This window comes from Erwinia sp. GW821-FHT03D09, assembly GCF_059420805.1.
In genome coordinates, this window is record NZ_JBWKUK010000002.1 from 158,954 (window position 1) to 273,330 (window position 114,377).

General features: G+C 55.1%; 106 protein-coding genes and 1 pseudogene (1 of these 107 cut by a window edge). 70 read left to right on the forward strand and 37 right to left on the reverse strand.

Translation table 11 applies throughout. From position 1 onward, the window contains the following. Positions 1–180: 180 nt before the first annotated feature. A complete protein-coding gene (locus AC07U6_RS02460; protein WP_494761228.1) occupies positions 181–2,103 on the reverse strand; it encodes a bifunctional 5-dehydro-2-deoxygluconokinase/5-dehydro-2-deoxyphosphogluconate aldolase in 1,923 nt (640 codons plus the stop codon). Between the two features lie 604 nt (positions 2,104–2,707). On the opposite strand from AC07U6_RS02460, the gene iolD reads away from it, so the two are divergent. The 4 genes from iolD (at position 2,708) to iolE (ending at position 7,660) form a co-directional block, all read left to right on the forward strand. Then, on the forward strand, positions 2,708–4,642 hold the full coding sequence (gene iolD, locus AC07U6_RS02465) for a 3D-(3,5/4)-trihydroxycyclohexane-1,2-dione acylhydrolase (decyclizing) (RefSeq protein ID WP_494761229.1): 1,935 nt from the start codon (positions 2,708–2,710) through the stop codon (positions 4,640–4,642). Positions 4,643–4,739: 97 nt separating this feature from the next. Beyond that, positions 4,740–5,750: a bifunctional inositol 2-dehydrogenase/D-chiro-inositol 1-dehydrogenase gene (gene iolG / locus AC07U6_RS02470; RefSeq protein WP_105594097.1), complete on the forward strand. Its 1,011-nt coding sequence runs from the start codon at positions 4,740–4,742 to the stop codon at positions 5,748–5,750. 84 nt (positions 5,751–5,834) lie between these two features. Then, positions 5,835–6,719, forward strand: coding sequence for a sugar phosphate isomerase/epimerase family protein (locus AC07U6_RS02475; RefSeq protein ID WP_494761230.1), 885 nt, complete (start codon positions 5,835–5,837; stop codon positions 6,717–6,719). Positions 6,720–6,763: 44 nt separating this feature from the next. Continuing rightward, entirely contained in the window at positions 6,764–7,660 is an 897-nt protein-coding gene (gene iolE, locus AC07U6_RS02480) for a myo-inosose-2 dehydratase (protein ID WP_337894985.1), read from the forward strand. Between the two features lie 89 nt (positions 7,661–7,749). Here the strand turns inward: iolE and AC07U6_RS02485 are convergent, their stop codons facing one another. Together AC07U6_RS02485 and AC07U6_RS02490 are read right to left on the reverse strand one after the other, a co-directional pair. After that, positions 7,750–8,310 carry a DcrB family lipoprotein gene (locus AC07U6_RS02485; protein WP_494761231.1) on the reverse strand — a complete coding sequence of 187 codons (561 nt, stop codon included), beginning with the start codon at positions 8,308–8,310 and terminating at the stop codon, positions 7,750–7,752. A gap of 102 nt (positions 8,311–8,412) precedes the next feature. Beyond that, positions 8,413–9,078: a 7-cyano-7-deazaguanine/7-aminomethyl-7-deazaguanine transporter gene (locus AC07U6_RS02490; protein WP_494761232.1), complete on the reverse strand. Its 666-nt coding sequence runs from the start codon at positions 9,076–9,078 to the stop codon at positions 8,413–8,415. A 234-nt stretch (positions 9,079–9,312) separates the two neighbouring features. On the opposite strand from AC07U6_RS02490, the gene tusA reads away from it, so the two are divergent. Then, positions 9,313–9,558 (forward strand): sulfurtransferase TusA, encoded by a 246-nt coding sequence (gene tusA / locus AC07U6_RS02495; RefSeq protein ID WP_494761233.1) that lies wholly within the window; start codon positions 9,313–9,315, stop codon positions 9,556–9,558. Positions 9,559–9,659: 101 nt separating this feature from the next. Here tusA and AC07U6_RS02500 read toward each other — a convergent pair whose 3' ends face one another. Then, entirely contained in the window at positions 9,660–11,942 is a 2,283-nt protein-coding gene (locus tag AC07U6_RS02500) for a zinc/cadmium/mercury/lead-transporting ATPase (RefSeq protein WP_494761234.1), read from the reverse strand. Positions 11,943–12,025: 83 nt separating this feature from the next. Next, positions 12,026–12,652 (reverse strand): lysoplasmalogenase, encoded by a 627-nt coding sequence (locus AC07U6_RS02505; protein ID WP_494761235.1) that lies wholly within the window; start codon positions 12,650–12,652, stop codon positions 12,026–12,028. Between the two features lie 137 nt (positions 12,653–12,789). Between AC07U6_RS02505 and AC07U6_RS02510 the strand changes: the two genes are divergently transcribed. After that, positions 12,790–13,155 (forward strand): DUF2500 domain-containing protein, encoded by a 366-nt coding sequence (locus tag AC07U6_RS02510; protein ID WP_494761236.1) that lies wholly within the window; start codon positions 12,790–12,792, stop codon positions 13,153–13,155. Between the two features lie 51 nt (positions 13,156–13,206). Here the strand turns inward: AC07U6_RS02510 and AC07U6_RS02515 are convergent, their stop codons facing one another. Both AC07U6_RS02515 and rsmD read right to left on the reverse strand, forming a co-directional pair. Further along, positions 13,207–13,476 (reverse strand): DUF1145 family protein, encoded by a 270-nt coding sequence (locus tag AC07U6_RS02515; RefSeq protein WP_494761237.1) that lies wholly within the window; start codon positions 13,474–13,476, stop codon positions 13,207–13,209. Positions 13,477–13,516: 40 nt separating this feature from the next. Beyond that, on the reverse strand, positions 13,517–14,122 hold the full coding sequence (gene rsmD / locus AC07U6_RS02520) for a 16S rRNA (guanine(966)-N(2))-methyltransferase (RefSeq protein WP_494761238.1): 606 nt from the start codon (positions 14,120–14,122) through the stop codon (positions 13,517–13,519). A 222-nt stretch (positions 14,123–14,344) separates the two neighbouring features. Between rsmD and ftsY the strand changes: the two genes are divergently transcribed. The 9 genes from ftsY (at position 14,345) to AC07U6_RS02565 (ending at position 22,130) form a co-directional block, all read left to right on the forward strand. Further along, positions 14,345–15,832: a signal recognition particle-docking protein FtsY gene (gene ftsY / locus AC07U6_RS02525; protein ID WP_494761239.1), complete on the forward strand. Its 1,488-nt coding sequence runs from the start codon at positions 14,345–14,347 to the stop codon at positions 15,830–15,832. 6 nt (positions 15,833–15,838) lie between these two features. After that, the gene (gene ftsE, locus AC07U6_RS02530; protein WP_105594085.1) at positions 15,839–16,507 is read left to right on the forward strand and encodes a cell division ATP-binding protein FtsE; all 669 of its coding nucleotides are present in this window, start codon (positions 15,839–15,841) and stop codon (positions 16,505–16,507) included. Next, positions 16,497–17,489 (forward strand): permease-like cell division protein FtsX, encoded by a 993-nt coding sequence (ftsX, locus tag AC07U6_RS02535; protein ID WP_494761240.1) that lies wholly within the window; start codon positions 16,497–16,499, stop codon positions 17,487–17,489. Before ftsE ends, ftsX begins: the two co-directional genes overlap by 11 nt. A 290-nt stretch (positions 17,490–17,779) precedes the next feature. Continuing rightward, the gene (gene rpoH, locus AC07U6_RS02540; RefSeq protein WP_494761241.1) at positions 17,780–18,634 is read left to right on the forward strand and encodes an RNA polymerase sigma factor RpoH; all 855 of its coding nucleotides are present in this window, start codon (positions 17,780–17,782) and stop codon (positions 18,632–18,634) included. A gap of 193 nt (positions 18,635–18,827) precedes the next feature. Then, a complete protein-coding gene (locus AC07U6_RS02545; protein ID WP_494761242.1) occupies positions 18,828–19,676 on the forward strand; it encodes an AraC family transcriptional regulator in 849 nt (282 codons plus the stop codon). A gap of 90 nt (positions 19,677–19,766) precedes the next feature. Beyond that, positions 19,767–20,492, forward strand: a complete 726-nt coding sequence (locus AC07U6_RS02550) for an AzlC family ABC transporter permease (protein ID WP_494761243.1) — start codon at positions 19,767–19,769, stop codon at positions 20,490–20,492. After that, on the forward strand, positions 20,492–20,803 hold the full coding sequence (locus AC07U6_RS02555) for an AzlD domain-containing protein (RefSeq protein WP_494761244.1): 312 nt from the start codon (positions 20,492–20,494) through the stop codon (positions 20,801–20,803). The genes AC07U6_RS02550 and AC07U6_RS02555 overlap by 1 nt, the downstream gene beginning before the upstream one ends. After that, positions 20,803–21,969 carry a fatty acid desaturase gene (locus tag AC07U6_RS02560; protein WP_494761245.1) on the forward strand — a complete coding sequence of 389 codons (1,167 nt, stop codon included), beginning with the start codon at positions 20,803–20,805 and terminating at the stop codon, positions 21,967–21,969. The genes AC07U6_RS02555 and AC07U6_RS02560 overlap by 1 nt, the downstream gene beginning before the upstream one ends. Further along, the gene (locus tag AC07U6_RS02565; RefSeq protein ID WP_494761246.1) at positions 21,969–22,130 is read left to right on the forward strand and encodes a hypothetical protein; all 162 of its coding nucleotides are present in this window, start codon (positions 21,969–21,971) and stop codon (positions 22,128–22,130) included. Before AC07U6_RS02560 ends, AC07U6_RS02565 begins: the two co-directional genes overlap by 1 nt. Before the next feature lie 56 nt (positions 22,131–22,186). Here the strand turns inward: AC07U6_RS02565 and panM are convergent, their stop codons facing one another. Then, positions 22,187–22,573: an aspartate 1-decarboxylase autocleavage activator PanM gene (panM, locus tag AC07U6_RS02570; RefSeq protein WP_494761247.1), complete on the reverse strand. Its 387-nt coding sequence runs from the start codon at positions 22,571–22,573 to the stop codon at positions 22,187–22,189. 386 nt (positions 22,574–22,959) lie between these two features. Here panM and AC07U6_RS02575 point away from each other — a divergent pair, with 386 nt between their 5' ends. The 10 genes from AC07U6_RS02575 to ugpQ all read left to right on the forward strand — a co-directional run bounded on the left by AC07U6_RS02575 (position 22,960) and on the right by ugpQ (position 33,156). Next, a complete protein-coding gene (locus AC07U6_RS02575; RefSeq protein ID WP_494761248.1) occupies positions 22,960–24,075 on the forward strand; it encodes a branched-chain amino acid ABC transporter substrate-binding protein in 1,116 nt (371 codons plus the stop codon). A 135-nt stretch (positions 24,076–24,210) separates the two neighbouring features. Next, positions 24,211–25,137 (forward strand): high-affinity branched-chain amino acid ABC transporter permease LivH, encoded by a 927-nt coding sequence (gene livH, locus AC07U6_RS02580; protein WP_123334125.1) that lies wholly within the window; start codon positions 24,211–24,213, stop codon positions 25,135–25,137. Next, positions 25,134–26,408 carry a high-affinity branched-chain amino acid ABC transporter permease LivM gene (locus AC07U6_RS02585; protein ID WP_494761249.1) on the forward strand — a complete coding sequence of 425 codons (1,275 nt, stop codon included), beginning with the start codon at positions 25,134–25,136 and terminating at the stop codon, positions 26,406–26,408. The genes livH and AC07U6_RS02585 overlap by 4 nt, the downstream gene beginning before the upstream one ends. Then, entirely contained in the window at positions 26,405–27,172 is a 768-nt protein-coding gene (livG, locus tag AC07U6_RS02590) for a high-affinity branched-chain amino acid ABC transporter ATP-binding protein LivG (protein WP_494761250.1), read from the forward strand. The genes AC07U6_RS02585 and livG overlap by 4 nt, the downstream gene beginning before the upstream one ends. A gap of 1 nt (position 27,173) precedes the next feature. Next, positions 27,174–27,887 carry a high-affinity branched-chain amino acid ABC transporter ATP-binding protein LivF gene (gene livF, locus AC07U6_RS02595; RefSeq protein WP_494761251.1) on the forward strand — a complete coding sequence of 238 codons (714 nt, stop codon included), beginning with the start codon at positions 27,174–27,176 and terminating at the stop codon, positions 27,885–27,887. 269 nt (positions 27,888–28,156) lie between these two features. Beyond that, a complete protein-coding gene (ugpB, locus tag AC07U6_RS02600; protein ID WP_494761252.1) occupies positions 28,157–29,473 on the forward strand; it encodes a sn-glycerol-3-phosphate ABC transporter substrate-binding protein UgpB in 1,317 nt (438 codons plus the stop codon). Positions 29,474–29,612: 139 nt separating this feature from the next. Continuing rightward, entirely contained in the window at positions 29,613–30,500 is an 888-nt protein-coding gene (gene ugpA / locus AC07U6_RS02605) for a sn-glycerol-3-phosphate ABC transporter permease UgpA (protein ID WP_105594073.1), read from the forward strand. Next, positions 30,497–31,342 carry a sn-glycerol-3-phosphate ABC transporter permease UgpE gene (ugpE, locus tag AC07U6_RS02610; protein ID WP_205067682.1) on the forward strand — a complete coding sequence of 282 codons (846 nt, stop codon included), beginning with the start codon at positions 30,497–30,499 and terminating at the stop codon, positions 31,340–31,342. The genes ugpA and ugpE overlap by 4 nt, the downstream gene beginning before the upstream one ends. 3 nt (positions 31,343–31,345) lie before the next feature. Beyond that, positions 31,346–32,416 carry a sn-glycerol-3-phosphate import ATP-binding protein UgpC gene (locus AC07U6_RS02615; protein WP_494761253.1) on the forward strand — a complete coding sequence of 357 codons (1,071 nt, stop codon included), beginning with the start codon at positions 31,346–31,348 and terminating at the stop codon, positions 32,414–32,416. Next, positions 32,413–33,156 (forward strand): glycerophosphodiester phosphodiesterase, encoded by a 744-nt coding sequence (gene ugpQ, locus AC07U6_RS02620; protein ID WP_494761254.1) that lies wholly within the window; start codon positions 32,413–32,415, stop codon positions 33,154–33,156. Before AC07U6_RS02615 ends, ugpQ begins: the two co-directional genes overlap by 4 nt. Before the next feature lie 198 nt (positions 33,157–33,354). On the opposite strand, the gene AC07U6_RS02625 is transcribed toward ugpQ, so the two are convergent. Then, positions 33,355–33,645, reverse strand: coding sequence for a DUF2756 domain-containing protein (locus AC07U6_RS02625; RefSeq protein ID WP_494761255.1), 291 nt, complete (start codon positions 33,643–33,645; stop codon positions 33,355–33,357). A 155-nt stretch (positions 33,646–33,800) separates the two neighbouring features. Here AC07U6_RS02625 and ggt point away from each other — a divergent pair, with 155 nt between their 5' ends. Beyond that, a complete protein-coding gene (ggt, locus tag AC07U6_RS02630) occupies positions 33,801–35,579 on the forward strand; it encodes a gamma-glutamyltransferase (RefSeq protein ID WP_494761256.1) in 1,779 nt (592 codons plus the stop codon). A 42-nt stretch (positions 35,580–35,621) separates the two neighbouring features. Here ggt and malT read toward each other — a convergent pair whose 3' ends face one another. Next, the gene (gene malT / locus AC07U6_RS02635) at positions 35,622–38,342 is read right to left on the reverse strand and encodes an HTH-type transcriptional regulator MalT (protein ID WP_494761257.1); all 2,721 of its coding nucleotides are present in this window, start codon (positions 38,340–38,342) and stop codon (positions 35,622–35,624) included. A 569-nt stretch (positions 38,343–38,911) separates the two neighbouring features. On the opposite strand from malT, the gene malP reads away from it, so the two are divergent. Together malP and malQ are read left to right on the forward strand one after the other, a co-directional pair. Beyond that, on the forward strand, positions 38,912–41,314 hold the full coding sequence (malP, locus tag AC07U6_RS02640; RefSeq protein ID WP_494761258.1) for a maltodextrin phosphorylase: 2,403 nt from the start codon (positions 38,912–38,914) through the stop codon (positions 41,312–41,314). 9 nt (positions 41,315–41,323) lie between these two features. Further along, positions 41,324–43,405, forward strand: a complete 2,082-nt coding sequence (gene malQ, locus AC07U6_RS02645; RefSeq protein WP_494761259.1) for a 4-alpha-glucanotransferase — start codon at positions 41,324–41,326, stop codon at positions 43,403–43,405. A 44-nt stretch (positions 43,406–43,449) separates the two neighbouring features. Here malQ and fabF read toward each other — a convergent pair whose 3' ends face one another. From fabF to gntX, 3 genes are all read right to left on the reverse strand, one after another. Beyond that, positions 43,450–44,724 (reverse strand): beta-ketoacyl-ACP synthase II, encoded by a 1,275-nt coding sequence (fabF, locus tag AC07U6_RS02650; RefSeq protein ID WP_494761260.1) that lies wholly within the window; start codon positions 44,722–44,724, stop codon positions 43,450–43,452. 195 nt (positions 44,725–44,919) lie between these two features. Beyond that, positions 44,920–45,495 carry a Fe-S biogenesis protein NfuA gene (gene nfuA, locus AC07U6_RS02655; RefSeq protein WP_494761261.1) on the reverse strand — a complete coding sequence of 192 codons (576 nt, stop codon included), beginning with the start codon at positions 45,493–45,495 and terminating at the stop codon, positions 44,920–44,922. Positions 45,496–45,553: 58 nt separating this feature from the next. Continuing rightward, the gene (gntX, locus tag AC07U6_RS02660) at positions 45,554–46,237 is read right to left on the reverse strand and encodes a DNA utilization protein GntX (protein WP_494761262.1); all 684 of its coding nucleotides are present in this window, start codon (positions 46,235–46,237) and stop codon (positions 45,554–45,556) included. Positions 46,238–46,274: 37 nt separating this feature from the next. Here gntX and bioH point away from each other — a divergent pair, with 37 nt between their 5' ends. Then, on the forward strand, positions 46,275–47,039 hold the full coding sequence (gene bioH / locus AC07U6_RS02665; protein ID WP_494761263.1) for a pimeloyl-ACP methyl ester esterase BioH: 765 nt from the start codon (positions 46,275–46,277) through the stop codon (positions 47,037–47,039). Positions 47,040–47,282: 243 nt separating this feature from the next. Then, a complete protein-coding gene (locus AC07U6_RS02670) occupies positions 47,283–47,549 on the forward strand; it encodes a YdgH/BhsA/McbA-like domain containing protein (protein ID WP_494761264.1) in 267 nt (88 codons plus the stop codon). Positions 47,550–47,567: 18 nt separating this feature from the next. On the opposite strand, the pseudogene AC07U6_RS02675 reads toward AC07U6_RS02670, so the two are convergent. The 5 genes and pseudogenes from AC07U6_RS02675 to greB all read right to left on the reverse strand — a co-directional run. Beyond that, a pseudogene (locus AC07U6_RS02675) lies at positions 47,568–48,814 on the reverse strand (alpha-amylase family glycosyl hydrolase); the annotation flags it as partial. Positions 48,815–49,038: 224 nt separating this feature from the next. Then, complete coding sequence (feoB, locus tag AC07U6_RS02680; protein WP_494761265.1) at positions 49,039–51,342, reverse strand: Fe(2+) transporter permease subunit FeoB; 2,304 nt, start codon at positions 51,340–51,342, stop codon at positions 49,039–49,041. Beyond that, positions 51,339–51,581, reverse strand: coding sequence for a ferrous iron transporter A (gene feoA, locus AC07U6_RS02685; RefSeq protein ID WP_205067669.1), 243 nt, complete (start codon positions 51,579–51,581; stop codon positions 51,339–51,341). Before feoA ends, feoB begins: the two co-directional genes overlap by 4 nt. Before the next feature lie 159 nt (positions 51,582–51,740). Continuing rightward, positions 51,741–54,077 (reverse strand): Tex family protein, encoded by a 2,337-nt coding sequence (locus tag AC07U6_RS02690; protein WP_494761266.1) that lies wholly within the window; start codon positions 54,075–54,077, stop codon positions 51,741–51,743. Between the two features lie 109 nt (positions 54,078–54,186). Beyond that, on the reverse strand, positions 54,187–54,666 hold the full coding sequence (gene greB / locus AC07U6_RS02695; RefSeq protein ID WP_494761267.1) for a transcription elongation factor GreB: 480 nt from the start codon (positions 54,664–54,666) through the stop codon (positions 54,187–54,189). A gap of 401 nt (positions 54,667–55,067) precedes the next feature. Between greB and ompR the strand changes: the two genes are divergently transcribed. Together ompR and envZ are read left to right on the forward strand one after the other, a co-directional pair. Further along, positions 55,068–55,787 (forward strand): osmolarity response regulator transcription factor OmpR, encoded by a 720-nt coding sequence (ompR, locus tag AC07U6_RS02700; RefSeq protein ID WP_001157751.1) that lies wholly within the window; start codon positions 55,068–55,070, stop codon positions 55,785–55,787. Further along, positions 55,784–57,148, forward strand: coding sequence for a two-component system sensor histidine kinase EnvZ (gene envZ, locus AC07U6_RS02705; RefSeq protein ID WP_494761268.1), 1,365 nt, complete (start codon positions 55,784–55,786; stop codon positions 57,146–57,148). The genes ompR and envZ overlap by 4 nt, the downstream gene beginning before the upstream one ends. A 42-nt stretch (positions 57,149–57,190) precedes the next feature. Here the strand turns inward: envZ and pckA are convergent, their stop codons facing one another. The 6 genes from pckA to AC07U6_RS02735 form a co-directional block, all read right to left on the reverse strand. Then, entirely contained in the window at positions 57,191–58,810 is a 1,620-nt protein-coding gene (gene pckA / locus AC07U6_RS02710; protein ID WP_494761269.1) for a phosphoenolpyruvate carboxykinase (ATP), read from the reverse strand. 345 nt (positions 58,811–59,155) lie between these two features. Then, a complete protein-coding gene (locus AC07U6_RS02715; RefSeq protein ID WP_494761270.1) occupies positions 59,156–59,914 on the reverse strand; it encodes a hypothetical protein in 759 nt (252 codons plus the stop codon). Between the two features lie 67 nt (positions 59,915–59,981). Then, positions 59,982–60,482 carry a fimbrial protein gene (locus AC07U6_RS02720; RefSeq protein ID WP_494761271.1) on the reverse strand — a complete coding sequence of 167 codons (501 nt, stop codon included), beginning with the start codon at positions 60,480–60,482 and terminating at the stop codon, positions 59,982–59,984. A 392-nt stretch (positions 60,483–60,874) separates the two neighbouring features. Continuing rightward, positions 60,875–61,753 carry an Hsp33 family molecular chaperone HslO gene (gene hslO / locus AC07U6_RS02725; protein WP_494761272.1) on the reverse strand — a complete coding sequence of 293 codons (879 nt, stop codon included), beginning with the start codon at positions 61,751–61,753 and terminating at the stop codon, positions 60,875–60,877. A 23-nt stretch (positions 61,754–61,776) separates the two neighbouring features. After that, entirely contained in the window at positions 61,777–62,178 is a 402-nt protein-coding gene (gene hslR, locus AC07U6_RS02730) for a ribosome-associated heat shock protein Hsp15 (protein WP_494761273.1), read from the reverse strand. Between the two features lie 117 nt (positions 62,179–62,295). Continuing rightward, complete coding sequence (locus AC07U6_RS02735; protein WP_494761274.1) at positions 62,296–64,434, reverse strand: intracellular growth attenuator family protein; 2,139 nt, start codon at positions 64,432–64,434, stop codon at positions 62,296–62,298. Positions 64,435–64,837: 403 nt separating this feature from the next. Here AC07U6_RS02735 and nudE point away from each other — a divergent pair, with 403 nt between their 5' ends. After that, the gene (gene nudE / locus AC07U6_RS02740) at positions 64,838–65,404 is read left to right on the forward strand and encodes an ADP compounds hydrolase NudE (RefSeq protein WP_494761275.1); all 567 of its coding nucleotides are present in this window, start codon (positions 64,838–64,840) and stop codon (positions 65,402–65,404) included. A 94-nt stretch (positions 65,405–65,498) separates the two neighbouring features. Here nudE and mrcA read toward each other — a convergent pair whose 3' ends face one another. Further along, on the reverse strand, positions 65,499–68,054 hold the full coding sequence (mrcA, locus tag AC07U6_RS02745; RefSeq protein WP_494761276.1) for a peptidoglycan glycosyltransferase/peptidoglycan DD-transpeptidase MrcA: 2,556 nt from the start codon (positions 68,052–68,054) through the stop codon (positions 65,499–65,501). Positions 68,055–68,171: 117 nt separating this feature from the next. Here mrcA and pilM point away from each other — a divergent pair, with 117 nt between their 5' ends. The 12 genes from pilM to trpS all read left to right on the forward strand — a co-directional run bounded on the left by pilM (position 68,172) and on the right by trpS (position 78,117). Then, entirely contained in the window at positions 68,172–68,999 is an 828-nt protein-coding gene (gene pilM / locus AC07U6_RS02750; RefSeq protein WP_494761277.1) for a pilus assembly protein PilM, read from the forward strand. Further along, positions 68,999–69,544 (forward strand): PilN domain-containing protein, encoded by a 546-nt coding sequence (locus AC07U6_RS02755; RefSeq protein WP_494761278.1) that lies wholly within the window; start codon positions 68,999–69,001, stop codon positions 69,542–69,544. Before pilM ends, AC07U6_RS02755 begins: the two co-directional genes overlap by 1 nt. Continuing rightward, positions 69,537–70,034, forward strand: coding sequence for a HofO family protein (locus AC07U6_RS02760; protein ID WP_494761279.1), 498 nt, complete (start codon positions 69,537–69,539; stop codon positions 70,032–70,034). The genes AC07U6_RS02755 and AC07U6_RS02760 overlap by 8 nt, the downstream gene beginning before the upstream one ends. Beyond that, on the forward strand, positions 70,024–70,380 hold the full coding sequence (locus AC07U6_RS02765) for a HofP DNA utilization family protein (protein ID WP_494761280.1): 357 nt from the start codon (positions 70,024–70,026) through the stop codon (positions 70,378–70,380). Before AC07U6_RS02760 ends, AC07U6_RS02765 begins: the two co-directional genes overlap by 11 nt. Continuing rightward, positions 70,343–71,587, forward strand: coding sequence for a DNA uptake porin HofQ (gene hofQ / locus AC07U6_RS02770; protein ID WP_494761281.1), 1,245 nt, complete (start codon positions 70,343–70,345; stop codon positions 71,585–71,587). Before AC07U6_RS02765 ends, hofQ begins: the two co-directional genes overlap by 38 nt. Before the next feature lie 390 nt (positions 71,588–71,977). Beyond that, positions 71,978–72,499 carry a shikimate kinase AroK gene (gene aroK / locus AC07U6_RS02775; RefSeq protein ID WP_105594039.1) on the forward strand — a complete coding sequence of 174 codons (522 nt, stop codon included), beginning with the start codon at positions 71,978–71,980 and terminating at the stop codon, positions 72,497–72,499. A gap of 53 nt (positions 72,500–72,552) precedes the next feature. After that, positions 72,553–73,641: a 3-dehydroquinate synthase gene (gene aroB, locus AC07U6_RS02780; protein WP_494761282.1), complete on the forward strand. Its 1,089-nt coding sequence runs from the start codon at positions 72,553–72,555 to the stop codon at positions 73,639–73,641. Between the two features lie 100 nt (positions 73,642–73,741). Next, positions 73,742–74,725, forward strand: coding sequence for an SPOR domain-containing protein (locus AC07U6_RS02785; protein WP_494761283.1), 984 nt, complete (start codon positions 73,742–73,744; stop codon positions 74,723–74,725). A gap of 122 nt (positions 74,726–74,847) precedes the next feature. Continuing rightward, on the forward strand, positions 74,848–75,666 hold the full coding sequence (dam, locus tag AC07U6_RS02790) for an adenine-specific DNA-methyltransferase (protein WP_494761284.1): 819 nt from the start codon (positions 74,848–74,850) through the stop codon (positions 75,664–75,666). An 85-nt stretch (positions 75,667–75,751) separates the two neighbouring features. Continuing rightward, positions 75,752–76,438: a ribulose-phosphate 3-epimerase gene (gene rpe, locus AC07U6_RS02795; RefSeq protein WP_494761285.1), complete on the forward strand. Its 687-nt coding sequence runs from the start codon at positions 75,752–75,754 to the stop codon at positions 76,436–76,438. Continuing rightward, positions 76,422–77,099 (forward strand): phosphoglycolate phosphatase, encoded by a 678-nt coding sequence (locus AC07U6_RS02800; protein WP_494761286.1) that lies wholly within the window; start codon positions 76,422–76,424, stop codon positions 77,097–77,099. The genes rpe and AC07U6_RS02800 overlap by 17 nt, the downstream gene beginning before the upstream one ends. Positions 77,100–77,115: 16 nt before the next feature. Beyond that, a complete protein-coding gene (trpS, locus tag AC07U6_RS02805) occupies positions 77,116–78,117 on the forward strand; it encodes a tryptophan--tRNA ligase (protein ID WP_494761287.1) in 1,002 nt (333 codons plus the stop codon). A gap of 47 nt (positions 78,118–78,164) precedes the next feature. On the opposite strand, the gene cysG is transcribed toward trpS, so the two are convergent. The 4 genes from cysG to tsgA form a co-directional block, all read right to left on the reverse strand. Beyond that, on the reverse strand, positions 78,165–79,526 hold the full coding sequence (gene cysG / locus AC07U6_RS02810; RefSeq protein WP_494761288.1) for a siroheme synthase CysG: 1,362 nt from the start codon (positions 79,524–79,526) through the stop codon (positions 78,165–78,167). 67 nt (positions 79,527–79,593) lie between these two features. Continuing rightward, the gene (gene nirD, locus AC07U6_RS02815) at positions 79,594–79,941 is read right to left on the reverse strand and encodes a nitrite reductase small subunit NirD (RefSeq protein ID WP_494761289.1); all 348 of its coding nucleotides are present in this window, start codon (positions 79,939–79,941) and stop codon (positions 79,594–79,596) included. Continuing rightward, positions 79,938–82,472 (reverse strand): nitrite reductase large subunit NirB, encoded by a 2,535-nt coding sequence (gene nirB / locus AC07U6_RS02820; RefSeq protein ID WP_494761290.1) that lies wholly within the window; start codon positions 82,470–82,472, stop codon positions 79,938–79,940. The genes nirD and nirB overlap by 4 nt, the downstream gene beginning before the upstream one ends. Positions 82,473–82,751: 279 nt before the next feature. Continuing rightward, positions 82,752–83,936: an MFS transporter TsgA gene (tsgA, locus tag AC07U6_RS02825; RefSeq protein WP_494761291.1), complete on the reverse strand. Its 1,185-nt coding sequence runs from the start codon at positions 83,934–83,936 to the stop codon at positions 82,752–82,754. Positions 83,937–84,212: 276 nt separating this feature from the next. On the opposite strand from tsgA, the gene ppiA reads away from it, so the two are divergent. The 3 genes from ppiA (at position 84,213) to argD (ending at position 86,799) form a co-directional block, all read left to right on the forward strand. Next, on the forward strand, positions 84,213–84,785 hold the full coding sequence (gene ppiA / locus AC07U6_RS02830; RefSeq protein WP_105594028.1) for a peptidylprolyl isomerase A: 573 nt from the start codon (positions 84,213–84,215) through the stop codon (positions 84,783–84,785). Positions 84,786–84,918: 133 nt separating this feature from the next. Next, positions 84,919–85,494, forward strand: a complete 576-nt coding sequence (locus tag AC07U6_RS02835; protein WP_494761292.1) for an aminodeoxychorismate synthase component II — start codon at positions 84,919–84,921, stop codon at positions 85,492–85,494. A gap of 87 nt (positions 85,495–85,581) precedes the next feature. Further along, a complete protein-coding gene (argD, locus tag AC07U6_RS02840) occupies positions 85,582–86,799 on the forward strand; it encodes a bifunctional acetylornithine/succinyldiaminopimelate transaminase (RefSeq protein ID WP_494761293.1) in 1,218 nt (405 codons plus the stop codon). Here argD and AC07U6_RS02845 read toward each other — a convergent pair. The 3 genes from AC07U6_RS02845 to AC07U6_RS02855 all read right to left on the reverse strand — a co-directional run bounded on the left by AC07U6_RS02845 (position 86,796) and on the right by AC07U6_RS02855 (position 90,846). Next, complete coding sequence (locus AC07U6_RS02845) at positions 86,796–88,874, reverse strand: YccS/YhfK family putative transporter (protein WP_494761294.1); 2,079 nt, start codon at positions 88,872–88,874, stop codon at positions 86,796–86,798. The two genes, argD and AC07U6_RS02845, sit on opposite strands and share 4 nt — an antisense overlap. A gap of 59 nt (positions 88,875–88,933) precedes the next feature. After that, positions 88,934–89,566, reverse strand: a complete 633-nt coding sequence (crp, locus tag AC07U6_RS02850; RefSeq protein ID WP_048917664.1) for a cAMP-activated global transcriptional regulator CRP — start codon at positions 89,564–89,566, stop codon at positions 88,934–88,936. Between the two features lie 359 nt (positions 89,567–89,925). Further along, positions 89,926–90,846, reverse strand: coding sequence for a LysR substrate-binding domain-containing protein (locus AC07U6_RS02855; RefSeq protein ID WP_494761295.1), 921 nt, complete (start codon positions 90,844–90,846; stop codon positions 89,926–89,928). Between the two features lie 196 nt (positions 90,847–91,042). Between AC07U6_RS02855 and AC07U6_RS02860 the strand changes: the two genes are divergently transcribed. Both AC07U6_RS02860 and AC07U6_RS02865 read left to right on the forward strand, forming a co-directional pair. Next, positions 91,043–92,239 carry an MFS transporter gene (locus tag AC07U6_RS02860; protein ID WP_494761296.1) on the forward strand — a complete coding sequence of 399 codons (1,197 nt, stop codon included), beginning with the start codon at positions 91,043–91,045 and terminating at the stop codon, positions 92,237–92,239. A gap of 2 nt (positions 92,240–92,241) precedes the next feature. After that, the gene (locus AC07U6_RS02865; protein ID WP_494761297.1) at positions 92,242–93,420 is read left to right on the forward strand and encodes an amidohydrolase; all 1,179 of its coding nucleotides are present in this window, start codon (positions 92,242–92,244) and stop codon (positions 93,418–93,420) included. A gap of 17 nt (positions 93,421–93,437) precedes the next feature. Here AC07U6_RS02865 and AC07U6_RS02870 read toward each other — a convergent pair whose 3' ends face one another. The 3 genes from AC07U6_RS02870 to AC07U6_RS02880 form a co-directional block, all read right to left on the reverse strand. Further along, positions 93,438–94,307 carry a phosphoribulokinase gene (locus AC07U6_RS02870; RefSeq protein ID WP_494761298.1) on the reverse strand — a complete coding sequence of 290 codons (870 nt, stop codon included), beginning with the start codon at positions 94,305–94,307 and terminating at the stop codon, positions 93,438–93,440. Between the two features lie 97 nt (positions 94,308–94,404). Then, on the reverse strand, positions 94,405–94,623 hold the full coding sequence (locus AC07U6_RS02875) for a YheU family protein (protein ID WP_494761299.1): 219 nt from the start codon (positions 94,621–94,623) through the stop codon (positions 94,405–94,407). Continuing rightward, a complete protein-coding gene (locus AC07U6_RS02880; RefSeq protein ID WP_494761300.1) occupies positions 94,623–95,639 on the reverse strand; it encodes a hydrolase in 1,017 nt (338 codons plus the stop codon). The genes AC07U6_RS02875 and AC07U6_RS02880 overlap by 1 nt, the downstream gene beginning before the upstream one ends. Before the next feature lie 59 nt (positions 95,640–95,698). Here AC07U6_RS02880 and AC07U6_RS02885 point away from each other — a divergent pair, with 59 nt between their 5' ends. From AC07U6_RS02885 to tauD, 5 genes are all read left to right on the forward strand, one after another. Next, the gene (locus AC07U6_RS02885) at positions 95,699–96,301 is read left to right on the forward strand and encodes a LysE family translocator (protein WP_105594021.1); all 603 of its coding nucleotides are present in this window, start codon (positions 95,699–95,701) and stop codon (positions 96,299–96,301) included. A gap of 246 nt (positions 96,302–96,547) precedes the next feature. Beyond that, positions 96,548–97,525 (forward strand): taurine ABC transporter substrate-binding protein, encoded by a 978-nt coding sequence (tauA, locus tag AC07U6_RS02890; RefSeq protein WP_494761301.1) that lies wholly within the window; start codon positions 96,548–96,550, stop codon positions 97,523–97,525. A 14-nt stretch (positions 97,526–97,539) separates the two neighbouring features. Continuing rightward, positions 97,540–98,307, forward strand: a complete 768-nt coding sequence (tauB, locus tag AC07U6_RS02895) for a taurine ABC transporter ATP-binding subunit (protein WP_494761302.1) — start codon at positions 97,540–97,542, stop codon at positions 98,305–98,307. Beyond that, on the forward strand, positions 98,304–99,131 hold the full coding sequence (tauC, locus tag AC07U6_RS02900) for a taurine ABC transporter permease TauC (protein WP_494761303.1): 828 nt from the start codon (positions 98,304–98,306) through the stop codon (positions 99,129–99,131). The genes tauB and tauC overlap by 4 nt, the downstream gene beginning before the upstream one ends. Next, positions 99,128–99,979, forward strand: coding sequence for a taurine dioxygenase (gene tauD / locus AC07U6_RS02905; protein ID WP_494761304.1), 852 nt, complete (start codon positions 99,128–99,130; stop codon positions 99,977–99,979). The genes tauC and tauD overlap by 4 nt, the downstream gene beginning before the upstream one ends. A gap of 115 nt (positions 99,980–100,094) precedes the next feature. Here tauD and AC07U6_RS02910 read toward each other — a convergent pair whose 3' ends face one another. Next, complete coding sequence (locus AC07U6_RS02910; RefSeq protein WP_494761305.1) at positions 100,095–101,999, reverse strand: ABC transporter ATP-binding protein; 1,905 nt, start codon at positions 101,997–101,999, stop codon at positions 100,095–100,097. Positions 102,000–102,124: 125 nt separating this feature from the next. Between AC07U6_RS02910 and kefG the strand changes: the two genes are divergently transcribed. The 4 genes from kefG to slyD all read left to right on the forward strand — a co-directional run bounded on the left by kefG (position 102,125) and on the right by slyD (position 105,423). Next, positions 102,125–102,676, forward strand: a complete 552-nt coding sequence (gene kefG / locus AC07U6_RS02915) for a glutathione-regulated potassium-efflux system ancillary protein KefG (RefSeq protein ID WP_494764413.1) — start codon at positions 102,125–102,127, stop codon at positions 102,674–102,676. After that, the gene (kefB, locus tag AC07U6_RS02920) at positions 102,676–104,481 is read left to right on the forward strand and encodes a glutathione-regulated potassium-efflux system protein KefB (RefSeq protein ID WP_494761306.1); all 1,806 of its coding nucleotides are present in this window, start codon (positions 102,676–102,678) and stop codon (positions 104,479–104,481) included. Before kefG ends, kefB begins: the two co-directional genes overlap by 1 nt. Before the next feature lie 57 nt (positions 104,482–104,538). Next, positions 104,539–104,739: a YheV family putative zinc ribbon protein gene (locus tag AC07U6_RS02925; RefSeq protein ID WP_123334005.1), complete on the forward strand. Its 201-nt coding sequence runs from the start codon at positions 104,539–104,541 to the stop codon at positions 104,737–104,739. Positions 104,740–104,880: 141 nt separating this feature from the next. Further along, entirely contained in the window at positions 104,881–105,423 is a 543-nt protein-coding gene (gene slyD, locus AC07U6_RS02930; RefSeq protein WP_105594012.1) for a peptidylprolyl isomerase, read from the forward strand. Between the two features lie 107 nt (positions 105,424–105,530). Here slyD and AC07U6_RS02935 read toward each other — a convergent pair whose 3' ends face one another. Then, entirely contained in the window at positions 105,531–105,749 is a 219-nt protein-coding gene (locus tag AC07U6_RS02935; RefSeq protein WP_105594011.1) for a protein SlyX, read from the reverse strand. Positions 105,750–106,039: 290 nt separating this feature from the next. Between AC07U6_RS02935 and fkpA the strand changes: the two genes are divergently transcribed. The 11 genes from fkpA to rplC all read left to right on the forward strand — a co-directional run. Further along, entirely contained in the window at positions 106,040–106,858 is an 819-nt protein-coding gene (gene fkpA / locus AC07U6_RS02940) for an FKBP-type peptidyl-prolyl cis-trans isomerase (protein ID WP_494761307.1), read from the forward strand. Between the two features lie 209 nt (positions 106,859–107,067). Further along, positions 107,068–107,790 (forward strand): helix-turn-helix transcriptional regulator, encoded by a 723-nt coding sequence (locus AC07U6_RS02945; RefSeq protein WP_314425260.1) that lies wholly within the window; start codon positions 107,068–107,070, stop codon positions 107,788–107,790. Beyond that, positions 107,790–108,176 (forward strand): sulfurtransferase complex subunit TusD, encoded by a 387-nt coding sequence (gene tusD / locus AC07U6_RS02950; protein WP_494761308.1) that lies wholly within the window; start codon positions 107,790–107,792, stop codon positions 108,174–108,176. The genes AC07U6_RS02945 and tusD overlap by 1 nt, the downstream gene beginning before the upstream one ends. Further along, positions 108,176–108,535 (forward strand): sulfurtransferase complex subunit TusC, encoded by a 360-nt coding sequence (tusC, locus tag AC07U6_RS02955; RefSeq protein WP_494761309.1) that lies wholly within the window; start codon positions 108,176–108,178, stop codon positions 108,533–108,535. The genes tusD and tusC overlap by 1 nt, the downstream gene beginning before the upstream one ends. Positions 108,536–108,542: 7 nt before the next feature. Next, positions 108,543–108,830, forward strand: coding sequence for a sulfurtransferase complex subunit TusB (tusB, locus tag AC07U6_RS02960; RefSeq protein WP_494761310.1), 288 nt, complete (start codon positions 108,543–108,545; stop codon positions 108,828–108,830). A 126-nt stretch (positions 108,831–108,956) separates the two neighbouring features. Further along, the gene (gene rpsL, locus AC07U6_RS02965) at positions 108,957–109,331 is read left to right on the forward strand and encodes a 30S ribosomal protein S12 (RefSeq protein WP_494761311.1); all 375 of its coding nucleotides are present in this window, start codon (positions 108,957–108,959) and stop codon (positions 109,329–109,331) included. Positions 109,332–109,427: 96 nt separating this feature from the next. Next, on the forward strand, positions 109,428–109,898 hold the full coding sequence (gene rpsG / locus AC07U6_RS02970; RefSeq protein ID WP_105594005.1) for a 30S ribosomal protein S7: 471 nt from the start codon (positions 109,428–109,430) through the stop codon (positions 109,896–109,898). A 90-nt stretch (positions 109,899–109,988) separates the two neighbouring features. Further along, the gene (gene fusA, locus AC07U6_RS02975) at positions 109,989–112,103 is read left to right on the forward strand and encodes an elongation factor G (RefSeq protein WP_494761312.1); all 2,115 of its coding nucleotides are present in this window, start codon (positions 109,989–109,991) and stop codon (positions 112,101–112,103) included. 70 nt (positions 112,104–112,173) lie between these two features. Further along, the gene (gene tuf, locus AC07U6_RS02980; RefSeq protein ID WP_494761313.1) at positions 112,174–113,358 is read left to right on the forward strand and encodes an elongation factor Tu; all 1,185 of its coding nucleotides are present in this window, start codon (positions 112,174–112,176) and stop codon (positions 113,356–113,358) included. A gap of 320 nt (positions 113,359–113,678) precedes the next feature. After that, on the forward strand, positions 113,679–113,990 hold the full coding sequence (rpsJ, locus tag AC07U6_RS02985; protein WP_001181005.1) for a 30S ribosomal protein S10: 312 nt from the start codon (positions 113,679–113,681) through the stop codon (positions 113,988–113,990). A 32-nt stretch (positions 113,991–114,022) separates the two neighbouring features. Further along, positions 114,023–114,377: the 5' portion of a 50S ribosomal protein L3 gene (gene rplC / locus AC07U6_RS02990; RefSeq protein WP_105595772.1), read on the forward strand. It continues 275 nt past the right edge of the window; the window shows 355 of its 630 coding nt (coding positions 1–355); it begins with the start codon at positions 114,023–114,025; the stop codon falls past the right edge of the window.

Genomic DNA, 114,377 nt, shown 5'->3' on the forward strand with positions numbered 1-114,377 from the left:
CGGTGCTGGGTGCTGGGTGCTGGGTGCTGGGTGCTGGGTGCTGGGTGCTGGGTGCTGGGTGCTGGGTGCTGGGTGCTGGGTGCTGATAGCGTGAGGGAGAGCCGTTAAGGTGGGAAGAGAGAAAACTCCCCGACAGAAGCCAGAATAAATTCCAGTATCCGTCAGGGAGTGTGCTATCGATTACTTAGCCGGACGCGCTTCGCGCCAGTAGCCAATCAGCGTCAGGTAATTGCTTTTAACTTTAGCAATCAGCGAGGCATCATCCAGTTCACCCTGCAGCCACTGGCGTGAAGGCTGGCCGAAGATGGTACGACCTACCGCAAAGCCTTTTACCCACGGGCTCTTCGCCGCCGCAGCAAAGCCTGCTTTCAGTTCAGCTTCCGGCGCATCCAGGCCCAGCAGCAGGATACCGCGGCAGTGTGGATCGTTCTTCTCGATCAGCGCGCTGATCGCTTCCCAGGATTCGTGTGACAGCGGCGGCAATTTCCACCAGTCAGGCTGAATGCCCATGCTGTAAAAGTGGGTCAGGATTTCCAGATAGTACTTCTCATCTTTATCCGGATTGCTCTCCGGCAGGATCACTTCCAGCAGCAGCTCGTGGCCCGATTTATTACAGCCTTTCCACACATCGAGAATCAGATCGTCCTGCTCTTTACGCATTTCCGCGCTGTCGTGCGGATGGTAGAAGGTCAGGCATTTGACCACGTGTTCCTGCGGCCAGTCCACCAGCTGAGAACCGATGTTGCCGTGCTCAAGGCGCAGCGGACGGGAGCTTGGCTGCTCGATCGGGCGACCAATCCACCATCCTTTACCGGTGATAGCGTTCAGCGCGGGCTGACCGTAGGTGGTGTCTGCCAGAATACCGCAGCGGCCATCGTCCAGACCGGCTTCGCGAGCCGCTTCCTGTGCACCCTGCAGCAGCAGCGTTTTCAGTTCTGGAATACGTGAATCGTCGAAGCCCGCTTCGGCAGCCATGTCGGCCAGCTGTTTACGGTGGTCGAAGGCGAAGATGTTCAGTTCGGTCCACTCCTGCTTGCGCGTGGTGACGCGGTGCAGGTGGTTCAGACGGGCGTCCAGATCCGGGCGTTTAACGTCTTTATCGCGGCTGAGGAAATCATCCAGCTCTTCTTTGGTTGGCATTGCTGGCGCGCAGCCGTGGCGAGAAACCACCAGTGCACCGCAGGCATTCGCGTAGCGGCAGGCCTGTTCCCAGCTTTCGTCGTTCAGCCAGCCGCGTAGCAGGCCAGACATAAAGGCATCGCCTGCGCCCAGCACGTTCAGTACTTCTACGCGCACGCCGCTTTGCAGCTTCGTTTCTTCCCAGCTGTCCGGAATGTCACCTTCGAATACCACACAGCCCAGCGGGCCACGTTTGCAGACCAGCGTCGCTTTGGTCGCTTTACGTACGTTTTTCAGTGCGGTCAGGCTGTCGGTGCTGCCACCGGCAATGTGGAACTCTTCTTCGGTTCCCACCACCAGATCGAAATAGTGCAGAACTTCCTGCAGCTGCTGGGTAACGCGATCGGACTCAACGAAGCGTGTTTCACCGTCGCCGAGTGAGGTCAGACCCCACAGCACCGGACGGTAGTCGATATCCAGCGCGGTACGCAGACCGTGACGGCGGGCGATTTCCAGCGCTTTCAGCACGGCGGCACGGGTATCAGGGTGAGACAGATGTGTGCCGGTCACGGCTACTGCGCGGGAAGAGGCGATGTAATCTTCCTGAATATCGTCCGGCACCAGGCCCATGTCGGCACAGTTGTCACGGTAGAACACCAGCGGGAAGGTTTCCTGATCTTTAATCCCCAGGATCACCAGACCGGTCAGACGCTTTTTATCGGTGATCAGGCTCTGAGTGTCGCAACCTACGCGCTGAAGTTCTTCCCGCAGGAAGCGGCCCATATGCTCATCGCCAACACGCGCCAGCATGCCTGATTTCAGGCCCTGGATTGCGGTACCGTAAGCTACGTTACCGGAAGATCCACCCAGGTACTTGGCAAAGGTGGTTTCATCTTCAAGACGCGCACCGATCTGCTGGCCATAAAGATCGACGGCGATGCGCCCGATACAAATCACATCAAGCCGCTTCTGTTGTGTACTCATACCTGTTGTTTCCTTCTGTGATGTACCCTGGTCATCGGCGTTTCGCGGTTGATTAGCCGCCGGTGGTTTCGGGTAAAGCCGACACTGTTTGAGCTTCTCCAGCGGATCGGTGGCACACCAGCCCGATCGAATCCGGATCTAACATGCCAACGAGTATGAGGAATAAAAATTCCAATTTCAATATGAAATGAAATTATTGCCCCAAAAGTGTGAGGTGGTTAAAACTCTTGTACAGCGGAATATCTGTGCGGCAGATGTAACGCCGTTTCAGGCTGCTCAGGAGTTGTGAGCGATATCTCAACTTTCTTAGATAACAGAAGGAAACGTATTGAAGTGAAAGGGTTTTTATCATTTTATGTCTGGATGGCGGTAAGCGTTTCATTTTCCCCTCTTCGATACCCCCATTCATCCCCGTTTCACTGCAGAATTTGATCTCACTCGCAAAATGAAATGTTTCTTCTGTAATTCTATTTAGTGAAAAAAATATTTGTTTATAATCGGCTTACGTTTCACTTATAGCTGTCGCCGATTTCTCACCAGGGCGACCAAAAATGCGAATACCGGTGGACCTGAGTTGCGTCCCCGACAAATAAAGGAAGAGCAAATGGGCAAGATCAGATTAACTACAGCACAGGCTCTGGTCAGATTCCTGGACAACCAGTATCTGTCGGTAGATGGCGTTGAGACCAAATTCGTTAAGGGCATTTTCGCCATTTTTGGCCATGGCAACGTGCTGGGTCTGGGCCAGGCTCTGGAACACAATAACGGCGATCTGGTGGTTTATCAGGGCCGTAACGAGCAGGGTATGGCGCACGCCGCAATGGGCTATGCCAAGCAGAAGCTGCGCCGCGAGATTATCGCCTGTACCTCTTCCGTCGGCCCGGGTGCGGCCAACATGATTACCGCAGCGGCCACCGCTACCGCAAACCGTATTCCTTTATTACTGCTGCCGGGCGACGTGTTTGCTACCCGCCAGCCGGACCCGGTTCTGCAGCAGATTGAACAGAGCCACGATCTGAGCATCAGCACCAACGACGCATTCCGCGCCGTCAGCAAATACTGGGACCGCGTTAACCGTCCTGAACAGCTGATGACCGCCTGTATCAATGCCTTCCGCGTGCTGACCGACCCGGCTGAAACCGGTGCGGTAACGATTTCTCTGCCGCAGGATGTGCAGGGTGAAGCCTATGACTTCCCGGAATATTTCTTCCAGAAGCGCGTACATCGCATTGAGCGCCGCCTGCCAACCGAAGGCCAGCTGGCCGATGCGCTGAAGCTGATTGCCGCGAAACACAAGCCGATGATTATCTGCGGCGGCGGGGTGAAATACTCCGGTGCAGGCGCTGCGCTGCTGGCCTTTGCAGAACGCCACGGCATTCCGTTTGCGGAAACCCAGGCGGGTAAAGGCACCATCGTTTCCGACCATCCGCTGAACGTCGGCGGCGTGGGTGAAACCGGTTGTCTGGCTGCGAACCTGCTGGCGAAAGAGGCCGACCTGGTGATCGGTATCGGTACGCGTTACACCGACTTCACCACCGCCTCGAAATGGATCTTCCAAAACCCGGACGTGAACTACATCAACATCAACGTCAGCAACTTTGATGCCTACAAGCTGGATGCGGTGCAGGTTGTGGCCGATGCCCAGGAAGCGCTGAACGCCCTGAACAGCCGCGTGGAAACCATTCGCAACGGCTGGGGTGAGCAGGTGACCCAGGCGCAGAGCAAGCTGCTGAAAGAAACCCAGCGCGTTTACTCTGCGGTCTACAGCGAAGAGAACTTCGTGCCAGAAATCGCTGACCATATCGACCGCGAAGCGCTGTTTGCCGAGTTCAATCGTCTGACCGGTTCCTTCCTGACGCAGAGCAGCGTGCTGGGGACGCTCAATGAGCATCTCCCAAAGGATTCAGTGATTGTCGCCGCCGCGGGCAGCCTGCCGGGCGATCTACAGCGCATGTGGCGCACCAAAGATTACAACAGCTATCACGTCGAGTATGGCTACTCCTGCATGGGCTACGAGGTCAACGCTTCTCTCGGCGTTAAGCTGGCCGAGCCGCACCGTGAGGTTTACACCATGGTGGGCGACGGTTCATTCCAGATGCTGCACTCCGAGCTGGTGACCTCGATTCAGGAAGGCGCGAAGATCAACGTGGTGCTGCTGGATAACATGACCAACGGCTGCATTAACAACCTGCAGATGGAACACGGTATGGACAGCTTCACCACCGAGTTCCGCTTCCGTAATGCGGAAACCGGCAAGCTGAACGGCGGCTTTGTACCGATTGATTTCGCCGCGATTGCCGCAGGTTACGGCTGCAAAACTTACCGTATTACCACGCTGGAAGAGCTGAAGGCCGCGCTGATTGATGCGCAGAAGCAGACTGTTTCCACGCTGTTCGATATCAAAGTTCTGCCGAAAACCATGATCCACAAGTACTTCAGCTGGTGGCGCGTGGGCGGAGCACAGGTTTCCGACTCTGAGCGAGTGGATGCCGTAGCCCGCAAGCTGAATGAGCATATCGATCAGGCGCGTGAATATTAATAACGTATTTCTTTATTGCTGTATTTGCTGTTCTTTTTTGCTTTAAAGCGCGGGCTGCTTAGCCCGCTTTTACCCCCTACTCAAGTAAGGATCGATCATGACGTTAAAGTTAGGTGTTATTGGTGCTGGTGCCATCGGTCAGGAACATATCCGTCGTTGCAGCAAAGTGCTGCAGGGTGCAGAAGTTGTGGCCGTCTCTGATATCAACGTGGAAGGCGCGAAAGCGGCCGTTGCGCGTCTGGGTCTGAATGCTGAAGTGTACGCAGACGGCCACGATGTCGTGAACTCGTCTAACGTGGATGCCGTGCTGGTAACCTCATGGGACCCAACGCACGAAGAGTACACGCTGGCTGCAATCGCTGCCGGTAAGCCTGTGTTCTGTGAAAAACCGCTGGCGATGACCGCTGAAGGCTGCCGCCGCGTGGTGGATGCTGAGATTAAATTCGGCAAGCGTCTGGTGCAGGTTGGCTTTATGCGCCCTTACGATGCCGGCTACCGCGCGCTGAAAAAAGTGATTACCGATGGTGAAATCGGCGAGCCGCTGATGCTGCACTGCGCGCACCGTAACCCGACCGTACCGGAGAACTACACTACCGATATGGCGATTACTAACACGCTGATCCACGAGCTGGATGTGCTGCGCTGGCTGACCGAAGACGACTACAAATCTGTACAGGTTGTCTTCCCACGCGTAACCTCCAAGACCCATGCCAAACTGAAAGATCCTCAGATCGTGCTGTTTGAAACCCGTAAAGGTATCCGCATTGACGTTGAAATCTTCGTTAACTGCGCTTACGGCTACGACATTCAGTGTGAAGTCGTTGGTGAAGAAGGTATTGCTAAGCTGCCAGAGCCTTCTGCCGTGCAGATGCGTAAGAACGCACAGCTTTCTACCGCTATTCTGACCGACTGGAAAGACCGCTTTATCGATGCCTATGACGTTGAGTTGCAGGCGTTTATTAATGATGCCACCGCTGGCAAGCTGACCGGGCCATCCGCCTGGGACGGTTATGCTGCTTCCGTCGCCGCTGATGCCTGCCATAAGGCACAGAACAGCGGTGCGATTGAGCCGGTGGAGCTGCCGGAGCGCCCGGCGTTCTACAACTAATCGCCGCGCTGCTGCCGCACATTCCCCTGCCGCTGTGCAGGGGATACCGTAGAACAGCGTACTGATTTAATCACGGAGAGTCTGATGAAAATTGCCTTTGATGTGGATGTCATCCGAGATTTAGGCATCACAAAAATGGTTCACCAGGTGGCTGACTGGGGCTACAAATATATTGAGCAGTCCCCGCATCCACAGATCAACCCGTTCTATAAGCATCCTAAAGCCAGTCGCGAAATTATCACCGAGTATAAAAACGCGCTGCGTGCAACCGGGTTAGAGATCTCCTCTTACATCGTGGTTTATCGCTGGTCCGGTCCTGACGAAGCACGCCGCCAGGCTGCTGTTCGCAACTGGAAACGTATGATCGAGATCGCTGTAGAAACCGGTGTGCAGGTGATTAATACCGAACTTTCCGGTAACCCGAACGAGCCAGAAATCTGTGAAGAGATGTTCTATCGCTCGATGGAAGAGCTGCTGCCTATCGTTGAGCGCGAGGGCATTCGTATCGAAATCCAGTCCCACCCGTGGGATTTCTGCGAAAACAGCAATGAAACGGCCGATATTGTGAAATCGTTCCGCAGTGAGAACGTGAAGTACCTGTACAGCGCACCGCACACTTTCTTCTACGACAAAGGAAAGGGCGATGTGAAGCCAATGCTGGAGTACGCCGGTGCTGACCTGTCTCACGTGCTGATTGCCGACACCATGAACCACACTAAGCACTGCCGCTATATCGTGAACCCACCGGGTGTGGATGCCACGATTCACCAGCACGTTGCCGTGGGTAAAGGTGAAGTCGATTTCCCAACGCTGTTCCAGACTCTGCGCGACATGAAGTTTGCTGAGCAAACCTTCAAAATCGGTGGCGATCCGATTATCGCTGCGGCGCTGTTCGGCTATCCGGAAGAAATGAATGTTGAAGCGGTTGCTACGCGCGAACTGATCGAGCGTGAACTGCTGCGGAAATAACAGCGTGCGGCCATAGCCGCACGGTGAACATCAGAGGTAGGATCATGAACAAAGATAACGTCAAACTGGCTATTGCCCCGATTGGCTGGACTAACGATGACATGCCGGAGCTGGGAAAAGAGAATACCTTCCAGCAGATCGTCAGTGAAATGGCGCTCGCAGGCTTCGTTGGAAGTGAAGTGGGCAGCAAATACCCGCGCGATCCGGCTGTTCTGAAGCCGATGCTGGATATCCGCGGCATTCAGATCGTTAACGCCTGGTTCAGCACCTTCTTTGCTAACGGTGACAAAGCGAAGACCATTGACGAATTCATCAACCATCGCGATTTCCTGCATGCGATGGGCGCGAAAGTCATTGGCTGCTCCGAGCAGAGCCTGAGCATCCAGGGCACCACCAAAGCGGTGCTGGAAGAGAAGCCGGTATTTACCGACGAGCAGTGGCGTCTGACCACCGAAGGCTACAACGAGCTGGCGAAACTGGCCGCTGAGAAGGGCATGACCGTCGGCCTGCATCACCATATGGGTACCGGCATCCAGACCACGGAAGAAGTGGATCGCTTTATGGCGGAAACCAACGACGACGTTTATCTGCTATTTGATACCGGCCATGCTTACTACTCAGAAGGCAGCCAGGAGAAGATGCTGGCGATTCTGACCAGGTATCTGCCGCGCATTAACCACGTGCACCTGAAAGACGTGCGTGATGAGATCGTCGATCAGGTCAGAAGCCAGAAGCTGTCATTTCTGGACGGCGTGAAGAAAGGCACCTTTACTGTTCCGGGCGACGGCGTGATTGATTTCAAACCGGTGTTCAAAATTCTCGACGATTTCGGCTACAAAGGCTGGATGGTAGTGGAAGCCGAGCAGGACCCTGCGCTGGCTAACCCGTTTGAATACGCGGTAAAAGCACGTAAATACATTCGCGAAACGGCCGGTCTGTAAGCACCTGACGTAAAAAACCTCCCACTTCTGAAACGGGCTGTTGTTAAAGCCCGATGACGAAGATGGGAGGTTTTTTTGTGGGCGCAGTGTTACTTCAGCTGAAGCGTTTTGAGGATATTTCCCGCTTCGGTCTGCGCAGACTGCTGATCGCCGCCCGGCAGGGAGATCTGCATAGTCAGCAGTTTGCCATCCACTTTGCCCATCACCAGTGAAGACCAGACGGTCTGATTGTTGGCGGAGATCACCGTATCCAGCTGCTGAAGCTGCTGGTCGTTAACGGTAATTTCTTTATTGGTCACCACCTGTAGCTGAGGCGCGCGGCTACGCTGCTGCTCGATCATGCGTTTTGACAGGCCTTCCAGCGTATCGTTGCTGCTGTCGCCCTCAATGACAATGATCGCTTTCTGGCCTGATTCATCGGCGTAAACGTGCATATTATTGGCCTGTGTACCCAATTTGCCGCTTTTGTCGCTCATGCCGGCAGGCAGGGCGAAGCTCAGTTTGCCGCCCATCAGTGAAATAGTCTGGCTGCTCTGACTCGCCTGGCTGCTGGCATTTTTGTCCGCAGCGGCGGTGTCACCCTTGCCATCGCAGGCGGCCAGGCCAACAACCAGTAAACTTACTCCGGCATATTTCAGTAGGTTACGCATCAGGGTCCCTTTGTTAGTCATCGCTCAACATATCAGGCACTTATACAATAGCATTCAGAACGTAAAAGCAACTTATCTTGCGTGACATTGTGTGTAACCAGCTTACCCAAAATTAACCTGCGGGCCATTGGACTTTCCTGCTAATCGTTTCAGCGTGGCGTTCAGCAGCAGGCCATAGGCCGGCAGGAAGAAAATCATGCAGATCATCACTTTAAAGCAGTAATCCACCATGGCGATTTCCACCCAGTGGGTAGCCATAAACGGATCGGTGCTCTGGTAGAAAGCAATAAAGAAGAAGGCTGCCGTATCGCTGATATTGCCAAGGAACATTGCCGCAGCCGGTGCCATCCACCAGGCCGCTTTCTGCCGCAGGCGGTTGAAGACATAAATATCGAGGATTTGCCCCAGGGCGTAGGCCATAAAGCTGGCGCAGGCGATACGGGCCACAAAGATATTCATCTCTTGCAGCGAGGCAACACCCTGCCATTCACCCTGATAATAGAGCGCTGAAATCAGGTAGGAGATAAACAGTGCCGGGATCATCACCGCCAGGATAATACGACGTGCCAGCGGGGCGCCGAAAATCCGCACCGTCAGATCGGTAGCCAGGAAGATAAACGGGAAGCTGAACGCACCCCAGGTGGTGTGCAGACCAAAAATGGAAACCGGCAGCTGGACCAGATAGTTGCTGGAGGTGATCACCAGCAGATGAAACAGGCAGAGCCAGATCAGCGCGTGGGTACGCTGACGCGAAGTAAATGCGATCATATTGAGCCTTTTTAAGATCAATGGGGTGAGGGAACCCAGTTTAATTTAAGACGCACCGACCGTTTTGACGGCAGCACATCGGTCGCTTGCGCGATTTTGCGGCATATTACCCGGTTGTGCTGCTAATGCAATGGTTAATTTTAGCGCAAACGTTATCGTCAGATAGGGCTGTTGCACTCCGGTCGTCCGGCGGTAGAATAGCGGCCGTTTGTTATCATCATTGTTGAGAATCCCATGAGCGATCTTTTCGCTAACCCCGATAAAACCCTTGATGCGCTGGGCCTGCGCTGCCCGGAGCCAGTCATGATGGTGCGCAAAACCGTGCGTCATATGCAGGAGGGTGAAACGCTGCTGATTATTGCTGACGATCCGGCGACTACGCGGGATATTCCCGGTTTCTGCCGATTTATGGAGCACACGCTGCTGGCGCAGAATACTGATGAACTGCCGTATCGCTATCTGCTGAAGAAAGGCGTTTAAGGGAGCCTTTGCGGCTCCCCCTGCTTTAACTGCTCGGGGCGAATAGTTTGCGCCCTGAATTCTGCGACAATATTTGGCTACGGCTACGGCTACGGCTACGGCTACGATCTGCGCTGCAGCAGCCGCAGGGCGTTAGCGGTTACTAATGCCGTCGCACCCGAATCCGCCAGCACCGCCAGCCACAGCCCGGTGATCCCCAGCAGCGTAGTCAGCAGGAATACGGCTTTCAGGCCCAGCGCAATGGTGATGTTCTGGCGAATATTGGCGTGAGTGGCACGCGACAGGCCAATCATCGCCGCCAGCCCGGCGAGTCGGTTATGCGTCAGCGCGGCGTCTGCCGCTTCAAGCGCCACATCGCTACCGCTGCCCATCGCGATACCAATCGTTGCTGCTTTCATCGCCGGTGCATCGTTGATGCCATCGCCAACCATCGCCACCGGCTGCTGCTGATTAAGCGCGCTGACCGCTGCAACCTTATCTTCCGGCAGCAGGCTGGCGCGATAGTCTATGCCCAGTTCACCGGCGATTGCCGCTGCCGCCCGGGGGTTATCGCCGGTCAGCATCACGCCCTGAATACCCATTGCCTTCAGTTCTGCCAACGTGCTTTTGGCGTCTTCGCGCAGGGTGTCGCGCAGGGCGATCAGACCCAAAAGCTGCTGCGCATCGTGCAGGATCACCACCGTATTGCCCGCGCTTTCCAGCGCTTCAACGGCGGAACGATGTGGCGCCAGCCGTTCTGCATCGACTTTTGACGGCGCGCTGATAGACAGTAAGCGATCGCTCACTACCGCTTCCACACCGCTACCGACAAGCGCCCGCTGTTCCGTGACGGCAGGTAAAGTTAGCTTGCGCTCTAAGGCGGCAGCGACAATGGCCTGCGCCAGCGGATGCGAGGAACCCTGTTCTATCGCCGCTGCCGTTGCCAGCAGCCACGCTTCATCCTGCTGTGCAAACGGCTTGATGGCGGTAACCCGGGGTTTACCCTCGGTCAGCGTACCGGTTTTATCAAAGGCGATAGTGCGAACGCTGCCCAGGCTTTCCAGCGCTGCGCCGCCCTTAATTAACGCACCGCGGCGGGTTGCCGCCGCCAGCCCGGAGGTAATCGCGGCAGGGGTGGAGATCACCAGCGCGCACGGGCAGCCGATCAGCAACAGGGTTAGCCCTTTATAAATCCACGGCTGCCATTCAGCGCCCATCAGCAGCGGCGGTATAACGGCAACCGCGAGGGCCAGAGCCATAATCGCCGGAGTATAAATACGGCTGAATCGATCGAGGAAGCGTTCAATCGGTGCCCGGCGCTCTTCCGCTTCTTCAATCAGGTGCAGAATGCGGTCAATGGCGCTTTCGCCCGGTTTCGAAACCACTTCCAGCTGCACCAGGCGATCCACGCTCAGGCAACCTGCTGCGATCGACTCGCCCTGCTGGCGTTCCACCGGGATCGATTCGCCGGTGAGTGCGCTCTCGTCAAAGCTGGCAAACGGGCTGATCAATCGGGCATCGGCGGGCAGACGCGCTCCGGCTGCAACCTCGATACAATCACCGGGACGCAGGTCGCTAACCTGCACGTTCTCACGGCTCGAGCCATTAATGCGCACCGCCTGGTCTGGTTTGAGCGCCATCAGCGCCGTTACGCCTTTTCGTGCCCGGCTGGCGGCAAATGACTCCAGCCGCTCGCCCAGCATAAACAGCAGCAGCACCATCGCCGCCTCGGCCGTTGCGCCAATAAACAGCGCGCCAACGGCGGCCACGGTCATTAACGTTTCAATACTGAAGGGGGAACCGCTGCGTATCAGGCGCAGCGCGCTGAGCGCAATCGGGCAGACGCCGATCAATGTGGTAGCAATAAAAGCAAACTGCCCGATAGCAGGATTGACGGTATCCAGCAGCCAGCTGACGGCCATCAGTATACTCAGCAGGATCAGGCTACGGTTCTCCTGCCAGAATCCGGGAGTGGACTGGGCTGATTTCGCGGCATCAGGCGCATCGCTGCGCTGAAGCTGAAAACCTGCACGGGCCACGGCTTTCTCTACGTTATTTCGCACATCGCCGCTGGCATCCACCACCAGCTTCTCACTGGAAAAGACCACGCGGGCCGTATCAATATTTCCGAGCTGACGTACGGCGGTTTCGACTTTTCGCGCGCAGCTTGGGCAGTCCATACCTTTAATCAGCCAGCTGTAGCGGTTGAGTCCCGCTCGCCTGTCGCCCTCGTCGTCGGCGGTATCTCCCGAGCTGCAGGAGGCATCGCCGCAGCACGGTGTTTCTACGCTGGCTGCGCTGATTGCGGTGATTTTGCGGATAACGGGACGTTTGGCTGAACTGCTGCAGCCGTGCTGATGGGGGGCGTGGTCGTGACCACAGCTGCAAGTAGAATGCGAGTGCATAGCGCCTCCTGGAAGATAGCGGCGGGCGTGAGTGCCCGCCATAAAGCCATCTTACACTTTGGAGTCCACTCCAGAGTCAAGCCCTACAGCCACAGCGATCGCACAATCATAAAGTGACCGGCAAAATAGCAGGCGGCAATAATCGCCCGATCGGCGTTAAAGCGATGGCGATAGTGGCTGACCAGCCAGACGATATTGGCCAGCAACAGCAGGGAGGCCCCGACCATCAGCGTAAAGCTGTAGTCGGTCGGACGGAATACATACAGCTCGGCGCTTAGCCAGACCATCAGCAGAGTGATGCCAATAAAAGTACACACCGGCCAGCGTAGCTCTTCCAGACGGCTCCAGACTGTAGCAATCAGTAACCCGCCAATAATCAGTAGCGCCAGCGGCAACGGCCAGAAAAAGCTCAGCGTCATCTGGCTGGCGAAGAACAGGGTATACAGCAGATGTGAAAGGAAAAACGCGCCGATGGCATACAGCATGCGGCGTTCAGGCAGCAGGCTCAGGGCATCACCAAGCAGCGTTGCCAGCAGACCAAGCAGGATCAGATAGTCGGTGGTTTTCAGTACGGGTGCCTGCCAGGCCCAGGCCAACAACAGCAATAATGTGACGGGCTTAAATACCCAGCGCTGCCACTGCGGACCGCGATAAGAGGCATCAACATACAACCAGCCGGAAAAAAGCACAGCGAGAAAAGACCAGATCATAAATTTTTCCCTGTATTGACGAAAAACTCCACAACTTTGCCCAGTTTAGGTCATCCGACAGCGATGTGACAATCGTCCTGGTCCGGTTGTATGCTTATCGTGTGCTGTTCCCTCGTATCTCTGGAGAAACCTGTTCTATGAAGCCGCCGTTAATATTTCTTGTCGTGGTTGCGCTGATCGCCGTGCTGGCTACACGCCAGTTCATCAAGCAGCGGAGGGAAAACGCCGTCAACGATGCCTCGCCCATGCGCAGTTTGATGGTGGAAGTGAAAACTAAACGGGAATTTCTGGCACCGGATCGGCGATCCCGCCAGCGTGACCAAATCCCGGTGGAGGACATGCGTTATGAGGCGTGGTTTCATCCGTTGAACGGCTCAGAGGACATCAAGCTGGCGCTGAGCGCCAGTGATTATCATCAGATCGATAAAGGCAGCCGTGGTGAGCTACAGGTACAGGGGACGCGTTTTATCCGCTTTACTCCCTGTACGGCTTCCGACTGTTAACAGAAGGCGGAACGCCACCTGAAACCTGCGGCTGATATTCCGGCCAGGATGCTACTGTTTCGGGAAGTTTTTCTTCTGCCAGGCCAGCAGCTCAAACACGCCGAAGAAGAAAATCTTCAGCTGCATAAAACCGCTCAGCTTCGGCGACTCTTTTGGCTGGGTAGAGCGCATCAGCACCAGTTGTAAACCGTGCATGATGACCATAAAAAATAGCGCAACGTTAACGAAGTGCGTTAGCGGTTTTGGGAACGGGTGCACCACATTCAGCAGCAAAAATACCCAGACAAAGACCATCAGCAGGCGGCCTGCGTTAATTAACATGTTGATTCTCCATGCCTGACGGCGCAGGCAATATGATTTATTACGCTTCTGCGGATGTTTGCTCAACGATGGCATGTCGGATATAAAGACGGTACGCCACCTGGCCGGCAACTTTTTCCCGATGCAGCTGCCAGTTTACCGGCACCGGCGGCAGGCCATGTTCAACTTCACTTTCAACGTAGATCAGTGCTTCATCACTCAGCCAGCCGTTGTTTTCCAGCAGAGTGACGGTTTCTTCCAATAGTCCCTTGCGGAAAGGCGGATCGATAAACACCACATGATGCGCATCGCCTTTCTGGGCAAGAAACTGCAGCGTATTGGTGTTAACGACTTTTCCGTTTTTAGCCCCCAGCGTGGCCAGGTTCTTTTCCAGCTGCTGTGCGACCGGACGCTCCAGCTCCAGCAGCGTGGTGCTTGCCGCATGTCGCGAGAGCGCTTCCAGCCCCAGCGCTCCGCTTCCGGCATAGCAGTCCAGGCATCGAGCTTCCTGAATGTCAGACGCCAGCCAGTTAAACAGCGTTTCGCGGACGCGATCCGTGGTGGGGCGCAGCCCTGCGCTGTCCGGAACCGGCAGCTTACGGCCTCGCCACAGGCCCCCAATAATGCGTATTTGCCCGGCTGCGCCGCTGCGGGTTTTCTTGATCATCGTACTGAACTCTTAATAATTTGTTGCACAGTTTAACGGGCTAACCGGGCTGAGGAAACGTAAAAAGGGAACTGTAATGCACTCAGCAGAAAGTGTTAGACTAAGGGATTGATTAGGCTGTCTCCCGCAACCGCACTGTGGCGCCCGCGTGCGGTTGCGGGAGACAGTTTTCGCTTATTTTCGGACCGGTACGGTTTTTCCCGCGAGGAGTGTGGTTGCACCATGGCAAAGAATAAAAAACGTGGCTTTTTTTCCTGGCTTGGTCTGGGGCGTGAAGAAAAGGCACAGCAGGAAGACGTAAAAGAAACGTTAGACCCGCAACCTGCTGCTGATTCTGCGGCGGAAGCCGACGCTGCCGCCCGCGCCGAAGCCGACGCTGCCGCCCGTGCCGAAGCAGAAGCTGCCGCCCGCGCTGAAGCGGAAGCTGCTGCCCGTGCCGAAGCAGAAGCTGCTGCCCGTGCCGAAGCAGAAGCTGCCGCCCGCGCTGAAGCGGAAGCTGCTGCCCGTGCCGAAGCAGAAGCTGCCGCCCGCGCTGAAGCGGAAGCTGCCGCCCGTGCCGAAGCGGAAGCTGCTGCCCGTGCCGAAGCCGAGGCTGCTGCCCGCGCCGAAGCCGAAGCTGCCGCCCGCGCTGAAGCCGAAGCTGCCGCCCGCGCTGAAGCCGAGGCCGCCGCCCGTGCTGAAGCAGAAGCTGCCGCCCGCGCTGAAGCCGAGGCCGCCGCCCGCGCCGAAGCGGAAGCCGCTGCCCGCGCAGAAGCGGAAGCTGCAACCGTTGAGCAGACTCGTCCGACAAAAGAAGGTTTCTTCGCCCGCCTGAAGCGCAGCCTGGTGAAAACCCGCCAGAACCTCGGCTCCGGCTTTATCGGCCTGTTCCGCGGCAAAAAAATTGATGACGATCTGTTTGAAGAGCTCGAAGAACAGCTGCTGATCGCCGACGTGGGGGTTGAAACCACCCGCCGTATTATCGCTAACCTGACCGCTCAGGCCAGCCGTAAGGATCTGCGTGACGCTGAAGCGCTGTACGGTCTGTTGAAAACCGAGATGGCTGGCATTCTTTCCACCGTAGAGTCGCCGCTGGACGTCAGCGGTAAAACGCCGTTTGTGATCCTAATGGTGGGCGTTAACGGCGTGGGTAAAACCACGACGATTGGTAAACTGGCGCGCCAGTTCCAGGCCGAAGGTAAGTCGGTGATGCTTGCGGCGGGTGACACCTTCCGTGCAGCGGCGGTGGAGCAGCTGCAGGTGTGGGGCCAGCGTAATAATATTCCGGTCGTGGCGCAACATACCGGTGCGGATTCCGCGTCGGTGATCTTTGACGCCATTCAGGCAGCGAAGGCGCGCGGTGTGGACGTGCTGATTGCCGATACCGCCGGTCGCTTGCAGAATAAATCGCACCTGATGGAAGAGCTGAAGAAAATCACCCGCGTGATGAAGAAGCTGGATGAAGATGCTCCGCATGAGGTTATGCTGACAATTGATGCCAGCACCGGACAGAATGCTATCAGCCAGACTAAACTGTTCCATGAAGCCGTTGGGCTGACAGGCATTACGCTGACCAAGCTGGACGGCACGGCGAAGGGGGGAGTGATCTTCTCGGTGGCCGACCAGTTTAACATTCCTATCCGCTATATTGGCGTAGGTGAAAGTATTGAAGACTTGCGATCGTTTAAAGCTGACGATTTTATAGAGGCACTATTTGCCCGAGAGGATTAATTTAGGATGATTCGCTTTGAAGAAGTCAGTAAGGCTTATCTCGGCGGTCGGCAAGCGCTGCAGGGGGTCGATTTTCATCTGCGCCCCGGCGAAATGGCGTTTCTGACCGGACATTCCGGGGCAGGGAAAAGCACCTTGCTGAAGCTGATTTGTGGCATTGAGCGCCCGAGTGCCGGGCATATCTGGTTCAGCGGCCATGATATCAGCCGTCTGAAAAGCCGTGAAGTGCCGTTTCTGCGCCGCCAGATCGGCATGATATTCCAGGATCACCATCTGCTGATGGATCGTTCGGTCTATGACAACGTGGCGATCCCGCTGATTATCGCCGGTGCCAGCGGGGAGGATATTCGCCGCCGCGTGTCGGCCGCGCTGGATAAAGTCGGCCTGCTCGACAAAGCGAAGAGTTTCCCCATTCAGCTGTCCGGCGGTGAACAGCAGCGCGTGGGTATTGCCCGTGCGGTGGTGAATAAGCCGGCGGTGCTGCTGGCGGATGAGCCGACCGGTAACCTTGATGAAGCGCTGTCGGAAGACATCCTGCGACTGTTTGAAGAGTTCAACCGTGTGGGCGTCACCGTGTTAATGGCCACCCATGATATGGGGCTGATTGCCCGCCGCAACTACCGCCTGATGACGCTGAACCAGGGCCGTCTGCACGGAGGTTATCGTGGTGAATAAACGTAATGCCCGCCCGGCATCGGCGAAAGCCGCAAAGCCTAAAATGCCGTCTAAAAGCAAAGCGCTGAAGGGCGGCTGGCAGGAGCAGTGGCGCTATGCGATGCGCGGATCGCTGTCTGAAATGTGGCGTCAGCCGCTGGCCACGCTGCTGACAGTGATGGTGATCGCGATTTCGCTCACCCTGCCGAGCGTGTGCTATATGGTGTGGAAAAACGTCAGTACCGCAGCAGATCAGTGGTATCCGGCCCCGCAGCTCACCGTGTATTTCAGCAAAACGCTGGATGATGACGCGGCCGAAGGGGTGGTGGCGAAGCTCAAAGCCGAAGACGGCGTGGATAAAGTGAATTATCTGTCGCGCGAAGAAGCGCTGGGCGAGTTCCGCAACTGGTCCGGGTTCGGCGGCGCAATGGATATGCTGGAGCAGAATCCGCTGCCGGCGGTGGCAATTATCACCCCGAAGCTGAACTTCCAAAACTCCAACACGATGGACAGCCTGCGCGAGCGGGTGTCGAAAGTGGAAGGTGTGGACGAAGTTAAGATGGATGACAGCTGGTTTGCGCGGCTGGCTGCGCTGACCGGACTGGTCGGGCAGGTAGCGGCGATGATCGGCATCCTGATGATTGTGGCGGTGTTCCTGGTGATCGGCAACAGCGTGCGCCTCAGCATCTTTGCCCGCCGCGATACCATTAACGTGCAGAAACTGATCGGCGCGACCGATGGCTTTGTGCTGCGCCCGTTCCTTTACGGCGGAGCGCTGCTGGGCTTCAGCGGAGCGCTGCTGTCGCTGGTGCTGTCCGGCGTGCTGGTTATGCGGCTGGAGTCCGTTGTGGCTCAGGTCGCGACGGTGTTCGGCACCACCTTTGTACTGCACGGCATGACCTGGGATGAAAGCCTGCTACTGCTGCTAATTGCGGCGATGATCGGCTGGATTGCCGCCTGGCTGGCGACCGTGCAACATTTACGCCGATTTACGCCGCAGTAACCCCTCTACACGTTTTTTTGATATAATCTTCCTCTGTTGCATCAGCGTTTGCCGCAGAGGAAGGTAAAATGTATCACTTTCCACTTTTCATCCGGCACTCGCCAACGGCATTAAGAACGTGTATAAATTATCCCTGATTAAAATTGAACTTGTGGATAACTTCGGCGTCTTATACCTGTGGAGATTGATGTTCGCACGGATTGCTTTCGATTTATCGTTGCACTTCGCGTAGGGTATCAGTCGCGTCAGGATCTGACGTAGTCACGATGCTAAACACTGAGAGGGTTTGAATGACCAAAGAAATGCAAACTTTAGCTATTGCTCCTTTAGGCAACCTGGATTCCTATATCCGGGCGGCTAATGCCTGGCCTATGCTGACGGCAGAAGAGGAAAAAGCGCTGGCTGAACGGCTGCATTACCAGGGCGATCTGGAAGCAGCTAAGACGCTGATCCTGTCACACCTGCGCTTTGTTGTTCATGTTGCTCGTAACTATTCCGGTTACGGCCTGCCTCAGGCAGACCTGATTCAGGAAGGTAATATCGGCCTGATGAAAGCCGTGCGCCGTTTTAACCCGGAAGTGGGTGTGCGCCTGGTTTCCTTCGCCGTGCACTGGATTAAAGCCGAGATTCATGAATACGTGCTGCGTAACTGGCGTATTGTCAAAGTCGCTACCACTAAAGCCCAGCGTAAGCTGTTCTTTAATCTGCGTAAAACCAAGCAGCGTCTGGGCTGGTTTAACCAGGACGAAGTGGAAATGGTGGCACGTGAGCTGGGTGTAAGCAGCAAAGACGTTCGCGAAATGGAATCGCGTATGGCCGCGCAGGACATGACCTTTGACCCAACGCCGGAAGATGAAGGTGAAGGGCGTTCAATGGCACCGATGCTCTATCTGCAGGATAAATCTTCTGACTTTGCTAACGGCATTGAGGAAGATAACTGGGAAGATCACGCGGCCGATAAGCTGTCTGACGCGATGCAGGGGCTGGATGAACGCAGCCAGCACATTATTCGCGCGCGCTGGCTGGATGACGACAACAAAACCACCCTGCAGGAACTGGCCGATCGTTACGGCGTTTCCGCAGAGCGCGTTCGTCAGCTGGAAAAGAACGCCATGAAGAAACTGCGTATGGCGATTGAAGCGTAACCGCTGCTTCCGTTCTCTCATTACCCCAACAAAAAAGCACCGCCCTTAAAGGCGGTGCTTTTTTGTTGGGGTTATTTCCTGGCTGTCGGTTCCATGCTGGTTTTCTGAGCCTGTGGTCCGTAAAATAAAAGGTAAATTATTTTTTATTCACAGCAATTTTGTTCCAGGGTCTGACAGGATGAAGGAGCGGCAAATGAGGGATATCATCACGCCGAAAGAGCAGGCAACAATGCATCACTTGGATGAGTTTGATGGGCTGGAAATGCTGGAGGCAAGATACTATCGCCAGCGTTTTCCCCGGCACGTGCACGAAACATTTTGTATTGGCGTCATTGAAGAAGGTGCTCAACGATTCTGGCGCAGTGGCGGAGATCATGTTGCGCCAGCGGGTGACATTATCCTGGTCAATGCGGATGAAGTGCATACCGGCTGTGCCGAAGTGGATAACGGCTGGGCCTACCGTGCTATCTATCCCGCCCCTGAGCTGCTGCGCGAACTGACTCGCGATCTAAAGCATGAACAGGGTACCGTTCCCTGGTTTCCTGATGCCGTGGTGCACGATCCCGCTTTGTCTGCTCAGCTGCGTCTGGTATTCAGCATGCTGCCTGTAGAAGGTAACAGCCTGCTTAAAGAATCCTTACTGCTGACGGCGATTTCATGGCTGATCATGCGTTACAGTCGCATACCAAGTGCGCCGGGTCAGTTGCCCTGTTCCAGAGCGGTAATTCTCGACATCCGGGATTTGATCGTGGCCTGTCCGGAGCAGGATTGGTCATTGAAACAGCTTGCCGATATCGCACAGCTGAGTTCATGGCATTTTCTCCGGCAGTTTAAAAAAGCAGTTGGAATGCCGCCCCATGCCTGGCTGATCCAATCCAGGCTGAGAAAGGCCCGAGAGCTGTTAGTCAGCGGAGAAACAATCCTGACTGTTGCGGCACACTGTGGTTTCTCTGACCAGAGCCACTTTACCCGCCATTTCAAAAATTCACTGGGCGTAACGCCCGGTGAGTTCATCCGTTCATTACGGTATACCTCGTTCTGAGCGGTATTTTTCTCAGCAATTTTGTTCAATATTTTCAGTATCTGAACTCCTAACCTGACAGAAATTGTTTGTGAAATCTGGCAGGAAAGTATGGAGAAGTCACTAAACGAGCAGGTTACGGGTTCCGGTATACGAAACCACAGCGGGTTTCTTACCGGTGCTATCAACATGCTGCCGCTTTGCCTTTCAGTGATCCCCTGGGGAATCCTTGCGGGTTCGATGGCTGTGCAGGCGGGACTGACCCTGCCACAAAGCATTGGTATGTCGGCAATTATCTTTGCCGGTGCGGCACAGCTGGTGACGCTGGGGTTACTAATATCAGGCGCCAGTATCCCGACCCTGATCGTTTCAGTGTTTTTTATCACTTCTCAGCATCTTCTCTACGGTCTGACGTTTCGTGAAACGGTATCGCTACTGCAGGCCCGATATCGCCTGCCGATCGGCTTTTTATTAACCGATGAACTGTTTGCTCTGGGTTGTGCACAACAGCACCGTACGGCTTTAACGCCGGGTTACTTAATTGGTGCCGGCCTGACCTTCTATATCAGCTGGAACATTTTCAGCCTGCTTGGCATTGCTATGGCTTCTGCTATCCCTGATTTAGACCAATATCATCTTGATTTTTCGATTGTTGCAACCTTTATCACTATCGTCGTACCCATGATTAAAAATTTGAGCGTGCTGTGTGGCGTGATGTCGTCGCTGGTAATGTCAATGGTACTGAGCCTGTTTCATATCGAAGGCGCCATTGTGATCGCCGGTCTTAGCGGCATGTTTATTTCGGTCACGGCCGCGCGTCTGGCTGGAGACTCCTGATGAACTGGATATTGCTATTTACTTTGGCCGCGGTGGTGTTTTTCAACCGCTACATATTCCTTGAACCGGCAGTGCCCGTTCGCCTGCCGAGGATTATCCGCGAAGCACTGAAATACTCAGCGCCCTGTTTGCTAACGGCAATATGCGGGCCGATTATTTTGCTTAACAACGGTGAGTTACGCGAGCTGGCGACAAACCCTTATCTGTATGGCTCCTTGGCTGGTGTGGTAATTGCGCTTTATGTTCGTAATATGGTTTTGTCGGTTTTGCTCTGTCTTTCAATATTTTATCTTATTTTCTGGGCTATATAATGAAGCAAAAACAACGGACGTTTATTCATGCGGCTCACTCTGCTGCCATTCGGAATTCCTACAACATTTTACCCTTTGCAGGCGTATGGAGCTGGCTGACGGGGAAAGAGGTGGCAGAACGCCAGCAAATGTGGCAATCCAGCTCTGTTGAGTCTATCGCCTGGGCGCTGGCGTGGTCGGTTATGGGAAGTGCAATGACCACGCTGGCATGGTTTAGCAGCCTGGGATTCCCTCTCAGGTGCGTTTTGTATCTGGCCGGTGTGCTGTTTGCAGCTTCCGGTTCCCGGTATGTGGTCGCAACAATTATTCATCATGGTGTTCACGGACACCTGTTTAAAAGCCAGCGGGCCAATCAGGTGCTGTGCGAAGTTTTGTCCACGCTATTTGTGGTTCAGCCTTATGATTCTTACCGGCAATTTCATGTTTATGAACACCACGGTTCTGCCTTTTCAACGTTTGAGGATCGCGATCTGGCGGCAATCTATCATCTGGGATTTCAGCCGGGAAAGACGGTTGGGCAGCTCTATTTTAATCTGTTTCTGACATTGTTTAGCCCGCGGTTTCACCTGACATTTCTCTATGGTCGCCTGAAGTCAAACGTCGTGGGGGTGCCAGCCTGGCGCCGGGCGATGGCGCTCTGCTGGTGGTGTGTGTTGCTCTGGCTTGCGCTGACTTTTGGCGGAGTCTTCTTCCTGCTGAATGTGATCGTTCCCTACGTGGTGGTGTATCAGATAGCTTCATTGCTGCATTTGTTAACTGAACACACGTGGTGCTTACGCCAGGAGGGAGAGAGCGTGCGCGACAGCCATATCAAAAATAGCCTGGGACGGTTTTGCGGCAGCGCTTGCCCGCCGGCGTTGTCATTACGCTACAGCGCACAGTGGGCAAACTGGGCTGTTGCCCATCTTTTCTTTCACCTGCCGTGCCGGATGCTGATTGTGCAGGGCTCACTGGTATGCCATGACTGGCACCACCGGTTTGGCAGTGTGCGTCAGTGGTATGACTATGCGCGGCTTCGTGAACAGCAGGTCGTGAAACTTTCAGCGGAAGATCGTAATGACTATAACGATATTTGGGGCATCCATCGCGCGCTGCATTATGTGTTTACCTGCCTCAGCGTTATGGAAAGAGTGGAAACTGACAATCTGACCTACCGGCTTAACTAATGAAACTTGAACAGCTCCATAATCCGCTCTGGCAGGAGATGGCCCCGGAAGATATCCGGCGATTTGCCGGTTTGCTGCCACAAATTGCACAAGAAGAAAATCAGTCTGGATCGAATAATCCCGTATCTGAGAACCAGACGGATGCCCCTGAGAAAAAATAACGCCCTTTTTTATCTGGTGTTGAAGTACTTCTGGCCCTCTGAGAGGGCCATTTTTATCACTTCACCCACTCGCCTGCCCGTAGCGTAAATCCGCCCGCCAGCATAAATGCGCTCACGACAGTCGAATCAGCTGTACCGTCACTGGCGATAAACCAGCGGTGAACGGCAGGATTCTGCGCCCGCACTTCCTCGAGCAGATAGAGCCCCACTCCGCGGCGACGCGTCACTTCCCGCACCATCAGCTGCGACAAACCGCCTTCATTGCCGGTAATAACCAGCTTTACGGCTGCCAGCAGCCGGTCGTTAAACCGTGCGGCATACAGCCGATGTTGCTCATCCAGCTGCTGTTCTAATTTGTAGGAATCTTCCTGCGGCCAGATTTTTTGCAGATCGCTGTGGTCCTGCAGTGAGAATTGTTGCAGGCGAATGATGGTTAGTTTCATTGTAAAAACTCGTCTGTCAGAAAGGCATATTGTAGCGAAGTTGACCATACTAAAGCGTGGAAGTTTTCTGTACAAAAACAAGCTGTTCTGTTTCTCATTTGAACAATTTACCGAGTAAATCATTATTCTGTTAGCAATTGTCCAGCATAAACAGCTGGATAGTTGCCTGAAATGTAATCGTTAATGCCAGCTTATTATGCTGTTGTATCCGCGATTTAGTGAATGTGTCAGTTGATTTACAGCAGAATATTCCTGTTTAATAACCTGAAATTTAACGCCTTTATACCAAAAAAAACGCCGCATGAATCCCTAACCCTTTCTTTGTAAAGCGATTAGGAAAAATGACGGTAGAAAATAGCCAAATCACAACAGATGGGGAAGTTCGGATGAAAATCAGTAAAGGTAGTGCATTCCTGGCGGGCTGCGTAGCCCTGGCAATGAGCCACGCTGCGTTAGCAAAAGATATCAAAGTGGCGATCGTGGGTGCGATGTCCGGTCCGGTGGCGCAGTATGGCGACATGGAGTTCACCGGTGCCAGGCAGGCGATTGCTGACATCAACGCCAAAGGCGGTGTGAACGGCAACAAGCTGGTCGGCGTGGAATACGACGATGCCTGCGACCCAAAACAGGCCGTTGCGGTCGCTAACAAAGTGATTAACGACGGTATCCGCTACGTTATCGGTCACCTGTGCTCTTCCTCTACTCAGCCAGCATCTGATATTTATGAAGATGAAGGCGTACTGATGATCACTCCGGCGGCTACCGCACCGGATCTGACCAGCCGCGGTTACAAGCTGGTGATGCGTACTACCGGTCTGGACTCCGATCAGGGTCCAACCGCCGCTAAATACATCCTGAACGACATCAAGCCGCAGCGTATCGCCGTGGTTCACGACAAACAGCAGTACGGCGAAGGCCTGGCGCGTTCCGTTCAGGACAGCCTGAAAAAATCCGGCGGTAACGTGGTGATGTTTGAAGGTATCACAGCCGGTGATAAAGACTTCTCTACGCTGGTTGCCCGCCTGAAGAAAGAAAACATCGACTTCGTTTACTTCGGCGGCTACTACCCGGAAATGGGCCAGATCCTGCGTCAGGCGCGTGCAGCCGGTCTGAAAACTCAGTTTATGGGCCCGGAAGGCGTGGGTAACTCTTCGCTGTCTAACATTGCCGGTGCGGCATCGGAAGGCATGCTGGTAACGCTGCCTAAGCGCTACGACCAGGTTGCGGCTAACCAGCCAATCGTTGATGCGCTGAAAGCGAAAAAACTGGACCCAACCGGTCCGTTCGTCTGGACAACCTATGCCGCGCTGCAGTCCCTGACTGCCGGTATGGAGCGCAGCAAGAGCGAAGAGCCAGCTGACATTGCTAATAACCTGAAAACCGGTGCTGCAGTACCTACCGTAATGGGCGATCTCAACTGGGATGAGAAAGGCGATTTGAAAGGCTTCGAGTTCGGCGTTTTCAAATGGCATGCTGATGGTTCTTCCACGGCGGTGAAATAAACCCGTCTGCGGGCCAGGTGAGCCTGGCCCCTGCGGCGAGATGACCATCCCCCGTTGGGGTCGGGCCTGCCCGGCCCTTTGTTGTATCCATCCTTCTGCCCTGCCTGCGCAGGAGGAATCGTAAGGTATTCAGGTATGTCCGAGCAGTTTCTCTATTTCCTGCAACAAATGTTCAACGGCGTGACGTTGGGCAGCACCTATGCGTTGATCGCCATCGGTTACACCATGGTGTACGGCATCATCGGCATGATTAACTTCGCCCATGGCGAAGTCTATATGATCGGCAGCTACGTCTCGTTTATCGTCATCGCCGCATTAATGATGATGGGAATTGATGCCAGCTGGCTGCTGATCGGCTGCGGCTTTGTAGTGGCGGTGGTGATCGCCAGCTGCTACGGCTGGAGCATCGAGCGCGTGGCCTACAAGCCGGTACGATCCTCTAAGCGTCTGATCGCACTAATCTCCGCTATCGGGATGTCGATCTTCCTGCAAAACTACGTCAGCCTGACTCAGGGCTCGCGCGACCTCGCGCTGCCAAGCCTGGTCACCGGGCAGTGGACGCTGGGAGAAAGCAATGGCTTTGCCGCCACCATCTCTACCATGCAGATGGTGATCTGGGCGGTCACGTTCCTCGCCATGCTGGCGCTGACGCTGTTTATTCGCTACTCCCGCATGGGCCGCGCCTGCCGCGCCTGTGCTGAAGACCTGAAAATGGCCAGTCTGCTGGGTATTAACACTGACCGCGTGATCTCGCTGACCTTTGTGATCGGCGCGGCGATGGCGGCGGTGGCTGGCGTACTGCTGGGCCAGTTCTACGGCGTGATCAACCCGTACATCGGCTTTATGGCCGGGATGAAGGCCTTCACTGCTGCGGTACTGGGCGGCATTGGCAGTATCCCTGGCGCGATGCTGGGTGGGCTGATCCTCGGTATTGCCGAGGCGCTGACTTCCGCTTATCTGAGCACCGAGTACAAAGATGTGGTGTCGTTTGCGCTGCTGATCGTGGTGCTGCTGGTGATGCCAACCGGTATTCTGGGCCGTCCGGAGGTTGAGAAAGTATGAAAAAGCTCAACCTGCTGAATGCGCTCCTCTCCTCACTGATGCTGCTGGTGCTGGCCGCGTTCTTTATGGGCCTGCGGCTGAACCTCGACGGCACGCACCTGGTGGTTAACAACGCCGGAGACGTGCGCTGGAACTGGATCGCCGTCGGCTGCGGCGTGGTGTTTATCTTCCAGATGCTGCGCCCGCTGGTGCAGAGCAGCCTGAAAAAAGTCTCCGGCCCGTCGCTGGTGCTGCCGGGAATTGATGGCTCAACGCCGAAGCAGAAGCTGTTCCTGCTGGCGCTGGTCGTTGCGGCAGCGGTCTGGCCGTTTATCGTTTCGCGTGGTACGGTGGATATCGCCACGCTGACGCTGATCTACGTGATGCTCGGCCTGGGGCTGAACGTGGTGGTCGGGCTTTCCGGCCTGTTGGTGCTGGGCTATGGCGGCTTCTACGCCATCGGCGCTTACACCTTTGCACTGCTGAACCACTACTACGGGCTGGGCTTCTGGCAGTCGCTGCCGCTGGCAGGTATCGTCGCCGCCGGATTTGGCCTGCTGCTGGGCTTCCCGGTACTGCGCCTGCGGGGTGACTATCTGGCGATTGTGACGCTTGGCTTCGGCGAAATCGTGCGTATTCTGCTGCTGAACAACACCGAAATCACCGGTGGCCCGAACGGCATCAGTCAGATCCCGAAACCGTCGTTCTTCGGTCTGGAGTTCAACCGCAGCGTACGCGACGGCGGCTGGGACACCTTCCATAATTTCTTCGGCCTGAAGTACGACCCGAGCGATCGTATTATCTTCCTGTACATGGTCGCGCTGCTACTGGTGGTGATCACCCTGTTCGTGATCAACCGGCTGCTGCGCATGCCGCTGGGCCGCGCGTGGGAAGCGCTGCGTGAAGACGAAATCGCCTGCCGCTCGCTGGGCCTCAGCCCGACGCGCATCAAGCTGACCGCGTTTACCATCAGCGCCGCGTTTGCCGGTTTCGCCGGCTGCCTGTTCGCCGCCCGTCAGGGCTTTGTCAGTCCGGAATCCTTCACCTTTGCGGAATCCGCCTTCGTGCTGGCGATCGTGGTGCTGGGTGGGATGGGATCGCAGTTTGCGGTAATCCTTGCGGCAATACTGCTGGTGGTATCGCGTGAGCTGATGCGTGACCTCAACGAGTACAGCATGCTGGTGCTCGGTGGATTGATGGTACTGATGATGATCTGGCGTCCGCAGGGGCTGTTGCCGATGAAGCGTCCGCACCTGAAGTTGAAAAATGCGGAAAAAGGAGAGCAGGCATGAGTCAGCCTTTGTTAGCAGTCAATGGCCTGATGATGCGCTTTGGCGGTCTGCTGGCGGTCAACAACGTTCAGCTTGAACTCCGTTCGCAGGAAATCGTCTCGCTTATCGGCCCGAACGGGGCGGGTAAAACCACGGTCTTTAACTGCCTGACCGGCTTCTATAGGCCAACCGGCGGTTCAATCATGCTGGGCGATAAACAGCTGGCCGGTTTGCCGGGGCAGCAGATCGCCCGCATGGGCGTGGTGCGTACCTTCCAGCACGTGCGCCTGTTTCGTGAAATGACGGTGATTGAAAACCTGCTGGTGGCACAGCATCAGCATTTGAAAAGCGGTGTCTTTTCTGGCCTGCTGAAAACCCCGGCCTTCCGTCGTGCGGAAAGCGATGCGCTGGACCGCGCTGCCGCCTGGCTGAAGCGCGTCGGCCTGCTGGATCTGGCCAACCGCCAGGCGGGTAACCTCGCCTACGGCCAGCAGCGCCGTCTGGAAATCGCCCGCTGCATGGTGGCGCGCCCGGAAATCCTGATGCTGGACGAACCGGCAGCCGGGCTTAACCCGAAAGAAACTCACGAGCTGGATGAGCTGATTGCAGAACTGCGCGGTGAGCATAAAGTCTCGGTACTGCTGATTGAACACGATATGAAACTGGTAATGGGTATCTCTGACCGTATTTACGTGGTGAACCAGGGCACGCCGCTGGCGAACGGTACGCCGGAAGAAATTCGTAACAACCCGGATGTGATCCGTGCTTACCTCGGGGAGGCATAAGATGAGTAACTCCATGCTTTCTCTGAATAATATCAGTGCGCACTACGGAAAAATTCAGGCGCTGCACAACGTCAGCCTGCATATTAATCAGGGGGAAATTGTCACCCTGATTGGTGCCAACGGCGCGGGTAAAACCACTATTCTTGGTACTCTGTGCGGCGAACCGCGCGCAACGCAGGGCACTATCGTCTTCGACGGTCAGGATATCACCGACTGGCAGACCGCGCGCATCATGCGTGAAGCCATCGCCATCGTACCGGAAGGCCGCCGGGTATTTTCCCGCATGACGGTGGAAGAGAACCTGGCGATGGGCGGTTTCTTTGCCGAGCGCCAGCAGTATCAGGAACGCATCAAGCGCGTTTACGAACTGTTCCCGCGCCTGTGGGAGCGCCGTATTCAGCGCGCCGGTACCATGTCCGGCGGCGAGCAGCAGATGCTGGCGATTGGCCGTGCGCTGATGAGCCAGCCGCGCCTGCTGCTGCTGGATGAACCGTCGCTGGGTCTGGCGCCGATTATCATCCAGCAGATTTTCGACACCATCGAGCAGCTGCGCAAAGAAGGGATGACCATCTTCCTCGTTGAGCAGAATGCGAATCAGGCGCTGAAGCTGGCGGATCGCGGCTACGTGCTCGAAAACGGTCATGTGGTGCTCGAAGACACGGGTGATGCATTGCTCGCCAACGAGGCGGTCAGAAGCGCCTACCTCGGTGGTTAACTCACAAGGGCAGCCCGCATGGCTGCCTTTTCTTGCTCCGAACGTGCGGACAATTGTGCATTAAATCTGTGATCGTCTTCTCTCAGTTGATTGCCAAAGTTGTTACATTCCTCTCATTTCTGCCGTCACGTTTCGAAATTCCCGTCATTTGTTTGTCACATTTTCGTCACATCGCTATTATTAATTTGTCATTTAGCCGTGGCATGTTACTTGCCGACTCACACAGTGCGCGTAATCGCGCATCATTAAAACGGGCACAGGAAACCGATATGTCATCTACCGCATTCCGTCGTACTGCTCTCAGCATGGTGCTGGGACTGACCTTCAGCGGCAGCGCGCTGGCCGCTACCGAAATTCCGTTCTGGCACTCAATGGAAGGTGAGCTGGGCGTAGAGGTTGACTCACTGGCGAAGCGTTTTAACGAAGCTCACCCCGATTATAAAATTGTGCCGACCTACAAAGGCAACTACGAACAGAGCCTGGCGGCGGGTATTGCTGCCGTGCGTACCGGCAAAGCACCGGCTGTATTGCAGGTTTATGAAGTGGGTACGGCGACCATGATGGCATCGAAAGCCATCGTTCCGGTTAACGAAGTGTTCAAAAAAGCCGGTATCGCGATGGATGCGAAACAGTTTGTGCCTGCGGTAGCCGGTTACTACAGCGATTCGAAAGGCGAGTTGATTTCTCAGCCGTTCAACAGTTCCACGCCGGTGCTGTACTACAACAAAGACGCCTTCAAAAAAGCCGGTCTGAACCCGGACCAGCCGCCAAAAACCTGGCAGGAATTAGCGAAGGATACCGACGCGCTGCGAAAAGCGGGCATGTCCTGTGGCTACGCCAGCGGCTGGCAGGGCTGGATTCAGATTGAAAACTTCAGCGCCTGGCACGGCCTGCCGGTCGCTACCAAAAACAACGGCTTCGACGGCACCGATGCCGTGCTGGAGTTCAACAAGCCGGTACAGGTGCGCCACATCCAGATGTTGGAAGATCTGAACAAGAAGGGTGATTTCACCTACTTCGGCCGTAAAGATGAATCCACCTCCAAGTTCTACAACGGCGACTGTGCGATCACCACCGCCTCTTCCGGCTCGCTGGCCGACATCCGCAAATACGCCAGGTTTAACTTTGGCGTGGGCATGATGCCGTACGACGAAACCGTGCCGAACGCGCCACAGAACGCCATTATCGGCGGTGCCAGCCTGTGGGTGATGAAAGGCAAAGACGATGCGACCTATAAAGGCGTCGCCGAGTTCATGCAGTTCCTGGCTAAGCCGGAAATCGCTGCGGAATGGCATCAGAAAACCGGCTATCTGCCGATCACCACGGCGGCTTACGAGCTGACTAAACAGCAGGGCTTCTATGACAAGAATCCGGGTGCGGACATTGCAACTCGCCAGATGCTGAACAAAGACCCGCTGCCGTTCACCAAGGGCATGCGTCTGGGCAACATGCCACAGATCCGTACCATCGTTGACGAAGAGCTGGAAGGCGTATGGACCGGTAAGCAAACGCCACAGGCTGCGCTGGATAACGCCGTTAAGCGTGGTAACGAGCTGCTGCGTCGCTTCGAGCGGCAGACGAAGTAACCTGTTGCCGGCACAGACCGCCGCTCGCCTCCGGGCCGGGCGGCGGTCTGCCTGCAAAGGCACATCACCGATCTCTCTCGTGGGGCGATCGGTGATGTGCCCGTTAATACCGACCCCGTTCCGCACGAGATAATTCACTATGGCTCAGCCCCGTCCCGTCTTTCGCAATCGCTTGTTGCCCTATCTGCTGCTGTTGCCGCAGCTGGTGATTACGGCGATTTTCTTTATCTGGCCAGCGGGCGAAGCGCTCTGGTATTCGCTGCAAAGCATCGATCCGTTTGGTATCTCCAGTACCTTTGTTGGTATGGAGAACTTCGAACGGCTGTTCAGCGACGGTCTGTACCTCGAGTCATTCTGGACCACCATCAAATTCAGCGGGCTGGTGACGTTCTTCGGCATGGGGCTGTCGTTGCTGCTGGCGGCGCTGGTGGATTACGTTATTCGCCTGAAAAAGACCTATCAGACGCTATTGCTGCTGCCCTACGCGGTGGCACCGGTCGTGGCGGCGGTGCTGTGGATGTTTCTGTTTAACCCTGGTCTGGGGCTGTTCAGCCACCTGCTGAACCAGTGGGGCTACAATTGGAACTACGCGCAGAACAGCGGCCAGGCGATGTTCCTGATCGTGCTGGCCTCTATCTGGCAGCAGATGAGCTACAACTTCCTGTTTTTCTTCGCCGCATTGCAGTCGATTCCGAAGTCGCTGGTTGAGGCGGCAGCGATTGACGGTGCTGGCCCGGTGCGGCGCTTCTTCGCGCTGTCGCTGCCACTGATTACCCCGGTGAGCTTCTTCCTGCTGGTGGTGAACCTGGTGTATGCCTTCTTCGATACCTTCCCGGTGATCGATGCCGCCACCGGCGGTGGCCCGGTGCAGGCCACCACCACGCTGATTTATAAAATTTACCGCGAAGGCTTTGCCGGGTTGGATCTCTCTTCCTCTGCCGCACAGTCGGTGGTGCTGATGCTGCTGGTGATTGTGCTGACGGTGATTCAGTTCCGCTTTGTTGAGCGTAAGGTGCGTTACCAATGATTGAAAATCGTCGCGGGCTGGATATCTTCAGCCATACCCTGCTGATCCTCGGCATCCTGACCATCCTGTTCCCGCTCTATGTGGCCTTTGTGGCCGCCACGCTGGATAACAATGCCGTTTATCAGGTGCCGATGACGCTGATCCCCGGCAGTCACCTGTGGGAAAACATCAGCAATATCTGGGTGCGGGGGGTGAACGGCAGTGGACCGGCCTTCAGCCTGATGCTGATGAACAGCCTGTTGATGGCGCTGGCGATCACCATCGGCAAAATCAGCGTTTCCATCATTTCGGCGTTTGCGCTGGTGTGGTTCCGCTTCCCGCTGCGCGGTCTGTTTTTCTGGATGATCTTCATCACCCTGATGCTGCCGGTGGAGGTGCGTATCTTCCCCACGGTGCAGGTGATTGCCGATCTGAATATGCTCGACAGCTACAGCGGCCTGACGCTGCCGCTGATGGCCTCGGCTACCGCGACCTTCCTGTTCCGCCAGTTCTTTATGTCGATGCCGGACGAGCTGATGGAAGCGGCGCGCGTTGACGGAGCCAGCCCGATGCGCTTTTTCCGCGACATCGTCCTGCCGCTGTCGAAAACCAATCTGGCAGCGCTGTTTGTCATCACCTTTATCTACGGCTGGAACCAGTATCTGTGGCCGCTGCTGATCGTCAACGATGCGTCGATGAGCACCGCCGTGGCGGGCATAAAAAGCATGATCTCCACCAGCGGTTCGCCAACGCAGTGGAATGAAGTGATGGCGGCGATGCTGTTAACCCTGATCCCACCGGTGGTGATCGTATTAGTCATGCAGCGTGCGTTCGTGCGCGGTCTGGTAGAGAGTGAGAAATAATCTATGGCTGGTGTAAGACTTCAGGCAGTAACCAAATCCTACGACAGAAAAATCCAGATCATCCAACCGCTGGACGTGACCGTACAGGATGGCGAATTTATGGTAATGGTCGGGCCGTCCGGCTGTGGAAAATCGACCCTGCTGCGGATGGTGGCGGGGCTGGAACGAGTAACCTCTGGCGATATCTATATCGATTCCCGCCGTGTCACCGATGAAGAGCCAAAAGATCGCGGCATCGCGATGGTGTTCCAGAACTATGCGCTCTACCCGCACATGAGCGTGGAAGAGAATATGGCCTGGGGTCTGAAAATTCGCGGCATGGACAAAGACCAGATCCGGCAAAAGGTGCTGGAAGCGGCGCGCAGCCTGGAGCTGGAACCGCTGCTGAAACGCCGCCCGCGTGAGCTTTCCGGCGGTCAGCGCCAGCGCGTGGCGATGGGGCGCGCTATCGTGCGTGAACCGGCGGTGTTCCTGTTTGATGAGCCGCTGTCGAACCTGGATGCGCGCCTGCGCGTGCAGATGCGCCTTGAGCTACAGCAGCTGCATCGCCGCCTGCAGACCACCAGCCTGTACGTCACCCACGATCAGGTGGAGGCGATGACCCTGGCGCAGCGCGTGATGGTGATGAACAAAGGCGTGCTGGAACAGCTGGGTACGCCAACCGAAATTTACGAGCGACCGGCGACGCGCTTCGTCGCCAGTTTTATCGGTGCGCCCGCCATGAATCTGCTGGACGGTCAGTTCAGCGCTGACGGCTCTCGCTTCAGCCTGGATGAGCGTTTTGCTTTGCCGATTAGTGCGCCATCGGCAGGCAGGGCCGGGCAGGCGTTGACGCTGGGTATTCGCCCGGAACATATTGAGCTGTCTTCTGCCGAAGCTGGCGGTATTCCGCTGGTGGTGGAGACGCTGGAAATGCTGGGAGCAGACAACCTGGCGCACGGCAAATGGGGCCAGCACAAGCTGGTGGTGCGCCTGCCGCACTCGCTGCGCCCGGCCGCAGGCAGCACCCTGTGGCTGCATCTGCCACCGCACTCGCTGCACTTCTTTGACCAAAATGGACAACGTACTGAATGATTAATCGTGCCTGGCCTTACCCACCGATTGTCGCCCATCGCGGCGGCGGCAAACTGGCCCCGGAAAACACCCTGGCCGCTATCGATCTTGGCGCGCAGCTGGGCCATCTGATGATCGAGTTTGACGCCAAACTGTCGCAGGACGGTGAGATTTTCCTGCTGCACGACGATACGCTCGACCGCACCAGCAACGGCTGGGGCGTGGCCGGACAGCTGCCGTGGGATAAGCTGGTGCAGCTGGATGCCGGGAGCTGGTTTGGCAAAACCTTCGACGGCGAGCGCCTGCCGCTGCTGGCGCAGGTGGCGGATCGCTGCCGCCAGCATCGACTGATGGCGAATATCGAAATCAAGCCGACCACCGGCCTTGAGGTGGAAACCGGACGGGTGGTGGCGCTGGCCGCGCGCGACCTGTGGCAGGATCAGGTGGCACCGCTGCTCTCTTCGTTCTCTTACGAGGCGCTGGAAGCGGCGCAGAAAGCCGCGCCGGAGCTGCCGAGGGGTTTACTACTTCATGAATGGAATGATAGCTGGCGGCAGATGACCGACGCGCTGGGCTGTCTCTCCATCCATCTGAACCACAAACTGCTGGATGAACAGCGCACTGCCGAGCTGAAGCAGGCCGGGCTGCGGATTCTGGTGTATACGGTTAACGATCCGGAGCGTGCCCATCAGCTGCTGCAGTGGGGCGTGGATGCGATCTGTACCGACCGCATTGACGTGATCGGGCCGGATTTTCGCTGAGAATAAGGCGGCGATACCCCACTATTTGACCTGCAGGGCAATCCTGAAGCCAACCGCGGTGGATGCCCGTTTGAAAAAAGCCTGTCCAGGCCGATCGTGAACGAAGACGATTCTCGTTCAGTCTGATATGACACAGTGCCCTGGCGGATAACCGACAGGGCACTGTGGAGAGTAAGGCAGGGAAGTTTTGTGTCGAGTCTAGTTAGACGGCTGCGTGTTGTTGCTGTGCCCCGGCTGATTGTTCAACGTGCGCTGCGAGGCACTGTCGCGCTGCTCCTGAATTTTACGCTGTAGATCCTGCTGCTGCCGCAGCTGATCCTGCTGAAGTTTCAGTTTCTGCTGAGACTGCTGGGTCTGCATCTGCTGCTGCATTCGCTGGGTGCTGGGGTTGTAGCCCGGCTGATACGGGTTATTACTGTTGTTTAACATGTTCGCGATACCGCTCAGCGGCAGCAGGGCGGCAAGTATTACTAACACCTTCGCTTTCATTGTGATTCCTCCGTGTTACTGCTCCTATTTTACGCCAGACGCAACGTTCTGAGGCCAGGAGTACTCCTGATTTCAGGCAAAGTTCACGAACCTGTCGTTTTGGTGCATATTTATCAATGGCAAACATAACGTAATTAAACTTAAAGGATGTAACAATGATGACACAAGGTAAGATGCGTCGCCTGTCCTGGTCGCTGCTGGCTGGGTTACTGGTCTGGCAGGGTGCGGGTGCAGTCCCCACCGACACGCCGACGGCACAGCCCGCACCGGCAGTGGCAGCGGTATCCTACGGGGTAGGAACGGATACCTTCCATCCGGTGAAAGCGGCGCACGGCATGGTGGCGTCGGTGGACGCTACCGCCACGGCGGTGGGTGTGAGGATCCTCGAACAGGGCGGTAACGCGGTGGATGCGGCGGTGGCCGTCGGCTATGCGCTGGCCGTGACCCATCCGCAGGCGGGTAATCTGGGCGGTGGCGGCTTTATGATGCTGCGTACCGCTTCCGGCACTACCACTTCGATTGATTTCCGTGAAATGGCACCGGCTCGCGCCAGCCGCGATATGTTCCTTGATGCGCAGGGCAATGCCGACAGTAAAAAATCGCTGATCTCCCACCTGGCGTCCGGCGTTCCCGGCACGGTGGCGGGCTTCTCTCTGGCGAACCAAAAGTACGGTACGCTGCCGCTGAGCACGCTCATCCAGCCCGCTCTGGAGCTGGCGCGCAAAGGCATTGTGGTGAATGAATCGCTGGCCGACGATCTCAGCGTGTACGGCAAAGAGGTATTGCTCAGCCACCCGAACAGCAAGGCCATCTTCTTCAAGGCTGACGGCACGCCCTGGCAGAAAGGCGACAAACTGGTGCAGCATAATCTGGCGAACAGCCTGGAGCTGATTTCCCGCCAGGGGCCGGATGCGTTTTATAAAGGGAAAATTGCCGATCAAATCGCGGCAGAAATGGAGCAGCACGGTGGACTGATTGGCAAAGCGGACCTGGCCAACTACCGTGCCATCGAGCGTAAACCGATCAGCGGCAGCTATCGCGGCTACGAAGTTTATTCCATGCCACCGCCGTCCTCTGGCGGTATTCACATCGTGCAGATCCTGAATATTCTGGAAAATTTTGACCTGGCGAAGATGGGCTTCGGTAGCGCCGATGCGATCCAGGTGATGGCGGAAGCGGAGAAATATGCTTACGCCGACCGCTCGGAATATCTCGGCGACCCGGAGTTCGTTAAGGTGCCGACCCAGGCGCTGACCAGCAAAGCCTATGCGAAAACCCTGGCGCAGCAGATCGACCTGGCGAAGGCGCGTCCGTCGTCGGAGATCAAGCCGGGCAAGCTGGCCCCGTATGAAAGCGATCAGACTACGCATTTCTCGGTGGTGGATAAAGACGGCAATGCGGTGGCGGTGACCTACACGCTGAACACCAACTTCGGCAGCGGCATCGTTGCCAGCGACAGCGGCATTTTGCTGAATAACGAGATGGATGACTTCTCCGCCAAGCCCGGCACGCCAAATGTGTATGGCCTGGTCGGTGGTGAGGCCAATGCGGTGCAGCCGTATAAGCGCCCGCTCTCTTCCATGTCGCCGACCATCGTGGCGAAAGACGGTAAAACCTGGCTGGTCACAGGCAGCCCGGGCGGCAGCCGTATTATCACGACCGTGCTGCAAATGGTGGTTAACAGCATCGATTTTGGTATGAACGTGGCGGAAGCCACCAACGCGCCGCGCTTTCACCATCAGTGGCTGCCGGATCAGCTGCGGGTGGAGAAGGGTTTCAGCCCGGACACGCTGAAGCTGCTGGGTGAGAAGGGCCAGCAGGTGAAGGTGATGCCGGCGATGGGCAGCACCCAGAGCATTATGCTGGGGCCGGACGGTATGCGTTATGGCGCTTCCGATCCGCGTACGATTGATGATTTAACGGCAGGATACTGACAGCAGCCGGGCCGACGTAAACCGTTCGGCCCGGTTTCTTTGTCAGGGACTTACGCCCATCCCCATCAGCTGCAGCAGCTGCTGTGCCTGCTGTACCGCCTCCTGACGATGTACCACGCCAAGCTTCTGATACAGATTGCGGATATGGGTTTTGATGGTGGTGGCCGCCACGTCCAGCTCGCCCGCGATGCGCTCGTTGCTGTAGCCGGAATAAATCAGCCCCAAAACCTGCCACTCGCGCTGGGTCAGCGGGCTGGTGCGGATCAGCTCCGGCACCTGCGGATGGGTGAGCAGTCGGGTGACAAAGCTTTCGTCGAAGTGGGCAAACTTGTGGCGATGGTGCTGATTAATATCGCGCAGGATGCGCTGAGCGCGCCGCTGTTCCATTTCCGGTAATGTGTTGAGCTGCAACAGCTGGCGGAGCTGCTGTGCCATCGGCTCGCCTTCAATCACAAAGTGGCTGATAAAACCGGTGCGGTTGGCCAGGGTAAGCGCCTCAATCAGCGCCTGCTGCGCTTCGGCTTTACGGCCTTCCCGCCAGTAGAGCGCGTTGGCCAGCAGCAGATTGCGGTTTAAATCGCTGGTGAGCAGCAGGCGGCGGGCATTATCATTCAGTTCATCCAGCACCACTTCCGCCTGGCTGAACTGCCCGAGCAGGATCTGCGCACGGGCGATATTGCGCCACTGTCCCTGCAGGAAGTGATTATCCGCATCCGCCGGTTTCAGGGTCAGGCCCAGCCAGCTGCCAGCGGTGGTGACGTCGTGGGTCATCTGCCAGTAGATCACCCGCGCTTCATCGGCGTTGGTGACCCAGTCGCTGTGGTAGTGGCCGTTGCTGAGCAGATTCTCACAGCGGGTCAGATAGCGGCGGGCGTTATCCAGATCGCCACGCGCCAGGGCACATTTCGCCAGCACCGACAGGCACTGCAGCTGCTGCTGCGGATGGAAGTTCTCCAGCACCTTCAGCCCGGCGCGGGCAGCTTTCTCCGCGTCATCCAGATGAGCCCACGAGAGCAACAGCTGCGCGCGCAGGCGCAGCAGGAATTCATGCATTGGCAGCTGTTCCAGCCCTTCTTCCGCAATCAGGCGGAAAGCCTGCTCCTGCGTATCCCAGGCCGTTTGCAGATAGCCCTGGGCAATCAGAATCTCGCTTTGCTGCAGCAGCGCCCACAGCGCGTAGTGGCAGACGTTCTCCTGCCGTGCCATCTGCGCAGTCTGCTGCATCATCATCAGCGCCATCGCCAGCTCCCCCCGACAGTGCAACACTTCGCCGCGCACCGAGGTGGCGACGATACGGCTGAAGGCGCAGCTCAGCGGCAGGGTATCTAACGCCAGCAGCGCCAGGCGGTCGGCTTCATCCGGGCGACCGGCGTTGATCGCCACCTGCGCACGCAGCGCGTTAAATTCAGCGCTGAGTAGATCGTCCACCACTACCTGCTCCAGCGCCATTTCCTGCTCTGTGCGCGCCAGCAGGCGATAGACTTCGTTGTAACGGTGCTGACTCTGCGCCAGCCACGCCTGCAGCAGGATCAGCCGGGGATTCTCAACCAGCTGTTTCCAGGGTAGCGCCTGTAAGCCTTTTTCCAGCAGCGTCAGTTCGCTGTGGTTAAACAGGGTCCACGCGTGGCGCAGCAGGATGTCGCGCAGCAGCGGGATATCCTCCGCCTCCAGCGCATGATGAATCGCCTCGCCGGCGTAACCCTGCGCCATCCAGCCTTCAGCGGCGGCACGGTGAATGGCGTGCAGTTCGCTGCCCAGCTCCCACTGGCAGCGCTGGCGCAGGAAAGAGGCAAACAGCGGGTGGAAGTTAAACCATTCGCCACGTTCGTCCATCCTCTGAATAAACAGCCCCTGACGTTCAGTCTCCTCCAGCCGCCGCTGGCCGCACTCTTCGCTGGTCAGGCGGGCAATCAGCCCGTCGTTCATGGAGCGTAGTACCGAACTGCGCAGCAGGAAGTTTCGCGTGGCGTCATCCACGCAGTCCAGTACTTCATCCACCAGATAATCCGCCAGATGGCTGGCGTTGATCCCGGCCAGACGCTGGGCGGACTGATGGGTTGGCGTATTGGACTGGCGGGCGGAGAGAGCGATGAGCTGCAGTGCGGTGGCCCATCCGGCCACTTCATCACACAGCCGCTGTGACTCCTGTTCGGCTATCGGCTGCTGCAGGCGGCCGGCGAAAAACGCACGTGTCTCTTCATGGGTAAAGGCCAGCGACTGGCTGTTAATTTCCAGCAGCTGCTCGCGCACGCGCAGATTGGCAATGCCTAACGATGGCAGGTTGCGGGAAAGGATCACCAGCGTCAGGTTTTCCGGCTGATGACGCAGGAAAAAGCGCATCGCCTGATGGATCACGTCATTATTCAACTGGTGATAATCGTCAATCACAATGGTGAGTGGCGTCTGCCATTCGGCCAGCTCAATAAACAGCTGCGAGAACAGCGCATTGAGTGAAGCATACTGACGTTTCTGCGCCAGGGCTTCACTGCGCACGCAGTGGCCGCCGGTCGCCTGTTGAATGGCCGCCATAAAATAATTGGCAAAGCGTTCGGGATAGTTATCGCTCTCATCGAGGGAATACCAGCCCAGGCTATTTTTCCCCGCTGCCCACTGGGCCATCAGTGTGGTTTTACCGTAGCCTGCCGGACTGGTGACCAACACCAAACGGTACAGATGGCTGTTGGCCAGCCTGGCGATTAGGCGATCGCGTACCAGCGTATTCTCTAACCTTAGCGGTCTGCTTAGTTTTGAGGGTATCAGCATGGCGAACACTTCACTATGTGATGGCGAAAGAAGAAATAAAATGAATTATTTCGCAGCGTGTAATTAAAGTACCTTTGACCAGGATAACGTGTATTGCAAGACGCAGTGTAAATGGACGTTCTGTAAGTTGCACTGCATCACATTTCCTTATGATTTTTTACATCGTGAGATACTGGCGCGATTAATGAATTGACTCATACTTAATTATATCGCATCACTTTTAACACACACCTCCCTCACCTTTTTTTAGCCAGGCAGTGCGCTTTGCCGATTGATTGTGCGTTTCATCCGGGCCGCGTGTCCGGCAAGCTATATACCCTCTGATTGTCATTCTTGTTTTTTTATTTGCTCATCGCATTATGCGATGAGCTTTTTTTCGCATTGGCGTCTTAACTTTAAGGTGCTGGCGATCACATTTTCACCTACGCCCCACGGCTCCTCCCTGGTAAAAATTGCCCTGGGATGATGCCCTGTCATCCGGCGTCGTTAGCATGTGCGCATCGGTTTATCACAGTATTTCGGGTCATGACGGTAGTTGGTCAATTTGAAACCATTTTGTGAGGGAAGTTATGTCGCAACAGCAATTCAATAAAGCACGTTTTGACGCGGCTCTGACGCGTCAGTGGCAGCATCTGGGCTATTCCTCCGCCGCTGAGATGAATTCTCAGCAGTGGTGGCAGGCGATTAGCGGTGCGCTGGCCGAACTGCTGGCGGCGCAGCCGGTGGCAAAAGTGGATAAAAAGCAGCGGCACGTTAACTATATCTCGATGGAATTTCTGATTGGACGACTGACCGGTAATAACCTGCTGAATCTCGGCTGGTATGACGAGGTGAAAGCCGCACTGGCGGAACACCAGCGTGACCTGAGCGAACTGCTGGAAGAAGAGGTCGATCCGGCGCTGGGCAACGGCGGGCTGGGACGGCTTGCGGCCTGTTATCTTGACTCCATGGCCACGGTAGGGCAGTCGGCAACCGGATACGGCCTTAACTATCAGTATGGCCTGTTCCGGCAGTCGTTTGCCGACGGCCAGCAGAAAGAGGCTCCGGACGACTGGCACCGTGAGAGCTATCCGTGGTTCCGCCATAATGCGGCGCTGGATGTGAATGTCGGCATCGGCGGTAAGGTGGTGAAGAATAGTTCCGGCGGCTTTAGCTGGCAGCCGGCTTTTACCCTGCTCGGCGAGGCGTGGGATCTGCCGGTCACCGGCTATCGTAACGGTGTGACGCAGCCGCTGCGCCTGTGGCAGGCGGCGCATGCCCATCCGTTCGATCTCACCCTGTTCAACGACGGCAAATTCCTCAAGGCGGAACAGCAGGGCATTGATGCCGCGAAGCTGACCAAAGTGCTTTATCCGAATGATAACCATCAGGAAGGCAAGCGCCTGCGCCTGATGCAGCAGTATTTCCAGTGCGCCTGCTCGGTGGCCGACATTCTGCGCCGCCATCACCAGGCCGGCCGCAAACTGCACGAGCTGCCGGATTATGAAGTGATTCAGCTCAACGACACCCACCCGACCATTGCTATCCCGGAAATGCTGCGGGTGCTGATTGATGAGCACCAGCTCGGCTGGGACGACGCCTGGGCTATCGTCAGCAAAACTTTTGCCTACACCAACCACACTCTGATGCCTGAGGCGCTGGAGCGCTGGGATGAGCGATTAATCCGTAGCCTGCTGCCGCGCCACTTCACGCTGATCAAAGAGATCGATCGCCGCTTTAAAAAGCAGGTTGAGAAGCAGTGGCCGGGGGATGAAAAAGTCTGGGCAAAGCTGGCAATCGTCCATGATAAACAGGTGCGTATGGCGAACCTTTGCGTGGTCAGCGGCTTTGCCGTTAACGGCGTGGCGGCGCTGCACTCCGATCTGGTGGTCAAGGATCTGTTCCCCGAATATCACCAGCTGTGGCCGGAGAAATTCCATAACGTCACCAACGGCATTACGCCGCGCCGCTGGCTGAAACAGTGTAACCCGGCGCTGTCTGCGCTGATCGACGAGACGCTGAAAGAAGAGTGGGCCGACAATCTGGATGCCCTGCGCGGGCTGGAGAAGTACGCCGATGACAAGGCCTTCCGCCAGCGCTATCGCCAGATTAAGCACGATAATAAAGTGCGCCTGGCGGCTTACATCAAGCAGCGCACCGGCATTGTGGTTAGCCCGGACGCCCTGTTCGACGTGCAGATTAAGCGCCTGCACGAATATAAGCGCCAGCATCTGGGGCTGATGCATATCCTCTCCTGCTATAAGCGGCTGCGCGACAATCCGAAGCAGGACTGGGTGCCGAGGGTCTTCCTGTTCGGTGCCAAAGCCGCACCGGGCTACTACCTGGCGAAAAACATTATCTTTGCTATCAACAAGGTGGCAGAGAAGATCAATAACGATCCGCTGATCGGCGATAAGCTGAAAGTGGTGTTTATCCCTGACTACCGCATTACGGCGGCGGAGCTGATGATCCCGGCAGCGGATCTTTCCGAGCAGATCTCCACGGCGGGCTATGAGGCTTCCGGTACCGGCAATATGAAGCTGGCGCTGAACGGCGCGCTGACTGTCGGCACGATGGACGGCGCTAACGTTGAGATTGCCGAGCAGGTCGGCGAAGAGAACATCTTTATTTTCGGCAACCGCGTGGATGACGTGAAGGCGCTGAAGGCTGGAGGCTACGATCCGCTGAAGCTGCGCAAAAAAGATAAGCACCTGGACAGCCTGCTGAAAGAGCTGGAGAACGGCTTCTTTAGCGGCGGCGATAAACACGCCTTCGATATGATGCTGCACAGCCTGACGAAGGGGGGCGATCCGTGGCTGGTGCTGGCGGACTTTGCCAGCTACTGCGAGGCGCAGCTACGGGTGGAAGCACTGTATCGTGACCAGGAAGCCTGGAGCCGCTCGGCCATTCTCAACACCGCGCGTACCGGAATGTTCAGCTCCGATCGTTCAATCCGCGACTATCGGCAGCGCATCTGGCAGGCAAAACGCTAAGGAAAGCCTATGGATCATCAGCAATTTGAACAAGCCGCCGCTGCCGCAGGTATCGCAGCGGAATACATCAACGCCAAAGGCGAGCCGGAAGTGATTCCGCTGGCGACGCGGCAAAAGCTGCTGGCGGCGATGCACGAGGTGCCAAAAGCCGATCGTGTGCCGCTGCCGCCGTGCAAAGTACTGCTCAGCAAACGCGAGCAGCGGCTGAGTATTGGCGGCAGCGGCGAGTACCAGTGGCATTTTCATACGGAAAAGGGCAAAGAGTTTCACGGGCGAGTCGCGGCGGGAGAAACGCTGACACTGCCGTCACGCCTGCCGAACGGCTACCATCAGCTGCTGCTCAGCCAGGGGAAAAAGCAGTGGCTGTGCCGGGTGATTATCGCGCCGAAGCGCTGCTATGAGCCAGCCGCCCTGAAGCACGGTGAGAAGCTGTGGGGCTCCTGCGTCCAGCTTTACACTCTGCGTTCCGCCCACAACTGGGGGATGGGCGACTTTGGCGATCTGAAGCGGATGGTCGGCGAAGTGGCGCAGCGCGGCGGTGCATTTATCGGTCTGAATCCCGTTCATGCCCTGTATCCGGCCGCGCCGGAGAATGCCAGTCCGTACAGCCCGTCTTCCCGTCGCTGGCTGAACGTGATGTACATCGACGTTGCGGCGATAGTTGATTTCCAGCAGAGCGAGGAAGCACAGCGCTGGTGGCAGCAGAGCGAAACCCAGGCCACGCTGGCGGCGGTACGTGAAGCCGACTGGGTAGACTATGGCCCGGTCGGCTCGCTGAAAATTCAGGGCCTGCGCTATGCGTGGCAGCACTTCAGCAGCCGGCTGCCTGAGGACCGGATGCGTCTGGAATTCGAGCAGTTTATTACCTGCGGTGGGGAAAGCCTGTTTAACCAGGCAGCCTACGATGCTATCCACGCTTATATGCTGCAAGAGGATGCCAGTCGCTGGGGCTGGCCGGTGTGGCCGGAAGCCTGGCAGCATGGCGACAGCGATGCGGTACAGCAGTTCTGCCAGCGCCACGAGGACGAGGTGCGCTTCTGGCTGTGGTTGCAGTGGCTGGCGCACTGCCAGTTTGATGAATGCTGGCAGTTCAGCCAGCAGCAGGGCATGCCGATTGGCCTTTATCGTGACCTCGCGGTTGGCGTTGCCGAGGGCGGTTCGGAAACCTGGTGCGATCGCGAGCTGTATTGTCTGAAGGCATCGGTAGGTGCTCCGCCGGATATTCTCGGGCCGCTGGGGCAAAACTGGGGGCTGCCGCCGATGGACCCGAATGTGATGGCGGCCCGCGGCTATCAGCCCTTTATCGATCTGCTGCGGGCCAATATGGCCAGCTGCGGCGCGCTGCGTATCGATCATGTGATGTCGCTGCTGCGTCTGTGGTGGATACCCTATGGTGAAACCGCTAATTTCGGCGCGTACGTTTACTATCCGGTAGACGATCTGATGGCGATCCTCGCGCTGGAAAGCGAGCGCCACCAGTGCATGGTGATCGGTGAGGATCTGGGTACCGTTCCGGCTGAAATCGTCGGTAAGCTGCGTGACAGCGGGATCTATTCGTGGAAGGTGCTGTACTTCGAACAGCAGGATAAAGACACCTGGCGTGCACCAGCCGACTGGCCGCGGCAGTCCATGGCCAGCGCCACCACCCACGATCTGCCGACGCTGCGCGGCTTCTGGAACGTGGGCGACTTAACCCTGGGGGAAACGCTGGGCCTGTATCCGGATAAAGTGATATTGAGCGGGCTGTTTGCCGACCGTGCGAAGCAGAAGCAGGCACTGCTGGATGCATTACACCGCTTCGGCTGCGTACCAAAGCGCTATGCTAAGCGGGCGGATAAACGTGAAATGGACGCTACGCTGAATCGCGGGATGCAGCGCTATATTGCCGACAGCAACAGCGCGCTGCTGGGCCTGCAACCTGAGGACTGGCTGGATATGGCGAAGCCGGTCAATGTTCCCGGTACCACCGATCAGTACCCCAACTGGCGCAGAAAACTCAGCCTCAGCGTGGAGGAGATGTTTGCTGATGAAGGGATTAACCGGTTGATTAGCGACCTCGATCGACGCCGCAGAGCAGGAAAAACCGCCTGAGTCGCCACCTCTGCCACTTAGCATGGCGGAGGCGGCCGCGCAGATTACTCTTTAAAGGCTTTAAATATTACCGAGGCATTAACGCCGCCGAAGCCAAATCCGTTTACCAGTGCGGTGTAGATCGCCATCGGGCTTGCTGTATTCCGCACCACGTTTAATTTTTTCGCTGCGTCATCCAGCCGCTCAACATTTAGCGACGGTGGTGCTATCTGCTGGCGTATTGCCATCAGAGAGAAGATCGAACCTACCGCCCCGGCCGCACCCAGCAGATGACCGGTAGCCGACTTGGTGGACGAAATCGCAGTTTTGGCGCCTTCCCCCAGCACTTTCAGCAGCGCGTTAATTTCTGCCAGATCGCCCACCGGGGTTGAGGTGGAATGAGCATTAACATAGTCGATATCACTGCCGGTTAGCTTCGCCTGCGCGAGAGCAATTTGCATCGCTCTGACTGCGCCTTCGCCATCTTCCGGCCCGGAGGTAATGTGATAAGCATCCGAGGTGGTACCGTAGCCAACAACCTCTCCGAGGATGGTTGCGCCGCGCTGGCGAGCGTGCTCGAGCTCTTCCAGCACCAGCATGCCTGCTCCTTCACCCATCACGAACCCGTCTCGTCCGGCATCAAACGGTCTTGATGCACGTTCCGGCTGCGCGTTCCAGGCGGTGGAAAGTGCGCGCGCGGCCTGGAAACCGCCCAGCGAAACCGGATTGATGCAGGACTCACTGCCGCCGACCACGGCGATATCGGCTTCACCACAGCGAATGGCGCGCAGGCCATCGCCAATGCTCTGAATGCTGGCGGCACAGGCGGAAACCGGCGTGCCCAGCATGCCTTTAAAGCCATATTTTATCGCTACCTGTGACGCGGCAAGGTTGGCAATAAACGAAGGAATCGTGAAGGGGGAGAGGCGACGACTGCCTTTTTCCGCCACGGTTTTTACCGCATTACTGATAGCGTGGAAGCCGCCAATACCGGTGGCAATAATTGTGGCAACCCGCACCTGTGCCTCTTCGCTAAGGTTACGCAGGTTAGCCTGGTTGACCGCTTCTTCGGCAGCGGCCAGCGCCAGATGAATAAAACGATCGGATTTTCGCTGTTCTTTCTGCGGGATTAAAGCATCAAGATCTAAGCCATACTCAGGGTCCTGATTCACATCGGGAACCTGTCCACCCACGCGTATGGCAGTGTCGCCGTAGGCATCTGCAGGAAGTGCAGAAACACCTGACTTACCTGCAACCAGACGCTGCCAGCTGCCGTTCACGCCGTTTCCCAGAGGGCCTGTTAGCCCCATGCCAGTAATAACCACTCTTATATTATTCATAGATAATGCTTTCACCCGGGTTACGAAAGGAAATTTCAGTGTACACGTGTAAGCTGAAAGATCTATAGCTAAACCTGCGTTAGGCTCTTTCTGTATAACGAACTTTTTTGAGATGGAAAATTGAGCGAAATAGCGAGGGTGTGAATAAAAAGGCGGCCATGAGGCCGCCCGGGGAAAGAAAAAAACCGGCTTCGATCAGTAGAATGAATGCTCACCGCGCTGATGTTCGGTCAGATCGCGCACGCCTTTGAGTTCAGGGAAGGCCTGCAGCATCTCTTTCTCAATCCCTTCTTTCAGCGTGACGTCAACCATGGAACAGCCGTTACAGCCGCCACCGAACTGCAGAATGGCGAAGCCTTCGTCGGTGATTTCCATCAGCGAAACTTTACCGCCGTGGCTGGCCAGCTGTGGGTTGATTTGCGCCTGAAGCAGATACTCAACGCGCTCAACCAGAGGGGCATCATCACTCACTTTACGCATTTTGGCGTTTGGCGCTTTCAGCGTCAGCTGTGAGCCGAGATTATCGGTAACGAAATCGATCTCGGCGTCTTCCAGGTACGGTGCGCTGAGCTCGTCAACGAATGCCGACAGCTTGTCAAACTTCAGTTCAGTATCGTTTGCTTCTACTGCATCGGGCGGGCAGTAGGAAACGCCGCACTCGGCGGTGGGCGTACCCGGGTTAATAACGAATACGCGAATCTGGGTGCCATCTTCCTGCTTTGACAGCAGTTTTGCAAAGTGCTCTTGTGCAGAGTCAGTAATAACGATCATGGCGATTGCTCAATAGTTAACAAAATTCATTGGTTATAATACGCCCATCGCCGACCCGCTACAAGGTTCGGCACAGGCACCATATCTGTACGCTGGCGGCGCCGGCGGCCAGCAGCATACGGGCGATCTCGGCAACCGTGCTGCCGGTTGTTACCACATCATCCAACAGAGCAATGTGACACCCGCTGACCTCAGCCATGACCCGAAAAGCACCGCGCAGGTTACGGCGGCGAGCCAGCGCGTTCAGGCGGTGCTGGATTTTACCTTTGCGGATGCGTATCAGGCCCCGATGGTCATAGCGGCAGCGTGTCCAGTGGGCCAGGTTCTGCGCCATATCATCTAACTGATTATAGCCACGCTGCCACGCTCTGCGGGAATGCAGCGGTACGCACAGTAACAAATCAGGGCGTAACAGCCCGTTATTACGATGTGCATCTAACCACCTTAGCAAAATCAGACGCGCCAGCATCACCGCCTGTGCGGTGGCACGATAAAATTTCAACCGGTTGACTAAGATTTTCAGCGGCGGTTGCCACGGCGTGACGGCCAGCAGATGCTGCCAGGGCGGTGGGCGCAGCAGGCAGCGTCCGCACGGGCGGGATGAATGGCCGCTGGCTAAACCGCAGCGTGGGCAGGCAGGGTATTGCCGCAGTAAAGGGCGCAGGCAGACGCTGCACACGCCGTGGTGCGCCAGATTCAGCGGCATCTGGCATAGCCAACAGGCGGCTGGCATTGGTAGCATGATCACCTCATCGACGTAAAACACAGGACCATAACCTATGAAGCCGCTTTACTGGGAGACCATTGGCCAGGGAGATCGTCATCTTGTGCTGCTGCACGGATGGGGGCTGAATGCCAGCGTGTGGCATTGCATTATCGATCGACTCAGTGCGCATTTTTGTCTGCACCTGGTGGATCTGCCGGGCTATGGCCGCAGCCAGGGTTTCCGGGCGATATCGCTGGACGAGATGGTGGCATCATTACTGCCACAGGCACCTGAAAAGGCGGTGTGGCTCGGCTGGTCGCTGGGTGGGCTGGTTGCCAGCAGGCTCGCGCTCCAGCACCCCGACAGGGTTGAAGCACTGATTACGGTAGCGTCATCACCACGGTTTAGCGCCGCAGAAGCGTGGCCGGGTATTCGGCCTGAAACGCTGAGCGGTTTTCAACAGCAGCTCAGTGAAGATTTTCAGCGGACGGTTGAACGCTTCCTTGCCCTGCAAACTCTGGGAACCGAAAGCGCCCGACAGGACGCCCGCGCGCTGAAAAGCGTCGTACTGGATCATCCGATGCCGTCCGTTGAGGTGTTGAATGCCGGGCTGGAAATACTCAGGGATGTTGATTTAAGAACGGACCTGATTTCACTGAATCTTCCGCTGCTGCGTGTGTACGGCAAACTTGATGGCCTGGTACCGCGTAAGGTCGCCCCACTGCTGGATATGCTTTGGCCAGCCAGTTCCAGCGTTATTATGGAAAAAGCCGCGCACGCGCCGTTTATTTCTCACCCGGAAGCTTTCTGTAGATATATTATTGATTTTAAAAAATAATATAATTATCCACCAGAGGATTTAACTTTACGATAACCCATGCTTTATTTAGCAGACAGCCAATAAAGGCGAGTGTAAAAGGCGAACGAGTAGTAGAAAGGTAAATGCCACTTTTTGTCCACAATATCGTAGGTTATCCGGTTGGTTTGTCTGTCAGATCCGGTCAATAATGAGTTAGGCTGCGTGGGAGGATTCGCGCTGCCGGACTAATCGGATACCGATAGCCTATGGAGAGGACAAATCATGAAAAAAATTATTTCTGTTACTGCATTACTCTTTACCGCAACCTTAGCGTTTAACGCTTCAGCGGCCGAGGAAATCAGCCGTCAGCAGGTTCAGGATATGAACCTGGATAAGATTGGCGTGATTACCACTACCGGCACCAGTGCGCCAATGGATGCTAAAGCCGATCTGTCTGCCAAGGCGGATAAATTAGGCGGCCGTTACTATGTGATTGTCGCCGCCGAACAGCGTGGCCGCATGCTGGCAGAAGCTGAAGTTTATAAATAAGTCCCGCAGCATGGCGCGTTATACCGCCTGCAGCCAGTAATATCCCCACGGGGCCAGATCGAGCGGCCCCGCTTTGTGGATCTGTTCCCAATCACATTGCGGTACGGCCTGTCATCCGGCAGCGCACAGCGCATCACCTTTTCACTCAGATTATAGATGCACAGCAGGGTGTCCCCGGCGTTTTGTGCTTCACGTACCATCACCAACAGAGTGTTTTCACTTTCCAGAATTTTTAACGGATTATCGGGATGGAGAGCGGGCTGCCGCTGGCGAACCTGAATCAATTCACGCATCGCATTAAACACCCGATGCCGCAGCGTCCCGGTATCCGTTAGCGCATGCTCAATGGCTTCAAGAGGATACTTCTCGCGGTTGATGGCCCGGTTGTAACCGGCTCGTCTGACCCCATCGACATCGTTCCGAGAGCCCAGCAGACTTTGCACATAGACCGCGGGTACGCCGGGAAACGCCAGCAGCAACGCGTGTGCCAACATAAAGCGCCGCAGGCGGGTATCGTCATTGTCATCCTTCTTATTGAGCGCATCCATGTAGGTGACGTTAATTTCGTATGGGCTGGTGGTTCCGTCGGGATTGTTTTTATAGGAGATCAGCGCGCCTTCGTTTGCCAGATCGCGTACCAGTGAGACGATCTCGGTTTCCGGCAGAATACCGCGCAGCGGGTTCAGGCCGATACCGTCGTGAGAAGCAAGGAAGTTAAAAAAGGTGGTACTACCGCTGTTGGCATCAAGCGATGCGGCCCACTGCCTCAGGGCGCGTGACGATCCGTAATGGATGGCGTGCAGTACCAGCGGCGGCAGCGAGAACTGGTAAACCATCTGCGCTTCATCCGTGCCGCTGCCAAAGTAGCTGATATTGTCTTTGTGCGGCACATTAGTTTCCGTCAGGATCACCGTACCCGGTGCGACCTCATCGGCAACGGCACGCATCAGCTTAACCAGCCAGTGAGTTTTTTCCAGGTGGATGCAGGGAGTGCCGGGGGTTTTCCACATATAGCCAACCGCATCCAGCCGCACGGAATCTGCACCTTTTTGTAGATAGTCCAGTAGCACGGACATCATGTCGATCAGCACTTCCGGGTTGGCAAAATTGAGGTCAATCTGGTCAGCGCTAAAGGTTGTCCAGACAAAGCGCGTTTCACTATCGGCCAGTGTGAACGGCGTCAGCAGTGGAGAGGTACGCGGGCGGGTGACGGCACTCAGATCGGTAGCGGGTGGCATACTGATAAAGAAGTCATCCCAGTGCGGCTTGCGCCGATAGCGAATGCGCTCGCGCGAATCGTCAATCAGCGCGCGCAACCGCTTCAGCGCGGCGGGGGGAAATGAAGCGTCATAGATGCGATCGATTAAGCTAGTGATGATATCCATGTGTTGTGAACGAACCACCGCTGGCGAAGAGTTCGGTCGTTATTTTTCACTGTAGACTCTGGTATCAGATTCGCAACCTTCTCTGTCCTGCTCGCCGCAGAATATTAATGGCAGTTTTTACTCTGCTCGCAGCCTTTACAGGCGCTGGTAATATTTTTAACCGGGATCGCCATCGGTTTAAGTTTTACCCTGCGCAGCAGCGCCAGCACCACGATATTGACCAGTACGACAATAGCGATAATGAGGCTACTGCTCTCCGGGTGCTGTCGAAAGCTGGCGAACTGATAAAACATCGCAGCCAGCGACCAGGCGAGATCCAGCCCCCAGAAAATGGAAAACAGCATCCAGCGGCTGCTGCTTTCACGAGCGATTGCGCCCATTACCGATACGCAGGGAACATACAGCAGAACAAAAATCAGATAGCTGTAGGCCGCAGCGTCGCTGACAAATTTACTGTGCATGGTCCCCATTGCGCCGCCGGCCATTTCAGCATCACCTTTGCTGGCTTCAATCGGGTTAGCGAGTACGCTCACGCTGAAGGTGCTTTTCACCCCCTGCCAGGTTTCATTAAGGGCTTCTAACAGCTGGTGGGAGAGGCTGAACTCCGCAGCATCAAACGGCTGATGTTGGATAGCTTCTGCGGTGTACAGCGTATTCAGCGTGCCGACCACGACTTCTTTCGCCATGGCACCGGTTAGCAGGCCGACGGTCGCCTGCCAGTTATCGTCCGTCACGCCGATTGGGGAAAGCAGCGGCGTTAGCGTGCGGCTAACGCTGGCAAGGGCGGACCGGTTCAAATCGCTGACGGGTTCTCCGCTTAACGAAAAGCTATTCAGTGCTCCAATCAGCATGCTGACCAGCACGATTACCTTGCCAGCACGAAGTACGAAACCGCGCAGACGCTGCCAGCTTTGCAGCAGCAGGCTTTTCAGATGCGGAATGTGCCAGACCGGTAGCTCCATGACAAACGGGCTGGCGGTACCGCGCATCAGCGTATGTTTCAGCACCAGCCCGGTCAGAATAGCGACCACAATGCCCAAAACGTAAAGGCTGAAGACAATGAGTGCACCGTGTTGACCAAAGAAAGCCGCGGCGAAAACGGCGAAAATTGCCAGACGCGCACCGCAGGAGATAAACGGAGCCATCAGGACGGTCATTAAGCGTTCGCGTGGTGCATCGAGCGTACGGGCTCCCATCACAGAGGGAACGTTACAGCCAAAGCCGACAATTAGCGGTACAAAGGATTTACCGGGTAGCCCCAGCGCCTGCATCAGGCGATCCATCACGAAGGCGGCACGCGCCATATAGCCGGAGTCTTCCAGCAGCGACAAAAACAGAAACATCAAGCCAATCTGCGGTACCAGCGGCATCACCGTATTGATTCCGCCGCCGACTCCCTGAGCGAGGAACAGCGTCAGCCAGTCCGGAAAATGCAGAGTGGCGCCCAGCCACTGGGTACCCTGAATAAAAATGGCGGCGGAACCGAGATCGAACAGCGGCTGCAGCGCGCCGCCCAGGTTGATCGCCATAAAGAACATCAGATACATCACCAGGAAAAATATCGGCAGCCCCAGCCAGCGGTTCATTACCAACTGGTCGAGCCGCTGCGAAAAACTGGTACCGGTTGTACCGTGGGCAATGGCATCAATGCACAGCGCATCGATTTTCTGGTAACGGCTGCTGGCAATGGACTGCGCGGCATCGTCACCGAGGTTAAGGAGGAGATCCGCAAGTAGCGTGGTGGCTTCTCCGGCCTGCTGCCGGCTCCAGATATCGCCCTCCAGCATTTGCAGCGCCAGCCAGCGCTTTTGTTTGTCCGGTAATGCTTCCGGCTGCGCGGCGACAAGGCGACCGATTGCCTCCTGTAGCGGTTGCGGGTAGTCAACGATCAGCTCTGGCCCGGTCCGATCGTGGCGATCGATAGCCTGTTTCAGCGCATCGATGCCCTTGCCACGGGTGGAGATCAGCGGTATCACCGGGCAACCCAGCGCCAGCGAGAGCGCGTTGCTATCAATATGAATCTGCTGGCGCTCGGCGATATCCAGCATATTCAGCGCAACGATGCAGGGCTGCCCCATTTCCAGCAGCTGGGTGGTGAGATAAAGATTGCGCGCCAGATTACTGGCATCCACCACGTTAATCACCAGCTCCGCTTCTCCGCTGAGCAGGTAATGGCAGGCAATCTGCTCGTCCAGCGACGCCTGCGTGGACAGCGTGGTGAGTGAGTAGGTACCGGGAAGATCCACCAGTCGCACCTGATGCTGTGGGGTGCTGAACATGCCTTCCTTGCGTTCAACGGTGACACCCGCCCAGTTACCGACCCGCTGCCGCGATCCGGTCAGCTGATTAAAAAGGGTGGTTTTACCCACATTTGGGTTACCGGTGAGTGCGATAGTACAGGGTCTCATATTTCTGCCCCGGCGGCCGCAAGGCTTTCAAGCTGAAGCAGGGCAAGATCTTTCTTCCGCAGCATCAGGCTGATGCGCGGCGTTTTAATTTGTAGCGGATCGCCGAGCGGTGCGATGCGAACCAGTTGAAATGTTGAACCGGGCAGTAAGCCCAGGGCCATCAGTTTCTGGCGGAATACCGGACTAACCTCGGGAGAAAAACGAAGAATGCGATAACGCTGTTTTGGTATCAGTTGCATGCCTGTGCCCGCCATGTAGATAAAAATGAGTGATAATCATCCAATGAGAATTTTAATGAGAGTGATTATCGATGGTATTGATATGGCGCAATGTTGGCACTGCATATGGCAGCAGATCGTTGCAAAGAGGGCGGATCGGCCGATCCGCCCGTGGAGCTGTTAGCGTTTTTTACTGAATGCGGCAGCCAGCGCATCGCCCATTGCGCTGTTGCCCGCAGGCTGTGCGGCAGGGCGTTTAGTGCTTTTCGCCGGGCGGGCGTTGTCCCGGTTATTGGCATTGCTGTTATTGTTGCCGCCGCCGCGACGGGCGTTGGTTTCCCCCGGCTGTTCGTCAAGACGCATGGTCAGGGCGATGCGCTTACGCTGTAAATCCACTTCCATGACCTTCACTTTAACGATATCCCCGGCTTTCACCACTTTGTGCGGATCGTCAACAAATTTGTCCGACAGGGATGAGATGTGAACCAGGCCGTCCTGATGTACGCCGATATCAACGAAGGCACCAAAGTTAGTGACGTTGGTGACCGATCCTTCCAGCACCATGCCCGGCAGCAGGTCGTTCATGGTATCCACGCCTTCAGCAAACTGCGCGGTTTTAAACTCGGGGCGCGGGTCGCGGCCTGGTTTCTCCAGCTCTTTGATGATGTCGCTGACGGTCGGGACCCCAAAGCGCTCATCGGTGAAATCCACCGCCTTCAGGTTGCGTAGTTCTTCCGGGTTGCCCATCAGGTTGCCCAGTGACTGCCCGGTTGATGCCAGAATACGCTCGACGACCGGATAGGCTTCCGGGTGAACCGTGGAGGCATCCAGCGGGTTATCGCCCTGGCTGATGCGCAGGAAGCCGGCGCACTGCTCAAACGCTTTCGGCCCCAGGCGGCTGACTTTCAGCAGCTGCTGACGGTTCTGGAAACGGCCGTTTTCATCGCGCCAGCTGACAATGTTTTGGGCGATCATTTTGCTCAGGCCCGCCACGCGGGTCAGCAGCGGCACCGAGGCGGTGTTGAGATCCACGCCGACGCCGTTAACGCAGTCTTCAACTACCGCATCCAGCTTTTTCGCCAGCAGGCTCTGGCTGACATCGTGCTGGTACTGGCCAACGCCGATAGATTTCGGGTCGATTTTCACCAGTTCGGAGAGCGGGTCCTGCAGGCGACGGGCAATGGAGACCGCGCCACGAATCGAAACATCCAGATCCGGGAACTCCAGTGCCGCCAGCTCTGACGCCGAGTAGACGGATGCGCCCGCTTCACTGACGATCACTTTCTGCCCCTGTACCTGCGGGAACTGTTTTTGCACATCCAGGTAGAAGCGCTCGGTCTCGCGGGAGGCGGTACCGTTACCGATAGCGGTCAATTCCACATGGTGCTTTGCACACAGCGCCGCGACGGCGGAAGCCGCTTTGGCGACCTGGCCGGTATGCGGATAAATGGTATCCGTAGCAACCAGCTTGCCGGTGGCGTCAACCACGGCCACTTTCACCCCGGTACGCAGGCCGGGGTCGAGACCCATGGTGGCGCGCATACCCGCCGGTGCTGCCATCAGCAGGTCGTGCAGGTTACGGGCAAAGACGTTAATCGCTTCATCTTCCGCGCGCTCACGTACCGCGCCCATCAGCTCGGTTTCCAGGTGCAGCAGGACTTTGATGCGCCAGGTCCAGCTGACCACGGCTTTACGCCAGGCATCGGCGGGCGCGTTGTTGAGGCGCAGGCCGAGATGATCGGTGACGATCTGCTCACCGTGGCTTTCGCGCGGCGGCTCATCAAACTGCGGGTCGGCGTTCAGCGACAGCTGCAAAATACCTTCGTTGCGGCCGCGAAACATCGCCAGCGCGCGGTGGGAAGGCACGGTAGCCAGTGCTTCATGATGGTCGAAGTAGTCGCGGAACTTGGCACCTTCGTCCTCTTTACCTTCAATGACGCGGGATACCAGGTGGGCGTTTTTCCACAGATAATCACGCACTTTCGCCAGCAGCGATGCATCTTCGGCAAACCGTTCCATCAGGATATAGCGCGCGCCGTCGAGGGCGGCTTTCACATCAGCCACGCCTTTATCCGCATCGACAAAGCCCGCAGCCCGCTGTTCAGGGTCCTGCGATGGGTCCTGCCACAGCGTATCGGCCAGCGGCTCCAGCCCGGCTTCAATGGCGATCTGCCCACGGGTGCGGCGCTTCGGTTTATAAGGGAGATAAAGATCTTCCAGCTCGGTTTTGCTCATCGTGCCGTTAATGGCGGCGGCAAGCTCGTTGCTCAGCTTGCCCTGGTCATCGATGGATTTCAGAATCGACTGGCGGCGATCTTCCAGTTCGCGCAGATATCCGAGGCGCGTCTCCAGCGTACGCAGCTGGGTATCATCCAGCCCTCCGGTGACTTCTTTACGATAGCGGGCAATAAACGGAACGGTATTGCCTTCGTCCAGCAGGCGAACAGCGGCTTCTACCTGTTCTGCTCTGGCCTTGAGTTCATCTGCAATAATGCGGCTCAGCGAATCTTTCATCATTGGGATACTTTTTTGGCTTAAGAAATAGGGGACAGTTATACGGATTGCAGTCGAAAAATGCCAACCCTGAGTCGGTCTAATCGTGATGCAACCGGTTATCGCCGTGCATTTAGGACTGTTCTATATAGCTGATATCGTTCACGTACCACAGCGCGTCACCTACCGGAGTATGCACGGTGGCGGCATCGCCCACTTCTTTTTTTAGCAGCGCACGGGCCATCGGTGAGTCGATAGAGATATAGTCGTTACGCCCAAAGATTTCATCGTAGCCGACGATGCGAAAGCGTTTGATGTCGCCGTCGTCGTTTTCCACCTCAACCCAGGCGCCGAAAAAGACTTTGCCATCCTGCTGCGGGGAATAATCAACAATCCGCAGCTGCTCCAGGCACCTGGTCAGATAGCGCACCCGGCGGTCGATCTCACGCAGGCGCTTTTTATTGTACTGGTAGTCGGCGTTTTCGCTGCGGTCGCCGAGGCTGGCAGCCCAGGTGACTTTTTTTGTCACTTCCGGGCGTTCTTCACGCCACAGGTAGTCCAGTTCCTGCTTCAGCAGGTTGTAGCCGCCGCGGGTGATCAGTTTGGTTTTCATCGTTAACCCATGCCGTAACCAGAGAAAACGCTATTTTGTGATGAGATGAGGCGAGGATGCAACCCACAGGATTGACCTCTTACGTCAATCCATCAGGCTCTACGGTTGCGGGCAGCGAATAAAAGGAAGAGAGCTCCCTGAAGCAAGCAATGTAAATCTGTACGGATGAAACGGTTCGATCAAGCCCCAAAGATTTAGCACTTTAGCCGCTGTTCGCGCTGAGGATTTTTTGTTTGTGGACGTGATCGGTAGCGCGTTTAGCGATGAATTTTAAGGATAACCTACTGTTTAATATGCTTTGTAACAATTTCAGCTACAATATAAACCATTATTGGCTGTTACATTCAGGCTTATTTTTTGAAAATATCAGCTTCAGGCAATAGCGCCTTGGGAGTATCGAAATGCAAGAGAACTACAAAATTCTGGTAGTGGATGACGACATGCGTTTGCGTGCGTTGCTGGAGCGTTATTTAACCGAGCAGGGTTTCCAGGTGCGCAGCGTGGCGAATGCCGAGCAGATGGATCGCTTGCTGACCCGTGAATCCTTCCATCTGATGGTGCTGGACCTGATGTTACCTGGTGAAGATGGATTATCTATCTGCCGCCGTCTGCGCAGTCAGAGCAACCCGATGCCGATCATTATGGTGACGGCAAAAGGGGAAGAAGTGGATCGTATCGTTGGCCTGGAAATCGGTGCCGACGACTATATTCCAAAACCGTTTAACCCACGCGAGCTACTGGCCCGTATTCGTGCCGTACTGCGCCGTCAGGCGAACGAGCTGCCGGGTGCGCCATCGCAGGAAGAGGCGGTTATCGCTTTCGGTAAGTTTAAACTCAACCTCGGCACCCGCGAAATGTTCCGCGAAGATGAACCCATGCCGCTGACCAGCGGTGAGTTTGCGGTGCTGAAGGCCCTGGTCAGCCACCCGCGTGAGCCACTTTCACGCGACAAGCTGATGAACCTGGCCCGTGGCCGCGAGTACAGTGCGATGGAGCGTTCTATCGACGTGCAGATTTCACGCCTGCGCCGAATGGTGGAAGAAGATCCTGCGCACCCGCGCTACATCCAGACCGTCTGGGGCCTGGGTTACGTATTCGTGCCGGACGGCAGTAAAGCATGAGGCGAATCCGCTTCTCACCCCGCAGTTCATTTGCCCGAACCCTGTTATTGATCGTTACCCTGCTGTTCGTCAGCCTGGTAACGACCTATCTGGTCGTTCTGAACTTTGCCATTTTGCCGAGCCTGCAACAGTTTAATAAGGTGCTGGCTTACGAAGTGCGCATGCTGATGACCGACAGGTTGCAGCTTGAGGATGGAACGCAGCTGGAAGTCCCGCCTGCGTTCCGTCGTGAGATTTATCGCGAGCTGGGCATTTCGCTGTACACCAATGCGGCGGCGGAAGAGAGCGGATTACGCTGGGCGCAGCATTACGAGTTCCTTAGCCAGCAGATGGCGCAGCAGCTGGGCGGCCCGACCGATGTGCGCGTTGAAGTTAACAAGAATTCCCCAGTTGTCTGGCTGAAAACCTGGTTGTCTCCGGATATTTGGGTGCGTGTGCCGCTGACCGAAATCCATCAGGGAGACTTCTCTCCGCTGTTCCGCTATACGCTGGCGATCATGTTACTGGCGATAGGCGGTGCCTGGCTGTTTATACGAATACAAAACCGACCCCTTGTCGAGCTGGAGCATGCTGCCCTGCAGGTGGGTAAAGGCGTGATCCCGCCACCGCTGCGCGAGTACGGTGCTTCTGAAGTCCGTTCGGTCACGCGTGCATTTAATCAGATGGCGGCGGGGGTTAAGCAGCTGGCTGATGACCGTACGCTGCTGATGGCCGGTGTCAGCCACGATCTGCGCACGCCGCTAACGCGTATTCGCCTTGCAACGGAGATGATGTCGGTGCAGGACGGCTATCTGGCCGAGTCGATCAATAAAGATATCGAAGAGTGTAATGCGATTATCGAACAGTTTATCGACTATCTGCGCACCGGGCAGGAAATGCAGTTTGAATATGCCGATCTTAATGGCGTGCTGGGTGAAGTCATCGCAGCAGAAAGCGGTTACGAAAGAGAGATTGAAAGCTCGGTGATGCCGGTTGAACTGATGGTGGATATTAACCCGCTGGCGATTAAACGTGCGGTAGCTAACCTTGTGGTTAACGCTGCGCGGTATGGTAACGGTTGGATTAAAGTCAGTTCAGGTCGGGAACTCCAGCGTGCCTGGTTCCAGATTGAGGACGATGGCCCGGGTATTGAGCCCGATCAGCTTCAGCATTTGTTCCAGCCTTTCGTACGCGGCGACAGCGCCCGCAGCACCAGCGGCACCGGGCTGGGCCTTGCCATTGTTCAGCGTATTATTGATGCCCATCAGGGGGGGCTGGAGATTGGCAAAAGTGAAAAAGGTGGCTTGTCGGTTCGTGCCTGGCTTCCCCTGCCCGAGTTCCCTGTGCCCGGTGCGGGTGGTCTGCCACCGCATCGTAGCTGATGAGTAGAAAATGGACCGCCAGGCGGTCCATTTTTTTGCTTTTTACAGTTTCGGTCCCGCTTTCACCAGTGCTGCACCGGCTTTGGTGTCGGTAAATTTATCGAAGTTATCAATAAACCGCTGTGCCAGGTCGCGCGCCTTCGCTTCCCACTCTGCTTCGCCGCCCCAGGAATGGCGTGGGTCCAGCAGGCTGGCATCGACGCCCGGCAGCGACAGTGGGATTTCCAGATTGAAGACGGGCAGCGTGACGGTATCTGCTTTATCAATCTCACCGCTCAGAATCGCATTGATAATCGCCCGAGTATCCTTCAGCGAAATACGCTTACCGCTGCCGTTCCAGCCGGTATTGACCAGCCACGCCTGCGCTCCGGCGGCTTCCATTCTTTTTACCAGCACCTCAGCATATTGGGTGGGATGCAGCGTCAGGAAGGCTGCACCGAAGCAGGCAGAGAAGGTTGGCGTCGGCTCGGTAATACCGCGCTCGGTGCCGGCCAGCTTAGCCGTAAAGCCGGAAAGGAAGTGGTACTGGGTTTGATCGGCCGTAAGGCGTGATACCGGCGGCAGAACGCCAAAGGCATCGGCGGTAAGGAATATCACTTTTTTCGCATGACCCGCCTTTGACACCGGCTTAGCGATATTATCGATATGATAAATCGGGTAAGAAACGCGGGTATTTTCCGTCTTGCTGCCATCGTCATAGTCTACCGAACCGTCAGCACGCACGACGACGTTTTCCAGTAGAGCATCGCGGCGGATAGCATGATAAATCTCCGGCTCGGCCTGCTCGGAGAGTTTAATGGTTTTCGCATAGCAGCCGCCTTCAAAGTTAAACACGCCGTCATCATCCCAGCCGTGTTCATCATCGCCAATCAGCCTGCGCTGTGGATCGGTGGAGAGGGTGGTTTTACCTGTGCCCGACAGGCCGAAGAATACGGCAACGTCACCTTTTTCTCCGACGTTGGCCGAGCAGTGCATGGAAGCAATCCCCTTCAGCGGCAGCAGGTAGTTCATGATGGCGAACAACCCTTTCTTCATTTCGCCACCGTACCAGGTGCCGCCTATCAGCTGTATCTTCTCAGTCAGGTTAAAGGCAATAAAGTTTTCTGAATTCAGTCCCTGCTGCTGCCAGTCCGGGTTCGTGCATTTAGCCCCGTTCATCACCACGAAATCCGGCACGAAATTAGCCAGCCCTTCGGCATCCGGGCGGATAAACATGTTCTTGACGAAGTGGGCCTGCCAGGCGACTTCGGTAATAAAGCGCACGCTGAGGCGGGTATCCGGATTGGCACCGCACCAGGTATCCACCACGAACAGGCGTTTGCCGGAAAGCTGGCGGGAGACCAATGATTTCAGTGACCGCCAGGTTTCCGGCGAAAGAGGATGGTTGTCATTTTTTCCTTTCCCTTCGTCGCTCCACCACAGCGTGTCGCGAGTGGTGTCATCACGGACCAGATATTTATCTTTTGGCGAGCGGCCGGTAAAAATCCCGGTATCAACGGCAATGGCACCGGATTGCGTGACGGTGCCTCGCTCAAATCCGGTTAAACCGGGTTGGGTTTCTTCCTTAAACAGCGTGTCATAATCTGGATTATGAACCACCTCAACCGTATCAGTGATGCCATAAGCGACGAGGTCCAGGCCGGTCAGGTCGTTAGTGCGCATATTACTGCTCCTTATTTCGGTTTCTTTACTACAGCAAAGTGTAAGGGTATTTCGATTTCTTCACCGTGATAACCCGCAGGTTCCTGATGCGGGAGGGGGGGGAACCATCACGATCGCGCGCAGTTTACACCTCTTATCCCGGAGCGAAAGGAACGGAAGACAGAAATGAGAGGAGAAGCATAAATCACTGAAAAACACCGTGGAATAGCGCATTAAAAGAGTGTTTTCGGGATTTTAATGAGTGGTAAGTATTGATGATAAAATTTTTTACCCGATGTCAGCGCAGTTTAATTTTTTAAAGCCTCAACTGTGAATAAACGATAACATCGGGTGAGTAGAGTGAGCTTATTGCCATTCCATCACTAATACAGCGGAAGCAGATTTATACCCGGTCGTGGTACCGGTGCTGATTGCCTCGAAGTTGATTTTAAAAATGGATGAAAGGTTTTTCTTCGTTGTTAATTTGTACGTTGGGGAACCGTTATCAAAGGCAAATTTAACGTTGGCATCCTTTACGGGAATATAACCATCATCAAAACCCCGGAAGCTTAATGAAACATCCGTAGCCCTGTCACATTTTATCGTCCCATTCATCACGGCAGTGGCATTAGTTATACCAACTGCCAGAGTACCAAAACCAACTTTGAGAGGGACAGATGTATCACATTTTGCTCCATTCGGAGGGGATGGGGTCATTGTTTCGACAGTCCAACCGCCTTCACTGGCAGTAAAGCCTGCTTTGCAGTTTATTTTCGCAGTCCAGTTTCTTCCGTTATCCATATATGATACCTTCTTAGTCACCAAGATGCCCTGCTGGAGCTTATAATTTATTACGTCAACGGCGTTTTGTTTTGATTGTGTGCAATACGAACTGTTATCAAGTGATTCATAAAAATCTTTCCCAGTTTCGTGAACCGTTGTGTGTACAGCTGCCCAGAAGCCTCCAGATGGCTTCCACACAAGGTCACTCTCATTAATCTTCCCAGTGACCATATATCCATCTGTTATGGGAGTAAATGTAAGGCTGGCAGCTTGCGTCTGGAAAAGTGAAAGAGAAAGCAAACTAAATGTAAAAAAAGAAAATATTGTTTTAATTTTTCTCACAGTATCTTTTTCCAAAAATATAATTAATTTTAAGAATGATATGGTTCTGGCAGTATCAACGCCAGGTTTAGTTATAATCCAGACTCATCACTGCACCGGCAGTAAACTTTCCATCGTACAGTATTGCCTTATCGCGTTTTACCAGCACGGCAGCTAAAGCGGGAACTCGCTGCGGCCAGGAAAATGATAGCCAGGTATTTACAGGAAGCCTCTCATTATCAGCCAGAATTTTTATCCCCAGATCGGGGTTATCTGTTCCCAGAAGATTATCATTTATCGCAAAGTTGGTCTTTTTTCCGATAATTTGTACCCTAAGATCTGCACTGGTTACATTCGAGCAAGTGATGGTGAGTTGAATCGGAGTTTTTTTATACTCCTGACCATCAATTTTATCGACAAATACCCTTTGGAAATCAATTAAAATTTCTTTGTTATTGTTAATCATGCACTGTGGCTTTACGACGGTCATATCAATATTTATTGACCATTCTGCTGATGCCTGTAATGAGTAAGAAGAACAAAGCATAATTGATAAAAAAAGTATTCGGAGCCATTGGCATGTTTTCATTATTTAATTACTCCGGGTTGTTTTTGTAATTAGTATTATATTGTATCAATATTAAACATATTTTGGTTGTAATAAAAATTTTTTTATGTAAAAAAATCTATTTCATATGCTTTGATTTTTTTGCGATATTAAATTCTTCAGTTATTATCTGTAATTTCTTGTCCCGGTTTATTCTGGAAAATCATCGTGGCATTTGAAACGGTTAGAGTATCTTTCGGTAATGTATTTTTAACATCTGGTAGTGCTTTTTTATCGATGTCATAACAAAAGGAATGGAGTGTTGATGTACATTGAAAAAAATAAAAGATGTACATTGAAAAACAAATAAAAAAAAGAGCAGCTAACTTAGCTGCTCTTTTATATTTCACCAGGTTATTAACTAATGCGGCGAATTAGTGAACCTTTTCCGCCTCGCCCGCTGAACCATTGCGAATTGCCGCAATATCTACCACATCATAAACATAATGGCTGCCGCAGTAGTCGCAGTGCATATCAATATGGCCATCTTCCTGCAGAATCTGATTTACTTCATCCTGCGCCAGAGAGAGCAACACTTCGCCACAGCGTTCACGGGAGCAGGAGCATTTGAAGACCACGCTTTGCGGATCGTAAACGGTGACCTCTTCCTCGTGATACAGACGCCAAAGCACCTCGTTGGCAGGCAGGCCGAGCAGCTCTTCGGTTTTGATGGTTTCGGTCAGGGTGGCGAGGTGATTAAAGTCATCAAGACTCGCATCCTGAGCGGGCAGCACCTGCAGCAGGATACCTGCGGTACCCGCTAAACCATTGTGCTCGCCGGTGCGAATAAACAGCCGTGTTGGCAGCTGCTCAGAACGCATGAAGTAGTCTTCCAGGCAGGCAGCAAGAGTATCGCCCTCCAGGCCAACCACGCCCTGATAGCGCTCGCCTTCTTTCGGCGAAATGGTAATCACCAGGTAGCCATTGCCGACCATCTCTTTCAGGCTGCTGCCTTCAGCGATCTCGCCCTGAGTGCGGGCTACGCCGCGCATTTCCTGTTGATTATTACCGTTGATCACCGCCAGATTCAGCGGACCGTCACCCTGTAACTGAACGGTAATATCGCCGTCAAATTTCAGCGTTGCGGTCAGCAAACTGGTCGCCACCAGCAGTTCGCCGAGGAGCTGCTGAACCGGCTGCGGATAATCGTGGCCGCTGATGATATCGCGCCAGGTCTGGGAGGCGGTGACCAGTTCACCACGCACGGCGTGGTTTTCAAACAGGTAACGGTGCATTTGATCTTGCTGGGACATAATTTTTCTCTCTTAATGGCGGATTACTCGTCGCCAGAATTTTTAAATTTCATCAGGTCACGGCGCTCTTTTTTATCCGGTCGCCGGTCAGGATGCGGCATGGTGAGCGCGTTCATTTTTCGCGCCAGCGCCACTTTTTCCCGTTTTTCAATGCTCTGTTCCGTTTCGCGGTACAGCAGCTGTGCTTCCGTTGCGGGGCCTCGTTTGTCGCTGACCGCCTGAATAACGACCGTACGTTCATCGTTACCCTGGCGCAGGGTCAGCTCAGCGGCCACTTCTACCAGTTTGCTGGGTTTGCTGCGCTGACCGTTGTAATGGACTTTGCCACCTTCGATCATTTCACGCGCGACGGCGCGGGTTTTATAAAAACGCGCAGCCCAGAGCCATTTATCGAGTCTGATCCCTTCTGTGGGTTTTTCTTTCATCGCTGCTCCTGTCGGGAAGCCCCTTATGTATGGGCCATTCCCGTTACTTTCAAGCTGCAGGTTGGTATGCGTTGAGGATGGAAATAAACAGCCTTAAAAATAGCACAGATGCGCGGGTCAAAACATTGGCCGCACGGAGCGCATGTTACTCAGGGTGTGATTAAGACAGGTATCGTAATAACGCTGGATCTCCTGCAGGCGAACGCGATTGCGGTTCATCCTGCGCAGTGCCAGCAGCAGATTTATTGTCACCGTTGCCGCCAGGATCAGCAGCAGCAGACTGGTGCCGAGATAACGCCACAGAGTCACTGAATTGGGTTCGCTGTGCAGGGCAATGTGCCGGGTGCCATTGGCATCTGTTGAAATATTGGTAACGATGCCGTTGGCGGTAAACGGTGTTTGCAGTAGCATACCGGCCAGCCGCTGCAACTCTGGCCACTGATCGGGGGCATTATAATCAAACAGCGACACGGACGGTGCCGGGTGGCTGACCAGAGAACGGCCTTCATCGCTGTAGATCAAAAAACCTCCCGGCGGCGGGCTGTTGAGCATCTCCGCGGCGCGGCGCGTTTCGCGATAGAAAAACGTTGATGTGGCGGTATTAACCAGATTTTCCAGCGCCTCGGCGCTCACCGGGCGCAGCAGGACGTTCATACCGCTCAGTGCCCCGGAATTGGCGCGGCGCACCAGCGTGGTCCAGTCTTTGGCATTACCGAGATTGACCAGCGCATTTTTCAACCTTACGCAGTCCAGCTTCTGGCTACACAGATCCTGAGTTTTCAATACGATATCTGAAAAATCATCCAGCAGGATCATGCCGGATTTCTGAATCGCCGTCGCCAGCTGCGGATTCAGTTTTGGGTCGGTACTGGTTTGCGGATGGAGCTGCTGGCGCGTGGTGTCCAGCAGTGCCGTTGCCTTATCGATAATATCCGACTGCGGCAGGGGCAGGGCAGGGGCGTTATTCCAGTACAGTGCCGAGCAGTCAAAAGGCATAAAGGCATAGCTGCGGTTTCCCTGGTAGGCCGCAGGGATGGAGCACATACCTGTCCCCTGCACTTTCAGGCTGTCACCGACGTGGAGCGTGGTTTTCTCCAGGTCTGCAATCCGGGTAACCTGCAGGCTGTCGGTGCCTTTAATCCAGGCCATGCTGAGCTTTAGTGGCATACTCAAAGGGATAAGTGCAATCAACAGCACCATCACCCCCAGCGAGCAGCCGGCAAGCACGAGATTTTTCCGCCACCGCTGAATAGGGAAATTACGCACCTCATCCTGTAACGACAGAAAGCGCCCCTGACGTACAACATGCCGGTTAAGGTAGATATCAATTTCTGTGGTCTGCCCCAGATCCTGTGCCAGATAATCCTGCCAGTGGGCGGGATAAATCAGATCGATGCTACCCAAAGAGATATTGCTTGCCTGCCCCTGGTTTGATTCACCAAACAATCCCCAGCGCTTAGGTGCTCCCCTCAGGCAGTGTATTTCCCGCAGATTGCTGTCGGCAGGGCGACGGTAAAGGAACCATCCACTGACCAGTATCATGATTATTCCAGCCAGTACCAGCCACGGTGTCAGCATGATGGGGCTGATAAGGCTGAAGAAAAACAGCAGCAGAGCGGTGCCAATCACCAGTGCTTCACGCGTGCCTTCCGGGCGGCTGAGTGCGTACTCTTCCGGGCTTTCTTTACGGACGCTGATGAGTTCAATTTGTTCACTTTCCGCTTTGCGGATGGAAGCATTCTGCGTCGTTGTTCGCAGCGCCGGTGCTAAAACGGGCATGTCCCAGTTGTACTGGGTCAGATGGTGCCCGTTTAGCGAGATCACTAGTGGAACGGTTTGAGTTTTGATCAACTCAACATAGTTTTCATCGGTAATGTATTGTTCCCACTGAGGTGGGAGATGAACTTCAACGGCATCAAGATAGTAACGCCACTTATGCGGTTCGTCCGTAGAGAGCCCGTAGCGCGTAATGGCACGCGTTACTGGATAGACGTTATTGCTTTGTGAAGTCAGCACCAGCTGTTCCTGCGCGCTGCTGGCACCGGTAGGTAAGACCGTGGAACGGCTGCGGACCAGAGATGACAGATAGCGCTCAACGGCCGCGCGCTCTTCGTCGCTCAGCTTACGTTGAGGTGGGTTTAAGAATGGTAGGGGCTTAGCCAGCGGTGAGCGACGGCGTAGTGCATACCAAAACACACAAGCCGCTACGATTGAGCAGGCCATTATGGCAAGCAATATGCTAACTAGTGTGCCCATGCTTCCCTCATTCCTGCCACGGTGCTCCTGTTACGGTTCTGGCCAACGGCTTCGGTCATATCTAAACCAATAATGGCGGGCTCAGATTGTGCTGACAATCTGCGTTGAAATCATAAATAGTTATAGAAATTATGATGATAAAATAATAGCGTGCATTTCCTTGCCTAAATCTTACCAGGCATTTGCAGTATTCAGAATCGGTATAATCCTATTTCCCACCACTAAAATTGACTTTTATTAAAAGATTTTCCTCATATTAACAATGATTTGTTATAAATAAGCAAAATGATCCGTGCGATGATTGGCATCCTGATGCGGCTACCGCACAATAGTGTAAATATGGTCAGCGTTCCGCCTTGTGCGTGCGATGACGTTTAATCTTCGGCTTATTCCTGGGGCCCTTATGACCAGACAATTACAGAAACCTGAAATCCTCAATGTTGAGGCCGTTGCCCGCTCGCGATTGTTTACCGTCGAAGCTGTGAATCTGGTCTTCAGCAACGGGGCCCGCCGGGTATATGAGCGGATGCGTCCCTCCGACCGCGAAGCGGTGATGATTGTACCGATTATCGACAATCATCTGATCCTGATTCAGGAGTATGCAGTTGGCCTGGAAAGTTATGAGCTGGGCTTTCCAAAAGGGCTGATCGATCCGGGTGAAACGCCGTTTGAGGCAGCAAATCGCGAGTTGAAAGAGGAAGTCGGTTTCGGGGCGCAGCATCTGGAGACACTAGGTAAGCTCACCATGGCTCCCTCCTATTTCTCCAGCAAGATGAATCTTGTGGTGGCAGAGGGCCTTTATCCGGAAAAGCTGGAAGGGGATGAGCCAGAGCCGCTGCCGCAGCTGCGCTGGCCGCTGGATAACCTGCTGGCTTTACTGGATGAGCCGGATTTTCGTGAAGCGCGTAACGTTAGTGCGCTGTTCCTTGTGCGGGAATGGTTGGTGAAGCAGGGGCGTCTCAGCTATTAAGAATCATGATGCTTTAGGCGAGCATCTCGCTCTTCAGACCAAAAAAAGAAGCCGGTTTTATCCGGCTTCTTTGTTGTTCAGGCGCTAAAATTTATCAGAACAGTTCGTGGGTTTCGCCATTATCCATCAGCGTGGTGCCCACATCGTGTACCGAGTATTCGGTCGGCTGCGTACCGTTGATAAAATATTCCTGACGGGTATTGCCGCCGCCGTTCGCCAGCTTGCCGGTGCTGCGGTCGATGGTCACCGATACGACACCTTCTGGCGGTGTAAGCGGCTGTACCGGTACGCCATCCAGCGCGGCCTGCATGTACTCATCCCAGGCGGGCTGAGCACTTTTCGCTCCGCCTTCATAGCCGGAGATCTGATCTTTAATCGCTCCGGAAGCCGTTGTGCGCCCCAAATCGCGGCGATGATCGTCAAAGCCTATCCACACCGACGTCACGACGCCCGGACCGTAACCGGAAAACCACGCATCTTTCGAACTGTTGGTTGTCCCGGTTTTGCCACCGATGTCGTTACGCTTCAGGTCGCGTCCCGCACGCCAGCCGGTGCCCATCCAGCCCGGTTCGCCAAAGATATTCGAGTTCAGCGCACTTTTAATCAGGAATGACAGCGGAGTGTTGATCACGTGTGGGGCGTACTGCTGTTCGCCATCCTGCTGAACCTGCAGCTGGGTAACCTGTTCAAGCTGGGGCTGAGGCACGGTGTCGGTTTTACCTTCCTGCGAAACCGCAACGTTCTCCACGCTGTCTTCGCTCAGCGCCACTGCCTTTTGCGTTTCTCCGTAAATAACCGGCAGATTGCACTCCGGGCAGGCTACCTTCGGTTTTTCTTCAAAGACTTTACCGCCCGCTTCATTTTCAATGCGAGTGATAAAGTAAGGGTCCACCAGGAAACCACCGTTGGCTATGACCGAATAGCCGCGCACCATTTGTAACGGCGTGAAGGATGCGGAACCCAGCGCCAGTGACTCGGTATGGACAATGTTTTGCGCCGGGAAGCCAAAGCGCTGCAGATATTCCGCCGCATAGTCAACGCCCATCGCGCGCATGGCACGGACCATCACTACGTTCTTCGACTCGCCCAGCCCCTGACGCAGGCGAATCGGGCCGGCGTAGGTGTTTGGTGAGTTCTTAGGACGCCAGTCGGCACCCGCACCGGCATCCCAGCGGGAAATCGGCAGGTCATTCAGGATAGACGCCAGCGTCAGACCCCGATCCATCGCTGCCGTGTAGAGGAACGGCTTGATATTTGAACCCACCTGGCGCAGTGCCTGCGTGGCGCGGTTGAACTTGCTCAGGGTGAAATCAAATCCACCGACCAGCGCACGCACCGAACCGTCATGCGGATCGAGTGAAACCAGCGATGAGTTAACTTCAGGTACCTGCGACAGCATCCAGCCGTTATCCGCCTGGCGCACCCAGATCTGCTGGCCCGGCTGCAGGACCTGATTCACCGCACGTGGGGTTGCGCCCTGCAACGTATCTGACTTGAACGGGCGAGCCCAGCGTACGGCATCCAGATTCAGTTCCGTGGTGCTGCCGTCGCGCATCTGCACCGTTGCAGAGCCACTGCTACTCTGCGTGACGACCGCCGGGAACAGAGGGCCGTATACCGGCAGGGACTTCAGCGTTTTCAGCATTTCTGCCTGGCCCCAGGCCTGCTCACCCGCTTTCCACAGCTCGCTGGCCGGGCCGCGATAGCCGTGGCGCATATCGTAAGCCAGCACGTTGTCCTGCACAGACTTTTGTGCCGCCAGCTGCAGCTTGCGGGTGACGGTGGTATAGACCTTGTAGCCGTCGTTATAGGCATCTTCACCGTAACGTTTCACCATTTCCTGGCGCACCATTTCGGTCAGATACGGGGCTGAGAAGGCAATTTCAGGCGCGTGATAGTTCGCCACCAGCGGTGTATTGCGGGCCTCATCATACTGCGACTGAGTGATGTAGTGTTGGTCCAGCATACGTGCCAGCACGGTATTACGGCGCTGTACGGCGCGTTCGTGCGAGTAAAGCGGGTTGAAGGTTGACGGCGCTTTAGGCAGCCCGGCAATCATCGCCATTTCACTCAACGACAGCTGATCGATGTTTTTACCGAAGTAAACCTGAGCCGCAGCACCTACGCCATACGCGCGGTAACCGAGGTAGATTTTGTTCAGATAAAGCTCAAGGATCTCATCTTTACTCATCATCTGTTCGATGCGAACGGCAAGAAAGACCTCTTTGATTTTGCGCAGCAGGGTTTTTTCCGGGCTGAGGAAGAAGTTACGTGCCAGCTGCTGAGTAATGGTACTGGCACCCTGAGAGGCATGACCGGAGACCAGCGCAATGCTGGCCGCACGGAAAATACCAATCGGGTCAACACCGTGATGCTCATAAAAACGGCTATCTTCGGTGGCGATAAACGCCTTCACCATCGTAGAGGGGATTTGTTGCAGCGTCAGTGGAATACGGCGTTTTTCACCGTACTGCGCGATAAGTTCGTTATCGGCACTGTAGACCTGCATTGGCGTCTGCAGACGCACGTCTTTCAGCGTGGCAACGTCAGGAAGCTGCGGCTCTATATATTTGTATAAACCATAGATCGAGCCGGCTCCCAGCAAGATGCAACACACTGCAAGGATCAATAAATACTTTACGAACTTCACCTGATATTTCCCATTAAGAGTCGATTGGGCAGTTTATAAACAATCGCGCGGTAGTATAAAGGCAAGCCAGTACCTTGGATACGTCCTTTTGTAACTGACGATAAGGAGATTTCGTCAATGGCTTTTCAGACATGGCAGGTCGGGTTGGATATACAAAACGGGCAGCTCTGTGCCATCGCTATCCAGCGCCGCCGCAACGGCTGGCAGCTGCGCCACTGGTGGCAGCATACGTTGCCGCAAGATACGTTAAGAAATGGCCTGGTGCAACGGCCAGAGATCCTCATCTCCATTTTGCAGCGCTGGCGCAGGCTGCTGCCGTCGCGGATTGGGCTGCGCGTAGGATTCCCCCCTCAACTGGTGATGCAGCGCCAGCTGAGCCTGCCTCCCACGCACCTGCGAGAAGCCGCGCGTAGTGACTATATTCGCGCCGCTGCAAAGCGGTTTTTCCCGATTGAACCGGAAGCTCTCACGCTGGATTTTCGCCTGAGCGACGGGTGCGAAAACCAGCTGACGTTGACCGCAACCCGCCGGGAAGCGCTGCAAGGCTGGCTGGACTGCCTGCAGCAGGTTGGACTGATCCCGGATGTGATGGATCTCACGCCGTCGGCACTCTCCGTGCTGGCCCGGGCACTTACGCTGGCCCCTGATGCCACGCTGGTTCATCGCCTGAGCGATCACTGGCTATGGTATTCACTACAGCATGCTGAACGGCCATGGGGATGGTGCCCGTTGGAGGACATTCCGGATTTTTCTGTACTTCAGCAGCGTTACCTGCCGCTGCAGGGTACGGTCTGGTACAGCTCTGCGCTGGATGATGATGCGCCGCAAGGGACCACTGCGCTTTCACCTTTTGCCGCCCTGCAATTTCTTCAGCCGCCGCTGCCGATCTGTAGTGGGGCTTATGCCATTGCGGCAGGGCTGGCAATGCGCCCAGAGGATCGCTGATGGTTAGTATTAATCTGATGCCATGGCGAGACTGCCGGCAACGGCAGCAGTGGCAGAAGTGGCGGCTGTTGTGTGGGCTGATGCTGGCGCTGATTATCCAGGGTGTACAAAACGGATACTGGCAGCAGCGGCTTAATCATCAGCGAGTGGAACTGCTCAGCCTGTGGCCCATCGCGCAGCAGGATGCTGCTGCCCTGCATAATCGCACTCTGGTGGCGCAAAAACAGCTCGACCAGCTGAGGCAGTCGCAACGACAGCAGATGTTAAAGCAGCAGGATCTTTCCCAGTGGTCGGAATTTATCCAGCGGCTGAGTACCGAAATCCCGCAGCATATCTGGCTGAGTAGCCTGAAGAAGCACCAGCAGAGCGTTTCACTCAAGGGATTCAGCCGCAGCATTGCCGAGCTTCATCATTTTCGCGACCGGCTGCATCAGCAACGGGAGATACCCTCCGCAAAGCTTGGCGCTCTTCGCCGAGAGACGTCTGCCGGCGTGAGTTTCAGTATGCAACTCACGTTGGGGAACAAGGAGCCGGGCAATGACTAATCGCTGGATGGCGGGGTGGCTGGCAGCAGATATCCGGTTGCGCATGTGCAGCGTTATCGGCGTGGGGGCACTAATTGCGCTGCTGATGTGGTGGTTCTGGCTATACCCGGCCAGGCAAATGTCGCACCAGCTGGACAAACAGGCGGATGAGTCTGTATCTCGCTATCAGCAGCGAATTGCGGTGCTGCGCCGCCTGCCGTCGCTATCAACGCTGGAACAGCAGATTGAACGGCTTGATGAGCAGGCTGCTGCTGAAGATGGCCATCACTTCTCTCTACCTGCACTGCTGGCTGCCAGCGGCGGAGAACTGGAGCACTGGCAGCCGAGTGAGAGCGGTGGCGAGCTGGCAATTACCTTGCGCTGGCAGCAGTTTACCGATCTTCTCGCTTATCTGATGACCTTAAAACCGGCGGTAACGATCCCTTTGATGACGCTACAGGGGCAATCTCCACAGTTACATTTGCTGATTCAACTTCACTATGAAATTTAGCGCACTGTTACTTTTACTTCTGGCGACGGATGCCGGGGCACGGGACCCGTTTTTACCAACCGTGTCAGGACGTTGCCCGGCAGACAGCGCTTTTACGTTGCCGTGGCGGCTTCAGGGCATTATCGGACGGCCAGATCGCTATGAGGGCTGGCTGATATCTCTTTCAGGGAAGCGGCTGCGCGTCAGCGTTAACGATTGGCCTGCCGGTTCGGAGTGGCAGGTTAAGCATATCGATCTGCGGGGCATCACTCTGACGGATGAAAAGGCCTGCCAGCCACAGCAGAAGCTGACATTTAAAGGAGAACATCATGTTAAGGAAAACAGCGTTAGTGCTGATTCTGGCTAGCGGGTTGTGCAGAGGTACAGTACCAATCTCTCTGGTATTTGAAGATGCGCCGATAGGTCAGATATTACAGGCTCTGGCAGAGTACCAGCAGCTGAATCTGATGGTGGCACCTGAAGTAGACGGTTTGCTGACGCTGCGGCTGCACGATGTTCCATGGCAGCAGGCACTGGAACTGGTGATGAAAATGGGCAGACTCAGCATCGAGCGGGAAGGCAACGTGATGCTGGTATTCCCGGAAGAGCGTGAACAGGAGAAACAGCAGCGCGCCGAGTCGGAACGGAAAGCCGCTGAACTGAACAGCCCACTGCATACGCAGACGGTGATGTTTAAATATGCCGATGCCACTGCGTTAAATGCCAGCCTGCAAAATGAGCGCAGCAGGCTGATGACCACACGTGGCAGCGTGACCCTGGATACCCGCACCAATGCACTTTTGCTTCGCGATACCCAGAAGGCGCTGGATCAAGCCATCCGCTGGCTGCAACAGCTGGATGTGCCGCTGGAACAGGTTGAGATTGCGGCCCAGATTGTCACCATCAGTGAAGAAAGCCTGCGTGAGCTGGGGGTGAACTGGGGGCTGAACGGTGAAGAGCTGGTCGCCGATGCGTTGCGCGCCAGCCAGCTGCGTGTGGATCTTGGTGTTGCGCGTCCCGCAGGTATGCTGGGATTGACCCTGGCAAAGCTGGACGGACGGCTGCTGGATCTGGAATTAAGCGCGCTGGAGCGCGAGCACCAGGCGGATATTATCGCCAGTCCGCGCCTGTTCACGTCCCACCAGCAAACGGCAAGTATTAAGCAGGGAACCGAGATCCCTTACGAAGTGGCGACCGGCAACAGTGGTTCAACGACCATGGAATTTAAAGAGGCGGTACTGGGTATGGAAGTGACGCCCGTGGTTCAGGGCAACGGCCGGATTTTACTGAAGCTGCACATCAGCCAGAATGTGCCGGGCCGAACCATGCGCAGTGGTGAAAACGAGGTGTTGACGATTGATAAACAGGAAATCGACACGCAGGTAGCGTTAAAGGACGGTCAGACGCTGGCACTGGGTGGCATTTTTCAGCAGCAAAGTGCCACCGGGCAGACTCGGGTTCCGCTGCTGGGGGAAATACCGTTGCTGGGTGGGCTATTTCGTCACAGTGTGCGGGAGCAGAAAAGGAGAGAATTAGTGATCTTCATCACACCTCGGCTAATTCGAAGTGATTAAGGATTTTTGCGACAAAAAACATGGGCTGTATGTTTTTTCCCGAATTGGTTACAGTTGCGTTTGACGCAAGGGCTGAATTAGCTTACAAGGTTTAGCGATTTTGAATATCAGGCCTGTGGCCTTAAGTAGCGAATGCATTTTAACCGTTTTTTATCGCGCGCAAACGGCGTAGCCGATGCAACCATATCCGGCTGATAAATGAAGCGGACTGAAACGTGCCAGAATACTGCGTGCAATGAGCAAGGTAAATTTAATCGGTTGCCAAAACCCCTTCAGTGTTGAGATAATTTTTCGTCTGACTCTCGCACTTTAGCTCATGAGGTTTCAGTTCATGTCCTGTCTGGTTTAGGCGGGGTATCATCCACGAATTGTCTTAGTAATACCGAAAAAATGGCAGAGAAACGCAATATCTTTCTGGTTGGGCCTATGGGTGCCGGCAAAAGCACTATTGGGCGTCAGTTAGCTCAGCAACTCAATATGGAATTTTTCGATTCTGATCAAGAAATTGAGCGACGTACCGGAGCGGATGTAGGCTGGGTTTTCGACGTTGAAGGCGAAGAAGGCTTCCGCGATCGCGAAGAAAAAATTATTAATGAACTCACTGAAAAGCAGGGCATTGTGCTGGCGACAGGTGGCGGTTCCGTCAAATCTCGCGAAACGCGCAATCGTCTTTCTGCTCGCGGTGTCGTCGTTTATCTTGAAACCACTATCGAGAAACAGCTGGCACGGACACAGCGCGACAAAAAGCGCCCGTTGCTGCAGGTTGATTCTCCACCACGTGAAGTGCTTGAAGCATTAGCTGGCGAACGCAATCCTATGTATGAGGAGATTGCCGACGTGACAATTCGCACTGACGATCAGAGTGCGAAAGTGGTGGCTAACCAAATTATTAACATGTTGGAAAAGAGCTAATTGATGCTCTGATTGTTCGCCTGCGGGCAAAGCAGAAAAGGTGATACAGCGTCATGGAGAGGATTACCGTTACTCTTGGGGAACGTAGCTACCCCATCACTATCGCTGCCGGGTTGTTTACAGATCCGGCTTCTTTTTGGCCGCTTAAGGCTGGCGATATGGCCATGTTGGTGACAAACCAAACGCTGGCCCCTCTTTACCTTGATGCAATGCGCAAGCGCCTTGAAGAGGCTGGCGTGGTTGTCGATCAGGTTATCCTGCCTGATGGCGAACAGTTTAAAAGTCTGGCCGTTATGGATCAGGTCTTTACCGCTCTGTTGGAAAAACCTCATGGCCGCGATACGACCCTCATCGCACTGGGTGGTGGCGTTATTGGCGATTTGACCGGATTCGCTGCCGCCAGCTATCAGCGCGGCGCGCGCTTTATCCAGGTTCCTACCACTCTGCTGGCGCAGGTAGACTCTTCCGTTGGCGGTAAAACCGCCGTTAACCATCCGCTGGGCAAGAATATGATTGGGGCGTTTTATCAGCCCGCTGCAGTGGTGATTGATCTGGATTGTCTGAAGACGCTACCGTCACGTGAGCTCTCTTCCGGGCTGGCGGAAGTGATCAAATATGGCATCATTCTCGACGGCGAATTCTTCAGCTGGCTGGAAGAAAATCTGGATGCGTTACTGTCACTGGACGGCAGCGCGATGGCGTACTGTATTCGCCGCTGCTGCGAGCTGAAAGCCGAAGTGGTCGCCGCCGATGAGCATGAACACGGGCTGCGGGCGCTGCTGAATTTAGGCCACACCTACGGCCATGCGATTGAAGCGCATATGGGCTACGGTAACTGGTTACATGGTGAAGCTGTAGCGGCAGGAATGGTGATGGCTGCACGAAATGCCGAGCGTCTTGGTCAGTTCGATTCGGCGCAAACCGATCGCATTATCGCACTGTTACAGCGCGCCGGCCTGCCGGTTAATGGCCCTGAAAGCATGGCTGCTGAAGACTATCTGCCGCATATGATGCGTGATAAGAAAGTGTTGGCAGGCAAATTGCGTCTGGTGCTGCCACTCGCTATCGGTAAAGCTGAAGTGCGCAGCGGAGTACCGCATGATATGGTGTTGGCATCCATTCAGGATTGCCAAAAGCCTTGACTCGTAATGTTATTATCAGATCAGCATGATGGCTGCTATTCTGAAGTTATCGCCTTTCAAAGGACGTGAACGGCGTAACCGCTCTATGGGAGGAGGCTAAATGGACGAGTTTAAACCGGAAGACGAGTTGAAACCTGACACCAGCGACCGCCGACCGCCGCGGTCGCGCAAAACGTCTTCACTACCGAAAGTCCCGGTTTCACGCCAGCATATGATGATGGGCGTGGGCATTCTGGTACTGCTGTTATTGGTGCTGGGTATTGGTTCAGCGTTGAAATCGCCGGACGCGCCGAGCGGCAAGACGGCTCAACAGCCTGCTTCCGGTGGGAATTCCGGCGGTGAAAAAAATATCGATCTTTCCGGAACGTCTTCCATGAGCGGACAGACCGCTGGGCAGCCGAATTCCGCGGGTCAAACGTCGTCCCCGCAGGAGCTTAGCGCTCCGCAAATTTCATCGACGCCGACTGAAGCTGCGCCGTTGCAGACGCCACAGAATCAACAACGGGTTGAGCTGCCGGGCGACCTCAACAATGCCCTTAACAGCCAGCAGGGACAGGTTGATGCGGCTTCGCAGGCCGGAATCGGTTCATCTTCGTTACCTACCGGTCAGGCGACTGTTGGGGGTTCCGGCAGCAAACCAGCTGTGACCAAAACGGCAAATGCACCACATCTAAACGGCGTGCCGCAGAATAAACCTGCTGCTGTACACAATAAACCTTCAGTAAGTAAGCCGGCAGTCAAGGAAAGCAAGCCTTCCGCGACCGCCAGTCACAGCGCGGCACCGCGAGCCCAAACGCCGACCAGCGTTTCCAGCACGGCCAAACCTGGTGGTAACTATACGTTGCAGCTGAGCAGTGCCTCGCGATCTGACACGCTAAATGCGTGGGCGAGAAAACAGAACCTGAGCGGTTATCACGTTTATCAGACAACGCGTAACGGACAACCCTGGTATGTTCTGGTTAGCGGTTCTTATAATACGCCCGCTGAGGCTAAACGCGCAGTGGCATCACTGCCTGCTGAAGTGCGTGCTCAGAATCCCTGGGTCAAACCGGTAAGCCAGGTTAAAAAAGAAGCAGGACATTAATCCCGTGCCGGGGTAACCCGGCTAATCATGAAGTGTGAGTGTGTGACGACACGCAGACCTTTTAAAGCGCAGATATGCTGTCGGTGTAGCCACAGCCTGATGAGTAAAAAAATAACGACGGCATGAAAAAGAATCGCGCTTTTCTTAAGTGGGCAGGCGGCAAGTATCCATTGCTTGACGATATTAGACGCCATCTGCCAGAAGGTAATTGCCTGATCGAGCCGTTTGTCGGTGCCGGATCGGTATTCCTTAACACCCACTATCCAAGCTATATCCTTGCTGATATCAATAGCGACCTGATCAACCTGTACAATATTGTTAAGGAACGTCCCCAGACTTTCGTTGAGGATGTGCGTAAGCTGTTTACAATTGAGTCGAATGACTCAGGCGTCTACTACGCCCGGCGGCAGGAGTTCAACCTCAGCCAGGACCCGTATCGCCGGGCGATGCTGTTTCTGTATCTTAATCGTCACTGCTACAACGGCCTGTGCCGGTATAACCTGCGCGGCGAATTCAACGTTCCGTTTGGCAGCTATCGTAAACCTTATTTCCCTGAAGCCGAGCTGTTCTGGTTTGCCGAACGTGCGCAGAATGCCACCTTTGTTTGTGAGTCTTATGATGTTACCCTGGCTAAGGCGAAGACGGGATCGGTAGTCTATTGCGATCCGCCGTATGCTCCTCTGTCGGCTACCGCAAAGTTTACGGCCTATCACACTAACAGCTTCAGCCAGCGCGAACAGCAGCATCTTGCCGAGCTGGCTTCTACGCTGTCGCAGGACAGTAATATTACGGTGCTGATTTCTAACCATGATACGCCGCTCACGCGGAACTGGTATCAGGGAGCCGTACTGCATGAGATTGAGGTACGGCGCTCGATTAGCCGCAGTGGCAACACGCGGAGTAAAGTGAGTGAATTACTGGCACTCTATGCTGGCCGGTAAACAACAATGATCTGACCCTTTGGCCCGAGCAGCAGTCGCATCGGCTGCCGCCACGGCTATCAGGGGTTTAGCCTGGGAGAAACGGATGAAAGAGTTTTTAATCGCCCCATCAATCCTTGCCGCAGATTTTGCCCGCCTGGGTGAAGATACGGCGAAGGCGCTGGCTGCCGGCGGTGATGTAATACATTTCGATGTGATGGATAATCATTACGTTCCCAACCTGACGATGGGACCGATGGTCTTAAAAGCCCTGCGTGATTACGGCATTACCGCGCCGATCGATGTGCATCTGATGGCTAAGCCGGTCGATCGTCTGATCCCTGATTTTGCCAAAGCGGGTGCCAGCTATATCACCTTCCACCCTGAAGCTTCTGAACACGTCGATCGCACGCTGCAGCTGATCAAAGAGCACGGCTGCAAAGCGGGTCTGGTGCTGAATCCGGCTACGCCGCTCAGCATTCTTGAGTACGTGATGGATAAACTGGACATCATTCTACTGATGTCGGTAAATCCTGGCTTCGGAGGTCAGTCGTTTATTCTTGGCACGCTGAACAAGCTGCGTGAGGTTCGTAAGCTGATTGACGACAGCGGTTACGATATCCGTCTGGAAGTCGATGGTGGCGTGAAGGTCGATAACATTGGCGAAATTGCAGCGGCCGGTGCCGATATGTTTGTGGCCGGTTCAGCAATTTTTGGTCATCCCGATTACAAGAAAGTGATCGACGATATGCGCACTGAACTGGAAAAATCCCGCCATGGCTCATTTCACTGATATTCGCGCACTGGCCTTCGATCTCGACGGTACGCTGGTTGACAGCGCGCCGGGGCTGGCAAGTGCAGTTGATGTGGCTTTAACCGAGCTGCGGTTGCCTGCGGCAGGGGTAGAACGTGTTGCGACCTGGATTGGCAACGGTGCCGACATTCTTATCGAGCGTGCGCTGAGCTGGGCGCAGGGCGATGCTCCGCGTGAAGAGGCGCTGCGTGAAGCGCGCATTCTGTTTGATAAGCACTACGCCGACACCGTAGAGAGCGGCAGCCTGCTCTATCCCCATGTGCAGGAGACGCTGGCGAATCTGGCGGCACATAATTTGCCGATGGCGATTGTCACCAATAAACCGACGCCGTTTGTCGCGCCGCTGTTGCAATCTTTAGGCATTGCGCACTATTTCTCGCTGGTTATCGGCGGGGATGACGTTACCGCGAAGAAACCGCATCCTGCGCCGCTATTTATGGTACTGGGAAAATTTGGTTTGCTACCCGGTGAGTTACTGTTTGTGGGGGACTCCCGCAATGATATTCTGGCGGCAAAGGCGGCAGGATGTCCCTGTATTGGTATGAATTATGGCTACAACTACGGTGAGCCCGTGGCCACCAGTCAGCCTGACATCACGCTCGATCACTTTAATGATTTAACGCCCACACTAGGGCTGTAATTATCAGGACGGAAACATGAAACCCATTGTATTTAGCGGCGCACAGCCTTCAGGTGAACTGACCATCGGTAACTATATGGGAGCGCTGCGTCAGTGGGTACAGATGCAGGATGACTATCACTGTGTTTACTGCATCGTTGACCTGCACGCGATTACCGTGCGTCAGGACCCGGTTGCGCTGCGTAAGGCAACGCTGGATACGCTGGCGCTATACCTTGCCTGTGGGATCGACCCGCAGAAAAGCACTATTTTCGTGCAGTCACACGTGCCGGAGCACACTCAGCTGGGTTGGATACTCAACTGCTACACCTACTTCGGTGAGCTGAGCCGTATGACCCAGTTCAAGGACAAATCCGCGCGCTATGAAGAGAACATCAATGCCGGACTGTTTGACTATCCGGTGCTGATGGCGGCTGACATTCTCCTGTATCAGACCAATCAGGTGCCGGTGGGTGAAGATCAGAAGCAGCATCTGGAACTGAGCCGCGACGTTGCCGCGCGCTTTAACGCCATCTACGGTGATATCTTCAAGGTTCCTGAGCCGTTTATTCCGAAATCCGGCGCACGCGTGATGTCGCTGCTGGAACCGACCAAGAAAATGTCCAAATCTGATGACAACCGCAATAACGTTATCGGCCTGCTGGAAGATCCGAAGTCGGTAGTGAAGAAAATTAAGCGCGCGATGACCGATGGCGATGAGCCGCCCGTCGTTCGTTACGATGTGAAAAACAAACCGGGTGTTTCGAACCTGCTGGATATTCTGGCTGGCGTTACCGGTAAGTCCGTCTCCGAACTGGAAAAAGAGTTCGACGGCCAGATGTATGGTCACCTGAAAGGTGCCGTGGCGGATGCGGTATCCGGTATGCTGAGCGAGCTGCAGGAGCGTTATCATCGTTATCGCAACGATGAAGCCTTCCTCGATCAGATTATGCGTGACGGTGCGGCGAAAGCCCGTGCCCGCGCGCAGGAAACACTGAAAAAGGTTTACGCTGCCGTCGGTTTCGTCGCCCAGCCGTAATCCTGAATATAAAAAACGGGTGGCTTCAGGCCACCCGTTTTTGTTTGTCAGAACCAGTTCAGCTGCTCGCGCAGCGCCACCACCTCTCCAATAATAATCAGCGCCGGACTTTCCACTTCTTCAGCCAGTTCAGCCAGCTCAGCCAGTGAACCCGTGACCACACGCTGCCGTGTTGACGTGCCGTTTTCAACCAGTGCGACCGGCATCTCTGGTGACATACCGTGTTTGATTAGCTGCTGACGGATTTCTGCCGCCTGGGCCAGCCCCATGTAAAATACCAGGGTTTGCCGCTCTGCGGCCAGATGCTGCCATTCCAGCTCGCTGTTCTGCTGTAGGTGGCCGGTGACCAGCCGCACGCTCTGAGCGTAGCCTCTGTGGGTCAGCGGAATACCGCTGTAGGCCGAACAGCCCGATGCGGCAGTGATGCCAGGCACCACGGAGAAGGGGATGTCAGCCCCCTGCAAGGCCTCCAGCTCTTCCGCACCACGGCCAAAGATAAACGGATCGCCGCCCTTGAGACGCACCACCCGCTTGCCGCTTTGCGCCTGCTTTAGCAGGATCTGGTTGATTTCGTGCTGGGGCACGCAGTGGTACCCCGCACGTTTACCAACAAAAATGCGCTCAGCGTCGCGGCGCGCCAGCGCCAGCACCTCATCAGACACCAGCCGATCGTAAACCACCACGTCGGCTTGTTGGATCTGCTGAAGGCCCTTAAGCGTCAGCAGCCCGGCATCGCCAGGCCCGGCGCCGACCAGAACCACTTCGCCTCGCTGCTCCAGCGGTTCGTTAAATAACTGTTCGCTCAGCCGTTCCACCTGCTGGCTGTCGCCGTTGGCCAGCGACTGTGCCAGCCGCTGGTGGTTAAACAGTTTTTCCCAGAAGCGGCGGCGTTGCCCGCTGCTGAACTGCTGTTTTACCCGCTGCCTTTGGGCACCGCCCCATGCCGCCAGGCGGCCCAGATGCAGCGGCAGCAGGGCCTCCAGCTTCTCACGCAGCATCCGGGCCATGACCGGCGCGTTGCCGCCGGAAGAGACGGCGATCATCAGCGGAGAGCGATCGATAATCGACGGCATAATACAGCTGGCGCTCTGCGGTGCATCGACAACGTTACAGAACATCCGCCGTGCGTCGGCGCTGTGACTGACCTGCTGATTAAGCGCTTCATCATCGGTGGCGGCAATCACCAGCCAGCAGTCATCCAGTAGATCGGGGCTGAACGGCGTGCTAATCAGCGTGGCTTTACCCGCCTGCTGCCAGATCTGGAACTGCGGTGAGAACTCACGGGCGCAGACGCGCAGACAGGCACCGCTCGCCAGCAGCAGATGGGCTTTACGTTCGGCGACGTCGCCGCCGCCAACCAGCAGGCAGGGCTTATCACGCAGCTGGCAGAACAGAGGAAGAAAATCCATAAAGACTCACAAAAGAGAACGGCAGGATGGCCGCACGCGAGGGTGCGTGCGGCCAGTAAACGATGTGTCAGGCGGCAGTGGTCTCTGCCGCGAGATTTATCTCAATCATTCCGTGGCTGATCCGAGCCGGATAGCTCGGAACAGAGTGGCTTTCATCTTCCATGCACAGCCCATCGCGCAGGCGAAAACGCTGTTTTTTCAGCGGGCTGGCTACCCAAAGCTCCTGCTGGTGCTCGGCGATGATACCGCGCGACAGCACGCTGGCGTGGGCAAAGGGGTCGATATTGCTTAACGCGAAGACCTGCTCATCTTCACCCGGGCGGAAAATAGCAATCTGCTGGCTACCAACCAGCGCGCAAACACCGGTTGCGGGTAGAATACTGGTCAACGGGCAAATCTCCTGCCACTGGCTCATACATTTTCCTCCAGTTGGATAATTTCAATGCGCTCCTGCACCCGCGCCGGACGATGCTGCTCGCGCTCCGACACCATCTGCACCAGCGGATCGCGCGCGCTGCTGTTAACAAAGTGCGCAAAGCGAGCGCGCTGCTGTGCATCGTTGACCGTTTCAGTCCACTCGCAGACCACCTGCGCGCGCAGACGATTGATTTCTTCTTCCAGCTGCGCGTTGATACCCAGTTTGTCGTTAATCACCACCTGCCGCAGATAGTCGATACCGCCTTCCAGATTATCCAGCCACACCGAGGTACGCTGTAGCTTATCGGCGGTACGGATATAGAACATCATAAAGCGGTCCAGATAGTGCATCAGCGTATCGCGGTCGAGATCGGCGGCCAGCAGGTCAGCATGACGAGGTTTCATGCCGCCGTTACCGCAGACGTAAAGGTTCCAGCCTTTTTCGGTGGCGATAATCCCGACGTCTTTGCCCTGTGCTTCGGCACACTCGCGAGTACAGCCGGAAACGCCGAATTTCATCTTGTGTGGCGTGCGGATGCCTTTGTAGTGATTTTCCAGTTCAACGCCGAAGCCAACGCTGTCACCGACGCCGAAACGACACCAGGCGCTGCCCACGCAGGTTTTCGCCATGCGCAGTGCTTTCGCGTAGGCGTGGCCTGTTTCAAATCCGGCGGCAATCAGCTGTTCCCAGATAGCCGGCAGATCGTCCTGCTGCGCGCCAAACAGGCCAATACGCTGTGAACCGGTGATTTTGGTGTACAGGTTGTACTGACGGGCAACGTTACCAATCGCCATCAAACCTTCTGGCGTAATCTCTCCGCCCGCCGAGCGTGGGATTATCGAGTAGGTGCCGTCCTTCTGGATATTGCCGAGGAACAGGTCGTTACTGTCCTGCAACGGCGTATGTTCCGGCTTCAGCACATACTCATTCCAGCATGATGCCAGCAGCGATCCAACCGTCGGTTTACATACCTCGCAGCCGTAGCCTTTGCCATATTTGTTAATAAGCTGATTAAACGACCGGATGTTATTGACGCGGATCAGGTGATACAGCTCCTGGCGCGACCACGGGAAGTGTTCGCACAGATGATGGTTCACTTCGATACCCTGGCGGCTCAGTTCGGCATTCAGCACCTGAGTAATCAGCGGGATACAGCCGCCGCAGCCGGTTCCGGCTTTGGTTTCCGCTTTCAGTGCGGCAACGCTGTGGCAGCCGTTTTGTACTGCCTGGACGATCGTGCCTTTAGTAACGTCAAAGCAGGAGCAGATCTGCGCGCTGTCCGGCAACGATTCAACGCCAATCGACGGTTTTGCTCCGGCGTGTTCAGGCAGGATCAACGCATCCGGATTGGCCGGCAGTTCGATTGCGTTCAGCGACAGCTGCAGAAGGTTGCCATAGTCGCTGGTGTCACCCACCAGCACCGCACCCAGCAGCGTTTTGTTATCCGCGCTGACGATCAGGCGTTTATATACCTCTTTGTTCTCGTCAAGATAAACGTAGCTGCGCGCGCCGGGCGTCCGACCGTGGGCATCGCCAATGCCGCCCACGTCCACACCCAACAGCTTGAGTTTGGCGCTCATGTCCGCGCCTTCGAAGTGGCTGTCGCCGCCTAACAGATGGTCGGCGGCGATTTGCGCCATCTTATAGCCCGGCGCAACCAGGCCGTAGACATGCTCCCGCCAGGAGGCACACTCACCGATGGCGTAGATATCCGCATCGCTGGTCTGGCAGCTGTCGTTAATCACCACGCCGCCCCGGGTACCGGTGGCCAGATTACACTGTTTCGCCAGCGCATCCTGCGGGCGGATACCGGTGGAGAAGACGATAAAATCGACCTCAAGCTGGCTGTCATCAGCAAACTGCAGAGTTTTACCTCTCGGGGCATGGTGCACAATCTTCCGGGTATTTTTCCCGGTATGAACCTGCACGCCGATGCTTTCGATTTTCCGTCTTAGCTGTTCACCACCCATACGATCGAGCTGTTCGGCCATCAGCACCGGAGCAAACTCGATAACGTGGGTTTCAATGCCGAGGTTTTTCAGTGCGCCAGCCGCTTCCAGCCCCAGCAGGCCGCCGCCGATGACCGCACCGCGTTTGCTGTGGCGGGCACAGGCTTCAATGCCGTTCAGATCTTCAATCGTGCGGTAAACGAAACAGTCTGCACCTTCTGCGCCGGGGATTGGGGGCACCCAGGGACGCGATCCGGTGGCCAGCACCAGCTTGTCGTACGGCACCAGGCGGCCACTGTTGGCGTGAATGACTTTCTCTTCGCGATCAATCAGGATAGCGCGTTCACCAATCAGGATATTGATGCCGTGCTTCTGGTAAAACCCTTCCCGCACCAGCGACAGCTCCTCGGCCGTGTGATGAGAGAAGTAGGCGGAAAGGTGGACCCTGTCGTAGGCCACGCGAGGTTCTTCGCAAAAGACAGTGACCTCAAACTGTCCGGGCTGTGACTTTTCCACCAGTTCTTCGATCAGGCGGTGGCCGACCATACCGTTGCCAATGATGGCGAGTTTGATACTCATGCTTTGCCTCATTAATAAGATTCTGGTCGTACGATAACCGCTCGGATATCGCGGTTATTGATGTGTATCAATCACCCCCGGCAAATACCCATTAGTGGGTAGGCAAGAGAAAAAACGTTAGCTACATAACATTATGAAATCATAGATTTTATGATTTTTTTAGCGCGAGAGGGGAGCCGGTCGGGTGATGAGGGGGATTAACAGATGATTTACCGGGATGACATATAAAAAAAGCCGGTACACAGGCACCGGCTTGTTAGCTGCATGAACGGTCGCGAATTAATGCGAACCCATATGACCATGCAGCTTGTGCTTGCTGACGAAGCCCAGCAGCAGACACATCACAAACACCACTGCGTACAGGCCGTTAGCCGTTGCCAGCGCTGCGTGAGCACCGCCTTTCTCTACGATAGGGCCGGTAACCACGAAGGTCAGCATGGTCCCCACAGTGCCGCAGGTCAGAATAAAGTTCACCAGTTTTGGGGAAGACACTTTGGTCTGCAGCGAACCCAGGGTGATGATAGTGGTGTAGATGGCGCTGGAGAAGAAGCCCAGGCTCAGCATGATCCATTTCAGCATTGATGCATCGGTGGTGGTGATAAACCAGTACATCAGCGCGGTAGCCAGCAGGGCCAGCAGGGTGACGATACGCTGCGGATCGAAGAAGCGCAGGATGGCGCTGAACGCCCACATGCCAACCATGTAGGCGGTCCAGAAGTTGCCCACCAGACTACCGGCCTGGCCGATATCCATGCCCATGCTTTTGGTCGCATACTGAGGAACCCAGCCGATAAAACCCAGCTGGCCGAGGATATAGCACAGAGCGGCTACCGCCAGGAAGCCAACGCCCACGCCCCATTTTTCTTTTTTGACCGGCTCGCCGCTGGCCGTTTTTTTGCCCAGTACCGGGAATTCAAAGCACAGCGCCAGAACAAAGATTGCCACGTAGATCACGCCGATACACACGTACACCCAGTACCACGGCAGCGCACGCGCCAGCAAAGCGGCAGCGATAATCGGGAAGATCGTACCGGCCATGCTGAAGAAGGAGTCGGTAAACAGCAGGCGCGAACCGCGCTGGCGTCCTTCATAAAGATGGGTGATCAGGAACGTACCGATCGACATGGTAATACCGCTCACCACACCCAGCACAAACATACAGAGCGAGAACACGCTCAGGCTGTGGCTGGTCATCAGCCCCAGAATTGCCAGCACCATGAGTACGAAGCCGAACATCAGCTGACGCTTCAGCGGCACGATTTCCATTAGCCAGGCGTTAAGGAATACGGCCAGCAGTATCCCGGCGTTAAGGAATGTAAAGGTGTTGCTCATCTGAGCCACGGGAAGCTGGAAGTACTCTGCTATATTCTCCAGTACCATACCGGTAACGATAACCACTGCACCGGTCAACGCATAAGAGAAGAAGCTGATCCAGGTAAGTCCGATTCGATCGCGATTTGTCATAGTGGAAACCCGTCTGGAAGGAAGTTTCTCAGGCGAGGTGCCTGAGATATGCCTCAGGAGTTTAACCATATTCGTGATCTGCATGAATATTTAATGAAATAATAATTATCGAATTTCACTGTTAGTGTGATTTTTGTCACATTTATGCATTGGCCATTTACTTTTACGGCAATGTCTTCCTGAGTAAATAAAGGTAAAACGCTGGCGCGTTGGTAAGTGCCTATTTACAATCATCGTTGCATTTATGGCTTATTGCCCTCAGTAAGGAAAAATTTCATGTTGAAACGTACTTTGACCGCGGTGGCGGCAGTTCTCGCACTGTCATCGATCTCTGCTTCTGCATTCGCGGCGAAAGGGGATACACATGTACTGCTGACCACTTCAGCAGGCAGTATTGAGCTGGAATTAAATAATCAGAAAGCCCCTGTTTCGGTAAAAAACTTTGTTGATTACGTCAACAGCGGCTTTTACAACAACACCACATTCCATCGTGTGATCCCGGGCTTTATGCTGCAGGGTGGTGGCTTCACCACTGATATGCAGCAGAAGCAGCCTAACGCTCCGATAAAAAATGAAGCGGATAACGGCCTGCTGAACAAACGCGGTACCATTTCTATGGCGCGTACTGCAGAAAAAGACAGCGCAACCAGCCAGTTCTTTATTAACGTGGCGGATAACGCCTTCCTTGACCACGGCCAGCGGGACTTTGGCTACGCAGTGTTTGGTAAAGTGGTTAAAGGTATGGATGTGGCTGATAAGATTGCCCAGGTGCCAACCCAGAATGTCGGCCCTTACCAGAATGTGCCGGTGACTCCGGTGGTGATCCTCTCCGCCAAAGTTCTGCCGTAAGCTTACGCACTGTGCCTGAATCGGCCTACGGGGCTGATTCAGGTTTTTGCCTCATCTTCCGCACAGTAAAGAGATAAGCGAAACGGTGTAAAATCCGTAAAATAGCGGCGTAAATCGTTTACCGGAATTCGCCATGCTGCTGCTTATCGACAATTACGACTCCTTCACCTGGAACCTCTACCAGTATTTTTCTGAACTGGGAGCCGAGGTCATCGTTCGCCGTAACGACGATATTACGCTGGCTGAAATTGCCACGCTGGCCCCTCAGCATCTGGTTATCTCTCCTGGCCCCTGTACGCCCAACGAAGCGGGTATCTCACTGGCGGCGATCCGTCATTTCGCCGGTCAGGTGCCCGTACTTGGCGTTTGCCTGGGGCATCAGGCGATCGCGCAGGCGTTCGGTGCCAAAGTGGTTCGTGCTCGCCAGGTGATGCACGGTAAAACATCGGCCATTGAGCATAATGACGGCGGCGTTTTTGCCGGGCTGAATCATCCGCTAACCGTCACCCGCTATCATTCACTGATTGTAGAGATCGGGACGCTGTCGGATGAATTCGAGCTGACAGCCTGGACGCTGCGCGACGGCCAGCCGGATGAAATTATGGGATTCCGCCATCGCACGCTGCCGCTGGAAGGCGTGCAGTTCCACCCGGAAAGCATCCTGAGCGAACAGGGGCATCAGCTGCTGGAAAATTTCCTGCGCTACTGAGTTAGTGTTTGCCTTTTTTTGATTTTTTATGCATATTTCATGACTATATTTTCACATTAATGCAAAGGTTAAACGGCGAGGTGGTTGATGGCAGCGGAAAAATTAGCGGTAACGCGGGCAACGTTCGATGAAGTGATTTTGCCTGTTTATGCACCAGCGCAGTTCGTTCCGGTAAAAGGAAAAGGGAGCCGCATCTGGGATCAGGAAGGGAAAGAGTACGTCGATTTCTCCGGCGGTATCGCGGTAACCGCGCTCGGTCACTGCCATCCGGCACTGGTTGAAGCACTGAAAACACAGGGTGAAACCCTGTGGCACACCAGCAATGTCTTCACCAACGAACCTGCCCTGCGCCTGGCCAGCAAGCTGATTGCTGCCACCTTCGCCGAGCGCGTGTTTTTTGCTAACTCCGGTGCAGAAGCCAACGAAGCGGCATTTAAACTGGCGCGCTATTACGCTACCCAGTGCCACAGCCCGTTTAAAAGCAAGATCATCGCCTTCCATAACGCTTTCCATGGCCGCACGCTGTTTACCGTATCCGTCGGTGGGCAACCGAAGTATTCCGACGGCTTTGGCCCTAAGCCTGCCGACATCGTCCATGTGCCGTTTAACGATCTGGCGGCGGTCAAAGCGGTGATCGACGATCACACCTGTGCCATCGTGGTAGAGCCAATCCAGGGTGAAGGCGGCGTAACGCCGGCGACTCAGGAATTTATGCAGGGTTTGCGTCAGCTGTGCGATGAGCATAATGCGCTGCTGGTACTGGATGAAGTGCAAAGCGGGATGGGCCGCAGCGGCAAACTTTTTGCCTGTGAGCACTACGGCGTGAAGCCGGATATCGTCACCACGGCGAAAGCGCTGGGCGGCGGCTTCCCGGTGAGTGCGATGCTGACCACCAATGAGATCGCGTCGGTGATGGCGCCTGGCGTGCACGGCACCACCTACGGCGGTAACCCGCTGGCCTGCGCGGTGGCGGAAGCGGCGCTGGATATTATCAATACGCCGGAGGTGCTGGACGGCGTGGCGCAGCGCCGTCAGCTGTTTGTTGATGCCCTGCAGGCGCTGGATGCCAAACTGGACCTGTTCAGCGAAATCCGTGGTATGGGGCTGCTGATCGGTGCCGCGCTTAAGCCACAGCATGCCGGCAAAGCGCGCGACATCCTGAATGCCGCAGCGGCTGAAGGGGTGATGGTGCTGGTGGCCGGTACGGACGTGATGCGCTTTGCGCCATCGCTGGTTATCGATCCCGCGGATATCACCGAAGGGATGAAGCGCTTTGCGGCGGCGGTAGAAAAAGTTTTAGGCTAGGGCGACTTGCGTAAGCGCCGGGACAGCCAGTGCCCCTGATGCGGGCGCTGGCTCCAGGCGAGCGACGAGATGGTGTGCATCGTACTGAGGTGGTCGAGAATACGTTTCACGTGCCGCTCCAGAATGGTGACCGGCCCCTGATGAAAATCTTCCGGCGCTTCCAGTACGTTGCTGTCGGTGCTGGGGCCGTCATATTCAATGCGCTGCTGGCAGCGCTGTAGCGCAATTTCGCACGATTGCAGGTAGCGCTGCGCCAGTGATTCAGTAAGCATAGTGTGCTCGCGCGCCAGAATCGTCATGGCATTAATGTGTTCGACAATAAACTGGCTGTGGGTTACCCAAAGCTGCATATCTTTCAGATAACCGGCATTAAAGTTCGGTTCCTGCATCGCCTGATGCAGCGAGTTAAACAGCGCGTTGTGGGCCTGATTGGCCCGCATCCTCTGCCAGGCCAGTTTTGCCGGTTCCTGTTCCTGCCCCAGCAAAAGCTGCAGTGCTTCCTGGTAAGCCTCCAGCGCATCGTGAGCATTCTGCCGTAACAGCCCGCTCTGCCACTGCGGCCACAGCCAGATCATCCCGCCAAAGGCAATCAGACAGCCAATCAGCGTATCCATCAGACGCGGTACCAGCAGCTGCACACCGTTGAGCGACAATAGCTGCAGCGTGAATACTGTGGTGATGGTAAAGCCGATCGTGGCCCAGCCGTAAAATTTACGGATAAACAGATTACCAATCAGCGTCAGGGCCAGCATCACCAGCAGCATTACCGATTCCGGTGCGTGCAGGCGCAGCATAACGGCGGCAATGACCAGACCTGCCAGGGTTCCCATTGCCCGGTGCTGAATGCGAACCCGCGTGGCGCCGTAGCCATTGAGGCTGACGAACATCACCGTCATTAGTATCCAGTAGGGCTTAGGCAGATTAAAAAACAGCGCCAGCGAGCTGGCAAATGCCAGCATCACGCCATAGCGCGCGGCGCTGCGCAGGCCGGGTGATTTCAACGACAGGTAGCTTTTCAGTGCCGGGATCAGCGGTAGCCGGCGCTGGCGATCCGCCATCAGATCGCGTCGATACAGCGGCCGCTGGGTGCGGAGCACACGGGCGATGCGGCTGAAATGGTAATAGCAGAAATTCCCCACCGGATTGTCTTTATTCTGCCGGGAGATTTTCTCCAGCGCCAGCAGCGGCTTATTCATGGTAAAACGTTCAGGGTAGCGATGATAGAGGATATCATCGGCCAGCACCCGCAGGCGGGAGGCAATGGTCTGCACATTCCAACGGATCACCACTTCGGCGTGGCTTTGTTCCACCAGTTTTTGCACTTCTTCCGGCTGATGCAGGCTGACGGAAATGTGCTCCTGCAGGTCCAGTGCCACCTGAAAGGCCCGCGTCAGCCGCTGATAGTGGTTATCCTGGCTGGCGGACAGCATATACATCTGCTGATAGCAGGTATTAATCAGATCCACCGCTTTTTGCTGGCGCGCCAGCAGCGGCGGGAGGGCTGTCTGCGGGTCGGTCAGCCGGGTCAGCAGCGTATATTTCGCCTCGCAGTAGTCGGCCAGCTCGCGATACAGCAGGCTCAGCGTTTCACGCATCGGCTGCTCTTTCCACAGGCGGAACCACAGCCAGTTAAACAGCCCGTACCAGATGGTACCGAGAATATAGAGCAGCGGCGGCTGCCAGAGGGGCATTCTTCCGGCCAGGCTGAGGGTAAAAATAGCGGCAATGAGCGATGCGGGCAGCAGACGGCCATGCAGTGGACTGATTTCCGCAGTGACGCCCAGTATCAGTGCCATCACCAGCATGATGATCGGCAGCGGTACGCCCTGTTCCCCGGCATACAGGATCATAAAACTACAGAATGCAAACAGGCTGCCGCCGATAATCAGGCGTTTAAAAAAGCGTTTATGGGGAGTATCAAGACCGGCGTTGTTACAGCAGGCGGGAACCAATGAAAAGAGTAGACCCTGTCGAAGATCGCCCAGCAGCCAGCCAACGGCTATTGGCAGACACAGCACCAGCGTTTGCCGCAGTGCATAGTTCACTTCAGGGTGATAGATGATTCTCCGCCACATGCCCAACACCACAGAAAAAAAGGCGCGACAATGCTGTCGCGCCACAGATCCACAACCGTTTAGCGCGTACCGTAAACCACGATAGTTTTACCGTGCGCGGAAATCAGGTTTTGATCTTCCAGCATTTTCAAAATACGCCCCACGGTTTCACGAGAACAGCCAACGATCTGGCCAATCTCCTGGCGGGTGATCTTGATCTGCATACCATCCGGGTGGGTCATGGCATCCGGCTGTTTGGCCAGATTAAGCAGGGTTTGTGCAATACGACCGGTTACATCAAGGAAGGCGAGGTTACCCACTTTCTCAGAAGTGACCTGCAGACGGCGTGCCATCTGCGAAGAAAGACGCATCAGAATGTCAGGGTTAACCTGAATCAACTGGCGGAATTTTTTGTAGGAGATTTCAGCTACTTCACAGGCACTCTTAGCGCGCACCCACGCGCTTCGCTCCTGGCCCTCTTCGAAAAGGCCCAGTTCGCCAATAAAGTCGCCCTGATTGAGGTAGGAAAGAATCATTTCTTTACCTTCTTCATCCTTGATCAGCACCGCTACTGCGCCTTTGACGATGTAGTAGAGGGTTTCTGCCTTTTCACCCTGATGGATCAGAGTGCTTTTGGATGGATATTTGTGAATATGGCAATGTGACAGGAACCATTCGAGGGTTGGGTCTGTTTGCGGTTTGCCGAGAACCATTCGCTGTTATCCTCTATTGTAATCGAGCCTAAATATACCCTTTTATCACTCAGGTTGCAGAAATGTTAACTGCTTTTTGAAATATTTTGGGTAAACAGGGACGGAATTCCCTGTCAGGCGCTTCCCATAGGAAAATCAAACGGGCAATACCATTAAGAGTCTGACTCATCCTGTTGTCCCGTTTTCACCATGCATTGCAATGCCAGAATAATAATACAGCACCGTTTGTAGCACAGCTTGACCTGGCTGTCTTGTGTTGTGTCATGTTGTCTCGCTTCAGCATAGTGCAAAATTACTACATAGTCTTTTTATTGCCGGGAAAGTGGGGCGGAAGGCCGTTGCTCGGCGACGCGCCCGTCTCACTGATTAATGTCGGTTTCATGTCTGTTTTCGCCAGCGTTACGGCAGATATCCAGGACCAGCTCCAGCAGTTGCCGCGAATGATGGGTAAGCGGGGAGTATCTGGACCACACAACGCTGTAATGCCAGGCAGATTGCAGCGGCAGGTTGAGTGCCTGCAGCGTGTGGCTGAATTCGCTAAGCAGTGGGCGGGGCATCATCATCAGGTAACCGGATTTTCGCGCCAGCTGCATGCCGTACAACAGAGAAGTCGTATGAAGCAGAGGACCAGATAACCGCTGAAAAAAAGCCTCCAGTTCCTGGCTCAAGCCGCTGCCCGCTTCATCTTCCATCAGCACCCATTTCTCATCGGCAAGTTGCTCCAGACGTTCGCAACTCCGCTGCGGATGGGTCTGACACGCTACCACGCACAGCGACACGCTGAACAGCGGTTCAATGGCCAGCCGTTCATCGGTGAAGCGAGCAGGAAGCTGAACAATAGCAAAATCCATTTCTCCGGCCACGAGTGCCGGAAGCAGACTGTGCAGTGTGCCGTCGGTTACCGTCAGCTTAGCGCAGGGAAACATTAGCCGAAACTTTTCCAGCACGGCAGGGAGTAGCATCAATCCAGGTAATGCGCTCATGGCCACTGAAAGTTGCCCCTGCTGTTGCTGAAGTGAATGGATCTCTTCCCCGGCTTTCTGTAATTCGGCAAGAATCAGGCGAGAGCGTATGGCAAACAATTCGCCGCCGGGGGTCAGAGTTATCCCTGCCGGGCCGCGCTGTAACAGCGAAGTTTGTAGAACATTCTCCAGCTCTTTTAGCGTTCTGCTGATCGCCGGCTGTGACTGCGCCAGCGCACGCGCAGCGGAGCGAATGCTTCCCTGGCGGACCACTTCCTGGAATACCCGCAACTGCTGCATTTTGGGTAAATAACGCATGTGTAGCTCTCCCCCCTGATGCCAAAAAGTTATTACCGCGGTAAAAATTTCATCTTATGTTGCCGCTGCTAATCTCTGAATATGTAAACAGTATGTTATCGAATTATGCCGCAGGTGTTGTGATAAGACTCACAGGGCGGTGTGGGAAAAACTGCTGTTAACTCACTGACCGTATTGGTAATTAGGGGTCCTTATAATGCGAAAAATAGCGCGCCTGCCGATGCTGCTGATCCTCTTTATTGGCTATGTCTTTGTCTATATAGATAAAACGGTGATCGGTTTTGCTCTGCTGCCGATCCGTCAGGAATTCCATCTCAGCACGCAGCAAGCGGGGTACATCACCGGCGCATTTTTTCTCGCCTACGCGGTGTTTCAGCTTCCGGCGGGCTGGCTTAATGACCGTATTGGCTACAAAAAGGTGCTGGTCATGGCGCTAACGTTTCTGGCCCTGTGTGCGATGTTGTTCGGCGTGCTGGGGCAAAGCCTTGCATTACTTATTGCTTTTCGATTCCTCGATGGCATTGCGCACTCCGGCTATCCCAGCGCCTGTGCCAAAGCGGTATCCACGCATTTTTCGCTGCATCAACGTACTTTTGCCCAGTCTTTTTTACTCTCGTCTTCCGGGATCGCTATGGCCGCCGGACCGCTGCTGGCGGTTTGGGCACTGTCGATTATGGGGTGGCATCACGCTTTTCTGGTGCTGGCCGTTCTGGTTTTCCTCACGGCTCTGGTGATGCTGCGATTGCCTGCGGACAGCGAACAGGAGTGCGAAGATCGCCAGCGGGTTAATGGGTGGGGCATGCTGCGTATTGTGAAGATATGGCAGATATTGCTGGCGAGTATTTGCATCAATGTTCCGGTTTACGGCCTGATGGCCTGGCTTCCTGCTTTTCTGGTGCAGCAGCGCGGTTTCACCATTGCTACCACCGGCGCGCTGATTAGCCTTGCCGGAGTGGGGACATGGCTATCATCCATGGTCAGCGGCTGGCTGGTCGGGCATTTTATGTCGGGCCGTGAGGCATGGGTGATTTTGGGCAGCGCACTGATTGCCGCAGGCGGCATGCTGGCGCTGTTTTCTGTTCACTCACCGCAGGCAACCGGTTTGGCACTGTTCGTCACGGATGCGGCATTGATTTGTGCTTTTATCACTGCATTCACGCTACCGATGAAATACTTTTCCCCTGCAGTTGTTGGTTCCGCCATCGGCCTGGTAAATGCGGGGGGCGTAACCGGTGGAGTGATTGGCCCGGTGGTGATGGGGTATTTGCTCAGTGTCACGCACGGTCATTATCAGGCCTGTTTTGTTTTTCTCATCGCGACCACGCTGGTTGCCGGACTGGTGTTATTGCCCGGTAGTCGGCACCTTTCCGCTTTTTCACCGTTACAGGAGTAACTATGAAATCTCAAACAGCGTCACTGATTAAGGACATCACCCCACGAGTGCTGCAATGGCGTCGATATATTCATGAGCATGCCGAACTCTCTTTTCATGAGCAAAAAACTGCGGATTACGTCGCCAGCGAGCTCCAGCAATGGGGTGCACTAACCCTCAGCCGTCCCACACCTAACAGCGTGCTGGCCGAGTTAAAAGGGGCTCGCCCTGGCCCCTGCATAGCGCTACGTGCTGATATGGATGCCCTGCCGATCCATGAGCTGAACCAGGAGCCTTTTACCTCGCGTAATGCGGGCGTAATGCATGCCTGTGGCCACGATGCGCATACGGCCATGCTGATGGGAGCGGCCTGGGTACTGTGTCAGCTGCAACAACAGATTGCCGGAACCGTGAGATTTATTTTTCAGCACGCGGAAGAGGTTCCGCCGGGCGGGGCACAGGAACTGGTCTCTCTGGGTGTGCTTAACGGGGTTTCGATGATTTTTGGTCTGCACGTGATGCCGGCTCTTCCTACCGGTACCGTCAGTTTCACCGAAGGTGTTTTCAGCGCGGCCAGTGATAATTTCGATCTGATTCTGCAGGGGAAAGGTTCGCATGCTGCTCTACCGCATACGGCGTGCGATCCCGTGGTGTTAGGTGCCGGGGTAGTTCAGGAGCTGCAGCAAATTGTCTCACGCAGGCTGGACCCTAACGAGGGGGCCGTACTTAGCATCGCCAGTTTTTTGGCCGATGGGGGCTACAATGTTATTCCGGATGCCGCACATCTCAGAGGAACTCTGCGTACGCTGAGTGAAAACACGCGCACTGAAATCCCCAAAATGATGGAACAGATGCTCGGCGGCATGACGGCGGCGGTTGGGGCCAGCTACAAGCTTGAATGGACAAAAGGCTATACGCTGGGCTTCAATCACCCTGATGCCTGTCGTTTTGCCGCAAAAAATGTGGTGGATACGCTGGGAGCCGACGCGTTGAAAATAATGCCGCATCCCATGTTTGGTTGTGAAGACTTTTCAGCCTACCAGCAGGTTATCCCCGGATGCTTCCTGTTGATCGGCTCGGGCAACGAAGAAAAAGGCACCTGCTGGAGCCTGCATAATCCGCACTTCCGTCTTGATGAAGATGTTCTGCCAATTGGCGTGCAGCTGCACATTGGCTTTATCCATCAGCAGCTTATGTCATAGCGACTATGACTATCCGATTAGCTGATTTTTTTCCCTTCGATCAGCCGCTTAACCAGTGGGCCCATAATCAGTTCCATCGCCAGGCCCATTTTTCCGCCCGGAATGACCAGGGTTTTAATATGGGAGATGAATGAACCCTGAATCATGGTCAGCAGATAGGGAAAATCGATATCTTCCAGCCCCTGGAAGTGAATAACCACAAAACTCTCGTCCAGTGACGGGATGCCCCGGGCGGCGAAGGGGTTGGAGGTATCCACAGTAGGGACGCGCTGGAAGTTCAGGTGGGTGCGGGAGAACTGTGGCGTGATGTAGTTGATGTAATCTTCCATTGAACGCACCACTGAATCCATCACCGCTTCACGCGAATGGCCGCGCTCGCTGGTATCGCGCACCAGCTTTTGTATCCACTCAAGGTTGACGATAGGCACCACACCGACCAGCAGATCGACGTTTTCCGCCACGTTATTCTGTGGTGTCAGTACGCCGCCGTGCAGGCCCTCATAGAACAGCACGTCGGTGGGTTCGGGCAGCGGCTGCCACGGGGTAAATGTCCCCGGCACCTGATTCCACGGCACCGCTTCATCGTAGGTGTGCAGGTATTTACGTGATTTGCCTTTGCCGGTACGTCCATACTCAATGAAGGTTTGCTCCAGCAGCCCGAAGTCGTTGGCCTCCGGGCCAAAGTAGCTGATGTGTTTACCCATATCACGCGCTTTGCGGATAGCCATATCCATCTCGGGGCGGGTAAAGCGGTGGAAGCTGTCTCCCTCGATCTCCGCTGCCCTCAGATTAAGCTGTTGGAATATTTTCCGGAAGGCAACGCTGGTGGTGGTTGTTCCTGCACCGCTGGAGCCGGTGACGGCGATAACCGGGTGTTTGGCTGACATGGTAAACAACTCCCTGAGAGATGGACGGACGGATCATTCCTAACATGTTTATCGGTGCAAAGTCATCCTCGCCGCGTGGCGAGCGGAAAAATTATCCTCAGCCGTTAAACTGCCCGCGCGGCATGATGTTGACGGTTTCATGCAGTTCCGACCACACCAGCACCGCGTCTCCGCTGGCCAGCTGGCGGCGAACGTCTTTCACCTTTTGCTCCAGCGATCGTTCCTGCTCACCGTAGTCGGTTCCCTCCCGCAGGACAAAGGATTCAATCAGGTTATCGAGCGTTTCGGGGTCGAGATCTTTCCAGGGAATAATCATCAGGGTTCCAGCCAGGTTGAAAGCCATTGCGGTATACGCTGTTCCAGCCACATTTGCGGCTGGCGCAGCGTACCGCCTACAAAACCAACGTGTCCACCGTAGCGGGTCAGCTGATACTCAATATTGGGCGGCAGCAGGGCCGGATCGGGGATCACCTCAGCAGTCATAAAGGGATCGTCCAGCGCATGAATGATCAACAGCGGCTTACTGACGCCCGGCAGCAGCGGCAGACCGCTACAGCGGCGATAGTAGTCGGTCGCGTCGGCAAAGCCGTGGGCTCTGGCGGTAATCGCATCATCAAAGGCGCGAAGCTTTTTTAGCGCCCGCAGCTGTGGCAGCTCTACGGGCAGCGTGCCGGGCCAGGCCATCAGCTTGCGCGTGGCGTTCTGCTTGAGCAGATTGAGCAGGTAGCGCTGGTAGACACGGGAAAAACCCTGCTCCAGCCGCTGGCTGCAGGGTTCCAGCATCAGCGGAGCGGAAACGACCACGCCCGCATCCAGCAGGCAGTTCTCGCCCTGTTGTCCCATCAGACAGGCCAGCATATTACCGCCGAGAGAGACGCCGACGGCCGCAGTAGGAACCTGTCCCCACTCATCGCGCAGCCACTGCAGGAAGTAGCTGGCATCGCCGGTCTCCCCGGAGTGATAGATGCGGTTCAGGCGATTCGGTTCACCGCTACAGCCGCGAAAATGCATCACCACGCCCAGCCAGCCTCGCTTTTTCCACGCCTGCAGCAGGCCGTGCGCGTAGGGGCTGTTAAAGCTGCCTTCCAGGCCATGAAACAGGACCACGCGAGGTTTATGCCGTGCCTGCGCCGGGTCTTCACTCCAGGCGAGATCGACGAAATCACTATCCGGCAGGATTAAGCGCTGCCAGTGTGGTTGCAGGGTAATGCGACGTCGCACCAGCCGCGGCAGCAAGGTTTGCAGATGAGGGTTACGACCTCCGCGTAGAGGCCTGAAAGATTTGTCATCCAGGTGACTGAAAATCATTGGTTCAGAGCTTGTAGTATCCATAACTCGCTGTTAGCTTCTTCGGGTTGTTTATTTCTTCAGGGGTGGGGAGCACCCGTTCTATGGAACTGAGCCTGTTTCTGTCTATGTTAGGTTTTCTCTGGGTCGCCGCCATCACACCTGGCCCTAATAATATGTTACTCACCGCCTCCGGTGCCAACTTTGGTTTCTGGCGATCGCTGGCCCTGCTGGTTGGCATTATGCTCGGCATGCAGATCATGCTGCTGATGGTGGCGTTTGGTATCGGCGGGTTAATTCTGCTCTATCCCTCCCTGCATCTGTTTATGAAGATTGCCGGTAGCCTCTATCTGCTGTGGCTGGCATGGAAAATCGGCACAGCAAAATATGAGAAGCTGGAGACCGGTGACGGCCCGGCTGCCCCGATGCCGTTCTGGCAGGGTGGTTTGCTGCAGCTGATTAATCCTAAAGCCTGGCTGATGGTGCTGGGGGCGGTGGCCAGCTTCAGCCTGGCCGGAAAGGGTTACCTTGGCTCCGTCGTCGCCATCAGTATTGCGCTGGCAATCGTGAACTTCGCGTCGGCGGTGATCTGGCTGGGCTTCGGTACGCTGATTGGCCGTATCCTGCGCAGCCGTCGGGCATGGACGATTTTCAACGTGTTCATGGGGCTGCTGACCGCCGCCTGCGTGTTGTTGATTTGGCACTAATCTCCGGGGCGTGTTCGGCACGCCCTGATATTTCATTTCCCTGATTTAAATCCCGCTCTCTGACGCCACGTAATGGCTGCAACTTGCAGACCATCAATCAGCCTATGTGCGCTTTCCGGCAAACTTTTGCGTAAAAATTACTAAGTACACTTAGGTATAAAAAAGAATTTTTAATTACTTTATTGCGATAGTCGCGCCCGGTTACAAAGGAGATGTTCACCGATAACAACAATACTGGAGCGGGCTATGGCGGGTAAATTTACGGTTTCACTTCTGGCAGCAGCACTGGGGCTGGCAGCACTTAACGCACAGGCGGTGGACGTCACCGTCGCTTATCAGACATCCGCAGAGCCGGCGAAAGTCGCGCAGGCCGACGGTACCTTCGCCAAAGAGAGCGGGGCGAAGGTGGACTGGCGCAAATTCGACAGCGGCGCCAGTGTAGTCAGGGCACTGGCTTCCGGCGACGTACAGATTGGTAACCTCGGTTCCAGCCCGCTCGCCGTCGCGGCCAGCCAGGGCGTGCCGATTGAAGTCTTCCTGCTGGCATCTCAGCTCGGTAACTCCGAAGCGCTGGTAGTGAAAAAGAACATCAAAGATCCGAAGGACCTGATTGGTAAACGCATCGCCGTGCCGTTTATCTCCACGACGCACTACAGCCTGCTGGCCTCGCTGAAACACTGGGGCATCAAGCCGGGTCAGGTACAAATCATTAACCTGCAGCCGCCGGCGATTATTGCTGCCTGGCAGCGCGGAGATATTGACGGTGCTTACGTGTGGTCACCGGCGGTTAACCAGCTGGAAAAAGACGGCACCGTACTGACCGATTCCTCACAGGTGGGGAAATGGGGTGCACCGACTCTCGACGTTTGGGTGGTGCGTAAGGACTTCGCCGAGAAGCATCCTGACGTAGTGACCGCCTTCGCCCGCAGCGCACTGGCCCCGCAAAAAGCCTATATCGATAATCCGGAGGCCTGGCTGAAGCAGGATGACAACCTGAGCAAGCTGTCGCGCCTGAGCGGTGTACCAACCGAAGATGTTCCGGTGCTGGTCAAGGGGAATACCTATCTGACCGCACAACAGCAGGTACAGGAGCTGAACGGCCCGGTGAATAAGGCGATCGTGGATACCGCTAACTTCCTGAAAGAACAGGGAAAGGTACCGCAGGTGGCCAGCGACTACAGCAGTTTCGTTACCGATCGTTTTGTTAAACCGCTGACACAATAAGCGAGGTAAAGCCGATGCTGTCCGTCTCTCATCTCAGTGCCCGCTATCAAAATCAGCTGGCGCTCCAGGATATTAATCTGTCGATCGACAGCGGTGAACTGCTGGTGGTGCTGGGGCCATCCGGCTGTGGCAAAACGACGCTGCTGAACCTGATTGCCGGATTCATCCCGGCCGAGAGCGGCAGCATCACGCTGGACGGTAAGCCGGTCAACGGGCCGGGTGCCGATCGCGGTGTGGTATTTCAAAACGAAGGGCTGCTGCCCTGGCGTAACGTGCTGGATAACGTTGCCTTCGGCCTGCAGCTGGCCGGGGTAGAAAAAAATGAGCGGCGGGAAATCGCCCGCCAGATGCTGAAAAAAGTGGGCCTGGCGGGCGCGGAACGACGATTTATCTGGCAGCTTTCCGGCGGGATGCGTCAGCGAGTGGGGATCGCCCGCGCGCTGGCGGCCGATCCGCGCCTGCTGCTGCTGGATGAGCCTTTCGGCGCACTGGATGCGTTTACCCGCGAACAGATGCAGGAGCTGCTGCTGACGCTCTGGCGGGACAGCGGCAAGCAAATCCTGTTGATTACCCACGATATTGAAGAGGCGGTATTCCTCGCCAGCGAGCTGGTGCTGTTGTCGCCTGGCCCTGGCCGCATTGTTGAACGCCTTGCGCTGGATTTCGGCCGCCGCTACGTCAACGGCGAACCGTGCCGGTCAATTAAATCCGACCCGGCGTTTATTGAACGTCGTGAATATGTCCTTAGCCGGGTATTCCATCAGCGCGAGGTTTTGGTATGAGCTCACTGATTAATGAAAAAAGCACGCCGCGTCGCTGGCGTTTGCGCTGGCCGCTGTCGCGCCAGCTGACGTTGAGTAGCGCCACGCTGGTTGCGGTAGTGGCCTTGTGGTGGCTGGTGACCGCACTACAGCTGGTGACGCCGCTGTTCCTGCCGCCGCCGCAGCAGGTATTGCAGAAGTTGCTTACTATCGCCGGTCCGACCGGATTTATGGATGCCACCCTGTGGCAGCACCTGGGAGCCAGCCTGACGCGTATTCTGATTGCGCTGCTGGCTGCGGTGGTGATTGGCGTGCCGGTGGGCATTTTTATGGGGCTGAATGAGACGGTACGCGGCATTCTCGATCCGCTGATTGAGCTTTACCGCCCGGTACCGCCGCTGGCCTATCTGCCGCTGATGGTGATCTGGTTTGGTATTGGCGAAACCTCGAAAATTTTACTGATTTATCTGGCGATATTTGCCCCGGTGGCGATGTCTGCGCTGGCCGGGGTGAAGAGCGCTCAGCAGGTGCGTCTGCGCGCCGCACGTTCCCTGGGCGCCAGCCGCTGGCAGGTTCTGTGGTTTGTTGTTTTGCCCGGTGCGCTGCCGGAAATTCTCACCGGTTTACGCATCGGTCTGGGCGTTGGCTGGTCAACCCTGGTGGCGGCCGAGCTGATTGCGGCCACGCGCGGCCTTGGTTTTATGGTGCAATCCGCGGGGGAATTCCTCGCTACTGACGTGGTGCTGGCAGGCATTGCGGTGATTGCCCTGATTGCTTTTGCACTTGAGCTGGGGCTGCGTGCCTTAGAGCGTCGTTTAACCCCGTGGCACGGAGCACAGTCATGAACGAACGTATTACTATTCAACCGCTTGGGCCGTATATCGGTGCTCAGGTCAGCAATCTGGATTTACGCCTACCGCTCAGCGATGGCCAGTTTGAACAGCTTTACCATGCGCTGATCCGCCATCAGGTACTGTTCCTGCGCGATCAGCCGATAACGCCGCAGCAGCAGCGAGCGTTGGCCGCGCGCTTCGGCGATCTGCATATTCACCCGGTCTACCCACATGCCCCCGGCGTGGAGGAAGTTATCGTGCTGGATACCCACGACGATAATCCACCGGATAACGATAACTGGCATACCGATGTCACCTTTATCGAGATGCCGCCTGCCGGTGCCATTCTTGCTGCGAAGCACCTGCCGGAAACCGGCGGCGATACGCTGTGGGCCAGCGGAATTGCCGCCTGGGATGCGCTGTCCGAGCCGCTACAGCAGCTGCTAAGCGGGCTGCTGGCGGAACATGACTTTAAGAAATCGTTCCAGGAGTACAAATATCACGGTAGCGAAGAGGAACATCAGCGCTGGCAGCAGGCGGTCGCGAAGAATCCACCGCTGCTGCATCCAGTGGTGCGTACTCATCCGGTCAGCGGCAAGCAGGCGTTGTTTGTTAACGAAGGCTTCACCACGCGTATTGTCGGTATCAAGGAGAAAGAGAGCGATGCGCTGCTGCGCTTCCTGTTCGCCCATATCACTAAACCGGAGTTCCAGGTGCGCTGGCGCTGGCAGGTTGGGGATGTGGCCATCTGGGATAACCGGGTAACCCAACACTATGCGAATGCGGATTATCTGCCGCAGCGGCGCATTATGCACCGCGCGACGATCCTCGGGGATAAGCCGTTTTATCGCGCTGAATAACATCCCGGTAGAGAGGGCTTTTAAACGAAGTTGAAAGGGCATTACGGGCTGAATTCGAGGTGTCAGTTCAGCCTGAGCAGTGGACGGCTGAAACCGTCCTCTGCCTGATGGAGTATTATTCCGCGTTTAGCATCGTCTCAAGCTGTTCCTGTGCGTCCAGCCACTCCATTTCACTCTCTTCCAGCGCGGATTTTGCCGCTGCCTGCTGTTGCAGTGCGGCGGTGAGATCGGCCTTGCGGCTTTGCTCGTAGATCGCCGTGTCTGACAGCTTCGCTTCGGCATCCGCCAGCTGGAGGTTGTGCTTCTCCATCAGCTTCTCCAGCTTTTCGATTTGCTTACGCAGCGGCTGGGTCTGCGTGCGCAGTTCGGCCTCGCGGCGCTTCTGATCTTTACGCGACTGTGCGCTGTTGGCGCTATCGGTTTTCGGCGCAGCTTCCACCGATACCTGTTTTTGCAGGTCGCTGAGCCACTGCTGGTAATCTTCCAGATCGCCATCAAAGGCTTCCACTTTACCGTCGTGTACCAGGTAGAGATCGTCGGTCGTGGATCGCAGCAGGTGGCGATCGTGTGAAACCACCACCAGTGCCCCCTCAAAGTCGATCAGCGCTTCGGTTAAGGCCTGGCGCATATCGAGATCGAGGTGGTTGGTCGGTTCATCGAGCAGCAGCAGATTGGGGCGCTGCCAGACGATCAGCGCCAGCACCAGACGGGCTTTCTCGCCACCGGAGAAGCGCTTTGTTTCCTCGGTGACTTTATCCCCCTGGAAGCCGAAGCCACCGAGGTAATCGCGCAGCTGCTGTTCCAGCACTTTGGGTGCCAGCCGCGCCAGGTGTTGCAGTGGGGATTCATCTGCGCGTAAGAATTCAAGCTGATGCTGGGCAAAGTAGCCCAGCTTGATGCCTTTTGCCAGACCGATGTCGCCCTGTAGCGGCGCCAGTTCACCCGCCAGAAGCTTAATCAGCGTGGACTTACCGGCACCGTTACGGCCCAGCAGACCGATACGCGATCCGGGAACCAGGTTGAGCTTAATGGAGTTCAGGATTTTTTTGTCGCCGTAGCCCGCGCTGACTTTTTCCATTTTCAACAGCGGATTAGGCAGGCTTTCCGGCTCGCGGAAGCTGAAGGTGAACGGGTTGTCCACGTGCGCCGGAGCGATAAGCTCCATACGCTCGAGCATTTTGATACGGCTTTGTGCCTGTTTGGCCTTGGTCGCTTTGGCCTTGAAGCGATCAATAAAGCTTTGCAGATGCGCCACTTTTTGCTGCTGGTGCTCAAACATCGACTGCTGCTGCGCCAGCTTGGTTGCGCGCTGAATTTCGAACGAGCTGTAGTTGCCGGTGTAGTCGTAAATAGTCTGCTGTTCGATATGCAGGATCTTATCCACCACCGGATCGAGGAAGTCGCGGTCGTGGGAGATCAGGATCAGCGTACCGCTGTAGCTTTTCAGCCAGCGTTCCAGCCAGATCACTGCATCCAGATCGAGGTGGTTAGTGGGTTCATCAAGCAGCAGCAGATCGGAACGGCAAAGCAGGGCCTGGGCCAGGTTAAGGCGCATGCGCCAGCCGCCGGAAAAGTCACTCACCGGCCGCTGTAGCTGTTCCTGGCTAAAGCCCAAACCGCTAAGAAGGCTGGCCGCGCGGGACTGTATTGTCCATGCCTGAATCGCATCCAGCTTGCCGTGCAGCGTGGCGATGGCATGGCCGTCATTAACGTCGTTGGCGTGTGCTAATTCGAATTCAAGCTGACGAAATTCACGGTCGCCGTCGATAACATACTCAATGGCGGCCACGTCCAGCGCGGGCGTTTCCTGGTTGACCCACGCCAGTGACCAGCTACCGGGATAGCTAAAGCTGCCGGCATCGGCGCTTATCTCGTTTTTAAGCAGAGCCAGCAGCGTGGATTTACCGCAGCCGTTTTTACCGACCAGGCCCACTTTCTGACTGGGATTGATAGTCGCCGTAGCGTTATCCAGCAGTACGCGGACACCGCGACGAATTTGTAACGAGGAGAATACAATCATAAGCGCCGTAAGTTCAGAGTATGTTAAATTAAGTCATCATAATCAGTTTGTCGGAATCACGTATTCCGTTGCGTCGTGCATGGTAGCGGAAATTCCTGGCCGTGACGACGATTTGGAGGGGAATGATGTCGCAGCCGCCTAAAGTTCTGCTGTTGTATGCCCATCCGGAGTCTCAAGATTCGATCGCTAATCGTGTTTTGCTTCAGCCGGCCCGTAATCTGGAACACGTGACGGTTCATGACTTATACGCGCACTATCCCGATTTCTTTATCGATATTCACCATGAGCAGCAGTTGCTGCGTGACCATCAAATCATCGTTTTTCAGCACCCTCTCTATACCTACAGCTGCCCGTCGCTGCTGAAGGAGTGGATGGATCGCGTGTTGTCCCGTGGCTTTGCCAGCGGACCGGGCGGTAACGTGCTGGAAGGTAAATACTGGCGCAGCGTGATAACCACCGGCGAGCCGGAGGCGGCCTATCATCAGGAAGGGCTTAACCGCTATCCGATGTCTGAGATTATGCGCCCGTTTGAGCTGACGGCGCAGATGTGCCGGATGCACTGGCTGACGCCAATGATCATTTACTGGGCGCGGCGCCAGTCGCCGGAAACGTTAAAAAATTATGCCAATGCCTATGATGACTGGCTGGAAAATCCACTGCCCTATGGAGGTGTTTGATGGAAGGTGAAACGCTTCTGACCGCAGGCGTGGTGTATTTGTTTGCGGCAGTGATTGCGGTGCCGATTGCTGCACGTTTGGGTATCGGCGCGGTGCTGGGTTATTTACTCGCTGGGATCGCCATTGGCCCGTGGGGCTTAGGTTTTATCAGCGATGTGGATGAGATCCTCCACTTCTCCGAGCTGGGCGTGGTGTTCCTGATGTTTATCATCGGTCTGGAGCTGAATCCGTCGAAGCTGTGGCAGCTGCGCCGTTCAATTTTTGGCGTGGGTGCGGCACAGGTGATCCTAAGCGCCGCGGTGCTGGGTGGTTTGCTGTATCTGACCGATTTTTCCTGGCAGGCGGCGACGATTGGCGGGATTGGACTGGCGATGTCATCCACGGCGATGGCACTACAGCTGATGCGCGATAAGGGCATGAACCGTAATGAATCCGGCCAGCTTGGCTTTTCGGTTCTGCTGTTTCAGGATCTGGCTGTGATCCCGGCGCTGGCGCTGGTTCCACTGCTGGCCGGTAACGACAGCGGCCATACCGACTGGATGAAAGTTGGCATCAAGGTGCTGGCGTTTGCTGGTATGCTGATCGGAGGGCGCTATTTACTTCGTCCCATCCTGCGCTTAATTGCGGCTTCCGGCGTGCGCGAGGTGTTTACCGCCGCGTCGCTGCTGCTGGTTCTGGGCTCTGCGCTGTTTATGGATGCGCTTGGGCTGTCGATGGCGCTGGGTACGTTTATCGCCGGTATCCTGCTGGCGGAAAGCGAATATCGCCACGAGCTGGAAGTCTCCATCGATCCCTTTAAAGGGCTGCTGCTGGGGCTGTTCTTTATCTCGGTGGGCATGGCGCTCAACCTCGGGGTGCTCTATACCCATATTGTTGAGATCCTCGTTGGCGTCGTCGCGCTGGTGGCGGTGAAGACGCTGGTTCTTTATCTGCTGGCCCGCGTTTACGGCCTGCGCAGTTCTGAGCGTTTGCAGTTTGCTGGCGTGCTGAGCCAGGGCGGGGAATTTGCCTTCGTGCTGTTTTCCGCCGCGGCTTCGGCAAAGCTGTTCAGCGGCGATCAGATGCCGCTGTTGCTGGTGACTGTAACGCTGTCGATGATGACGACACCGCTGCTGATGCAGGGAGTGGATCGTATTCTCGCCCGGCGCTTTAACGAAGCGGACGACACGCAGGAAAAACCGTTCGTTGAAGATGATAAGCCGCAGGTTATCGTGGTGGGCTTCGGGCGTTTTGGTCAGGTCATTGGCCGCCTGCTGATGGCGAACGAAAAGCGCATTACCGTGCTTGAGCGCGATATCAGTGCCGTTAGCCTGATGCGCAAATACGGCTACAAAGTGTATTACGGCGATGCCACCGAGCTTGAATTATTGCGGGCGGCGGGCGCAGAAACGGCGCAGTCGATCGTGATAACCTGCAACGGCCCGGAAGATTCGATGGAGATTGTCCATCTGTGCCAGCAGCATTTTCCGCATCTGCAGATTTTGGCCCGCGCGCGCGGTCGTGTAGAAGCCCACGAACTGCTGCAGGCTGGCGTGATGCAGTTCTCGCGTGAAACCTTCAGCAGTGCGCTGGAGCTGGGCCGCAAGACATTGATGACGCTGGGGATGCATCCGCATCAGGCGTTTCGTGCCCAGGAACACTTCCGCCGTCTGGATATGCGGATGCTGCGCGAGCTGATGCCGAATCACACCGACAGCCAGCATATCTCCAGGGTGAAAGAGGCGCGGCGCGAGCTGGAGGATATCTTCCAGACCGAGATGCGCCAGGAAAAACGGCAGCTCGATGGCTGGGACGGTAACGAGTAACGGACGATCTCTCGGCGAGGGTCCGCATCGACAGAACTAAATCATCATTTTTCTGGGATCATTATGCGTAAACGTTTTATCGCTGGTGCAACCTGCCCCAGCTGTCAGGCTAAAGACACTCTTGCTCTGTGGCGGGAGAATAATGTTGATGTTGTTGAGTGCGTTAAGTGTGGCCATCAGATGCGTGAAGCGGATAAACAGGCCCGCGAACAGGTACGCGAGAATGAACAGGTGATCGGTATTTTTCATCCCGACTAGCGCGATCGCCCAGCTTTTTTTTTGCTGTAGCGTACAGTCGCGTTGAAATTCGCTACAATTGACGCCACTTAGAGTCCATAACGTTGGTAATGATAACCAGCGAAGCTAAGGGCTCAACGCTCTCAACGGTTAGGAGAAATCATGAAAGTAGCAAAAGACCTTGTGGTCAGCCTGGCATACCAGGTACGTACAGAAGATGGTGTGTTGGTTGATGAGTCACCGGTGAGCGCACCGCTGGACTACCTGCACGGTCATGGCTCCCTGATTTCCGGCCTGGAGAAGGCGCTGGAAAATCGTGAAGTGGGCGATAAGTTCGATGTGAAAATCGCTTCTAACGATGCCTACGGCGAGTATGACGATAATCTGGTACAGCGCGTTCCTAAAGACGTCTTTATGGGCGTGGACGAACTGCAGGTTGGTATGCGCTTTATGGCCGAAACTGACCAGGGTCCGGTTCCGGTTGAAATCACCGAAGTGGAAGATGAGCATGTTGTGGTTGACGGTAACCATATGCTGGCTGGTCAGAATCTGAGCTTCAACGTTGAAGTGATCGCCATCCGTGCTGCGACCGAAGAAGAACTGGCTCACGGCCACGTTCACGGTGAGCATGACCATCACCACGATCACGACCATGACCACGGTCACGGTGGTTGTGGCAACGGTGGCTGTGGCTGCAGCCACTAATCGCCGATCGTTAAAAAGCGAGCAGCCGCTATCTTTATCAGGTAGCGGCTTTTTTTGCGTTTTTTTCGGTGTTTCAGCGTAGCAGGGAAGCGGGTACAGCGTGACACTCAATAGTGTGGTGGAGGTGTTTCTTCCGACTGTGACGCGATCTGCGAAGGGGCAGCGGCCTTGAGTTTATCGGTCAGTAAGCGCATCTGTTCACGTAGCCGCGCCATATCCAGCTCGTGCTGTACCACGGTCTGGTTCAGCTCCTCAATAGTGTGTTCCTGAAACGCCAGTTTACTCTCCAGCACTTCAATTCGCTGTTCCAGCAATGTTTGTTGCATTTTATTCCCTCTTGTTACTACTTACCGTTCGTTCGAGCGGGTGAATTGTCCGATTCTAGCGGCAAAAGAGAGGCTAACACAGGTAAAATGGCGTAAATTGGCGATTGAGGGTTGAAAAGTTGCGCGGCGGTTGCCATCACAGACAGTGAAACTTTTCGGCAGCCGGATTGTCGGAAGTTAACTTCTATATTTCAGGCGGGAGTATTTTGTTTTCCCGCGCCCGGTTATAGTACGGACCGAAGGTCTGCAAACGATTCCCGAAGTGAGACGCTTCGGTTTTGGAGAAATGGATGAAATCATTATTTAAAGTCACATTGTTAGCTACCACTATGGCCCTCGTGCTGAATGCTCCGCTGACAATGGCTGCTGATGCGGCCCCGGCTCAGAAAGCGGCGGAGCAGGCACCTAAGAATGCTGCGTTCAAGAACGACGATCAGCAGTCTGCTTACGCACTGGGTGCTTCACTGGGTCGCTACATGGAAAACTCCCTGAAGGAACAGGAAAAACTGGGCATCACTCTGGACAAAACTCAGCTGATTGCGGGCGTTCAGGATGCGTTTACCGGTAAAAACAAACTCTCCGACCAGGAAATCGAACAAACGCTGCAGTCCTTCGAAGGCCGTGTGAAAGGCGCAGCTCAGGCGAAGATGGAAAAAGACGCGAAAGAGAATGCCACCAAGGGTGAGGCTTTCGCCGCTAAATTTGCTAAAGAGAAGGGCGTGAAGAAAACGGAAACTGGCCTGCTCTACAAAGTAGAGAAAGCCGGTACAGGCGATGCGCCGAAAGACAGCGATACTGTTGTTGTGAACTACAAAGGAACCCTGATTGATGGTTCCGAATTTGATAACTCTTACACCCGCGGCGAGCCGCTGTCGTTCCGTCTGGACGGCGTGATCCCAGGCTGGACCGAAGGCCTGAAGCAGGTTAAGAAAGGCGGTAAGATCAAACTGGTTATCCCACCGAATCTGGCCTACGGTAAAAACGGCGTTCCGGGTATCCCGGCTAACTCCACGTTGGTGTTTGACGTTGAGCTGCTGGATATCAAACCGGCAGCGAAAGCTGAAGCACCAGCAGCCGCGCCTGCCGAAGGCGCTGCTAAGCAGAAGTAATTTCTGTTCGCCGCCACCTCAGGGTGGCGGTTTTATTTCCCGTCGCCTTACCTCGCTGTTTCTTCTGCTTTTTTGCTTAGATCATCATTTCATGACAAAGTCGGGACACATCTTTCTGATATTTGCTAGACTAGCCAACGCGCATTTTAATAAGAATGAGTCTGCCCTTGCGCTGTGTGACAGGCTCTTGTCAAAGGGTGGTGTCGTCTATGTCTGGTTCATTTTTTCCCGCCGATATTACCGATGCGGATCTGCTTGAGCAGCATCCGTTTTCGCCTGCGGATTTTGATATTTTAAGATCTTACGAAGCCGTGGTGGATGGCCTGGCCATGTTGATCGGTTCGCACTGTGAGATCGTGCTGCATTCACTGGAAGATTTAAAATGTTCGGCGGTCAGGATCGCGAACGGTGAGCATACCGGGCGGAAAGTCGGATCGCCGATCACCGACCTTGCGCTGCGCATGCTGCATGATATGACCGATGCCGACAGCAATGTCTCTAAAACCTACTTTACCCGTGCCAAAAGCGGCGTGCTGATGAAGTCCGTTACTATCGCGATTCGCAACGGCAATCAGCGCGTTGTCGGCCTGCTGTGCATCAACATGAACCTGGATGTGCCGTTCTCGCAGATTATGGCCACGTTTATGCCGCCAGAAACCCCGGATGTGGCTTCGTCGGTAAACTTTGCTTCTTCGGTGGAAGACCTGGTGATGCAGACACTGGAGTTTACCATTGAAGAAGTCAGTGCTGACCGTAACGTATCGAACAACGCCAAGAATCGCCAGATTGTCCTGAATCTCTATGAGAAGGGAATTTTTGACATCAAAGATGCCATTAACCAGGTGGCCGACCGCTTAAACATCTCCAAGCACACCGTTTACCTCTATATCCGCCAGTTTAAAAACGGTGACTTCCACGGGCAGGATAAGTAATGCGCTTCACACTGATGGTCACCGGCCCGGCCTATGGCACACAGCAGGCCAGCAGCGCCTGGCTGTTCGCTAACGCGCTGCTGGAACAGGGGCATCAGCTTGAGAGCGTGTTCTTCTACCGTGAAGGTGTGCTGAATGGCAGCCAGCTTAATGCCCCCGCCAGCGATGAGTTTGACTTAACTCGCAGCTGGCAGCAGCTACAGCAGAAACACGGTTTTGCATTAAACATCTGCGTGGCTGCGGCGCTGCGGCGGGGAATTACCGATCGGCAGGAAGCGGAAAATCTGGGGCTGGCGGCGGCAAATCTGGCTGACGGGTTTCAGCTTTCGGGCTTGGGTGCGCTGGCGGAAGCAGCGCTGAGCTGCGACAGAATGGTGCAGTTTTAATGAATCGTATTGCGTTTGTTTTCAGCCAGGCTCCGCATGGCACGAGTGCAGGCCGTGAGGGATTAGATGCGGTACTGGCCACTTCTGCATTGAGTGATGACATTGCGTTATTCTTTATCAGCGACGGCGTGTTACAGCTCACCGTGGAGCAGCAGCCGCAGCAAATTCTGGCGCGCAACTACATTGCGACCTTCGGCGTGCTGCCGCTGTATGATGTTGAGCATTGTTATATTTGCGCTGCGGCGCTGGCTGAACGGGGGATGTCTGTCGAAGCGGTTCGTGTACTACCCGCTGAAGTGCTGGCTCCAGAAGCGCTGCGCGCCAGACTGGCGGAATACGACCGGGTGCTCACTTTCTGAGGACGCTATGCTGCATACTTTGATGACTTCACCGTTTCGCTGCGACTTGAATGCTGTGGTGCGGCTGTTCGCGGAAGGTGATGATGTTCTGCTGATGCAGGACGGCGTTATTGCCGCACTGGCCGGTAGCCCGGCACTTGAAGTATTGCTTCAAGCCCCCATATCTCTCTTTGCTTTGAAAGACGATCTTGACGCTCGCGGGCTTTTTGGTCGAATTTCAACCAGTGTGACGGCGATAAGCTATACTGAGTTCGTTGCGCTGGTGGTTAAAAACCCTCAGCAAATAACCTGGTAATGACAGTATCCCCTGGTTATTTCTTGACTCTTTTTAAGCTCAGCCCTAAAATTCCGCGGCCTCGTGATTCCACGAGGTGATTTATTACGTGTTTACGAAGCAAAAGCTAAATCCAGGAGCTATTTAATGGCAACAATTAACCAGCTGGTTCGCAAACCACGCGCACGTAAAGTTGCAAAGAGCAACGTACCTGCGCTGGAAGCCTGCCCGCAGAAACGTGGTGTATGTACCCGTGTATATACTACTACCCCTAAAAAACCGAACTCCGCACTGCGTAAAGTATGTCGTGTTCGTTTAACCAACGGTTTTGAAGTTTCCTCCTATATCGGTGGTGAAGGTCATAACCTGCAGGAGCACTCAGTGATCCTGATCCGTGGTGGTCGTGTTAAAGACTTACCAGGTGTGCGTTACCATACCGTTCGTGGTGCGCTGGACTGCTCAGGTGTTAAAGACCGTAAGCAGGCTCGCTCCAAGTATGGTGTGAAGAAGCCGAAGGCTTAATGGTTCTCCGTTAAGTAAGGCCAAACGTTTTATCTTAAATGTCATAATAAACTCATTGAGTTTTGGACAATCCTGAATTAACAACGGAGTATTTCCATGCCACGTCGTCGCGTCATTGGTCAGCGTAAAATTCTGCCAGATCCTAAGTTCGGATCAGAGTTGCTGGCCAAATTTGTAAATATCCTGATGGTAGATGGTAAAAAATCTACTGCTGAAGCTATCGTTTATAACGCGCTGGAGACCCTGGCTCAGCGTTCTGGTAAAAACGAGCTGGAAGCTTTCGAAGTAGCCCTGGACAACGTCCGCCCAACCGTGGAAGTTAAATCTCGCCGCGTTGGTGGTTCTACTTATCAGGTACCAGTTGAAGTCCGTCCGGTTCGTCGTAATGCCCTGGCAATGCGTTGGATCGTAGAAGCTGCTCGTAAACGCGGTGATAAATCTATGGCTCTGCGCCTGGCGAACGAACTTTCTGATGCTGCAGAAAACAAAGGTACTGCAGTTAAGAAACGTGAAGACGTTCACCGTATGGCCGAAGCCAACAAGGCGTTCGCTCACTACCGCTGGTAACAGCCCTGTAGTTGTTATTCACCCAGTGGGCGTTCAAGTGACCAACCCGCTGGGATTTAACTTAGAACGTCCGAGAATCAGAGGAATCAAATGGCTCGTAAAACACCCATTGAGCGCTACCGTAATATCGGTATCAGTGCGCACATCGACGCCGGTAAAACGACAACGACCGAACGTGTTCTGTTCTACACCGGTGTAAACCACAAAATCGGTGAAGTACATGACGGCGCAGCAACCATGGACTGGATGGAGCAGGAACAGGAACGTGGTATTACTATCACCTCCGCTGCGACCACCTGTTACTGGTCTGGTATGGCTAAGCAGTTTGAGCCACACCACGTAAACATCATCGACACCCCGGGACACGTTGACTTCACTATCGAAGTAGAACGTTCCATGCGTGTTCTTGACGGCGCAGTAATGGTTTACTGTGCGGTTGGTGGTGTTCAGCCACAGTCTGAAACCGTATGGCGCCAGGCTAACAAATATAAAGTTCCACGTATCGCGTTCGTTAACAAAATGGACCGCATGGGTGCTAACTTCCTGAAAGTTGTTGGTCAGATGGAATCGCGTCTGGGTGCAAACCCAGTACCATTGCAGCTGGCTATCGGCGCAGAAGAGAAATTCACCGGTGTTATTGACCTGGTGAAAATGAAAGCGATCAACTGGAACGACGCCGATCAGGGCGTGACCTTCGTTTACGAAGATATCCCAGCTGATATGCAGGAACTGGCCGAAGAATGGCGTGCGAAGCTGGTTGAAGCGGCTGCGGAAGGTTCTGACGAGCTGATGGAGAAATTCTTCAGCGGTGAAGAGCTGACCGAAGAAGAGATCAAAAATTCTCTGCGTAAGCGCGTGCTGAAAAACGAAATCATTCTGGTTACCTGTGGTTCTGCATTTAAGAACAAAGGTGTTCAGGCGATGCTGGATGCGGTTGTTGAATACCTGCCAGCACCAAATGACGTTGAAGCAATCAACGGTATGCTGGATGACGGTAAAGACACGCCGGCTGTTCGTCACTCTGATGACAAAGAACCGTTTGCTGCTCTGGCGTTCAAAATCGCTACCGACCCGTTTGTGGGTAACCTGACCTTCTTCCGCGTTTATTCTGGCGTTGTGAACTCTGGCGACACCGTATTCAACCCGGTTAAGTCAGCTCGTGAGCGTCTGGGCCGTATCGTACAGATGCACGCCAACAAACGTGAAGAGATCAAAGAAGTTCGCGCGGGCGATATCGCTGCAGCTATCGGTCTGAAAGACGTGACTACCGGTGACACTCTGTGTGATCCGGAAAGCGTGATCATTCTGGAGCGCATGGAATTCCCTGAGCCGGTAATCTCGATCGCCGTTGAGCCAAAAACCAAAGCTGACCAGGAAAAAATGGGTCTGGCTCTGGGCCGTCTGGCAAAAGAAGACCCATCATTCCGCGTATGGACTGATGAAGAGTCTAACCAGACCATCATTGCTGGTATGGGTGAGCTGCACCTCGACATCATCGTTGACCGTATGAAGCGTGAATTCAACGTTGAAGCGAACGTCGGTAAACCTCAGGTTGCTTATCGCGAAGCAATTCGCTCTAAAGTTACCGATATCGAAGGTAAACACGCTAAGCAGTCTGGTGGTCGCGGTCAGTACGGTCATGTTGTTATCGACATGTACCCACTGGAGCCGGGCTCTAACCCTAAAGGTTACGAGTTTGTCAACGACATCAAAGGCGGCGTGATTCCTGGCGAATACATTCCTGCGGTTGATAAAGGTATCCAGGAGCAGCTGAAATCAGGTCCTCTGGCTGGTTATCCAGTAGTCGATCTGGGTGTTCGTCTGCACTTCGGTTCATACCATGACGTCGACTCCTCTGAGTTGGCGTTTAAACTGGCGGCTTCTATCGCGTTTAAAGACGGCTTTAAGAAAGCAACTCCAGTTCTGCTTGAGCCGATCATGAAGGTTGAAGTAGAGACTCCGGAAGAGAACACCGGTGACGTTATCGGTGACCTTAGCCGTCGTCGTGGTATGCTCAAAGGACAGGAATCTAACGCTGCTGGCGTTCAGATCCACGCTGAAGTTCCGCTGTCTGAAATGTTCGGATATGCTACTCAGCTGCGTTCTCTGACTAAAGGCCGTGCTTCTTACTCCATGGAGTTCCTGAAGTATGATGATGCGCCGAACAACGTCGCTCAGGCCGTTATCGAAGCTCGTAGCAAATAAGCTACAGTTTTAAAATATTGATCCTATGCTCTCACCAAAGGGTGAGAGCATTAAAGTAAGGAATATCGTCGTGGCTAAAGAGAAATTTGAACGTTCCAAACCGCACGTCAACGTAGGTACTATCGGCCACGTTGACCACGGTAAAACTACCCTGACTGCTGCTATCACCACCGTTCTGGCTAAAACCTACGGCGGTTCTGCTCGTGCATTCGACCAGATCGATAACGCACCAGAAGAAAAAGCACGTGGTATCACCATCAACACTTCTCACGTTGAATATGACACCCCAACTCGCCACTATGCGCACGTTGACTGCCCGGGCCACGCCGACTATGTGAAAAACATGATCACCGGTGCTGCTCAGATGGACGGCGCAATCCTGGTTGTTGCTGCAACTGATGGCCCAATGCCACAGACTCGTGAGCACATCCTGCTGGGTCGTCAGGTTGGCGTTCCATTCATCATCGTGTTCATGAACAAATGTGACATGGTTGATGATGAAGAGCTGCTGGAGCTGGTTGAGATGGAAGTACGTGACCTGCTGTCACAGTACGACTTCCCAGGCGACGACACCCCAATTGTTCACGGTTCTGCACTGAAAGCACTGCAGGGTGAAGCTGAGTGGGAAGCTAAGATCATCGAACTGGCTGGTTACCTGGATTCTTACATCCCAGAGCCAGTACGTGCAATCGACCTGCCGTTCCTGCTGCCTATCGAAGACGTATTCTCCATCTCCGGCCGTGGTACTGTTGTTACCGGTCGTGTAGAGCGCGGTATCATTAAAGTGGGTGAAGAAGTTGAGATCGTGGGTCTGAAAGACACCGTGAAATCAACCTGTACCGGCGTTGAAATGTTCCGTAAGCTGCTGGACGAAGGCCGTGCGGGTGAGAACTGTGGTATCCTGCTGCGTGGTATTAAGCGTGAAGACGTTGAGCGCGGCCAGGTTCTGGCTAAGCCAGGCTCAATCAAGCCACACACCAAGTTCGAGTCAGAAGTTTATATTCTGTCTAAAGAAGAAGGCGGCCGTCACAGCCCATTCTTCAAAGGCTACCGTCCACAGTTCTACTTCCGTACAACTGACGTGACCGGTACCATCGAACTGCCAGAAGGCGTTGAGATGGTAATGCCAGGCGACAACATTAAACTGGTTGTTGAACTGATCAAACCAATCGCAATGGACGACGGTCTGCGTTTCGCAATTCGCGAAGGCGGCCGTACCGTTGGTGCTGGTGTTGTTGCTAAAGTTATCGCTTAATTGTGATACTTGTCTGGCAGGGCTCGCTCTGCCAGAGCAGAAAAGAGAGCGCTTCGGCGCTCTTTTTTTTGGCCAAAATTGAGTAATCCTGATAATTGCCTCAGGATAATGGTTGCTTTGCCTCCATATGTACGTATAATACGCGGGCCTGCCAATATGGCCAGGCGCGATTCAATATGAGTCGCCAGCCGGTATGAAAATGCCAGCTAACAATACTCGCGATATGCGGGTTATGTGCTCAACGATTACACTCCTCCATCAATCGTAATGGATGCGAGTAGTAATTATTTTCGTTTATAAATAATTGGAGCTCTGGTCTCATGCAGAACCAAAGAATCCGTATCCGTCTTAAAGCGTTTGATCATCGTCTGATCGATCAATCAACTGCGGAAATCGTAGAGACTGCCAAGCGCACTGGTGCGCAGGTTCGTGGTCCTATCCCGCTGCCGACCCGCAAAGAGCGCTTTACCGTTCTGATCTCTCCGCACGTCAACAAAGACGCGCGCGATCAGTACGAGATTCGCACTCACAAGCGTCTGGTTGACATCGTTGAGCCAACCGAAAAAACGGTTGATGCTCTGATGCGTCTGGATCTGGCTGCAGGTGTTGACGTGCAGATCAGCCTGGGTTAATCAGGTCATTGAGCGATTGAGAGGTTGAAACAATGATTGGTTTAGTCGGTAAAAAAGTGGGTATGACCCGTATCTTCACAGAAGATGGCGTTTCTATCCCTGTAACCGTGATCGAAATTGAAGCAAACCGCGTTACTCAGGTCAAAGGCCTGGAAAATGACGGTTACACTGCTATCCAGGTAACTACCGGTGCTAAAAAAGCTAACCGTGTAACTAAGCCGGAAGCAGGTCACTTTGCTAAAGCTGGCGTTGAAGCTGGCCGTGGTCTGTGGGAATTCCGCACTGAAGAAGGCGCAGAGTTCACCGTAGGTCAGAGCATTAATGTTGACATTTTCGCTGACGTGAAAAAAGTTGACGTGACTGGAACATCTAAAGGTAAAGGTTTTG

Bases quoted from the DNA above. Each gene is read 5' to 3' on its own strand.
- iolD (WP_494761229.1), top strand. From the start codon at position 2,708: ATGGGCAAGATCAGATTAACTACAGCACAGGCTCTGGTCAGATTCCTG.
- AC07U6_RS02855 (WP_494761295.1), bottom strand. From the start codon at position 90,846: ATGCGTTATTTACCCAAAATGCAGCAGTTGCGGGTATTCCAGGAAGTG.
- AC07U6_RS02625 (WP_494761255.1), bottom strand. From the start codon at position 33,645: ATGAAAGCGAAGGTGTTAGTAATACTTGCCGCCCTGCTGCCGCTGAGC.
- rsmD (WP_494761238.1), bottom strand. From the start codon at position 14,122: ATGATCAAGAAAACCCGCAGCGGCGCAGCCGGGCAAATACGCATTATT.
- AC07U6_RS02800 (WP_494761286.1), top strand. From the start codon at position 76,422: ATGGCTCATTTCACTGATATTCGCGCACTGGCCTTCGATCTCGACGGT.
- rpsG (WP_105594005.1), top strand. From the start codon at position 109,428: ATGCCACGTCGTCGCGTCATTGGTCAGCGTAAAATTCTGCCAGATCCT.
- AC07U6_RS02835 (WP_494761292.1), top strand. From the start codon at position 84,919: ATGCTGCTGCTTATCGACAATTACGACTCCTTCACCTGGAACCTCTAC.
- AC07U6_RS02575 (WP_494761248.1), top strand. From the start codon at position 22,960: ATGAAAATCAGTAAAGGTAGTGCATTCCTGGCGGGCTGCGTAGCCCTG.
- AC07U6_RS02860 (WP_494761296.1), top strand. From the start codon at position 91,043: ATGCGAAAAATAGCGCGCCTGCCGATGCTGCTGATCCTCTTTATTGGC.
- ompR (WP_001157751.1), top strand. From the start codon at position 55,068: ATGCAAGAGAACTACAAAATTCTGGTAGTGGATGACGACATGCGTTTG.
- ugpB (WP_494761252.1), top strand. From the start codon at position 28,157: ATGTCATCTACCGCATTCCGTCGTACTGCTCTCAGCATGGTGCTGGGA.
- AC07U6_RS02505 (WP_494761235.1), bottom strand. From the start codon at position 12,652: ATGATCTGGTCTTTTCTCGCTGTGCTTTTTTCCGGCTGGTTGTATGTT.
- greB (WP_494761267.1), bottom strand. From the start codon at position 54,666: ATGAAAACCAAACTGATCACCCGCGGCGGCTACAACCTGCTGAAGCAG.
- tauD (WP_494761304.1), top strand. From the start codon at position 99,128: ATGAACGAACGTATTACTATTCAACCGCTTGGGCCGTATATCGGTGCT.
- panM (WP_494761247.1), bottom strand. From the start codon at position 22,573: ATGAAACTAACCATCATTCGCCTGCAACAATTCTCACTGCAGGACCAC.
- AC07U6_RS02555 (WP_494761244.1), top strand. From the start codon at position 20,492: ATGAACTGGATATTGCTATTTACTTTGGCCGCGGTGGTGTTTTTCAAC.
- slyD (WP_105594012.1), top strand. From the start codon at position 104,881: ATGAAAGTAGCAAAAGACCTTGTGGTCAGCCTGGCATACCAGGTACGT.
- AC07U6_RS02490 (WP_494761232.1), bottom strand. From the start codon at position 9,078: ATGATCGCATTTACTTCGCGTCAGCGTACCCACGCGCTGATCTGGCTC.
- rpsL (WP_494761311.1), top strand. From the start codon at position 108,957: ATGGCAACAATTAACCAGCTGGTTCGCAAACCACGCGCACGTAAAGTT.
- tsgA (WP_494761291.1), bottom strand. From the start codon at position 83,936: ATGACAAATCGCGATCGAATCGGACTTACCTGGATCAGCTTCTTCTCT.
- ugpA (WP_105594073.1), top strand. From the start codon at position 29,613: ATGGCTCAGCCCCGTCCCGTCTTTCGCAATCGCTTGTTGCCCTATCTG.
- AC07U6_RS02880 (WP_494761300.1), bottom strand. From the start codon at position 95,639: ATGGATACTACAAGCTCTGAACCAATGATTTTCAGTCACCTGGATGAC.
- kefG (WP_494764413.1), top strand. From the start codon at position 102,125: ATGTCGCAGCCGCCTAAAGTTCTGCTGTTGTATGCCCATCCGGAGTCT.
- rpoH (WP_494761241.1), top strand. From the start codon at position 17,780: ATGACCAAAGAAATGCAAACTTTAGCTATTGCTCCTTTAGGCAACCTG.
- dam (WP_494761284.1), top strand. From the start codon at position 74,848: ATGAAAAAGAATCGCGCTTTTCTTAAGTGGGCAGGCGGCAAGTATCCA.
- AC07U6_RS02460 (WP_494761228.1), bottom strand. From the start codon at position 2,103: ATGAGTACACAACAGAAGCGGCTTGATGTGATTTGTATCGGGCGCATC.
- hslO (WP_494761272.1), bottom strand. From the start codon at position 61,753: ATGTCCCAGCAAGATCAAATGCACCGTTACCTGTTTGAAAACCACGCC.
- ftsE (WP_105594085.1), top strand. From the start codon at position 15,839: ATGATTCGCTTTGAAGAAGTCAGTAAGGCTTATCTCGGCGGTCGGCAA.
- ugpE (WP_205067682.1), top strand. From the start codon at position 30,497: ATGATTGAAAATCGTCGCGGGCTGGATATCTTCAGCCATACCCTGCTG.
- AC07U6_RS02885 (WP_105594021.1), top strand. From the start codon at position 95,699: ATGGAACTGAGCCTGTTTCTGTCTATGTTAGGTTTTCTCTGGGTCGCC.
- iolG (WP_105594097.1), top strand. From the start codon at position 4,740: ATGACGTTAAAGTTAGGTGTTATTGGTGCTGGTGCCATCGGTCAGGAA.
- AC07U6_RS02735 (WP_494761274.1), bottom strand. From the start codon at position 64,434: ATGGGCACACTAGTTAGCATATTGCTTGCCATAATGGCCTGCTCAATC.
- AC07U6_RS02785 (WP_494761283.1), top strand. From the start codon at position 73,742: ATGGACGAGTTTAAACCGGAAGACGAGTTGAAACCTGACACCAGCGAC.
- AC07U6_RS02615 (WP_494761253.1), top strand. From the start codon at position 31,346: ATGGCTGGTGTAAGACTTCAGGCAGTAACCAAATCCTACGACAGAAAA.
- AC07U6_RS02870 (WP_494761298.1), bottom strand. From the start codon at position 94,307: ATGTCAGCCAAACACCCGGTTATCGCCGTCACCGGCTCCAGCGGTGCA.
- aroB (WP_494761282.1), top strand. From the start codon at position 72,553: ATGGAGAGGATTACCGTTACTCTTGGGGAACGTAGCTACCCCATCACT.
- AC07U6_RS02690 (WP_494761266.1), bottom strand. From the start codon at position 54,077: ATGATGAAAGATTCGCTGAGCCGCATTATTGCAGATGAACTCAAGGCC.
- feoA (WP_205067669.1), bottom strand. From the start codon at position 51,581: ATGCAACTGATACCAAAACAGCGTTATCGCATTCTTCGTTTTTCTCCC.
- AC07U6_RS02845 (WP_494761294.1), bottom strand. From the start codon at position 88,874: ATGTGGCGGAGAATCATCTATCACCCTGAAGTGAACTATGCACTGCGG.
- feoB (WP_494761265.1), bottom strand. From the start codon at position 51,342: ATGAGACCCTGTACTATCGCACTCACCGGTAACCCAAATGTGGGTAAA.
- AC07U6_RS02910 (WP_494761305.1), bottom strand. From the start codon at position 101,999: ATGATTGTATTCTCCTCGTTACAAATTCGTCGCGGTGTCCGCGTACTG.
- malT (WP_494761257.1), bottom strand. From the start codon at position 38,342: ATGCTGATACCCTCAAAACTAAGCAGACCGCTAAGGTTAGAGAATACG.
- tusC (WP_494761309.1), top strand. From the start codon at position 108,176: ATGAATCGTATTGCGTTTGTTTTCAGCCAGGCTCCGCATGGCACGAGT.
- AC07U6_RS02945 (WP_314425260.1), top strand. From the start codon at position 107,068: ATGTCTGGTTCATTTTTTCCCGCCGATATTACCGATGCGGATCTGCTT.
- AC07U6_RS02875 (WP_494761299.1), bottom strand. From the start codon at position 94,623: ATGATTATTCCCTGGAAAGATCTCGACCCCGAAACGCTCGATAACCTG.
- AC07U6_RS02755 (WP_494761278.1), top strand. From the start codon at position 68,999: ATGGTTAGTATTAATCTGATGCCATGGCGAGACTGCCGGCAACGGCAG.
- ggt (WP_494761256.1), top strand. From the start codon at position 33,801: ATGATGACACAAGGTAAGATGCGTCGCCTGTCCTGGTCGCTGCTGGCT.
- AC07U6_RS02515 (WP_494761237.1), bottom strand. From the start codon at position 13,476: ATGTTAATTAACGCAGGCCGCCTGCTGATGGTCTTTGTCTGGGTATTT.
- malP (WP_494761258.1), top strand. From the start codon at position 38,912: ATGTCGCAACAGCAATTCAATAAAGCACGTTTTGACGCGGCTCTGACG.
- rpsJ (WP_001181005.1), top strand. From the start codon at position 113,679: ATGCAGAACCAAAGAATCCGTATCCGTCTTAAAGCGTTTGATCATCGT.
- AC07U6_RS02500 (WP_494761234.1), bottom strand. From the start codon at position 11,942: ATGCACTCGCATTCTACTTGCAGCTGTGGTCACGACCACGCCCCCCAT.
- nirD (WP_494761289.1), bottom strand. From the start codon at position 79,941: ATGAGCCAGTGGCAGGAGATTTGCCCGTTGACCAGTATTCTACCCGCA.
- AC07U6_RS02720 (WP_494761271.1), bottom strand. From the start codon at position 60,482: ATGAAAACATGCCAATGGCTCCGAATACTTTTTTTATCAATTATGCTT.
- AC07U6_RS02760 (WP_494761279.1), top strand. From the start codon at position 69,537: ATGACTAATCGCTGGATGGCGGGGTGGCTGGCAGCAGATATCCGGTTG.
- nirB (WP_494761290.1), bottom strand. From the start codon at position 82,472: ATGAGTATCAAACTCGCCATCATTGGCAACGGTATGGTCGGCCACCGC.
- bioH (WP_494761263.1), top strand. From the start codon at position 46,275: ATGAAGCCGCTTTACTGGGAGACCATTGGCCAGGGAGATCGTCATCTT.
- tusB (WP_494761310.1), top strand. From the start codon at position 108,543: ATGCTGCATACTTTGATGACTTCACCGTTTCGCTGCGACTTGAATGCT.
- tauC (WP_494761303.1), top strand. From the start codon at position 98,304: ATGAGCTCACTGATTAATGAAAAAAGCACGCCGCGTCGCTGGCGTTTG.
- argD (WP_494761293.1), top strand. From the start codon at position 85,582: ATGGCAGCGGAAAAATTAGCGGTAACGCGGGCAACGTTCGATGAAGTG.
- AC07U6_RS02935 (WP_105594011.1), bottom strand. From the start codon at position 105,749: ATGCAACAAACATTGCTGGAACAGCGAATTGAAGTGCTGGAGAGTAAA.
- AC07U6_RS02565 (WP_494761246.1), top strand. From the start codon at position 21,969: ATGAAACTTGAACAGCTCCATAATCCGCTCTGGCAGGAGATGGCCCCG.
- AC07U6_RS02560 (WP_494761245.1), top strand. From the start codon at position 20,803: ATGAAGCAAAAACAACGGACGTTTATTCATGCGGCTCACTCTGCTGCC.
- pckA (WP_494761269.1), bottom strand. From the start codon at position 58,810: ATGCGCACTAACGACCTGACCGGCCTGGACCTCGTCGCTTATGGCATC.
- livH (WP_123334125.1), top strand. From the start codon at position 24,211: ATGTCCGAGCAGTTTCTCTATTTCCTGCAACAAATGTTCAACGGCGTG.
- ppiA (WP_105594028.1), top strand. From the start codon at position 84,213: ATGTTGAAACGTACTTTGACCGCGGTGGCGGCAGTTCTCGCACTGTCA.
- AC07U6_RS02550 (WP_494761243.1), top strand. From the start codon at position 19,767: ATGGAGAAGTCACTAAACGAGCAGGTTACGGGTTCCGGTATACGAAAC.
- AC07U6_RS02545 (WP_494761242.1), top strand. From the start codon at position 18,828: ATGAGGGATATCATCACGCCGAAAGAGCAGGCAACAATGCATCACTTG.
- nudE (WP_494761275.1), top strand. From the start codon at position 64,838: ATGACCAGACAATTACAGAAACCTGAAATCCTCAATGTTGAGGCCGTT.
- hofQ (WP_494761281.1), top strand. From the start codon at position 70,343: ATGTTAAGGAAAACAGCGTTAGTGCTGATTCTGGCTAGCGGGTTGTGC.
- pilM (WP_494761277.1), top strand. From the start codon at position 68,172: ATGGCTTTTCAGACATGGCAGGTCGGGTTGGATATACAAAACGGGCAG.
- ftsY (WP_494761239.1), top strand. From the start codon at position 14,345: ATGGCAAAGAATAAAAAACGTGGCTTTTTTTCCTGGCTTGGTCTGGGG.
- envZ (WP_494761268.1), top strand. From the start codon at position 55,784: ATGAGGCGAATCCGCTTCTCACCCCGCAGTTCATTTGCCCGAACCCTG.
- ugpQ (WP_494761254.1), top strand. From the start codon at position 32,413: ATGATTAATCGTGCCTGGCCTTACCCACCGATTGTCGCCCATCGCGGC.
- AC07U6_RS02585 (WP_494761249.1), top strand. From the start codon at position 25,134: ATGAAAAAGCTCAACCTGCTGAATGCGCTCCTCTCCTCACTGATGCTG.
- fusA (WP_494761312.1), top strand. From the start codon at position 109,989: ATGGCTCGTAAAACACCCATTGAGCGCTACCGTAATATCGGTATCAGT.
- AC07U6_RS02865 (WP_494761297.1), top strand. From the start codon at position 92,242: ATGAAATCTCAAACAGCGTCACTGATTAAGGACATCACCCCACGAGTG.
- tauA (WP_494761301.1), top strand. From the start codon at position 96,548: ATGGCGGGTAAATTTACGGTTTCACTTCTGGCAGCAGCACTGGGGCTG.
- kefB (WP_494761306.1), top strand. From the start codon at position 102,676: ATGGAAGGTGAAACGCTTCTGACCGCAGGCGTGGTGTATTTGTTTGCG.
- crp (WP_048917664.1), bottom strand. From the start codon at position 89,566: ATGGTTCTCGGCAAACCGCAAACAGACCCAACCCTCGAATGGTTCCTG.
- rpe (WP_494761285.1), top strand. From the start codon at position 75,752: ATGAAAGAGTTTTTAATCGCCCCATCAATCCTTGCCGCAGATTTTGCC.
- tusA (WP_494761233.1), top strand. From the start codon at position 9,313: ATGAGCGATCTTTTCGCTAACCCCGATAAAACCCTTGATGCGCTGGGC.
- cysG (WP_494761288.1), bottom strand. From the start codon at position 79,526: ATGGATTTTCTTCCTCTGTTCTGCCAGCTGCGTGATAAGCCCTGCCTG.
- livG (WP_494761250.1), top strand. From the start codon at position 26,405: ATGAGTCAGCCTTTGTTAGCAGTCAATGGCCTGATGATGCGCTTTGGC.
- AC07U6_RS02475 (WP_494761230.1), top strand. From the start codon at position 5,835: ATGAAAATTGCCTTTGATGTGGATGTCATCCGAGATTTAGGCATCACA.
- AC07U6_RS02510 (WP_494761236.1), top strand. From the start codon at position 12,790: ATGAAGCCGCCGTTAATATTTCTTGTCGTGGTTGCGCTGATCGCCGTG.
- aroK (WP_105594039.1), top strand. From the start codon at position 71,978: ATGGCAGAGAAACGCAATATCTTTCTGGTTGGGCCTATGGGTGCCGGC.
- trpS (WP_494761287.1), top strand. From the start codon at position 77,116: ATGAAACCCATTGTATTTAGCGGCGCACAGCCTTCAGGTGAACTGACC.
- tauB (WP_494761302.1), top strand. From the start codon at position 97,540: ATGCTGTCCGTCTCTCATCTCAGTGCCCGCTATCAAAATCAGCTGGCG.
- tusD (WP_494761308.1), top strand. From the start codon at position 107,790: ATGCGCTTCACACTGATGGTCACCGGCCCGGCCTATGGCACACAGCAG.
- AC07U6_RS02485 (WP_494761231.1), bottom strand. From the start codon at position 8,310: ATGCGTAACCTACTGAAATATGCCGGAGTAAGTTTACTGGTTGTTGGC.
- hslR (WP_494761273.1), bottom strand. From the start codon at position 62,178: ATGAAAGAAAAACCCACAGAAGGGATCAGACTCGATAAATGGCTCTGG.
- iolE (WP_337894985.1), top strand. From the start codon at position 6,764: ATGAACAAAGATAACGTCAAACTGGCTATTGCCCCGATTGGCTGGACT.
- AC07U6_RS02765 (WP_494761280.1), top strand. From the start codon at position 70,024: ATGAAATTTAGCGCACTGTTACTTTTACTTCTGGCGACGGATGCCGGG.
- fkpA (WP_494761307.1), top strand. From the start codon at position 106,040: ATGAAATCATTATTTAAAGTCACATTGTTAGCTACCACTATGGCCCTC.
- fabF (WP_494761260.1), bottom strand. From the start codon at position 44,724: ATGAATAATATAAGAGTGGTTATTACTGGCATGGGGCTAACAGGCCCT.
- nfuA (WP_494761261.1), bottom strand. From the start codon at position 45,495: ATGATCGTTATTACTGACTCTGCACAAGAGCACTTTGCAAAACTGCTG.
- livF (WP_494761251.1), top strand. From the start codon at position 27,174: ATGAGTAACTCCATGCTTTCTCTGAATAATATCAGTGCGCACTACGGA.
- gntX (WP_494761262.1), bottom strand. From the start codon at position 46,237: ATGCTACCAATGCCAGCCGCCTGTTGGCTATGCCAGATGCCGCTGAAT.
- malQ (WP_494761259.1), top strand. From the start codon at position 41,324: ATGGATCATCAGCAATTTGAACAAGCCGCCGCTGCCGCAGGTATCGCA.
- AC07U6_RS02670 (WP_494761264.1), top strand. From the start codon at position 47,283: ATGAAAAAAATTATTTCTGTTACTGCATTACTCTTTACCGCAACCTTA.